The sequence below is a fragment of the Pseudomonas anguilliseptica genome (assembly GCF_900105355.1).
GTDB lineage: Bacteria > Pseudomonadota > Gammaproteobacteria > Pseudomonadales > Pseudomonadaceae > Aquipseudomonas > Aquipseudomonas anguilliseptica.
This window is the reverse complement of the sequence record NZ_FNSC01000002.1, coordinates 111,465-206,092: the sequence shown is the minus strand read 5'-3', so window position 1 is coordinate 206,092 and position 94,628 is coordinate 111,465. Positions and strand designations below refer to the sequence as shown.

General features: G+C 59.2%; 74 protein-coding genes, 2 tRNA genes and 13 pseudogenes (1 of these 89 only partly in view). 38 read left to right on the top strand and 51 right to left on the bottom strand.

Features of this window, described 5'->3' with window-relative positions:
- The 14 genes and pseudogenes from BLW24_RS27040 to BLW24_RS25365 all read right to left on the bottom strand — a co-directional run.
- Positions 1–148 (bottom strand): hypothetical protein (locus BLW24_RS27040; RefSeq protein ID WP_139272760.1); only part of this gene is annotated, 148 nt, incomplete at its 3' end.
- Positions 145–1,446: a TonB-dependent siderophore receptor gene (locus BLW24_RS25420; protein WP_167360459.1), complete on the bottom strand. Its 1,302-nt coding sequence runs from the start codon at positions 1,444–1,446 to the stop codon at positions 145–147. The genes BLW24_RS27040 and BLW24_RS25420, both read right to left, overlap by 4 nt.
- 243 nt (positions 1,447–1,689) lie before the next feature.
- On the bottom strand, positions 1,690–1,923 hold the full coding sequence (locus tag BLW24_RS26775; protein WP_244161312.1) for a hypothetical protein: 234 nt from the start codon (positions 1,921–1,923) through the stop codon (positions 1,690–1,692).
- Between the two features lie 39 nt (positions 1,924–1,962).
- Positions 1,963–2,130, bottom strand: a pseudogene (locus BLW24_RS26920) (cyclic peptide export ABC transporter); the annotation flags it as partial.
- A 95-nt stretch (positions 2,131–2,225) separates the two neighbouring features.
- Positions 2,226–3,338 (bottom strand): annotated as a pseudogene (locus tag BLW24_RS25415) (ABC transporter transmembrane domain-containing protein); the annotation flags it as partial.
- Positions 3,339–3,368: 30 nt separating this feature from the next.
- A complete protein-coding gene (locus BLW24_RS25410; protein ID WP_090382685.1) occupies positions 3,369–6,641 on the bottom strand; it encodes a non-ribosomal peptide synthetase in 3,273 nt (1,090 codons plus the stop codon).
- A gap of 462 nt (positions 6,642–7,103) precedes the next feature.
- Positions 7,104–7,483: pseudogene (locus BLW24_RS25400) on the bottom strand (IS30 family transposase); the annotation flags it as partial.
- A gap of 33 nt (positions 7,484–7,516) precedes the next feature.
- Positions 7,517–9,073, bottom strand: coding sequence for an IS66 family transposase (tnpC, locus tag BLW24_RS25395; RefSeq protein ID WP_090375474.1), 1,557 nt, complete (start codon positions 9,071–9,073; stop codon positions 7,517–7,519).
- 18 nt (positions 9,074–9,091) lie between these two features.
- Positions 9,092–9,487 (bottom strand): IS66 family insertion sequence element accessory protein TnpB, encoded by a 396-nt coding sequence (tnpB, locus tag BLW24_RS25390; protein WP_244161054.1) that lies wholly within the window; start codon positions 9,485–9,487, stop codon positions 9,092–9,094.
- A 47-nt stretch (positions 9,488–9,534) separates the two neighbouring features.
- A pseudogene (locus BLW24_RS25385) lies at positions 9,535–9,777 on the bottom strand (helix-turn-helix domain-containing protein); the annotation flags it as partial.
- A gap of 311 nt (positions 9,778–10,088) precedes the next feature.
- Positions 10,089–11,132, bottom strand: coding sequence for a recombinase RecA (recA, locus tag BLW24_RS25380; protein WP_090387979.1), 1,044 nt, complete (start codon positions 11,130–11,132; stop codon positions 10,089–10,091).
- A 197-nt stretch (positions 11,133–11,329) separates the two neighbouring features.
- On the bottom strand, positions 11,330–12,310 hold the full coding sequence (locus BLW24_RS25375) for an IS5 family transposase (protein WP_090375425.1): 981 nt from the start codon (positions 12,308–12,310) through the stop codon (positions 11,330–11,332).
- Between the two features lie 142 nt (positions 12,311–12,452).
- Positions 12,453–12,950 (bottom strand): annotated as a pseudogene (locus BLW24_RS25370) (ATPase domain-containing protein); the annotation flags it as partial.
- 90 nt (positions 12,951–13,040) lie between these two features.
- The gene (locus tag BLW24_RS25365) at positions 13,041–13,553 is read right to left on the bottom strand and encodes a CinA family protein (protein WP_090387760.1); all 513 of its coding nucleotides are present in this window, start codon (positions 13,551–13,553) and stop codon (positions 13,041–13,043) included.
- Positions 13,554–13,631: 78 nt separating this feature from the next.
- On the opposite strand from BLW24_RS25365, the gene mutS reads away from it, so the two are divergent.
- From mutS to BLW24_RS25350, 3 genes are all read left to right on the top strand, one after another.
- Complete coding sequence (gene mutS, locus BLW24_RS25360; protein ID WP_090387978.1) at positions 13,632–16,205, top strand: DNA mismatch repair protein MutS; 2,574 nt, start codon at positions 13,632–13,634, stop codon at positions 16,203–16,205.
- Positions 16,206–16,343: 138 nt separating this feature from the next.
- Positions 16,344–16,667: a ferredoxin FdxA gene (fdxA, locus tag BLW24_RS25355; RefSeq protein WP_090248347.1), complete on the top strand. Its 324-nt coding sequence runs from the start codon at positions 16,344–16,346 to the stop codon at positions 16,665–16,667.
- Between the two features lie 633 nt (positions 16,668–17,300).
- Positions 17,301–17,374: transfer RNA gene (locus BLW24_RS25350), tRNA-Gly, on the top strand.
- 194 nt (positions 17,375–17,568) lie between these two features.
- Here BLW24_RS25350 and BLW24_RS25345 read toward each other — a convergent pair.
- Positions 17,569–17,643 (bottom strand) — tRNA-Arg (locus tag BLW24_RS25345).
- Positions 17,644–17,766: 123 nt separating this feature from the next.
- Between BLW24_RS25345 and BLW24_RS25340 the strand changes: the two are divergent.
- Positions 17,767–18,245, top strand: a pseudogene (locus BLW24_RS25340) (GNAT family N-acetyltransferase).
- A 166-nt stretch (positions 18,246–18,411) separates the two neighbouring features.
- Here BLW24_RS25340 and BLW24_RS25335 read toward each other — a convergent pair.
- Both BLW24_RS25335 and BLW24_RS25330 read right to left on the bottom strand, forming a co-directional pair.
- Positions 18,412–19,464, bottom strand: coding sequence for a Glu/Leu/Phe/Val dehydrogenase dimerization domain-containing protein (locus tag BLW24_RS25335; RefSeq protein WP_090387977.1), 1,053 nt, complete (start codon positions 19,462–19,464; stop codon positions 18,412–18,414).
- A gap of 81 nt (positions 19,465–19,545) precedes the next feature.
- Positions 19,546–23,013 carry an indolepyruvate ferredoxin oxidoreductase family protein gene (locus tag BLW24_RS25330; protein ID WP_090387976.1) on the bottom strand — a complete coding sequence of 1,156 codons (3,468 nt, stop codon included), beginning with the start codon at positions 23,011–23,013 and terminating at the stop codon, positions 19,546–19,548.
- Positions 23,014–23,214: 201 nt separating this feature from the next.
- Here BLW24_RS25330 and BLW24_RS25325 point away from each other — a divergent pair, with 201 nt between their 5' ends.
- The 6 genes and pseudogenes from BLW24_RS25325 (at position 23,215) to BLW24_RS25305 (ending at position 29,832) form a co-directional block, all read left to right on the top strand.
- A complete protein-coding gene (locus BLW24_RS25325; RefSeq protein ID WP_090387975.1) occupies positions 23,215–23,682 on the top strand; it encodes an Lrp/AsnC family transcriptional regulator in 468 nt (155 codons plus the stop codon).
- Positions 23,683–23,820: 138 nt separating this feature from the next.
- Positions 23,821–24,345 (top strand): RNA polymerase sigma factor, encoded by a 525-nt coding sequence (locus BLW24_RS25320; protein WP_090387974.1) that lies wholly within the window; start codon positions 23,821–23,823, stop codon positions 24,343–24,345.
- A gap of 125 nt (positions 24,346–24,470) precedes the next feature.
- Positions 24,471–25,169 carry a FecR family protein gene (locus BLW24_RS25315; RefSeq protein ID WP_244161308.1) on the top strand — a complete coding sequence of 233 codons (699 nt, stop codon included), beginning with the start codon at positions 24,471–24,473 and terminating at the stop codon, positions 25,167–25,169.
- Between the two features lie 81 nt (positions 25,170–25,250).
- Positions 25,251–25,385: pseudogene (locus tag BLW24_RS26120) on the top strand (hypothetical protein); the annotation flags it as partial.
- 79 nt (positions 25,386–25,464) lie between these two features.
- Positions 25,465–26,556, top strand: a complete 1,092-nt coding sequence (locus BLW24_RS25310; RefSeq protein ID WP_090387972.1) for an IS630 family transposase — start codon at positions 25,465–25,467, stop codon at positions 26,554–26,556.
- A 192-nt stretch (positions 26,557–26,748) separates the two neighbouring features.
- The gene (locus BLW24_RS25305; RefSeq protein ID WP_090387992.1) at positions 26,749–29,832 is read left to right on the top strand and encodes a transglycosylase domain-containing protein; all 3,084 of its coding nucleotides are present in this window, start codon (positions 26,749–26,751) and stop codon (positions 29,830–29,832) included.
- A gap of 56 nt (positions 29,833–29,888) precedes the next feature.
- Here the strand turns inward: BLW24_RS25305 and cheR are convergent, their stop codons facing one another.
- A complete protein-coding gene (cheR, locus tag BLW24_RS25300) occupies positions 29,889–30,716 on the bottom strand; it encodes a protein-glutamate O-methyltransferase CheR (RefSeq protein ID WP_090387991.1) in 828 nt (275 codons plus the stop codon).
- A 44-nt stretch (positions 30,717–30,760) separates the two neighbouring features.
- Complete coding sequence (locus tag BLW24_RS25295; protein WP_090387971.1) at positions 30,761–31,693, bottom strand: chemotaxis protein CheV; 933 nt, start codon at positions 31,691–31,693, stop codon at positions 30,761–30,763.
- Positions 31,694–31,766: 73 nt separating this feature from the next.
- Here BLW24_RS25295 and flgA point away from each other — a divergent pair, with 73 nt between their 5' ends.
- The 4 genes from flgA to BLW24_RS25275 all read left to right on the top strand — a co-directional run bounded on the left by flgA (position 31,767) and on the right by BLW24_RS25275 (position 34,410).
- On the top strand, positions 31,767–32,525 hold the full coding sequence (gene flgA / locus BLW24_RS25290) for a flagellar basal body P-ring formation chaperone FlgA (RefSeq protein ID WP_090387970.1): 759 nt from the start codon (positions 31,767–31,769) through the stop codon (positions 32,523–32,525).
- A 157-nt stretch (positions 32,526–32,682) separates the two neighbouring features.
- Positions 32,683–33,027, top strand: a complete 345-nt coding sequence (flgM, locus tag BLW24_RS25285; protein WP_090387969.1) for a flagellar biosynthesis anti-sigma factor FlgM — start codon at positions 32,683–32,685, stop codon at positions 33,025–33,027.
- Between the two features lie 84 nt (positions 33,028–33,111).
- Positions 33,112–33,579, top strand: coding sequence for a flagella synthesis protein FlgN (locus tag BLW24_RS25280; RefSeq protein WP_090387968.1), 468 nt, complete (start codon positions 33,112–33,114; stop codon positions 33,577–33,579).
- An 81-nt stretch (positions 33,580–33,660) separates the two neighbouring features.
- A complete protein-coding gene (locus BLW24_RS25275) occupies positions 33,661–34,410 on the top strand; it encodes a flagellar brake protein (RefSeq protein WP_090387967.1) in 750 nt (249 codons plus the stop codon).
- Here BLW24_RS25275 and BLW24_RS25270 read toward each other — a convergent pair.
- The 4 genes from BLW24_RS25270 to BLW24_RS25255 all read right to left on the bottom strand — a co-directional run bounded on the left by BLW24_RS25270 (position 34,407) and on the right by BLW24_RS25255 (position 38,512).
- Positions 34,407–35,018: a TIGR04282 family arsenosugar biosynthesis glycosyltransferase gene (locus BLW24_RS25270; RefSeq protein WP_090387966.1), complete on the bottom strand. Its 612-nt coding sequence runs from the start codon at positions 35,016–35,018 to the stop codon at positions 34,407–34,409. The genes BLW24_RS25275 and BLW24_RS25270 overlap by 4 nt on opposite strands.
- Positions 35,015–35,707, bottom strand: coding sequence for a TIGR04283 family arsenosugar biosynthesis glycosyltransferase (locus BLW24_RS25265; protein ID WP_090387965.1), 693 nt, complete (start codon positions 35,705–35,707; stop codon positions 35,015–35,017). The genes BLW24_RS25270 and BLW24_RS25265 overlap by 4 nt, the downstream gene beginning before the upstream one ends.
- Entirely contained in the window at positions 35,704–37,032 is a 1,329-nt protein-coding gene (locus tag BLW24_RS25260) for an MFS transporter (protein WP_090387964.1), read from the bottom strand. Before BLW24_RS25260 ends, BLW24_RS25265 begins: the two co-directional genes overlap by 4 nt.
- A gap of 238 nt (positions 37,033–37,270) precedes the next feature.
- Positions 37,271–38,512, bottom strand: coding sequence for a glutamine synthetase family protein (locus BLW24_RS25255; RefSeq protein ID WP_208600253.1), 1,242 nt, complete (start codon positions 38,510–38,512; stop codon positions 37,271–37,273).
- A 446-nt stretch (positions 38,513–38,958) separates the two neighbouring features.
- Between BLW24_RS25255 and BLW24_RS25250 the strand changes: the two genes are divergently transcribed.
- Positions 38,959–39,351 carry a hypothetical protein gene (locus tag BLW24_RS25250; RefSeq protein WP_090387962.1) on the top strand — a complete coding sequence of 131 codons (393 nt, stop codon included), beginning with the start codon at positions 38,959–38,961 and terminating at the stop codon, positions 39,349–39,351.
- A gap of 51 nt (positions 39,352–39,402) precedes the next feature.
- On the opposite strand, the gene BLW24_RS25245 is transcribed toward BLW24_RS25250, so the two are convergent.
- The gene (locus BLW24_RS25245; protein ID WP_090387961.1) at positions 39,403–40,062 is read right to left on the bottom strand and encodes a YceH family protein; all 660 of its coding nucleotides are present in this window, start codon (positions 40,060–40,062) and stop codon (positions 39,403–39,405) included.
- Positions 40,063–40,334: 272 nt separating this feature from the next.
- Between BLW24_RS25245 and sstT the strand changes: the two genes are divergently transcribed.
- From sstT to BLW24_RS25230, 3 genes are all read left to right on the top strand, one after another.
- Positions 40,335–41,555 (top strand): serine/threonine transporter SstT, encoded by a 1,221-nt coding sequence (sstT, locus tag BLW24_RS25240; RefSeq protein ID WP_090387990.1) that lies wholly within the window; start codon positions 40,335–40,337, stop codon positions 41,553–41,555.
- 198 nt (positions 41,556–41,753) lie between these two features.
- Positions 41,754–42,035 (top strand): peptidylprolyl isomerase, encoded by a 282-nt coding sequence (locus tag BLW24_RS25235; protein WP_090248458.1) that lies wholly within the window; start codon positions 41,754–41,756, stop codon positions 42,033–42,035.
- A 153-nt stretch (positions 42,036–42,188) separates the two neighbouring features.
- Positions 42,189–42,440, top strand: coding sequence for a hypothetical protein (locus tag BLW24_RS25230; protein ID WP_090387960.1), 252 nt, complete (start codon positions 42,189–42,191; stop codon positions 42,438–42,440).
- A gap of 174 nt (positions 42,441–42,614) precedes the next feature.
- On the opposite strand, the pseudogene BLW24_RS25225 reads toward BLW24_RS25230, so the two are convergent.
- Positions 42,615–43,431 (bottom strand): annotated as a pseudogene (locus tag BLW24_RS25225) (EamA family transporter).
- A gap of 272 nt (positions 43,432–43,703) precedes the next feature.
- Between BLW24_RS25225 and BLW24_RS25220 the strand changes: the two are divergent.
- The 5 genes from BLW24_RS25220 (at position 43,704) to BLW24_RS25200 (ending at position 48,611) form a co-directional block, all read left to right on the top strand.
- The gene (locus BLW24_RS25220; protein WP_090387959.1) at positions 43,704–44,405 is read left to right on the top strand and encodes a YebC/PmpR family DNA-binding transcriptional regulator; all 702 of its coding nucleotides are present in this window, start codon (positions 43,704–43,706) and stop codon (positions 44,403–44,405) included.
- A gap of 190 nt (positions 44,406–44,595) precedes the next feature.
- Positions 44,596–45,210, top strand: a complete 615-nt coding sequence (locus tag BLW24_RS25215) for a putative periplasmic lipoprotein (protein ID WP_244161307.1) — start codon at positions 44,596–44,598, stop codon at positions 45,208–45,210.
- Positions 45,211–45,413: 203 nt separating this feature from the next.
- A complete protein-coding gene (locus tag BLW24_RS25210) occupies positions 45,414–45,740 on the top strand; it encodes a DUF2025 family protein (protein ID WP_090387988.1) in 327 nt (108 codons plus the stop codon).
- A gap of 124 nt (positions 45,741–45,864) precedes the next feature.
- The gene (locus BLW24_RS25205; RefSeq protein WP_090387958.1) at positions 45,865–47,607 is read left to right on the top strand and encodes an N-acyl-D-amino-acid deacylase family protein; all 1,743 of its coding nucleotides are present in this window, start codon (positions 45,865–45,867) and stop codon (positions 47,605–47,607) included.
- A gap of 116 nt (positions 47,608–47,723) precedes the next feature.
- Positions 47,724–48,611 (top strand): type 2 periplasmic-binding domain-containing protein, encoded by an 888-nt coding sequence (locus BLW24_RS25200; protein WP_208600248.1) that lies wholly within the window; start codon positions 47,724–47,726, stop codon positions 48,609–48,611.
- Here the strand turns inward: BLW24_RS25200 and BLW24_RS25195 are convergent.
- The 4 genes from BLW24_RS25195 to BLW24_RS25180 all read right to left on the bottom strand — a co-directional run bounded on the left by BLW24_RS25195 (position 48,589) and on the right by BLW24_RS25180 (position 53,303).
- A complete protein-coding gene (locus BLW24_RS25195) occupies positions 48,589–49,911 on the bottom strand; it encodes a phospholipase C/P1 nuclease family protein (protein ID WP_420875051.1) in 1,323 nt (440 codons plus the stop codon). The genes BLW24_RS25200 and BLW24_RS25195 overlap by 23 nt on opposite strands.
- A gap of 128 nt (positions 49,912–50,039) precedes the next feature.
- Positions 50,040–50,900 (bottom strand): FHA domain-containing protein, encoded by an 861-nt coding sequence (locus BLW24_RS25190; protein ID WP_090387957.1) that lies wholly within the window; start codon positions 50,898–50,900, stop codon positions 50,040–50,042.
- A 115-nt stretch (positions 50,901–51,015) separates the two neighbouring features.
- Positions 51,016–52,506 carry a serine/threonine-protein kinase gene (locus BLW24_RS25185; RefSeq protein ID WP_090387956.1) on the bottom strand — a complete coding sequence of 497 codons (1,491 nt, stop codon included), beginning with the start codon at positions 52,504–52,506 and terminating at the stop codon, positions 51,016–51,018.
- Positions 52,507–52,529: 23 nt separating this feature from the next.
- Positions 52,530–53,303 (bottom strand): PP2C family protein-serine/threonine phosphatase, encoded by a 774-nt coding sequence (locus BLW24_RS25180; protein WP_090387955.1) that lies wholly within the window; start codon positions 53,301–53,303, stop codon positions 52,530–52,532.
- Between the two features lie 219 nt (positions 53,304–53,522).
- On the opposite strand from BLW24_RS25180, the gene BLW24_RS25175 reads away from it, so the two are divergent.
- The 8 genes from BLW24_RS25175 to BLW24_RS25145 all read left to right on the top strand — a co-directional run bounded on the left by BLW24_RS25175 (position 53,523) and on the right by BLW24_RS25145 (position 58,659).
- Entirely contained in the window at positions 53,523–53,957 is a 435-nt protein-coding gene (locus BLW24_RS25175) for a GNAT family N-acetyltransferase (protein WP_090387954.1), read from the top strand.
- 130 nt (positions 53,958–54,087) lie between these two features.
- A complete protein-coding gene (locus tag BLW24_RS26770) occupies positions 54,088–54,723 on the top strand; it encodes a GGDEF domain-containing protein (RefSeq protein ID WP_244161306.1) in 636 nt (211 codons plus the stop codon).
- Positions 54,723–55,124, top strand: coding sequence for a GGDEF domain-containing protein (locus BLW24_RS26765; RefSeq protein ID WP_244161305.1), 402 nt, complete (start codon positions 54,723–54,725; stop codon positions 55,122–55,124). The genes BLW24_RS26770 and BLW24_RS26765 overlap by 1 nt, the downstream gene beginning before the upstream one ends.
- A 120-nt stretch (positions 55,125–55,244) precedes the next feature.
- On the top strand, positions 55,245–55,760 hold the full coding sequence (gene msrB, locus BLW24_RS25165; protein WP_090387953.1) for a peptide-methionine (R)-S-oxide reductase MsrB: 516 nt from the start codon (positions 55,245–55,247) through the stop codon (positions 55,758–55,760).
- A 2-nt stretch (positions 55,761–55,762) separates the two neighbouring features.
- Positions 55,763–56,425 (top strand): peptide-methionine (S)-S-oxide reductase MsrA, encoded by a 663-nt coding sequence (msrA, locus tag BLW24_RS25160; RefSeq protein ID WP_090387952.1) that lies wholly within the window; start codon positions 55,763–55,765, stop codon positions 56,423–56,425.
- Between the two features lie 128 nt (positions 56,426–56,553).
- The gene (locus BLW24_RS25155; protein WP_090375425.1) at positions 56,554–57,534 is read left to right on the top strand and encodes an IS5 family transposase; all 981 of its coding nucleotides are present in this window, start codon (positions 56,554–56,556) and stop codon (positions 57,532–57,534) included.
- A 278-nt stretch (positions 57,535–57,812) separates the two neighbouring features.
- The gene (locus BLW24_RS25150) at positions 57,813–58,103 is read left to right on the top strand and encodes a hypothetical protein (protein ID WP_090387951.1); all 291 of its coding nucleotides are present in this window, start codon (positions 57,813–57,815) and stop codon (positions 58,101–58,103) included.
- A gap of 88 nt (positions 58,104–58,191) precedes the next feature.
- The gene (locus tag BLW24_RS25145; RefSeq protein WP_090387950.1) at positions 58,192–58,659 is read left to right on the top strand and encodes a GNAT family N-acetyltransferase; all 468 of its coding nucleotides are present in this window, start codon (positions 58,192–58,194) and stop codon (positions 58,657–58,659) included.
- 284 nt (positions 58,660–58,943) lie between these two features.
- Here BLW24_RS25145 and BLW24_RS25140 read toward each other — a convergent pair.
- A pseudogene (locus BLW24_RS25140) lies at positions 58,944–59,357 on the bottom strand (transposase); the annotation flags it as partial.
- Positions 59,358–59,404: 47 nt separating this feature from the next.
- Between BLW24_RS25140 and tnpB (BLW24_RS25135) the strand changes: the two are divergent.
- From tnpB (BLW24_RS25135) to tnpC (BLW24_RS25125), 3 genes are read left to right on the top strand one after another with little or no spacing between them, the layout of a single operon-like run.
- On the top strand, positions 59,405–59,575 hold the full coding sequence (gene tnpB / locus BLW24_RS25135) for an IS66 family insertion sequence element accessory protein TnpB (RefSeq protein ID WP_244161304.1): 171 nt from the start codon (positions 59,405–59,407) through the stop codon (positions 59,573–59,575).
- 32 nt (positions 59,576–59,607) lie between these two features.
- Entirely contained in the window at positions 59,608–60,003 is a 396-nt protein-coding gene (gene tnpB, locus BLW24_RS25130) for an IS66 family insertion sequence element accessory protein TnpB (RefSeq protein ID WP_244161054.1), read from the top strand.
- 18 nt (positions 60,004–60,021) lie between these two features.
- Positions 60,022–61,578: an IS66 family transposase gene (gene tnpC, locus BLW24_RS25125; RefSeq protein WP_090375563.1), complete on the top strand. Its 1,557-nt coding sequence runs from the start codon at positions 60,022–60,024 to the stop codon at positions 61,576–61,578.
- A 207-nt stretch (positions 61,579–61,785) separates the two neighbouring features.
- On the opposite strand, the pseudogene BLW24_RS25120 reads toward tnpC (BLW24_RS25125), so the two are convergent.
- A pseudogene (locus tag BLW24_RS25120) lies at positions 61,786–62,019 on the bottom strand (transposase); the annotation flags it as partial.
- 229 nt (positions 62,020–62,248) lie between these two features.
- On the opposite strand from BLW24_RS25120, the pseudogene BLW24_RS25115 reads away from it, so the two are divergent.
- A pseudogene (locus BLW24_RS25115) lies at positions 62,249–62,889 on the top strand (IS110 family RNA-guided transposase); the annotation flags it as partial.
- Positions 62,890–62,934: 45 nt separating this feature from the next.
- Here BLW24_RS25115 and tnpC (BLW24_RS25110) read toward each other — a convergent pair.
- From tnpC (BLW24_RS25110) to BLW24_RS25085, 6 genes are all read right to left on the bottom strand, one after another.
- The gene (gene tnpC, locus BLW24_RS25110) at positions 62,935–64,491 is read right to left on the bottom strand and encodes an IS66 family transposase (protein WP_090387874.1); all 1,557 of its coding nucleotides are present in this window, start codon (positions 64,489–64,491) and stop codon (positions 62,935–62,937) included.
- A gap of 18 nt (positions 64,492–64,509) precedes the next feature.
- On the bottom strand, positions 64,510–64,905 hold the full coding sequence (tnpB, locus tag BLW24_RS25105) for an IS66 family insertion sequence element accessory protein TnpB (RefSeq protein WP_244161054.1): 396 nt from the start codon (positions 64,903–64,905) through the stop codon (positions 64,510–64,512).
- 336 nt (positions 64,906–65,241) lie between these two features.
- Entirely contained in the window at positions 65,242–66,798 is a 1,557-nt protein-coding gene (gene tnpC, locus BLW24_RS25100; RefSeq protein WP_090375474.1) for an IS66 family transposase, read from the bottom strand.
- Between the two features lie 18 nt (positions 66,799–66,816).
- Positions 66,817–67,212: an IS66 family insertion sequence element accessory protein TnpB gene (tnpB, locus tag BLW24_RS25095; protein WP_244161054.1), complete on the bottom strand. Its 396-nt coding sequence runs from the start codon at positions 67,210–67,212 to the stop codon at positions 66,817–66,819.
- Positions 67,213–67,271: 59 nt separating this feature from the next.
- Positions 67,272–68,210, bottom strand: coding sequence for a diguanylate cyclase domain-containing protein (locus BLW24_RS25090; RefSeq protein ID WP_090387949.1), 939 nt, complete (start codon positions 68,208–68,210; stop codon positions 67,272–67,274).
- Between the two features lie 10 nt (positions 68,211–68,220).
- Positions 68,221–72,729 carry a PAS domain-containing hybrid sensor histidine kinase/response regulator gene (locus BLW24_RS25085; protein WP_090387948.1) on the bottom strand — a complete coding sequence of 1,503 codons (4,509 nt, stop codon included), beginning with the start codon at positions 72,727–72,729 and terminating at the stop codon, positions 68,221–68,223.
- Positions 72,730–72,988: 259 nt separating this feature from the next.
- On the opposite strand from BLW24_RS25085, the gene BLW24_RS25080 reads away from it, so the two are divergent.
- Complete coding sequence (locus BLW24_RS25080; RefSeq protein ID WP_090375993.1) at positions 72,989–74,017, top strand: IS30 family transposase; 1,029 nt, start codon at positions 72,989–72,991, stop codon at positions 74,015–74,017.
- An 11-nt stretch (positions 74,018–74,028) separates the two neighbouring features.
- On the opposite strand, the gene BLW24_RS25075 is transcribed toward BLW24_RS25080, so the two are convergent.
- The 3 genes from BLW24_RS25075 to BLW24_RS25065 all read right to left on the bottom strand — a co-directional run bounded on the left by BLW24_RS25075 (position 74,029) and on the right by BLW24_RS25065 (position 77,353).
- Entirely contained in the window at positions 74,029–75,702 is a 1,674-nt protein-coding gene (locus BLW24_RS25075) for a putative bifunctional diguanylate cyclase/phosphodiesterase (RefSeq protein WP_244161311.1), read from the bottom strand.
- A 90-nt stretch (positions 75,703–75,792) separates the two neighbouring features.
- Positions 75,793–76,884 carry an IS630 family transposase gene (locus BLW24_RS25070; RefSeq protein ID WP_090376034.1) on the bottom strand — a complete coding sequence of 364 codons (1,092 nt, stop codon included), beginning with the start codon at positions 76,882–76,884 and terminating at the stop codon, positions 75,793–75,795.
- Between the two features lie 64 nt (positions 76,885–76,948).
- On the bottom strand, positions 76,949–77,353 hold the full coding sequence (locus tag BLW24_RS25065) for an HDOD domain-containing protein (RefSeq protein WP_090387947.1): 405 nt from the start codon (positions 77,351–77,353) through the stop codon (positions 76,949–76,951).
- 68 nt (positions 77,354–77,421) lie between these two features.
- On the opposite strand from BLW24_RS25065, the gene BLW24_RS25060 reads away from it, so the two are divergent.
- Entirely contained in the window at positions 77,422–78,396 is a 975-nt protein-coding gene (locus tag BLW24_RS25060; protein ID WP_090387946.1) for an IS5 family transposase, read from the top strand.
- 135 nt (positions 78,397–78,531) lie between these two features.
- On the opposite strand, the gene BLW24_RS25055 is transcribed toward BLW24_RS25060, so the two are convergent.
- The 7 genes and pseudogenes from BLW24_RS25055 to BLW24_RS25035 all read right to left on the bottom strand — a co-directional run bounded on the left by BLW24_RS25055 (position 78,532) and on the right by BLW24_RS25035 (position 85,487).
- Complete coding sequence (locus BLW24_RS25055) at positions 78,532–79,263, bottom strand: response regulator (protein ID WP_090387945.1); 732 nt, start codon at positions 79,261–79,263, stop codon at positions 78,532–78,534.
- A 262-nt stretch (positions 79,264–79,525) separates the two neighbouring features.
- A complete protein-coding gene (locus BLW24_RS27355; RefSeq protein ID WP_420875053.1) occupies positions 79,526–80,083 on the bottom strand; it encodes a methyl-accepting chemotaxis protein in 558 nt (185 codons plus the stop codon).
- Between the two features lie 558 nt (positions 80,084–80,641).
- Positions 80,642–81,136, bottom strand: a pseudogene (locus BLW24_RS27350) (cache domain-containing protein); the annotation flags it as partial.
- Between the two features lie 21 nt (positions 81,137–81,157).
- Positions 81,158–81,532: a hypothetical protein gene (locus BLW24_RS26760; RefSeq protein WP_244161302.1), complete on the bottom strand. Its 375-nt coding sequence runs from the start codon at positions 81,530–81,532 to the stop codon at positions 81,158–81,160.
- A gap of 190 nt (positions 81,533–81,722) precedes the next feature.
- Positions 81,723–82,375: pseudogene (locus BLW24_RS25045) on the bottom strand (putative bifunctional diguanylate cyclase/phosphodiesterase); the annotation flags it as partial.
- Between the two features lie 159 nt (positions 82,376–82,534).
- Positions 82,535–83,515, bottom strand: coding sequence for an IS5 family transposase (locus BLW24_RS25040; protein WP_090375425.1), 981 nt, complete (start codon positions 83,513–83,515; stop codon positions 82,535–82,537).
- A 40-nt stretch (positions 83,516–83,555) separates the two neighbouring features.
- The gene (locus tag BLW24_RS25035; RefSeq protein WP_090387944.1) at positions 83,556–85,487 is read right to left on the bottom strand and encodes a sensor domain-containing diguanylate cyclase; all 1,932 of its coding nucleotides are present in this window, start codon (positions 85,485–85,487) and stop codon (positions 83,556–83,558) included.
- Between the two features lie 348 nt (positions 85,488–85,835).
- On the opposite strand from BLW24_RS25035, the gene BLW24_RS25030 reads away from it, so the two are divergent.
- Positions 85,836–86,513 (top strand): DUF4197 domain-containing protein, encoded by a 678-nt coding sequence (locus tag BLW24_RS25030; RefSeq protein ID WP_090387943.1) that lies wholly within the window; start codon positions 85,836–85,838, stop codon positions 86,511–86,513.
- A gap of 271 nt (positions 86,514–86,784) precedes the next feature.
- Here the strand turns inward: BLW24_RS25030 and BLW24_RS25025 are convergent, their stop codons facing one another.
- The 4 genes from BLW24_RS25025 to BLW24_RS25010 form a co-directional block, all read right to left on the bottom strand.
- Positions 86,785–88,224, bottom strand: coding sequence for a high affinity choline transporter 1 (locus BLW24_RS25025; protein WP_090387942.1), 1,440 nt, complete (start codon positions 88,222–88,224; stop codon positions 86,785–86,787).
- A 765-nt stretch (positions 88,225–88,989) separates the two neighbouring features.
- Positions 88,990–90,849, bottom strand: a complete 1,860-nt coding sequence (locus BLW24_RS25020; protein WP_090387941.1) for a DUF3857 domain-containing protein — start codon at positions 90,847–90,849, stop codon at positions 88,990–88,992.
- A gap of 242 nt (positions 90,850–91,091) precedes the next feature.
- Complete coding sequence (locus tag BLW24_RS25015; RefSeq protein WP_090387940.1) at positions 91,092–94,172, bottom strand: efflux RND transporter permease subunit; 3,081 nt, start codon at positions 94,170–94,172, stop codon at positions 91,092–91,094.
- Between the two features lie 5 nt (positions 94,173–94,177).
- Positions 94,178–94,628 carry the 3' portion of an efflux RND transporter periplasmic adaptor subunit gene (locus tag BLW24_RS25010; RefSeq protein ID WP_090387939.1) on the bottom strand. Its footprint extends 671 nt past the window's final position, so only the last 451 of its 1,122 coding nucleotides appear in the window; its start codon lies off the right edge, out of view; the stop codon is at positions 94,178–94,180.

Below are 94,628 nucleotides of genomic sequence, written 5' to 3'. Positions count from 1 at the left end.
TTTGGTTGATGTCGTAAACCAGGCCGACGAAAGGGGTGAACTCGCCGTCTATATTGTCGTTGCTATTGCCGGTGCGGGCAACGCTCGGAGTGTAGGTGGTGTTGTCGAAGTCCCACCAGGAGAGACGCCCGCCCAGTACCAGGGTCAACGGTCGGCCAGGCTCAGGCGCAGATTGCTGTAGATCCCACGCTGACGTGTATCGGCGAAAACGTCTTGCTGAGGAACCAAGTCAATTTGCGCTGCGCTGACCTGCGGATCGAACAGATCCACCTCTTCGAGAAACTCGGAGTCGAAATCCCCTTTGTTGTGGAATTCGGAACGGCTGTAGTTGGCCCCGAGCAGCAGCTTATGCTCGCGACCGAACAGGCTAAACGGCCCATCAACATAGGCATCCACCTCGTTCTGCTCTTCGCGGTAGTCGAAGCGGATGGCGTTGATGTCCACCACATTGAGCTCTGGGTCTATGCCGAAACCGTTGCGTGCGTATGCCTGGGTCAGGTCGAAGTTATTCTGCGCATGGCGCAGGGACAGCTTGGCCTTCCAGCCACCAGCCAGTTGTTGCTCCAACTCGGCGAAAGCGCTGTCGCTCCAGAAATAGTCACGATTCCAGTCGGCGCCATAGAAATTCGAGCGCGAGACATCGACCAGTGACAGCTTGAAATCACCACCCGGGGTCACCGACAGATAGGACGGCAGCGAACGCTGGGCACCGCGCGCATCCACTTCCTGATGGCTAACGCCCAAGGTCAAAAGAGTATCCGGGGTCAGGTCGGCTTCCAGCACGCCATAGAACAGATTGCTCTTTTCATCGCCGCCGTCGTAATAGAAATGCCGGTCACGCTTGCTGGCTACCGCACGGCCGCGGATATTGCCGCTCTCGGTCAACGGGCCGGTGACATCGATCATGCTGCGATAGTCATCCCAGGACCCGGCGCTCAGTTCACCGTCAACCGCCGCTTCGGCCTGCGGGCGCTTGCGCACCAGATTGATGGTACCGCCAGTGCCGCCGGTGCCATTGAGGATACCGGCCGGGCCTTTAAGTACTTCAACCCGTTCGTACATCGCCATGTCCGGCGAGAGGAAGATGCGGCCATCCATAGTGGTAGGCGTGCCATCCAATGACAGCGAGGTCATCTCGAAGCCGCGAGAGAGATAGGTCGTGCGGTTGGCATCGATGCGCTGCACCGTCACCCCGCCGACCTGCTTCATGGCCTGTTCCAGGGTGTAGAGGTTCTGTTCCTCGATACGCTGCTGACCGACCACATTGACCGTTTGTGGTACTTCGCGCAGCTTAACTGGGACTTTCGAGCCTGCGGTCACCACCGTTTCGTCGTTTTGCTTGCCGGTGATTGTCTGCGCAGGCAGATCCAGAGCATCCGCTGGCGCGGCTTGCTCCTCAGCCCATGACGCACCTGAGAAGGCGATGCCGCTCAGCATAAATGGCATCAATAGACGCTTGGAAACCCGCGCGCCCTGCTTTGACCGCTTTCCTCGATGCTGCATATATCCCCCCAACTTATCAAATAGAGTCGATAACGATAACGATTTGCAATTGCAATTGCAATTGCAACTATGCAAAGTGCCATCTCACAAGCCTTTGCCAGACGTTTACCTGGTAAAGCCGTATAAGGCTCAGATCGATAACCGCTTGTTAGCTGTACCGGATGCCCGAACACCAGCAGCCAAAATTCAACTAACGGCAACCGCCAACTGCTCTTGCACCGGCCTGAAGCCGCTTTTATCCAGCACGCTTAACTGACCGCCGTCACACTTGAGCACCCGATCAGCCACAGCGAAGTAGCGGTCGTCGTGGCTGATAGCGATTACCGTCTTGCCCCGCGCTTTCAGCTCGGGCAGCAGTTCCAGATAGAAGAAGGCACGGAACAGCGGGTCCTGATCCGCCGCCCATTCGTCTAGCAGCAAAATAGGCCGCTCCTCCACCAGCGCCACCAGCAGGGCCAGGCGCTTGCGCTGCCCCTGGGACAACTGGGTGGTGGAAAGCAGACCGGCCGGATCGATGGACACTTTGCGCTCCATGCGCAGGCGAGCCAGCCAGGCCTGGGCCAGAGACAGATCGAAATTGCCTGTCGGGCCGACCAGTCGCTCGAACAGATGGAAGCTGGAAAACACTGTGGAAAAATGGCTGCGATACCAATCCGCCGCTCATCGGTGATCTCTTCGCCGTGCAAGCTCAATAGCCCGCCGCTTGGGCGATAAAGCCCGGTCAGCAACTTGGCCAGGGTCGACTTGCCGCTGCCGTTGCCGCCGACGATAAACAGCGTCTCGCCGGCATAGACATGCAGGTCGATGGGTCCCAAGTGAAAGCCATAATCATCGCTGACTGACGGATAGGCGTAAGTCAGCCCTTCGAGTTCTAGCAGCAGCTCACCGCTATTGGGAACCCTGGGCTGTTGGACAGCGAACTCGGGACGACAAGGTGCCAGGGTCAGCGACTCGATCTTGGCCAGGGCCACATTCCCGGAAACCAAGGTGGGCAGGCTGCCGATCATATCGTTGAGCGGCATGCGCAGGAACATCAGCACTAGGACGAAAGCCGCCACAGTGGCTGCGCCTATGCCCAGCCACGCTCCAGCGGCGAATAACCCACCGGCCAAGCCAAGGATCAGCGTCACCGTCCAGTTCAGGCTGAGCGTCCAGTAGCGGTCGGCAAGTACCTCGTTAGCCCGTGCACGGTCGGCCGCTGGAAGCAGATCAAGCGCGTAGAAACGCTGCTTGCGCTGGGTGTTCAACGCCAGTTCGTAGCGCCCCTCGATGGCCGCGGTATAGGCGGCGTAAAGCTGATCATCTGTGTCGCGCACCACTTTCATCAACTCGCGCATCCGCGCGAACCAGCCATGGGCCAACCAGACCCCCAGCCCCAACAACAACCCACAAAGCAGCAGCAGTTGCCAGGAAAGCCAGGCCAGATAGGCAAAGCCGCCCAACATCAAGATGCCGTTGTAGAGCACGAAGGGCAGCCGGTTGAAGGCCTGGCCTATGGACTCGACGTCCTTGCTCAGGGTGGCATACAGGCCCGCAGCGCCGATCTTCTCCAATTGCTCGATAGACGTATCCAGCAAGCGCTTGACCAGTTGCAGGCGCAGCTCATAGACCACCCGGTGGCCCAGGGCGGTCAGCAAGGCTTGGGAGGCGAAACCACAGGCAAATAGCACCAGCAGCAGGCCGAGGTAATAGCTCCCTCGAGCAATGCTCAGGGTCTGCGCACCGGCGATCAGCTGATTGATTTCGTTGAGCAGCGCGATGCCAGCCGCCGCGCTCGCCAGGCTGCCCAGCAGAGCCAGCGTGAGCAGACCACGGTGGCGTTGCAGCAAAGACATAAAGACCATCATGGATATCCCTCGATACGCTTATTCATAGGCTTGCAACAGGCTGTCGATCTGCGCCCATTGATCCTCTTCAGGTGTCAGGCAGGCTTGTTCGATCAACAGGGCCATGTCGCTTAGACGCGGATGGGCGAACAGCTCGGCCAAGGCCACCTCGCAGGCGAACTCGCGGGCGATCCGCGCTTGGATACGCACCAGTTGCAGGGACTGCGCGCCTAGGGCGAAGAGCTCGTCCTGGCGCGAGATGGCGCTTACTCCCAGCACTTCAGTCCAGATCGCGGCCAGGCGTTTTTCGCTATCGCTGGCCGGCGGCATCGTCGCTTCGGCCGCGCCCCAGACAGGAGCAGGCAATGCCTGGCGGTCGACCTTGCCGTTTGCATTCAGAGGAAGACTCTCCAGCCTGACGAAGGCCGCCGGCAGCATGTAGGCCGGCAGCCGCTCGCGCAGATAGGGGCCGAGACTTTCGCTGAGCAACTCAGGAGCGGCGCGCAGGTAGGCGACCAATGCATCCTGCCCGCCAGGTGCTTTGCGTACCGCCACCACAGCCTGTTGTACCTCGCCATGGGCGTTCAACGCCGCTTCGATTTCGCCCAACTCGATGCGAAAGCCGCGCAATTTCACCTGAAAATCCCGCCGGCCGAGAAACTCGACACTGCCGTCGGCGCGGTAGCGGGCCAGATCGCCAGTACGGTAGAGCCGGCTGCCTGGGCCTGCCCCCGGCGCGCCGGTCACGGCGAAGGGATTGGGCACAAAGGCCGCGGCGGTCAAATCAGCACGTCCGGCATAGCCACGAGCCAGGCCGGCACCACCGATATACAGCTCCCCCACTACGCCGGGTGGCTGCGGTTGTAAGTATTCATCGAGGATGTACAGACGGTTATTGGCCAGCGGCCGACCTATAGGGACGACTGCTGCATCCACTCGCTCGACCTTCTGCGCCGCCGACCATACGGTAGTTTCGGTCGGCCCGTAGACATTGCTCAGGCGCACACCGCGCGCCAGCAGGCGTTCGGCCAACTCGCCGGCCAGTGCTTCGCCGCCACAGAGCACCCGCAGTCCTTGCCAAGCTGGGCTGTCGTGATCCAGGAGCATCTGCCAGGTGGCCGGCGTCGCCTGCATCACGCTGATCGCCTGGGTCTCCAGCAGTTCGATCAAGGCGGCTGGCTGCAGCGTATGCTCACGCTGGGCGAGCACCACACAGGCGCCATGCAGCAATGGCAGGAACAGCTCCAGTGCTGCGATATCGAAGCCCAGAGTGGTCACCGCCAGCAACCGGTCATTAGCCGTCAGACGCGCATGCGCTTGGATACCCTGGAGAAAATTGGCCAATGCTTCGCGTTCGATCTGCACGCCCTTGGGTCGGCCGGTAGAGCCGGACGTATAGAGGCTGTAAGCCAGCTGCCGTGGCTGCGCGAGCAACCCGGGATTCGCTTCGCTGCGTGTCGCTAGGGTCGGTTCCAGCGACTCCAAGGTGACCACCGGCGAGCCGTTATCGAACAGGCCAGCCAAGGCTTCACGGGTCAGTAGCAGGCGCGGTGCAGCCTGGGCGAGTATATCGACGTTACGCGCGGGCGGCTGCGCCGGGTCGATCGGCAGGTAGGCGGCACCGGCCTTGTGGATCGCCAGTAATGCCACCAGCAATGCGGCCTCGCGCTCCAGGCAGACACCGATCAACTGCTCGCCGCCCACACCTTTCTCACGCAACCAGTGCGCCAGGCGATTAGCTCTGGCATTCAGCTCGGCGTAGCTCAACTGCTCTGTACCGCAGACCAGCGCGCAGCGCCCTGGAGCGACAAGGACACGGCGCTCGAAGAGGGCCAGCATGTCCTCACCCGGGTTCAACAACCGCTCGCTGCGGTTCCACTGACGCAACACCAGCTCGCGTTCACCGCTCGCCAACAGGGGCAGCTGCCAAACACTTGAGTCAGGGCTGTCCAGTAAAGCGTTCAGCAATTGCTGGTAATGCGCCGCTATGCGCTCGGCGGTGGCCGGCAGGAACAGATCCAGGTTGTACTCCAGTTCGCAGTGCACGCCATCCGGCCGCACTGCGACATCCAGACTCAGATCGAACTTGGCACTGTCGGCATCGATCCGCAGCTGCTCGATCTGGATATCCGCCAGACTCAGGCACACCGCTGCACCGCTACTCAGGTTAAACATCGCCTGAAACAACGGAGTGCGGCTCGGATCGCGCTCAATTTGCAATTGCTCCAGCAACAGTTCGAACGGCAGCTCGGCGTGATCCAGTGCCGCCAAGGACTCTTGGCGTAACCGCCGGCATAGCTCGCGGCCGCTCAGCTGGGTGCCCAGATCAACCCGGTAGACCAGGGTATTGACGAAGAAACCTATCAGCTCCTCCAGTTCGCACCGGCTGCGGGCCGCATGGGGCACGCCGATGGCGAAGGCCTGCTGGCCGCTGTAGCGCGCCAGCAGTACTTGCCAGGTAGCCAGCAGCAACACGAAGGGCGTGCAGCTCTCGGCTCGGCAGAACCGCTGGGCACGCTCGCTGAGCTCGCTCGGCAGGGCGAACCGCAGCCGCTGCCCGCGCTGGCTCGGCTGTGCCGGGCGCGGCAGGTCGGTGGGCAATTCCAGTACCGGCACGCGCTCGCCCAGATACTGGCGCCAGTGACGCAGCTCAGTCGCCAAAGCCTCGCCTTGCAACTGCTGGCGCTGCCACACCGCATAGTCGGGGTATTGCACGGGTAGCACCGGCAGCTCAGGCGTTTGTCCCGCCAGGGCCTGTGCGTAGGCGGCGGCCAAGTCCCGTACCAGAATGGGATTGGACCAGGCATCCGAGACTATGTGGTGCATGGCCAGCAGCAGGCCGTGGTTCTGCTCGTCGAAGTGCAGCAGGGTTACCCGCAGCAGTGGAGCCAGATTCAAGTCGAAGGTCTGTGCGGCCTCATCCTGCAGACGGCGACTGAGGACGGCCAACTGTGCCTCATCAGACATGCCGGTGTGTTGCTCGCAGGCCAGGCTGAACGACACCTCAGCAAGGGCAATCTGTTGCGGTTCGCCCTGAATGTCTTCGAAGCGAGTGCGCAATACCGCGTGCCGAGCGATCAAGGCTTGGAAGGCTTTCTCCAACGCCAACACATCGAGCCTGCCGCTCAGGTGAAAAGCCCGAGTAAGATTGTAGGCTGTCGATTCTGGGGCCAGCCGCTGCAGAAACCACAAACGCTGTTGGGCAAAGGACAGGGGGGACGGACCGGCGGATAGCAGTAAGGATATGCGGTCTACCTGAGACGCTTCATCCTCAAGCAGCAGCGCCAGCAAGGCGCTATCGAGCTCATTCATGCAGAGTAATATCCGAGACTAGACGCCGCAGGCAGGGCGTCAAATGCGTGCGAATATTAAATACAAATGATAATTATTGTCAAAATGATATAGCGCAGCACGCACCGACCACTGCCGCCCCCATCGGCTAAGCAAACCTCGGCCCGAGCTAGGCCTTGCCCAAGCTCGGGTAAACGGTTCTGTTTGAGGCGATACTGGCCCCGCCCGACGCGCACGAGAATATCTCGCCTATACAGACGTGCCCCCCTTGGCGGACGCTAACCAGGGAGATCGGCTCACCCGAGTTGGCAAGGTGTTTATGGAGTTGCCAAGTGGTTAGCCCTTCGTCGTGATCACCTTGAAGAGCGAGCAGTATCTTCATTCGCAGCAGGCTGTTCCAAGCTCGGTAACTAGTCACCGGCCGAGTACGAAAAAGCAACCGCCTGAAATTCCCCTATTCAGGTGTCCACTAAAACTTGACCACGACACGTAGCGTTTGCGGTACCGCTTTCGACGATGCCGAAGGTGTAGGTAAAGCAACCCGCCGCCCCTTTATCCACATCGACAAAGCGGTAAATCCACTCATGACTGACAGCTTGATCAGGCTATTCCAGCTTCAAGCGCTGTGCGATCTGCTCGGGACTAAAACCCTGCTCCAGCCAGAGCGGAATATGCGCATGCAGCCACACTTTCGGCTTGCAGAATTTGTGTGCACTGCGCTGGCGAACGCCGCTTTGCTGGTCTGCCAGGACCGCTTTGTAGGCCTTTTGAGTCCCATTGCGGCGAACTTCCCGACTGACTGTCGCGGAATGGACGCCCAGCTGTTTGGCGATGCGCACTTGACTCATGCGTAAGCGCTCCATAGACCCCACCTCCCTCTGGAGAGGTTTTGCGTTTTACAGTGGCGTCGTTGGTTGGCAGTTCCAAGGCAGCAGCGCTTCGTAGGCTTCAACGCTGTTGGCCAGCGGCAGGCGTTCGAGGACATGGCGCAACCAGGCGTAGGGCTCCTGGCCATTGGTCTTGGCGGTTTCCACCAGGCTGTAGAGTTGGGCGCTGGCGGTCGCGCCTTTCGGCGTGTCGCTGAACAGCCAGTTCTTGCGACCTATGACGAAGGGCCGGATCGCGCGCTCGGCAGCGTTGTTATCGATCGGCAGGTGGCCAGCCTCGATGTAGCGTTCGAGTCGGCTCCAGTTGCTCGCCAGGTAGTTCACTGCTTTGCCCAGGGCATTCTGCGCCGTGACCTGCGGCTGGGTTTTCTCCAGCCAGGTCTTGAGCTGATCGAGGAGCGGTAGGCTGTGCTGCTGGCGGCCCCGGTAGCGCTGTTCATCGCTGGCATCCTTAAGTTCGCGCTCGATGCCGTAGAGCTTGTTGATCATCCCCAACGCGATGTCGGCACGCCCGGTTTTGCCCTTCGGTTGCACCTTTTGCGCTTCGACGAACTTGCGCCGCGCATGCGCCCAGCAGGCCAGGCGCTCAACACCTTGTTGTGCGGCCACGGCGTTGTAGCCGGCGTAATCGTCGGTCATCAGGTAGCCGCGATAACCGTCGAGCAGGCGCAGCGGCACCTCCTGCGCGCGGCTGGTTGTGTAGTCGAAGAGGATCACCGGCTTGCCAGGCGGGCCACCGGTCTGCACCCACATCCAGGAGTGGCTGCTCGGATCGCGCCCAGGCTCCTTGAGCACCTGCACGCGGGTTTCATCGCAGTGGATCACCGGACTGTCCAGCAGCCTGTCGCGCATCAGGTTGAGCAACGGTTGTAGCAGTTCGCCGCACTGGATCACCCAGCGCGCCAGGGTCTGCCGGGGGATGTCGATGCCATGGCGACTGAGCATCTTTTCGAAGCGATACAGTGGGATGCCGTCGGCGTATTTGCTGGTCAGCAGCATCGCCAGCACGCTCGGGCTGGCCAGGCTTTTCTCGATCAGTTGGGCCGGTTTGTCAGCGGTGACCGGCGCGCTTTCGCAGGCCTTGCAGGCATAGGTCTTGCGAATGTGGCGGATCACCTGAACCTGCATCGGGATGATTTCCAGCTGCTCGCTGGTTTCTTCGCCGATGGCCTGCTTGCGGCAACCGCATTCGCAGGTCAGTTCGTGTTCGGGCAGTTCGTGGATGACCTCGACACGCGGTAGTTCGGCCGGTAACGGCTTGCGCTTGCCGCGGCGCTTGGTCGGCGCAACGACTTCTTCCTCGACCTCAGCGGCCGGAGCTTCAGCCGCCGCTTCGGCCAGGCTTTCCGCTTCGTTGAACATCTCTAGCTGCGGTGAATCCGGGTCGCTGCTCTGCTCGGATTTACGGCCGAACAGGCGCTGGATCAACAGCGCGTTTTGTTCGCGCAGGCGCTCGATCTGCCCATCCTTGTCCTTGGCCAATTCCTGCGCCGACGACAACACCTCAGCGAGCAATTGCTTGAGCGCGGCGGGGTCATCAGGAAGGGTTTCGGGCACAGAAATCATGCCGTGGATTATACCGGCTCAGGTGACGAACCTAGGGGTCAAAACCTGGTGCGGCCGGTTGCGCCACAGGTCGATACCGTCCAACAACCAGTTCAACTCCTGGGCCGTCAGCACGATCGCATCTTCGCCAGGTTCCGGATGCGACTTGAAGCGTTCAGCCTCCAATCGCTTGAGCCACAGGCAAAAGCCGTTGCGCTCCCAATACAAAATCTTCACCCGGCTGCGCGCGCGGTTGAGGAAGACGAACAGCACCGGGTCGAACACCGCCACCTTGATATCCAGCTCGACCAGGGCGGCCAGGCCATCGATGGATTTTCGGAAATCCACCGGCTTGGGGTATAGATAGACTTTTTCGACTTTGGCGTCGGGGCGCATCATGACGGCTGGCTCCAGAAAGAAATTGGAGCTCAGCATTGGCTGGCCTGCGGATCATTTGTAGATGAGGTTTATGGAGCGCTTACGAAGCGTTCACTACCGGGCAGCAGCTTTCGCTTGGGCCGGCAGACTTGGCGCCGGGCTCTCATCTGCTGCTGCGCCGCACGGGCCGAGTAACGACCGCAGACCTCTCGATTACGGCGCAACTCGCGACTGATAGTCGAGGGGGATCGGTTGATCAGGTGGGCAATCTTGCGCAGGCTAAAGCCTTGGGCATGACCGATTTGAATAGTGGCGCGCTCTTCAACGCTGAGTTCGGAATAAGACATAGGGGCAGCACCGTATCGGAAAGATCAGGTGTTGCACTCAGTTTTTGCCGCCGCCGTTGCTTAGCAGATTGGGGAGCACCCACCATCTCTACTAGACTTATAATCTGCGGATAGTGCAAATTAGCGACACGATCTAAAATCCGCCTCAACACAAAATAAAAGGCCCAGCTTTGAAAGCCAGGCCGTATTAGATATTTAACCTTTACAGAGCCTAAAGGGAAACCTGGCTTTAGCAGCCAGGTCTTCCAAGACTGACTGACACTACCGGAAGCTGTAATAATTTCGGCCAAGTTTCGCTGGACTGCAAACTATCAAACTTCGACTTCAGGCTGTTTTTCAGGCGCCGGGGCACCGGATTCAGCTTGTTTCTTAGGCATCATTTTCTCGCGGATCATACCTTCAATCTTGTCCATGGTGGCTTTGTTTTCCAACAGCCACTTCATGGTATTGGCCTTGCCTTGGCCGATCTTATTGCCTTCAAAGGCATACCAAGCACCTGATTTATCGATAAAATCATTTGCGACCGCCAAGTCTACAATTTCACCTACCTTACTAATACCTTGGCCGTAAATAATTTGGAACTCTGCTTGTTTAAAAGGTGCTGCAACTTTATTCTTTACAACTTTTACACGGGTTTCACTGCCGGCAACTTCGTCACCTTCCTTCACTGCACCGGTGCGACGGATATCCAGACGTACCGAGGCATAGAATTTCAGGGCGTTACCGCCAGTTGTAGTTTCAGGGCTCCCAAACATAACACCTATCTTCATACGAATTTGGTTAATGAAGATACACATAGTGTTCGAGTTTTTAAGGTTACCCGTAATCTTACGCATTGCCTGACTCATCATGCGCGCGGCCAACCCAACGTGCATATCCCCAATTTCACCTTCGATTTCAGCTTTGGGTGTAAGAGCTGCCACTGAGTCGACAACAATAAGATTAATAGCACCAGATCTAGTAAGGATATCCACGATCTCGAGCGCCTGCTCTCCGGTATCTGGCTGCGAGCACAGGAGATCATCAATATTAACGCCAAGCTTTGCTGCGTAGATTGGGTCAAGTGCATGCTCGGCATCGATAAATGCACATGTCAGCCCTTGACGTTGCGCTTCAGCAATAACTGAGAGTGTTAGAGTCGTCTTACCCGAAGACTCAGGCCCGTATATCTCTACAATACGACCGCGCGGCAAACCGCCTACGCCTAGAGCGATGTCCAGACCAAGCGAGCCGGTCGATATGACATCGATATCCATAGTGCGATCTGAACCCAGTCGCATAATGGAACCCTTACCAAACTGCTTCTCAATCTGTGAGAGAGCCGCTTCTAACGCTTTGCTTTTTGCCTGATCCATTCTTATCGACCACTCGAATTAGTAATTAATCGAATCTTACTGATTTGCTTAGGGATGGTCTGAAGTAGCCATGTATTTCTGGCTGACTTCAGCCCCGCCGATTTTGAAAGCGGCAAATCGATCAAAAACGATCAGATTACCCATTCATTTCTGTGTTTTTAGCCGCCGCGAGTAGCTCGCGGCAGCCATTTCCCGCATTACAGGCGCACCTCTCCTGCATTGGTCAGTAAATGTCGGCGTGCCATCCACAGGTTCGACAGCGCGAACAGCGTCACCAGTTGCGCCGTGTTCTTGGCCAAGCCACGGAAGCGTGTCTTTACATAACTGAACTGACGCTTGATCACCCGGAACGGGTGCTCAACCTTGGCGCGCACCTGGGCCTTGGCCTTCTCGATCTTGCGTTTGGCTTTGTACAGCGGGCTGCTCTTACCCAGCTTCTTATAGGTGCTGCGGCGGGCAGCAACCTGCCAGATCACCTCGCGCCCATCATGTTCGGGGCGCTTTTCGACGCCGGTATAACCCGCATCGGCGCACACCACGTTTTCCTCGCCGTGCAGCAACTTGTCGACCTGAGTGACATCCGCCACGTTGGCCGCCGTGCCTACCACGCTGTGTACCAGCCCCGACTCGTCATCCACGCCAATGTGCGCCTTCATGCCGAAGTAGTATTGGTTGCCCTTCTTGGCCTGGTGCATCTCTGGGTCCCGTTTGCCGTCCTTGTTCTTGGTCGAACTCGGCGCATTGATCAGCGTGGCATCGACGATGGTGCCTTGGCGCAACGACAGGCCACGGTCGCCAAGATAGCCATTGATGACGGCCAGGATGCCGGCAGCCAACTCATGTTTCTCCAGCAGACGACGGAAGTTGAGGATGGTGGTTTCGTCGGGGATACGTTCCAGACTCAGCCCGGCGAACTGCCGCAGGATAGTGGTCTCGTACAGCGCTTCTTCCATCGCCGGGTCGCTGTAGCCGAACCAGTTCTGCATCAGGTGCACACGTAGCATCGCCATCAGCGGATAGGCCGGCCGACCGCCTTCACCCTTGGGGTAATACGGTTCGATCAGTGCGATCAAACCCTTCCACGGCACCACCCGATCCATCTCGATCAGGAACAACTCTTTGCGGGTCTGCTTGCGTTTGCCGGCGTACTCGGCATCGGCGAAGGTCATTTGCTTCATCGGAAAACTCGGCGGGTGGCGTCCGGGCATTTTGCCAAAATCAGGAAGTCTTATTCAGAGTTTCCTTAGAGCGTGCCCCTACGAGAGGAAAGGATACCTCCTAAGTGAACCAAATCTATGCTGCAACACCGAATACTGCATCCTGCAGGCCGACGTGCATGTCGCCCATCTCGCCTTCAATCTCTGCTTTCGGCACCAGGGCAGCAACCGAGTCGACAATGATCACGTCGATGGCATTGGAGCGCACCAGCATGTCGGTAATTTCCAGGGCCTGCTCGCCGGTATCCGGCTGCGACACCAGCAGGTCATCGACGTTGACGCCGAGCTTGCCAGCGTAATCAGGGTCGAGGGCGTGTTCGGCATCGACGAAGGCGCAGGTGGCGCCCAGCTTCTGCGCTTCGGCAATTACCGACAGGGTCAGGGTGGTTTTACCGGAGGACTCAGGGCCGTAGATTTCAACGATACGGCCTTTCGGCAGACCGCCAATGCCCAGGGCGATGTCCAGCCCCAGCGAGCCGGTGGAGATGGCCGGGATCGCCTGGCGATCATGATCGCCCATACGCATCACCGCGCCCTTGCCGAATTGCTTTTCAATCTGGCCCAGAGCTGCCGCCAAGGCGCGCTTCTTATTCTCGTCCATTTAAGTCCTCACGTAATCAAGAAGGGCCAGCTAGCGGCCACCAACAACTGTATAAGTAGACAGTATTATTCCACAGGGCAAGTCGCCCGCCTACCCCGCGTTTGGATTTTCTTGCGCCAGCAGGCGCAACAGCCCAGCCAGCGCGGCCTCAACCGTTTGTCGGCGAACTTCGCTGCGATCCCCGGCAAACTGCCGGTGCACGCTAAATAGCCGCTCACCATCACCCCAGGCCAGCCAGACGGTGCCCACCGGTTTCTCCGCCGAGCCGCCATCCGGCCCCGCGACACCGCTGACTGCCACGGCATAACGCGCGCCACTATGGGCCTGCGCCCCGTGCACCATGGCCTCGACCACCTCCTGACTCACTGCGCCAACCGTGGCAAACAGCGCCTCGGGAACATTCAACTGTTTAGTCTTTTGCGCGTTGGAGTAAGTGACATAACCCGCTTCAAACCAGGCCGAGCTGCCGGGAATCCGGGTAATCGCCTCGGCAATGCCGCCGCCAGTACAGGATTCTGCGGTGGTCACCTGGGCCTTGGCGGCAATCAGTTGCCTGCCCAGCTCGGCAGCCAATTGGGTCAGGGCATATTCATTAGCAGTCATCTGCACTCCGGGGTTAAAGCCAGCCAGGCCGATACCGTACACTAGGCGCTTTTGCGATTCAGCCGGACAGTTAAAACGATGAGCCAAAGCGACCTCAGTTCTCACACGCCGATGATGCAGCAGTACTGGAAGCTGAAAAATCAGCATCCCGAACAGCTGATGTTTTACCGCATGGGCGACTTCTACGAGATCTTCTACGAGGACGCGAAAAAGGCCGCCAAACTACTGGATATCACCCTGACCGCTCGTGGCCAGTCGGCCGGACAGGCCATCCCCATGTGCGGAATTCCCTACCATTCGCTGGAAGGCTACCTGGCCAAACTGGTCAAGCTCGGCGAGTCTGTGGTGATCTGCGAGCAGATCGGCGACCCGGCCACCAGCAAGGGTCCGGTGGAGCGTCAGGTGGTGCGCATCATCACCCCGGGCACGGTCAGCGACGAAGCACTGCTCGATGAGCGTCGCGACAACCTGCTGGCCGCAGTACTGGGCGATGAGCGCCTGTTCGGCCTGGCTGTGCTGGACATCACCAGCGGCCGCTTCAGCGTGCTGGAGATCAAGGGCTGGGAAAACCTGCTGGCCGAACTTGAGCGCCTGAACCCGGTTGAACTGTTGATCCCCGATGACTGGCCGCAGGATCTTCCTGCGGAAAAACGCCGGGGCTCACGCCGTCGCGCGCCGTGGGACTTCGAGCGCGATACCGCACACAAAAGCCTGTGCCAACAGTTCGGCACCCAAGATCTCAAGGGCTTTGGCTGCGAGAACCTGACCCTGGCCATCGGCGCTGCCGGCTGCCTGCTGGCGTATGCCAAGGAAACCCAGCGCACCGCCCTGCCGCACTTGCGCAGCCTGCGTCACGAACGTCTGGACGACACGGTGATTCTCGACGGTGCCAGCCGACGCAATCTGGAGCTGGATATCAACCTGGCCGGCGGGCGCGACAACACCCTGCAATCAGTGGTCGATCGCTGCCAAACCGCCATGGGTAGCCGCCTGCTCAGCAGGTGGCTGAATCGCCCACTGCGTGACCGCAGCATTCTCGAAGCGCGCCAAGAATCGATTGCCTGCCTGCTAGAGCGCTACCGCTTTGAAACCCTGCAACCGCAGCTCAAGGAAATCGGCGATCTGGAGCGCATCCTCGCACGTATCGGCCTGCGCAATGCGCGCCCGCGTGACCTGGCGCGCCTGCGCGACGCCCTCGCCGCCCTGCCCACGCTGCAGATGGCCATGACCAATCTGGAAGCGCCACACCTGAGCGAGCTGGCCGGCATAGTCAGCACCTACCCGGAACTGGCCGAGCTGCTGGCCCGGGCGATTATCGACAACCCACCCGCGGTGATCCGTGACGGCGGCGTGCTCAAGACCGGCTACGACTCCGAGCTGGACGAGCTGCAATCGCTCAGCGAGAACGCCGGCCAATACCTGATGGACCTGGAAACCCGCGAGAAAGCCCGCACCGGCCTGGCCAACCTCAAGGTCGGCTACAACCGGGTGCACGGCTACTTTATCGAGTTGCCCAGCAAGCAGGCCGAATCGGCCCCGGCCGACTATATCCGCCGGCAAACCCTGAAAGGCGCCGAGCGCTTTATCACACCCGAGCTGAAAGAGTTCGAAGACAAGGCGCTGTCAGCCAAGAGCCGCGCCTTGGCCCGCGAGAAGATGCTCTATGACGAACTGCTGGAACGCCTGATCAGCCACCTCGGCCCGCTGCAGGACAGTGCTGCGGCCCTAGCCGAGCTGGATGTATTGAGCAACCTGGCCGAGCGCGCGCTGAATCTGGATCTCAATCGCCCGCGCTTTGTCGACGAGCCGTGCATGCGCATCGACCAGGGCCGGCATCCGGTGGTCGAGCAGGTACTGACCACCCCCTTTGTGGCCAACGACCTGAGCCTGGACGATGACACGCGCATGCTGATCATCACCGGGCCGAACATGGGTGGTAAATCCACCTATATGCGCCAGACCGCATTGATCGTGCTGCTCGCGCATATCGGCAGCTTCGTGCCGGCGAAAAGCTGCGAGCTGTCGCTGGTCGACCGCATCTTTACCCGTATCGGCTCAAGCGATGACCTGGCCGGCGGCCGCTCGACCTTTATGGTGGAGATGAGCGAGACCGCCAACATTCTGCACAACGCCAGCGAGCGCAGCCTGGTGCTGATGGACGAAGTCGGCCGCGGCACCAGCACCTTCGACGGCCTGTCGCTGGCCTGGGCGGCTGCCGAACAGCTGGCCAAGCTGCGCGCCTACACCCTGTTCGCCACGCATTACTTCGAGCTGACCGTGCTGCCGGAAAGTCAGCCCATCGTGGCCAACGTGCATTTGAATGCCACCGAGCACAATGAGCGCATCGTCTTCCTCCACCACGTGCTGCCTGGCCCTGCCAGTCAGAGCTATGGTTTGGCGGTAGCACAGCTGGCAGGCGTGCCGAATGAGGTTATCCTGCGCGCCCGCGAGCACCTGGCGCGTCTGGAAACCACCAGCCTGCCCCATGAGCTGCCAACTACGCAGTCCGGCCAGATGGCCGCACCGATGCAGAGCGATATGTTCGCCAGCCTGCCGCACCCGCTGCAGGACGAATTACGCAAGATCAACCCGGATGATCTGACTCCGCGCAAAGCGCTGGAACTGTTATATACATGGAAGACACGCTTCTAACGCTATTGCGCGCGAACTGTTAGAATCGCGCGCATTTTTATGACTGCCCGACTTAAAGCCTGAGCCGTGGCCATTACCCCTAGCCTGCTGAAACCCGCATAGAACGGGGCAGGCTGGCGCCCGAGGAGAGAATCAGAAATGACCTTCGTCGTTACCGACAACTGCGTCAAATGCAAATACACCGACTGCGTAGAAGTCTGCCCGGTGGACTGCTTCTACGAAGGCCCGAACTTCCTGGTGATCCACCCGGACGAGTGCATCGATTGCGCACTCTGCGAGCCTGAGTGCCCTGCACAAGCCATCTTCTCCGAAGATGAGGTGCCGGAAGATCAGCAGGAATACATCGAACTGAACGCTGACTTGGCCGAAGTCTGGCCAAATATCACCGAGAAGAAAGAGTCCCTGCCGGACGCTGAAGAGTGGGATGGCGTGAAGGACAAGCTGCAGTATCTGGAGCGCTAGTACGTAGCTGCGCTGGCTGCACAAAAACCCGCCTCGCGCGGGTTTTTACTTTCTGCGGGGCCATAACTCTCTGGAGCAAGAGGCCGGCAGAACCACCGAAAAATACCAAGCACATAAAATGCGGGCAAAAAAAGGGGCGACTCGCGTCGCCCACTCTTTTGTCCCTAGTCCCTGTATTTCCCAGCTCATTATCCTGATGAATCGCGTCCTACGATGTCCTGATTGTCATCCTGACAACCTGTGCTTGTCCCTGAGCACAGGTGTAATACTAGCGATTTCCGCCCTCTGAACAAGCGCTGAAAACTCCACACGGATGGCATCCAACCCTTTTCAATAAAAATAAATACTGTTTAAAAACAGCAACTTAATAAAATTTAGAGCACTTAACCTGTCACCTTGCGCACTAATGGCTTACGCCCCCTGTAAGCAATGGCTTACATAAGCACTCACAAAACTCGCCAGGAATAACGTTGAGCACAATGCGTGACACTCACCAGAGAGTGGCTGGCAGATAGTTTCATACTCGCCGGAGAGGCTCTGCCGCTTTAGGATCAACAATCACAATCGTCATCGTCCAACAGTCGATGATCATCTGGACAGTGTGATGGTCCCGCTATAATCTTCGGGACTTTGGCGGGCGTCGTATAGTGGTAATACCCTAGCTTCCCAAGCTAGAGCTGTGGGTTCGATTCCCATCGCCCGCTCCAAATCGCAGTTTTCAAAGCCCTGATTTCTAACAAGATTTCGGGGCTTTTTGCTTTCAGGGTTAAAGGGCCGCACATAGGCCAAAGCAAAAGCAGCACTTGGCTGAACGAGATAATCCATTGAAAACGAAGTAAGCGCTGAATAGCACAAGCACACCACCAGACATTTGCTAACAACGCTGGCGTGCTGCAGTAGATGGCGTTCCCAACTGGATTCGAACCAGTATCTAGCCCTTAGGAGGGGCTTATTCTATCCATTGAACTATGGGAACCGAGGCTGGATAGACGGGCCACCAGCGGGCGGCATCTTAGCGAGGCTGGGCGGTTTTGTCATGCCGCTGCCATCATCTCTGCGCCATACTGCCAACCGGCTGTCATAAGGAGAGGAGATCGCCATGCGCCCCGCTGCTTCGCATCATCTGCCGGATTCGCCTTTTGCCGATTTTCACCTGCGTGCGGTTAGCATTAATGATGCTGCTGCCCTGGCTACCTTACTGCAACAACTGGCGCCCGATGAGCCGCGTGCCGATGCCAAGCTACTGGCTTTACGCTTGAGCGAGCTGCCGGTGAGCCGTGTGGTGCTGGTGGCCGAGCGTGACGGCAAGTTACTCGGCACCTGTACGGTCAATCTGATTGAGCACCTGGCGCACAATTTTGCCCGTTCGGCGATTCTGGAAGATGTGGTGGTGGATACTGAGGCGCGCGGCCTGGGGATTGGCCAGACGCTGATGGGCAAAGCCATCGAACGCGCCCGCGCCTGGGGTTGTTACAAGGTGGCACTGTCCAGTAGCCAGAGCCGTGAAGCTGCCCATGCGTTTTATGCCAGTCAGGGGTTAAGCCGCATGGGATTAGTTTGGCGTTGATGTTGGACTAAGAAACCATCTCTAAAGCTATGTCTGCACAGTCTGCGCTCAACAGACGAGCGCTTTTGTAGGAGCGGGCTTGCCCGCGAATCGACGTCGGCCTAAAAGCATCGCGGCCAAGGCCGCTCCTACAAGTAATGCAAAACGTGTCGGTAGTGGGGCTACGTTTAGCCGTTTTTATCGGCCGAACCGCTCTTCGGCCAATTGATCGGCAATCTCCACCGTGGTTTTGCTCGCCGCATCGGCGCGTTGGAAGATCTGTTCCAGGGTCGCGCCGATGCCTTCGATATGCGCTTTCAGCTGCGCAGCACTTCCGCCACTGCGACCGTAATAGACATCGATAATGCCGCCGGCATTGATCGCGTAATCCGGCGCGTACAGGCACTCGTTGCGGCGCAGGGTTTCCGCCAGGCTGGCATCGGCCAGTTGGTTGTTTGCGGCCCCAGCGATAATCGGTGCACGCAGGGCTTCCAGAGTTTGCTGGTTGATGATGCCGCCCATGGCGCACGGCGCGAATACATCGACATCCAGGCCGAAAATTGCCTGCTGGCTGACGGCGGTTGCACCCAGCTGCTCGACCGCGCTACGTACATTGGCCTCGACAATATCGCTTACCCACAGCTCGGCCCCAGCGGCTTTGAGCTGACGCGCCAGGTCGAAGCCAACCTGCCCTACCCCTTGGATCGCGACTTTCAGACCGTGCAGGTCATCACGGCCCAGGCGGTGTTTGACTGCGGTCTGGATGCCGATAAACACGCCGTAAGCAGTGGACGGTGACGGGTCGCCATTACGCGTGCCGCCAGCGAAGGCTTCGCGCAGCTCGGCGCCGGATACGTGGCGCGTGCGCTCGGCCATGATCTGCATTTCCGCAACGCCAGTGCCGGAGTCGGCGGCGGTGATATAGCGGCCGCCGAGGCTGTCGACAAAATCGCCCATAGCCTGAAACAGCGCCGCGCTCTTGCCGGTATGCGGATCGCCGATAATTACCGCCTTGCCGCCACCCAGCGGCAGGTTGGCCAGGGCCGACTTGTAGGTCATGCCGCGCGACAGGCGCAGCACATCGCGCAGCGCTTCATCGTCATTGGCGTAGGGCCACATGCGGCAACCGCCAAGAGCCGGGCCGAGGTTGCTGTTGTGAATGGCGATAATCGCCTTCAGGCCGCTGGCCTTGTCGTGGCCGTAGACCACCTGCTCGTGGTGGTCGAAATCGATATGGGAAAACACGGACATAGGTGCCTCGTTTTTTTGTTGTAAGAGGTCACCCTCTCCCGGTTAAGGGAGAGGGTGAAGGTTATAAGCGTCAGGGGTTTGTTATGCGGCCGGCTCGAACAACTGCACGGCCTGAATTTCGCTGACCAGCATGCGCGCCTTGAGCTGGCTGCTCTGCTCGCGCACCTTGGCCAGGCTGCGCTCCTTGACGTGGCCATAGCCGCGGATCTGCTCCGGCAGCTCAGCCAGGGCCAAGGCCGTGCGGTAGTTGTCGGCGTTGAGCTCCTTGAGCAGGTACTCCAGATCCTGCTCGTAGTCGTCGATCAGCTGCAGCTCAAGCCGGCGCTCGGCGCTGTAGCCAAACAGGTCCAGTGGCGTGCCACGCAGGAACTTGAACTTGGCCAATACGCCAAACGCTTTGAGCATCCAGGGGCCAAAGGCGCGCTTGCGCGGCTCACCGGTGCTGGCGTCCGGCTTGCTCAGCCAGGACGGTGCCAGGTGGAACTGCAAGCGGTAGTCGCCACTGAACTGCGCCTCCAACTGACGGATAAAACTGCCATCGCTGTACAGCCGCGCCACTTCATACTCGTCCTTGTAGGCCAGCAGTTTGAAGTAGTAACGCGCCACTGCCTTGCTCAACGCTTGGTCAGCGCTCTTGTCGACCTGCTGCACCCGCGCCACCTGCTCGCGGTAACGCTCGGCGTAGGCGGCGTTCTGGTAGGCAGTCAGGCGCACCACGCGATCAGCGACGATTTCGTCCAGAGTCTGGCAATGCGGCGCTTCGATCACGTCTGGCTTGGCCAGACGCTCCACCGCGACCGCATCATGGGCCGCACGACGGCCCCAGAGAAAGGCCTGCTGATTCAGTTGCACAGCCACGCCATTAAGCTCGATGGCCTTGTTGATGGCTTCAGAGGAAACCGGCACCAGGCCTTTCTGGTAAGCGAAACCGAGCATAAACAGGTTGGTGGCGATGCTGTCGCCAAGCAGGCGGGTGGCCAGACGGCTGGCATCGACAAAGTGGGTTTTGCTCGCCCCCACCGCTTCGATCAGCGCCTCGCGCATGGCCGCGCCAGGCACCTGGGCATCGGGGTTGCGGGTGAATTCGGCGGTTGCAGCTTCATGACTGTTGACCACCGCATGGGCGATCTTGTCATTCAGCTTGGCCAGGGCCTCTTCACTGGCCGACACCACCAGATCGCAACCGAGCAGCAGGTCGGTTTCCCCGGCTGCGATGCGTACGGCAAAGATATCGTTCTGCTTGGCGGCGACGCGGATATGGGTGATCACCGGGCCAAATTTCTGCGCCAGGCCAGCCTGATCGAGCACGCTGCAGCCCTTGCCTTCGATATGCGCAGCCATGCCGAGCAACGCGCCGACAGTGGTCACGCCGCTGCCGCCGACACCCGGCAAGAGGATATTCCAAGGGCGATCCAGCGCAGGTTGGCGCGGTTCCGGTAAGGCGATAAATAGCGCGCCCAGGCCAACGGCCGTGGGTTTGCGCAGACTGCCGCCGTGCACAGTGACAAAACTCGGACAGAAGCCCTCCACGCAGCTGAAATCCTTGTTGCAGGAGTTCTGGTCGATCTCGCGCTTACGCCCCAACTCGGTTTCCAGCGGCAGCACTGACAGGCAGTTGGACTTGACGCTGCAATCGCCGCAACCCTCGCACACCGCCGGGTTGATAAAGGCACGCTTCTGCGGGTCGACCAGCTTGCCGCGCTTGCGCCGACGACGTTTCTCGGTGGCGCAGGTCTGATCGTAGATGATCACCGAGCAACCCTGGAACTCGCGCAGCTCACGCTGCACAGCATCCAGATCACGCCGATGGTGGAAGGTGACGATAGGCGCGAAGGTGTTGCGCGTCGGGTATTTTTCCGGCTCGTCGGTGACCAGGGCAATGCGTTTCACCCCTTCGGCGTACACCTGCTGGCTCAGCTGATCGACGCGCAGTTCGCCGTCGATGGGCTGGCCGCCGGTCATGGCCACGGCGTCGTTGTAGAGAATTTTGTAGGTGATATTCACCCCGGCGGCCACGGCCGCACGCAGGGCCAGCTGGCCGGAGTGGAAGTAGGTGCCGTCGCCGAGGTTCTGGAAGATATGCGGGGTGTCGGTAAACGGCGCCTGGCCGATCCAGGTCGCGCCCTCGCCGCCCATCTGGGTAAAGGTGTCGGTATTGCGGTCCATCCACTGGGTCATGTAATGGCAACCAATACCGCCTTGGGCACGGCTGCCTTCCGGCAGTTTGGTCGAGGTGTTGTGCGGGCATCCGGAGCAGAAATGCGGGGTGCGCACGGTGTGATGCTTAGGCGCGGCCAGCGAGGCTTCCTTGGCGGCGAGGAAGGCCAGGCGCTCTTCAATTTGCGGGCTGCTGTAGATCGGCGCGAGGCGCTTGGCGATGGCGCGGGCGATCATCGCCGGGGTCAGTTCGGACAGGTTCGGCAGCAGCGAATGCCCGGCTTCGTCGAACTCGCCCACCACCACCGGGCGCTTGCCCACGGGCCAGTTGTACAGCTGACCGGTGAGCTGGTCTTCGATGATGCTGCGTTTTTCCTCGACCACCAGAATCTCGTCCAGGCCTTCGGCGAACTCATGCACCGAAACAGGCTCCAGCGGCCAGCTCATGCCGACCTTGAGTACGCGCAGGCCGACCTGGGCGCACAGCGCTTCGTCCAGACCGAGGTCGTCCAGGGCCTGGCGCACGTCGAGATAGGACTTACCGGTGGTGATAATGCCCAGGCGCGGGTTGGGCGAATCGAGCTTGATCTGGTTGAGGTTGTTGGCCAGCGCAAAGGCACGGGCGGCGTAGATTTTGTAGGTGTTAAGGCGCGCTTCCTGAGCAAGGGGCGGGTCAGGCCAGCGGATATACACGCCGTCCTCCGGCAGCTGGAAGTCCTCGGGAATCTTCACCTGCATGCGCAGCGGGTCGACATCCACCACGGCGGAAGAATCGACGTTTTCGGCGATGGTTTTCAGCGCCACCCAGCAACCGCTGTAACGCGAAAGCTCCCAGCCGATGATCCCGTAATCGAGAATCTCCTGAACGTTGGCCGGGTTGAGTACCGGTATCGAGGCGGCGATAAACGCATGCTCGCTCTGGTTGGCAATGCTCGAGGACTTGCAGCCATGGTCGTCGCCGGCCAGCAGCAGCACACCGCCATGCTCGGAGACGCCGGCCGAGTTGCCGTGCTTGAACACATCACCGCAGCGGTCCACACCCGGACCCTTGCCGTACCACATGGCAAACACGCCGTCGTAGCGCGCACCGGGGAACAGACTGGTCTGCTGGCTGCCCCACACCGAGGTGGCGGCTAACTCTTCGTTGACCCCCGACTGGAAGTGGATGTGATTGTCTTTGAGGTACTCCTTGGCATCCCACAGGCTCTTGTCGAGGTTGCCCAGCGGCGAGCCACGGTAACCGGAAATAAAGCACGCGGTATTCAGGCCATGAGCTGCGTCGCGTTGCTTCTGCAGCATGGGCAGACGGGTCAGCGCCTGGGTGCCGGTCAGGTAGAGGTGACCGGTAGCAAGGCGGTACTTGTCATCCAGGCGGATCTCGGCCAGAGACATGATGGTGCTCCTGTTATTTTTATCGAGAGCTGGGTTGGCAACGGTTAATGCCACCCTTGTTAAGCCTAGTGCGGGATCACCACACAAGGCGCATAGCCAAGAATATGAACGGAGCGCACGGCTTTTTTATTTCTTTTTGCTGGCCGTTTTACAGATACTGCGCATGATTAATCCAACAAGAACAAAAAATTCGGAACAGTCATGCAAGAAAAACCCAGCCCCATCGACCGCAAGATTCTCCGCCTGCTGCAACATAACGCCGACCTCTCCGCCGCCGAGATCGCCGAGAAGGTGGAGTTGTCACAATCGCCTTGCTGGCGGCGGATTCATCGCATGCAGGAAGAAGGCATCATCGAGCGCAAGGTTGCCCTGCTCAGCCACAAGCAACTGGGCTTTAGCATCACCGTATTTGTCGATATCAAGCTGTCGGCGCACGGGCGCAGCAACCTGGAAGAATTCGAGCAGGCGGTGGTCGGTTACCCGGAAGTGTTGGAGTGTTTCACCATGGCCGGCGGCTCGGACTACCTGCTCAAGGTGGTGGCCAAGGACATCGCCAGCTACGAGCGCTTTCTGCGCGACCACCTGCTGCAACGCCCGCACGTACACGAAGCGCACTCGCATATCGCCATGAGCGAGGTGAAACGCACCACCGAGTTGCCGCTGGACTGATCCCGCCCTTTCAGTCCCTGGGCCTGCCCTGAATCGGCCAAGCAAGTGTCGGGGACAAGGCACGCACAGGCGCAGCTTTAAATGCAAAGAATTCTCATTTATATTTGCACAAATAATCATGCCTACAAAGCTCGCCCCTTGCCTCACGCATCCGCCAAACCCTCCCTGATCACCACCCTTGCCCGCCACTATGACGAGCTGGTCGACTCCGTGCGCCGCCGCTTTGGTGACCGTCAGGCGGCACGCGAAGTGGTGCATGACGTCTGCGCGCAATTGCTGGAATCACCCGGGAAGGAGGCCGTACGCGTGCCCTTGGCACTGCTGCACAAGATCACCCATGATCGTGCCATCAGCCACTATCGCAGCGAACGACGCCGCCAGAGCTGGGTGGACGTGCAGGCGGAACTGAACGAGGTGCTCTGCAACGCGCCAAGCCCGGAGCGCCGGCATGCCGCAGCCGACGAACTGGAGCGTCTGTGCGTCGCCATTGCCGAGCTGCCGCCGCGCTGCCAGCAGGTATTCGTCATGCACAAGATTCATGAGCTGCCGCAGCAGCAGGTCGCCGAACAACTGGGCATCTCGCTGAAGGCCGTGGAAAAACACCTCAAGCTCGGTATGACCAAGTGCCTGGCACGCCTGGGTTACACGAAGGCCTGCATATGAACCGCCCAGCTGACGAACACAACCCCACGGACGACGCACTAACGCGCCATCGCGACGAACTTAAGAAACGTTTCCCCCTGCCCTCGCCACCCCAGAAGACCAGGCATCACAACAGCATATCCGGCGTGCTGGCCGTTTTGATGGTGCTGGCTGGCGGGCTGTTCTGGCTCGACCCGGCCTATCACCGCGACGTCTACATCAGCGCGGCCGGGCAGGTTCAGCGCCTCGAACTGGACGATGGCAGCCGCGTCACCCTCGACGGCGCCAGTCAGATCGAGGTCAGCTGGCACCTGCGCAGCCGCCGCGTGGCATTGCAGGCTGGCCAGGCATTGTTCGATGTCGCGCCGGCACTCTACCGCCCGTTCAGGACTCTGGCCGGCTCAACCGAGATCACAGTGCTCGGCACGCGCTACAACGTCAGCCGTCTGGCGGACAGCGTGCGTATTTCCGTCGTCGAAGGCCGAGTCGGCGTGCGAGGTCAGACGACTGAACAACTGCTCAGCCCTGGCCATCAGCTGCTGTCACGAAGCGGCCAATTGGGCGAGCCGACTCAGGTCGACGCCCAGGCGTTGAGCGGCTGGACCGAAGGCCGTCTGGTGTTCGAGCGCACCCCGTTGATCGAGGTGCTGGATACCCTCGAGCGCCAGCAGAACACCGCCGTACACCTCGCCACGCCTGACCTGGCCCAATTGCCGGTGTCCGGCACCTTCGAACGCGCGAACCTGGGCACTCTGCTGACCCTGTTGCCGCAGATATTGCCAGTGGAACTGCACACGGCAACCGACGGCACGCTGAGCCTGAGCCGGCGCAACCTGAAAAAATAATTGCACCACGAGGTAGGGTTTTGCCGTGTCTGAAGCGGCTATTTCCAGGAACGTCCCTTTTTCTTTCCCGGAGCCCCATCAGTGAAAACCCCGACCCGGCACCTTACCCTGTTGGCCAGCAGCCTGCTGCTCGGCCTGTCGTCGATGTCCCAGGCTGCCAGCGAAATCGATTTCGACCTACCCGCCGCGCCCCTCGCACAATCGCTGAACGCGCTAGTGAACTGTCTGTAAAATTCGTTAAACCAATGTCGGGCCAGTATACTGCGCGCTCTATCGTCATGAATTGAGCTCCCATATGGCCCGGCCAGCAGCCCCATTCTTCTTGAGTCCCAGTGATGCCGGCATGCTGCAAGGCTGGTTACGCATGGGATCGCTGCCTCAGAGCATCGGCCAGCGGGCCAGAATTCTGTTGCTGCTGGCCAACGGTCTCACGCCCAAGGAGATCAGCGAGCAGCTGCAAGTCTCTGCGCCAGTGGTCTTCAAATGGCGTAAACGCTACCAGGAGACCGGTCTGGAGGGGCTGAGTGACCTGCGGCGCAGTGGAGCGCCTCGCAAGCTCAACGAAGCGAAGATCAAGGAAATCCTGACGCTGACGACCCAGCGAGTCCCGCGCGAAGCTACCCACTGGAGCCTACGGTTGATGGCCAAGTACGCTGGGGTCAGCATCTGGCAGGTCGCACAGGTGTGGGCTGCTGCCGACCTCAAGCCGCACCGGTTGAAAACCTTCAAGATCAGTAACGACCCGCACTTTGCAGACAAAGTGGTCGATGTCGTCGGGCTCTATTTGAATCCGCCCGACAACGCCCTGGTGCTATCTGTTGACGAAAAAACACAGATCCAGGCGCTGGACCGCACACAGCCCATGCTGCCGCTCAAGCCCGGGCAGATTGAGCGGCGGACGCATGACTATAAGCGCCACGGTACGGCCAGTCTGTACGCAGACTTTGACATCCTGACGGGTAAGGTCATCGGCCGTATCACCCAGCGGCACAGGGCCAAGGAGTTTTTGGAGTTCCTTCGACAGATCGACCGCAGCACTCCCGCCGAGCTGGACCTGCATGTAATTCTGGACAACAGCTCGACTCACAAGACCGCTGCCGTCAGGGAATGGCTGGAGAAGCATCCCCGTTTCAAGCTGCACTTCACACCGACCAGCGCCTCGTGGCTGAACGCCGTGGAGGGCTGGTTTGCGCAACTGGAAAGACGGGCGCTTTATCGTGATGCCTTCAGCAGCGTGGCTGACCTGAGAGCGGCGATACGTCGCTTCATTGAGGCTCATAACGAACATTCGGCTAAGCCGTTCCGCTGGAGCAAAACGGCTGAGTCGATTATCAGCTCCGTGCATCGAGCAAAGCTGGCTGTAATTCGGAATGAGTTATTGGATTAACCAGACAGGCCACTAGCGGCAGATAAAAAACAGTGAAAAACCCTCTGCCTGCCAAGCCCATCCCGGCCTGCCCGCTGCACCAGCGACTAAACTGCAAACAGTGGCCAGCTGAGAGGAGCTCAGTGTTCAAACCCGCTGATGTTATTCAGCAACCTGTCAAACCTATGGATGAGTACATCAGGCTAAATGAATATGGGCGCACCTTGGCAACTCGACATCACCACCCTGCCGGCCAGCGAACAACCCAACCGGCGCAAGCGCACCAGCAAGCTGAAAGTCACCTTCTGGCTGCTTGTTCTGCTGCTGTGCATCGCTAGCGGTTTTTTGCTTGTCGAGGAAGCCCGCACCTCGCGCTTTCAGGCTCAGGAAATCAGCCGCTATGCGCAAACCCTCAGTTATCGGGTCAAACCGGGGCCCAGCCCATCGATCATCTACCCCAAGGAAGGCCCTTTCGATAAGCGCCAGGGCTACACCAACCTGCCCTTGATGCTGGAGCGGCTTGGTCAGCGCAGTTTTATCGTGCAACAACAGGCGCAGTTCTCCCCCGCCTTGCTCGACTATGCCCAGCGCGGCCTGTTTGTACCCTACCCGGAGAAGATCCAGAGCGGCCTGCGCATCAGTGACTGCAGCGGTACGCCCTTCTATGAATTCCGCTACCCGCAACAACGCTACCCAAGCTTCAACGCCATCCCGCCGCTGGTAGCCGGCAGCCTGCTGTTTATTGAAAACCGCAAGCTGCTCGACCCCGAGCAGCCGCTGGCCAACCCGGCAGTGGACTGGCCACGCTTCGTCATGGCGGCCATCTCCCAGGTCGGCAAACTGCTGGATATGCAGGACCAGTCTGCAGGTGGCAGCACCCTGGCCACCCAGCTGGAGAAATATCGCCACTCCCCGGACGGCCTGACCTTGTCGGCCACGGAAAAACTGCGGCAGATGCTTTCCGCCAGCGTGCGTGCCTACCAGAGCGGCCCGCAGACACTGGCTGCGCGAGAAAATATCGTTCGCGATTACCTCAACAGCGTGCCGCTGTCTGCTGCCCCTGGACATGGCGAGGTGCATGGCCTGGCTGATGGTCTGCGCATCTGGTTCGGCGCGGACTTCGCCCAGGTCAACCGGTTGCTCGACCCCACACGCTCGCCAGATGCGAGCCTGGCTGAGCGCGGTCTGGCCCTGCGCCAGGTGTTGGCCCTGATGATTGCCCAGCGCCGCCCATCCTATTACCTGGCGCAGGGCCGCAATGACCTGGCCGAACTGACTGACAGCCATATCCGCCTGCTGGCCGGCGGCGGCCTGATTGACGCAGCGCTACGCGATGCGGCGCTGAACCAGCCACTCACCTACCGCGACTGGGCCCTGGAGCCCAACCTGCAGCCGGTGGACAGCAACAAGGGCATCAGCGTCTCGCGAGCGCGGCTGTCAGCCATGCTCAACATGCCACTGTATGACCTAGATCGCCTCGACCTGAGTGCCACCAGCACGCTGAACAACGAGCTGCAGCAAGCCGCCAGTCAGTACCTGCAGCAATTGGCCGACCCGGAATTTGCCGGGCAGATCGGTCTGTTTGGCGAGCGCCTGCTATCCCCGGAAAAGACCGCCGATGTGCGCTACAGCTTCACTTTGTTCGAGCGCACCAGTAACGGCAGCGTGGTGCGGGTGCAAACCGACAGCACAGACCAGCCGTTCGATATCAACGAAGGCAGCAAGCTGGAACTGGGCTCCACCGCCAAACTCCGGGTGCTGGCTACCTACCTGGAAATCATCGCCGAGCTGCACCAGCGCCATGCAGGCCAAAGCGCCAGCGAGTTGCGCGCAGTCAACGCCCAGGACAACCTTACCCGCTGGGCCATCGGTTATCTGCAAAGCACTCCCAATGCCAGCCTGCCAGCCATGCTGGATGCGGCGCTTGAACGCAAATATTCCGCAAACCCGGGTGAGCGTTTCTTTACTGGCGGCGGCATTCACACCTTCGCCAACTTCCGCCGTGAGGATAACCAGCGCATCGCCAGCATGCGTGAAGCCCTGCGCGAGTCGCTCAACCTGCCATTTATCCGCCTGATGCGCGACCTGGTGCGCTACAGCACCTATCAGGCCCCGAACAACAGCGCCGAGCTGCTCAAGGACGACAAGGATCCGCGCCGCCAGGCCTATCTAGAGGACTTCGCCGACCGTGAGGGCACCACCTTCCTGCTGCGTTTCTGGCGCAAATACCAGGGCCAGCCGGAACAACAGCGCCTGGACACCTTTCTCAACGGCCTGCGCCACACCTCGGTACGCCTCGCCGCCGTGCACCGCTACCTGATTCCACATAGCGATGAAGCCGGCTTCGCCGCCTTCCTGCGCAAGTACCTCCCCCAGGAAAAGCTCAGCGATAAGCGCATCGCAGATCTCTACAAGAGATACGGACCCGGCACCTACAGCCTGCCGGATCAGGGCTATATCGCCCGCGTCCACCCACTTGAGCTGTGGCTCTTGGGCTACCTGATCGAACAACCGCAAGCCACTTTCAGCAATGCGGTGGCCGCCAGCCAGGACGAACGCCAGGAGGTCTACGGCTGGCTGTTCCGCAGCCGACACAAGAGCGCCCGCGATAGCCGCATCCGCATCATGCTCGAGGTGGAGGCCTTCCTCGATATTCACCGGCGCTGGCAAAACCTCGGTTACCCTTTCGCCCATCTGGTGCCATCGCTGGCCACCGCCATCGGCAGCTCCGGTGATCGCCCAGCAGCGTTGGCCGAGCTAGTCGGGATTATTCAGAACGACGGCATTCGGCAACCCACTGCCCGCATCGACAGCCTGCACTTCGCCGCTGATACACCCTATGACACCCTGGTGGTACGCGACCATACCGAAGGCAAGCGAGTCATGGCCTCTGAGGTCGCGGCCGCGCTGCGCAGCGCCCTCGCCGATGTGGTTGAGGCAGGCACTGCGCGACGCTTGCTGGGCAGCTTTACTCAGGCTGACAGCCAACCGCTGAAAGTCGGCGGCAAAACCGGCACCGGTGATAACCGCATCGAAACCGTCGGCGCCGGTGGCCGGGTACTCAGCTCACGCGCGATGAACCGCACAGCAACCTTTGTCTTCTACCTCGGCCCACGTCACTTCGGCACCCTTACTGCCTTCGTCCCTGGCCGCGCGGCAGAAAGCTTCCGCTTCACCTCAGCGCTACCGGTACAGGTGCTCAAAGGCATGGCGCCGATTCTGCAGCCTTATCTTGAGCCGGATACTCACAGCAAATGCCTGCCATTTACGCCTGCGGTTAAGGCCAGCAGCTTGTAAGGTCGGAATAAAAAACGGGAGGCCACTGGCGTCCCGTTTTTTGAACCCTGCGATAACTACTTCGCTTTGTAGATAATCCCGGGACTGCATTGCACCATCTGGTAGTGGTTAGGCAAGCCATTGAGCGCTTCAGACGCCCCCAGGAACAGATAACCGCCGGGCTTCAACATGGCATGAATGCGCGTGAGGATGTCCTTCTTCACCTCGGCCGAAAAATAGATCAGCACGTTACGGCAGAACACCACATCGAACTTGCCCAGGCTGGCGTAACTGTCCAACAGGTTCAGCGGACGAAACTCGATACGGCTACGAATCGCCGGCTTGACCACCCAGCGCCCCGGCCCCTTGGGGTCGAAATAGCGCTGCAGTCGTTCCTGAGAAAGCCCACGCCCCATCGCCAGACTGTCGTACTCACCGGATTTACAGTTGATCAACATGGTCGGCGAGAGGTCGGTGGCCACAATCTGCAAGCTGCCCTTGAGTTGACCAATATTGGTCTTCTCGAACTCATCGACAGTCATCGACAGCGAATAAGGTTCCTGCCCGGACGAACAAGCCGCCGACCAGATGCGCAGGCGCTGACCGGGGCTTGCCTTGATCATCTCCGGCAGCACGCGTTTTTTCAGCACCTCGAACGGATAGGTATCGCGAAACCACAGGGTTTCGTTGGTGGTCATGGCATCAACCACCTGTTCGCGCAAACCGCTGCGTGGCTGACTCTGCATGCGCTGCACTAGCTCACCCAGGGTCTTGATGCTGTTCTGCTCCATCAATTTGTTGAGCCGACTGGAAACCAGATACTGCTTGTTGGTGCCAAGCAGGATGCCGCAGGCTTTTTCCAGGAAAGTCCGGAACTGCTCGAAATCCAAATTACCTGTAGACACTCGCGAGGCCTCGACAAACATATGATTCACTGAGGGCCAGGCCCTCAGTCCCCTGCCGCGATATTGATGCGGGCAGCTACCCGTGCCGCCAGGTCATCCGGGCGAAACTTGGCGAGAAAATCATCTGCGCCCACCTTCTTCACCATGGCCTGGTTGAACACGCCAGATAACGAAGTATGCAGGATGATGTGCAGCTTTTGCATGCGCGGATCGGCGCGGATCTGTGCGGTCAGCGTATAGCCATCCATTTCCGGCATTTCGATGTCGGAAATCAGCATCAAAAACTCCTCTGCAGGATTTTTGCCTTCTTCAACCATCGCATTCAGATAGTCCAGCGCCTCACGTCCGTCGTTCAGCGCCACCACCTCGACGCCAACAGTCTCCAGGCACCGGGTCACCTGCTTGCGCGCCACAGATGAATCGTCGCACGTGAGTACACGCATGCTCACTGCGCGCGCCTGGGTCTTTGCGTCAAGCACACCTTCGGAGATCACGTCAGAGGTCGGAGCTACTTCCGCGAGGATTTTCTCAACATCGATGATTTCGACCATCTTGTCATCCAAGTGAGTAACCGCCGTCAGGTAATGGTCACGCCCGGTGCCCTTGGGTGGCGGATGAATCGACTCCCAATTCATGTTGACGATGCGCTCGACCGAGTGCACCAGAAAGCCCTGAACCTTGGTGTTGTACTCAGTGATGATGACGAAGCTGTTGTCGATATTGGCCAGCGGCGCACTGCCGGTGGCCATGGACAAATCAAGAATCGGAATAGTGCCGCCACGAATACTGGCGACACCGCGAACAACCGGACTGGATTTCGGCATGATGGTGAGCTTGGGGCATTGCAGCACCTCTTTCACCTTGAATACGTTGATCCCATACAGTTGGTTGCTGTTCAGACGAAACAGCAACAACTCCAAACGATTCTGTCCAACCAACTGAGTTCGCTGGTTAACCGAATCCATCACACCGGCCATACCCAAACTCCTTATTTGAGTAACAGATTGCTGTCAGCGTAGCAGGCGGCACGCGCCTTGCTATCCAACCCACATGAACACTGAAACGACAACTAACCGACACTCACTGGCAAAATGCCGCTACTGGCTGGCAGTTGTACCCGCTTTGCTGGCACTCGGCTATAGCGCCTTGGCAACAGCCAACGCCACACGACCTGAACAACTTATCGGCGCTGGCGAAGTTTTTCTTGAGCAAGCGGTGAGTGATTATTTACAGCGTAGCAAAATCGCTGGCCGCCATGAGATTCAAATCAGCCGACTCGACCCACGCTTGCGCCTGCCGCTGTGCCCACAGCCATTGACCACTACCCTGGAAAGCCCTGCTGAGCCTATTGGCCGCGTGACCTTACGCGTACGCTGTGACGGTGCGGCCCCCTGGACAGTATTTGTACCTGGGCAAGTGCGCCTGTACCGCGAAGTGGTGATCGCCAGTCGCCCGCTGAAACGCAACAATCTGCTGACGGATATGGATGTGGTGTTAGCCGAACGAGATGTTGGGCTGCTCAACCAGGGTTATCTGACCGCTCTCAAGCAAGCAATCGGCAAAAAATTGACGCGGCCATTGTTGCCCGATCAGGTGCTTGCGCCGATTCATGTGCAAGCGGCCGAGGCCATACGCAAAGGTGATCAGGTCGTGATCAGCGCCCGCAGCGCTGGCATCAGCGTACGCATGCCCGGCGAAGCCTTGTCGGACGGCACGATAGGCAAACAGATCAGCGTGCGCAATCAACGTTCCAATCGAGTGATCAGAGCCCGTGTAGTTGGGCCTGGACAGGTTGAAGTCGCGATGTAGGCATGCTTCTTGTTTTAACTTTGTGCACTCGGTGAGCTGACGATTATCCACACTGTGTTTAGACTGTTACCTGACGCACACTTTTTTGCCCTAAAGTTTTTCAGGGCAATGCCGACAAGCTAGGCAAGCGTCCAAACACTGTTCGAGGTTTTGCATCATGGTCATTGACATCAACCGGCTCAACAATGCCGCATCGCCAGCCAACTCGGGGCGGACCGGCAGTGCGCAGGCAGGTGGCCAGAACGAAGCCATCGGCGGTAAACAACCCGGCAACGTACCCAGCCCCGTCGAGCAGGCGCAGCAAGCCGGCAAGAGCGGCGAGTCGGTACAGCTGAGCCGCGAGGCCCAACAGTTGCAAAAAGTTAGCGAAAAACTGCGCGACCAGCCGACCGTCAACAAAGAACGCGTCGCTCAGCTCAAGCAGGCGATCGAAGATGGCAGCTACCAAGTCGATAGCCAGCGCGTCGCCAGCAAACTGCTTAATTTCGAATCCCAGCGCTAGTCACCGGACTACGCTGGGGTAATTGGCCGCCCAATAGACACTGCGCGCACCTCCTGCAGCGTCTGTTACCCCGAAGAGCCCGCAATGCACGACACCAGCCTGCTTGAACTGTTCACCAACGATATCGGCACCGCTGAGCAGTTGCTTGAATTGATCGACACCGAGTTTCAAGCTCTCACTGACCGCGACCTCCCCCGCCTGCAGAGCATTCTGGCTGACAAGCTGCCGCTGCTGAGCCTGCTTGACCAGCATGGCAAGGAACGCAGCCAGCTACTCGCCAGCCTCAACCTCAGCCCCGACCGCACGGGCCTGCAAGCGCTTGCCACACAGTCCAGCCAAGGCGAACTGTTGCTTGAGCGTGGCGATCAACTCAACGCCCTGCTCGAGCGCTGCCAAGCGGCCAACCTGCGCAATGGCCGACTGATTCGCTCCAGCCAGGCCTCGGCTCACAGCATGCTCGGCATTCTGCGTGGCAACGAGACGCCCAGCCTCTATGACAGCCGCGGCAGTGCCGCTAGAATCGGCCAGCAGCGCCCGCTCAGCCAGGCCTGAAACCTATAAAAGGCACAGGGGACATACTGTCACATTGCCAGTATGCTAGTGCCATAGCATTTGCTCGGAGAGTTATGGACCGTGTCCAGTCCTTTTAGCCAGGAAGATGGCCCGCAGCCACCCAAGGTGCTCAAGGCACCGGTGGAAATAGTTGCCAACCTGCGCCAACTGCAACAAAACCATGACCCGCTGATCATCACCTTCCACGAACGCAATCAGCGCTTCCAGAGCTACGTGATCAATGTGGATCGCGACAAGAATCTGTTGATTCTCGATGAGTTGGTTCCAAACGACGGCGAGCGCTACCTGGCCAATGGCGAGGCGTTCAATGTCGAAGCCTTCCATGAAGGAGTGCGCGTAGCCTGGAAATGCGAACAGAGCGTGCGCATCACCGAGCATGAAGGTGCGCGCTGCTATTTCAGCCCAATGCCGCTTGAGGTGACCTACCACCAACGGCGCAGTGCCTTCCGTGCACCGCTCAAGCAAAGCGAACTGATCAAGATCGAGCTGGCCGGCGATAAACTACGCACAGCCATACCCGGACATTTACTGGATATCTCTGCTACCGGCTGCAAATTGCGCTTTCCCGGCAATATCAGCAGCAGCCTGCAAGCTGGTCAGGTATACGAGCGGTTTACCGCCCGCTTTCCTTTCGGCGCCATGACCACTGCCATTGAAATGCGTCATGTGCAGTATGAAGAGAAGGTCGACACCACCTTTGTTGGCGCACGTTTTCACCGCATCAATGGCCAGGAGCAGCGCCTGGTCGAACGTTTTGTCTACCAGATACAACGTGAAGCGCGGCGCTTCGAGAGTGACGGGCTGTTCTAGATCAAGATATTCAGTGCAGCCAGGCGCGATAAATCCTCAGGCCGATCCACATCCCACAACGCAGGCAGCAGCGCCGGACACCAGTCCAGCTGCTGCAGCCGCTGCAGCGTCATGTCAAAGATCCGCTCCGTTCCCCATGGCATATCACTGAACAAGGCAGCGTTTATGCGGCGCAGCCCCAGCAGCACATAACCGCCGTCTTCTGCCGGACCGATAACTACGGGCCGCTCCTGCAACGCGCCGCAAGCCGCCTGCAGATAATCGCCGTCAAGTGCCGGACAGTCATTGCCAATCAGGATTACCGCATCGCTTTCCGCCAGCCCCAGAGTGGCGATACGACGCATGCGTTCACCCAGGTCGCCTGCCGGCTGCTCGACCAGCGTCCAGCCAAGACGTTGCGCAAACGCCTGCAAATCCGCGCCCGGCAAATCGTCCAACCACAGAAAACGCTCACTAAAGCCATGGGCCGGTAACTGCAACGCACGCTCCAACAGCAACTGCTGCAAATCGCAGGCGCCCTGAGCCCCCAAGGCTGGGATCAGACGCGTTTTTACCCGCCCGGCAACAGGTGCTCGCGCGAGCATATGCAATGAGATCGACAGGTTCATAGCAGCGACCCTCGACGGTACTGACGAGCCAGTTTGTCCGGGCTGGCGCCACAGTAATAGGCCAACCGCAGACACCACATTAGCATCACGGTACGCCAGATCCCGTTCTGCTCCCAGCGCCGACTGGAGGTCGACAACGGTGGACGCAGACAACGCGGGCGAGCCAGCGCCTTCAAACGGCGGCACAGCTGCAAATCTTCCATCAGCGGAATCTGCGCATAACCACCCAAAGCCTCAAATCTCTGCCGGGCAACGAATATGCCCTGATCACCCGAGGCAATCCCGCTAAGGCGCGAACGCAGGCTGATCATCGCGCCAATCAGTTGCAACGCCAGGCCCGGGCCGGACAAGCGCACATCGAAACGCCCCCACAACGGCCGCTCGCTAAGCGCGCGCTGCAGACTGTCCAGCGATTCAGCACTGACCCGCGTATCGGCATGCACGAACCACAGGTACTCACCGCGAGCCAAGGCCGCGCCAGCATTCATCTGCAAGGCGCGGCCCGGTGCTGTTCTGAGCAACTGATCAACCCGCCCCAGCGCCAGCTCGCAGGTGCCATCAGTGCTGCCGCCATCGACCAGGATCAACTCGACACCACCAGCGCGCAGATCAGCCAGATCATCCAACAGGGCCGGCAACGTCTGAGCCTCATTGCGCACCGGGATCACCACGCTAAGCAGCGGTGTCATCCGCGCGCCTCTGTTTGAGTGGGCGACTCCCCTGCTGGTTCGGCGTCCGGCTCTTGCACGGCATTGTTGTCGTGCATCTGTTCATGCACCACCTGCTCATCGACACGCGGGTCGAGTGCCGCCGTCAGCGGCGAGCTGGTGGTGCTGTCCGGCATGGGAATGTGGTGCAACGGTGCGTCGTCGACCTGATGCAGATGAGTGACGCGCTCCGGCCGAATACGCAGCACCAGAATCAAGGCGCAGCCACAGACGAAGGCGTACAGCATGTTGGCACCAAGAAAGCGCATCAGCACGCCCGCCAGCAACGGCCCGATACTCGCGCCAACACCGAAGGTCACCAACAGCATGGCCGTCAGCGATACCCGTCGCTCGGCCTCGACATGGTCATTGGCCAGCGCCACTGCCAGCGGATAGAGACTGAATTGCAAGGCGCACACCGCAAAGCCGCCGGCAAACAACAGCGGCAAGCTGGCCTGCGGCAGAATCGCCAGTGGCAACGCGGCCAGCGCCAGCAACGCGGCACAGCCGCGAATCAGCTGCACGCGGTCATGCCGATCAGACAGCCAGCCCAACGGCCACTGCACCACCAGACCAGCAATGATGCAGCAGCCCATAAACAGGCCGATCTGCTCGGTAGATAAGCCCATGCGCGTGCCGTACAGCGGCGCCAGGCCGTAGAACGAGCCGATCAGCAGGCCCGAGACCACAATGGTGGTCAGCGACAACGGCACACGGTCAATAAAGAAGCGCATTTCCAGCGGCGCTGGATGCAAGGGCGCCGGGTGCAGTTTACGAGTCAATGCCACCGGCACTAGGCACAGGGCAAAACACAGCGCCACCAGCATCAGCAGCTCAAGACCCAGCGTCGGATGCACCACCAGCACCAACTGACCGAGGATCAGTCCGAGGTAAGAGGCCCCCATATAGCCGGCAAACACCTGGCCACGCTGGCTGGTTTCCGCCTGCTCATTGAGCCAGCTCTCGATCACCATGTACTGGCACATCATGCCCAGACCGACCAGCATACGCAGCAGCAACCAGCTGGGTAGCCAGTCGCTAAGCCCATGCCCGAGCACTGCTGCGGTGACCACGCCGGCGCAGGCGACATAAGCGCGAATATGGCCAACCCGGGCAATCAGCCGATGACCAATCTTGCCGCCCAGCACCAAGCCCACATAGTTGGCCGCCATCAGCGCACCAACCCACAAACCATCGGCCGTTTCCGCCAATCGCAGCGCCAGGTAAGTACTCAACAAACCCGAGCCCAGTAGCATCAACAGGGTGGCGAAATACAGCGAACTAAATGATTTGAGGATCACAGACATGGGGCGGCGCATGGCTCCAAAGGGCAGCCGAAATCATGCTCGGCGGCCAGGTTTTTAGAGCCTGTCTACGATCTCGCAAGCGAGAGCCCTACGGCGCTACGTTAGGAACAGCCTGCGGCGGGTCAAAACAGACGAGGAAACGGACTGGGCTCGTACACAAGTGTACGAGTTGTACATAAGCATCCGAGCCGGTTTTTAGCGCAGCAGGGCCGACGCGCAGCAGATCGTAGGCAGGTTCTTAGGCGTGGGCCGCCAGTACGCGGCGCTCCCACGGGGTAATTTCGTCAAAGAAGCTGGTGAGCTCCAATGTCTTGCTGGCAATGTAGCCTTCGATGAACTCTTTGCCGAACAGTTCCAGCGCCAACGGACTGCGCTTGAGACGCTCAATCGCGGCATGCATGGTACAGGGTAGCGCCAATTCGTCCGGCACTTCGAACTCACCCTGAATCGGCGCACTGGGCTGCAGCTGCTGCTCAATCCCATACAGACCCGCTGCAAGGCTCGCCGCCAGCGCCAGATAAGGATTGGCATCGGCGCCCGGCAAGCGGTTCTCCACCCGCCGCGCCACAGGCGCACTAGCGGGAATGCGCAGGCCAGCGGCGCGATTATCCTCCGACCAGCAGGCGTTGTTCGGCGAAGCATAAGGATGGCAAAGGCGCTGATAGGAGTTCACATGCGGGGCAAATAGCAGGGTGAAATCGGCCATGGCCGCCTGCTGCCCGGCGATAAATTGGTAAAACGCCGGCGTTGCCTGGCCATCGGCCGCACTGAAGATATTCTGCCCGCTGCCCTGCTCCACCACGCTTTGATGAATATGCATGGAACTGCCGGGCGTGTGCGCCAGCGGCTTGGCCATGCACACCACTGTGAGCCCGTGCTTGAGCGCGACTTCCTTGAGCAGGTGTTTGAACAGAAACGTCTGGTCGGCAAGCAGCAGCGGATCGCCGTGCAGCAGGTTGATCTCGAACTGGCTGACGCCCATCTCATGCATAAAGGTATCGCGCGGCAGGCCCAGAGCCGCCATGCACTGGTAGACCTCCTGGAAGAACGGGCGCAGGCCGTTGTTAGAACTCACGCTGAAGGCTGAGCCGCCGTCTTCACGCCGACCATCGAGCCCCAGCGGCGGCTGAAACGGCTGCAGTGGCTCGGCATTGCGGGCAAACACGAAAAACTCCAGCTCGGTCGCCACCACCGGCTGCCAACCATGGCTGGCGTAACGCGCAATCACCTGCTTGAGCAGACCACGGGTAGACAAGCCGGAGCTGCGTCCATCGAACTCATCGGCATCACAGATGGCCAGCGCGCGCGGCGTTTCACTCCAGGGCAGCCGATGAATCTGTGTCGGCTCGGCATTCAAGGCCAGGTCCCCATCATCACTGCCGTAATAACACGGCGCCGGGTAGCCCCCCATGATGCATTGCAGCAATACCCCGCGCGCCAACTGCAAGCGCCGCCCCTGCAGAAAACCCTCAGCCGTCATCACCTTGCCACGCGGCACGCCATTGAGGTCTGGCGTCACACATTCAACTTCATCAACACCACGCAACAACTCAGCCAGGGCGGTGCGGTCGAGGGTACTCATTTGCTGTTGTCCTTATTGATGCAAGAGGCCGTAGTCGAACGGCGAAGCGTACAAAATACGCACCAGCCGTTCGATATTTCAAGCAAAGCCATGCCTGCCACCTGAAGCGCAGACTAGAAAACACGATACATCGATTAATTAGATATTAATGATCATGCACAATCGCTCCATAAATTATCTTTTAGACTTCAATAATTGAACATAAATTATTGATAAATAAGGCATTAAACCAACTATCGACGCCATCGATGATTACCATACCCAGCCTGCACTTCTTCATCAAATTTTCATCCGTATCATTGGCTCCGCACTCACTTACACCCGCCCTTACGAGGAGCCTGAACATGAAAAAGCAAATTCTCACCGCCGTAATCCTGAGCAGCCTGTCCATCAGCGCCTTTGCCCTGCCACAGAACAACCCGCAGCCACTGCTGGGTGAAATGCAGGACAGCAGCGTAAAAACCCTGATGGGTTTTGGCAGCAACCTGCAAACTGAAGGCGGCGCTGAGCGCACTGGTGCAAACCGTGTCGCCGAAGGTGGCGCTGATCGCCTGCAAGAGCGTCTGCGTGTCGCCGAAGACGGTGCCGATCGTACTGGCGCTAGCCGTGTCGCCGAAGGTGGCGCCGACCGCTTGCAAGAGCATCTGCGTGTTGCCGAAGACGGTGCTGACCATACTGGCGCAAACCGCGTTGCAGAAGGTGGTGCCGAACGTACACCCGGCCTGCGCTTTAGCTGATCACAGTTAATAGGCAACACCAAAAGGTGCTCAATCGAGCACCTTTTTTGTTTACTGCGCAGCCGACTCCAACTGCGCCAAACGTTCTTCCAGCGCCGCAATACGCGCCTCCAGAGCTTCCAGGCGCTCATCCTGCTGACCGCCCGCCGCAGCGCGCTGCGGCTCACTGGCCCTGGCCGACAATGCCGCCTGCAAATCCGCCGGATCACCCAGAGCGTGCATATAACGGTCTTCACGCTGCCCCGACTGACGAGGTAGCAGGCAGGCCAGTTCGCGACTGATCAGGCGCTCAAGGTGATGCTGAACCTGCTCGGCATCATCGAAATCATGCATGCGACTGCTGCGTGTCAGCAGTTCGTTGAGGGTCTGCGGACCACGCAGCAGCAATAGACCGAGCAACACCACTTGCGCCGCGACCAGCTCCAGCGCTTTGTCGGCACGGTGCTCCCAGCGATCCGCTCGGCTGCCCATCACCAGACGCGCCATTTCGCGCCCTTCCAGGCTACGCAGAGCCTGCCCGACTTGGCCGGCGGTAAGGTTGAGCACCGGCTCACGGCTGGTTTTCTGATTGCAGGCCAATACCAGGGCGTTCAGCGTTAGGGGGTAGGCTTCGGGAGTGGTCAGCTGCTTTTCAATCAGGCAACCCAGCACCCGCGCTTCGACGATCGTCAGGGTTTCAACCGCCATAGCGCTCGCATCTTCGTTGGACATAACAACCTCACGGCCTCGCAAAGGCCCTAGCCTAGCCCGCCTGACGACCGGTTGATAGGTATAACCACCGCTGGGCGGGCTAACACTTCGGCGGCGCGTAAAAGCGGATCACTGTGATAGAGTCGCGCGCTATTTTTCAGCGTGGCCTTGTTCCATCCCCCGCGAAAAGCCTCATAACGCGCACTGCAGCCATGCATCCAGCCCCGGCGCCTCGAGCCCGACAGGCAATAGGAAGAGATCGCAGGCCTGCCCGCCAAGTAGAGATGCATGTCATGACCACTGCCCAACACCCGCTTGTCCAACTGCTCAACAGCACCAGCCTGGTGCTGCAAATCGCCATCGGCCTAGTGGCTGGTATCGCCCTGGCGCTGTTCCTGCCTGAAGCCGCGGCAAGCGTCAGCTTCCTCGGTACGGTGTTTGTCTCGGCGCTGAAGGCCGTGGCTCCGGTGCTGGTATTCGTACTGGTGGCGGCGTCCGTTGCCAACCATCAGCAAGGCCAGCAGACCCATATCAAACCGATTCTGCTGTTGTACCTGATCGGCACCTTCAGCGCCGCGCTGATTGCAGTAGCCGCCAGCTTTGCGTTCCCGTCCAGCCTGACTCTGGTGAGCAACAGCGCCGAATTGTCGCCACCCGGCGGCATCAGCGAAGTGCTGAAAACCCTGCTGCTGAATGTGGTGGATAACCCGGTCAACGCCCTGCTCAAAGGCAACTTTATCGGCATCCTGGCCTGGGCCATTGCCCTGGGCTTTGCCTTCCGTCACGCCAGCCCGAGCAGCAAGCAGATGCTCGCAGACCTTTCCGGCGCAGTTACCAGCATCGTCAAGCTGGTGATTCGCCTGGCGCCACTGGGGGTTTTCGGCCTGGTTGCCGCCACCTTGGCCGAGTCAGGCATGTCGGCCCTGCTCGATTACTCACACCTGCTGCTGGTACTGGTGGGCTGCATGCTGTTTGTCGCCCTGGTGACCAACCCGGCGATTGTCTATTTCAAGACCCGTCGCAATCCCTACCCGCTGGTGCTGACTTGCCTGCGCGAAAGCGGCCTGACGGCGTTCTTTACCCGTAGTTCGGCGGCCAATATCCCGGTCAACCTGCAGCTCTGCCAGCGTCTGGGCCTGCACGAGGAAACCTACTCGGTATCGATCCCACTGGGCGCGACCATCAATATGGCCGGCGCGGCGATCACCATCACCGTACTGACCATGGCCGCCGTGCACACCCTGGGCATCGCCGTCGACCTGCCAACCGCCTTGCTGCTCAGCCTGCTTGCCTCGATCAGCGCCTGCGGCGCGTCGGGCGTGGCCGGTGGCTCGCTGCTGCTGATCCCGCTGGCGTGCAGCCTGTTCGGCATCCCCAATGAGGTGGCCATGCAGGTGGTCGCCGTCGGCTTTATCATCGGCATCGTGCAGGACTCTGCGGAAACCGCGCTGAATTCCTCCACCGACGTGCTGTTCACCGCCGCCGCTTGCCAGGCTGAGCAAAAACACAGCTAAACGCTTGCCGAACCAACAAAAGGCTTACCCATGGGTAAGCCTTTTTTATGCATGCCATTCAGGTCTCAACGCAACGCGGCGTGAATCAGCGCTCCAGGCAGATTTTTATGACTCAACCGATAAACGTCACACGCACGGCGTTTGAATAGCCCAACGATTGCGGTAGGCTTTGCCGCTTCTTTATAAGGAGTAATTCTCATGGCCCGCGCCACTGCCCGTCACATCCTGGTTGCCAGCGAAGACAAGTGTAACGAACTGAAAGCCGCAATCGAAGGCGGTGCCGACTTCGCCCAAGTCGCCAAAGACAACTCCAGTTGCCCATCCAGCCGCAGCGGCGGTGACCTTGGCTCGTTCGGCCCAGGCCAGATGGTCAAGGAATTCGACACCGTGGTATTCAGCGCACCGATCAACGTGGTGCAAGGCCCGGTGAAGACCCAGTTCGGCTACCACCTGCTGGAAGTAACCAGCCGCCAGGACTGATCCTGCCTGTTCGCTGGGCCGCCCGGCCCGGCGAATCCTGTTTTTTTCACGCAGCGTCCATCAGGCACCACGCCACAGCCCCATAGTCCAGAACCTCGGGCAATAGCCAGGTATACTCGCCGGCCTTTTCTTCTCGCACCCGCGGACCTCGTCATGACCCAGACTCCAGCAGCTGAACCCACCCTCGCCGTTCAGTCTGCCGACAGCGCCGCGCCACTCACTGACCAGGCTACGCCTGTCAGTCGGCCTAAAGCCGCTGGTTTCGCTTCGCTATTCGGCGCAGCCAAAGCCGCCTCCGGCAAACAGGACGACCAGCCCTGGCACCAGAAAGGCAACAAGTCGAGCCACGAAAAGAAGATTGGCCCAGCGCCAAGTGGCACTCGCCGTGCCATGGGCAAACGCTAAAAACCGGATTACGATCTGCTGCGCGTCGGCCCTGCCACGTTAAAAACAGACTCAGAATGCTCATGTACAACAGTACACTCCGCTTCCTCGCCGTTTTGACCAGCCGGAGGCTGTTACTGGCGTAGCGCCTTGCAGGACTCTAGCTCGCAAGCTCGTAAACAGGTTTTATAAGGCCTAGGCCCAACGCGCGCGCAAACGCTCCTGTAACCAGCCACCGCAAAAATTCAGCAGCAAGCCAAGCATCACCAGCAGCGCACCGACTAGCTGCAAGCTGCTCAGGCGTTCATCGAGCAGCAATGCCGAAGACGTCAGCCCGACCACCGGCACCAGCAACGAAAACGGCGCCACCTGGCTGGCCGGATAACGCGACAGCAAGCGGCTCCACAGGCCATAGCCGAGAATGGTCGCGCCGAACGCCAGGTAAATCAGCACCAGCAAGGTATCCAGGCTGAATCCGCGCAGCGCTGACTCGATCACCTCGGGGCCTTCCATCAGCCAGGACAGCGCCAAAAACGGCAGCGGCGGCAGCGGCGGCAGCGGCGGCAGCGCAGAGCGTCAGCAGAAAACCGGCCAAGGTCATCAGGCCATTGCCCTGCGAGCCAATCAGCAGCAAACCGCCGGCCGCCACCAGCAACCCAAACAGGTTGGCCAGGCGAAAGCGCTCCCCCAGCAACAGCACGGCAAATAGCAGGGTAAACATCGCCTGTGACTGCAGCACCAGCGATGCCAGACCGGCCGGCATGCCAACGGACATGGCCGAGAAGAGAAAGGCGAACTGCCCCAGCGAGATGGTCACGCCATAGGCCAGCAGCCAGCGCAGCGGAATCTGCGGACGCTTGATAAACAGCACGGCAGGAAAGGCCGCCAGCAGAAAACGTAACGCACCCAGCAGCATCGGCGGCATCTCGTGCAGGCCGATCTTGATCACCACAAAATTCATGCCCCAGACGATGACCACCACCAGGGCCAGCAGTAAATCCTTGGGTTGCATGGGCGCTCCAGACTAATCAATCAGCGCTTATTAAAGCGGCCAGCAGCGCCATAGTGCCCATACAGAGACCCGGCAAATAAGCCGTACAGCACAATACTGATCGGCAGATTGCAGCGCCACAGGTGCCGCCAGCGCCTCGAAGGGCTAGAATCGCAGCCCTTAGAATTCGTTTCGGATCTTGCGCAGCTCGAGCGAGGCCATTTTAAACGCCGTATCGCCGACGCGTAGCAGACCCGAGATCCACCCATCAACCCGCAACGACGAGATAACCCATGGGCGCTCAGTGGAAAGCCAAACCTAAAGAAGCCGCGGCCAACGCCAGAGGCAAGATCTTCGGCCGCCTGGTCAAGGAAATCATGATCGCCGCCCGCAACGGCGCCGATCCGGACCTGAACCCCAAACTGCGCCTGGCCATCCATCAGGCGAAAAAAGCCTCGATGCCCAAGGAAACCCTCGAGCGGGCAATCAAGAAAGGCGCAGGCCTGTTGGGCGACACCGTAACCTTCCACTCCGCCACCTATGAGGGTTTCGCCCCGCATCAGGTGCCCGTGATCATCGAGTGCCTGACCGACAACATCAACCGCACTGTGGCAGAAGTCCGTGTGCTGTTCCGCAAGGGCCAGATGGGCGCTTCCGGCTCGGTGACCTGGGACTTCAACCATGTGGGCATGATCGAAGCCAGCACTGAGAGCGATGCCGACCCGGAAATGGCCGCCATCGAAGCCGGCGCTCAGGATTTCGAGCCGGCTGATGAAGGCAACACCCTGTTTATCACCGAACCAACCGACCTCGACGCCGTGTGCCGCGCGCTGCCGGAACATGGTTTCAGCGTCAACTCGGCGAAGATTGGCTATATCCCGAAAAACCCGGTGAGCAGCCTGAGCGCCGAACAACTGGAAGAGGTCGAAGCCTTCCTCGAAGCGCTCGACGCACACGATGACGTGCAGAACGTCTACGTCGGGCTTTCCGGTTAAACAGAGGCTGACCAGGTCCGCCGCGTAGGACGCGTGGCGGGCCTACGAACGGCGCCGTTCAGTGTGCGCAGTTCGTCGTACTGGCAGATTGGCCACTCCGCGCATCGCACAAAGCGAGTAGAATATGCGTCCGCCGCGCCACCAGCGCTCGGCGTGTACACAAGGACGTTGTCACACAGGAGTTTTTACCGTGCACAAGTTTCTGATTCTGGCCGTCTGCCTGCTGCTTGGCGCCTGCGCCAGCAACCCGCAGACGACCTACCAGCAAGAGGTCATGGCGGGCAAAAGCCCGATGGCCAAGAGCGCCCTGGAAGCCATCCACAACACCCAGGCCATTCCGCTGCCGCTCAACCCTGGCCTGCTGGCGCCGCAATGGCCGATCAGCGCCGATGAACCGCGGCTGGACTTCGGCAGCTCGATCTCCAACTACCGGATCTTTTCCCTGCAGCTGAAAAAGGGCGAGCGCTACACCCTCAATGTGCATTCGCTGTGCAACGAACCGTGCATGGGCGTCAGCAAATATGCCCTGAAGCCGCGCGCCATGCTGTTGGATGCCTACGGCGCGGTGATTGCCGACAAGCCCTCGCACGCCGAAGCCGTGGTCGGGCAGATCAGCCTGAGCTGGGATGGTGAAGCCGCCGAAGACGGTACCTACTACCTACTGGTGGCCGCCGATAACGACGATATCGGTGAAACCATCGTGATCGACGATGTCTGGGTCAACAACTCGCCGCTGATGGCGGTCAAGGTTGATATGCACAGCTCGCCGTTCGGCAAGATCAGCGCATTTTCCAGCACCCGTTAAACCAATACCCGCCTCCCCGTTACCCCAGACAGCACCTGCGTGCTGCCTGAGGTGACCTATTGCCGTGCAACACCCGGAACCACGGCCACAATGCTAGTGGTTCCAAACAGCCCACCCGCGCACTTATTGATCCATCGCAAGATCCTCTGCCCAGAGCGCTTTAGCCTATGCCGATGACTTCCACTGCCATCGACGAGGCTTCCATGAGCATCACCTCTGCCAGCATTTGCGCGGCTGCCGACCAACTGCAGGGTTTTGTTGGTTTCAATGCCAAGACCGGGCGCTATATCGTGCGTTTTTCCGAAGACTCCTTCGGCCTCGACGTACTCGAACAAAGCATCACCCCTACCTGCGAATTCGTCTGGCGCGCCTTTGACGGCGAGCTGATGAACCTCGACCGCACGCGTCTGCAACTGCTGCTGGCACAGAACATCGATGACCGCCTGGCTATCAGCGAACCGCTGCGGGTCTATGTGCGGCGCACCGATATGCCGGAGATCAGCGCCGAGCGTCGTCGCCTTAACGCCTGAGTGGTTAGCGGGTTTACGCGCGCATGGCCGAATAGACCCCAGCTTGTTCACTTACGCCTTCACAGCCGCCGCGCGCAGCAGACTAAGCTCGACTGGCCGATTGCATTCGCTCAGGAGCCTGCCGATGTTCGATGCGCTGATCAAGAACGCGCTGTTTTTCGATGGCAGCGGCGCGCCTGGGGTGCTGCGTCACCTGGGCATCGCCGATGGCAAGCTGGCCTGCATCAGCACCAGCGCCCTGGATGAAAGCGGCTGTGGCCAAGTTATCGATGCGAAAAACCGCTGGGTAACGCCCGGCTTTATCGACATGCACACCCATTACGACGCCGAACTGGTGGCCGCCCCGGCACTCAAGGAATCGGTGCGCCATGGTGTGACCACAGTGATGATCGGCAGCTGCTCGATCAGCATGGTGCTGTCCAGCCCGGAAGACTGCTCGGATCTGTTCACCCGCGTCGAATCAGTGCCGCGCGAGCATGTGTTGCCGCTGCTGCAGGCGCGCAAGACCTGGAACAGCGCCGGCGAGTTCGCCGCCTTTCTCGATCAGCATCCGCTGGGGCCGAATGTCTGCTCCTTCCTCGGCCACTCCGACCTGCGCGTCGCTGTACTCGGCCTTGCGCGCGCGGTCGATGCCCAGGTGCGCCCCAGCGAAAACGAACTGCAGCAGATGGAACGCCTACTGGAAGAGGCGCTGGATGCCGGCCTGCTCGGCCTGTCGAGCATGACCAACCCCTGGGACAAACTCGATGGCGACCGCCAGCGCTCGAAATCCCTGCCCTCGGTGTATGCGCCCTGGGCCGAGTACGCACGGCTGAACAAGATCCTGCGCCGGCGTGGACGCATCCATCAGGGCGCGCCGAACCAGGTGACCAAGCTCAATGTGCTGGCCTTTCTCTGGGACAGCATCGGCGGCTGGTGGCGCAAGCCGCTGAAGACCACCCTGATCACCCTCATGGATGTCAAAGCCGACCCGTGGCTGGCGCCGGTACTTGGCCCACTGACCCGCTGGATCAATCGCCTGACCCATTCCGACTTCCGTTGGCAAACCCTGCCGGTGCCATTCGAAACCTATGCCGACGGCATGGAGTTTGTGGTTTTCGAGGAGTTTCCCGCCGGCCAAGCCGCCCTGCACCTGGCCAACCACGACATGCGCAGTCAACTGTTCCAAGACCCGGCCTACCGCCTGCGCTTTCGCCAGGACGTGGAGAAAAAATTCGGCCCACGGGTCTGGCACCGCGACTTCGACGACGCCTGGATTGTCGATTGCCCGGACGCCAGCGTAGTCGGCAAAAGCGTCGGCGAACTGGCCAAAGCCCGCGACGCACACCCTGCCGATCAGTTCCTCGACCTGCTGGTGGCCCACGGCCCGCGCCTGCGCTGGCGCACGCTGATCGCCAACCATCGCCCCGAGGTGGTGGAAAAACTGGTGTGCGAGCCCAGCACCCTGATCGGCTTTGCCGACTCCGGCGCGCATATCCGCAATATGGCTTTCTACAACTTCGGAGTGCGCCTGCTCAAACTGGTTCGTGACGCCGAGTTACGCGGCCAACCGGTAATGCCGATTGAAACCGCGATCTGGCGCCTGACCGGCGAGCTGGGCGAGTGGTTCGACATTGACACCGGCAGGCTCTACGAAGGCGCTCGTGCCGATCTGGTAATCATCGACCCAAGCGCGCTGGATGAATCCCTGGCCAGCTACCAGGAAGCACCGATGGAGGCCTTCGGCGGCCTGCAGCGCATGGTCAACCGCGGCGCTGCGGTGGAGGCCGTGCTGATCAATGGGCGCATTGCCTTTCAACAGGGCAAATTCGCCAGCGACCTGGGACATGCACGCGGCTACGGACAGTTTCTGCGCAGCAACGCCTAGCCTGGTTTCAGGGCATGCGACCTACGGCATAACGGCGGCGCGCCAGGCTGGCATAATACGCGCCGCACAGCCCGGTCACGTACCCCCGGGCCGGTATTGAAAGGACTCTAACCGAAATGCCCCGCACGCTTTCGCAGGCGGCCTGGCGCTGGCTTTGCGGCCTGCTGCTGGCCAGCCTGCTAACCCCACCACTGCAGGCCGATGACAGCGGCACCCTGCGCTACCCACGCAGGGCTGATGGCGATGAGTTTCGCTCCCTCTATGCCCTGGCGCAGCTGCAACTGGCGCTGGATAAAGCCGGCAGCTCACTGCGGCTGGAGCCTTCGCACTACAGCATGGAGCAGGAACGCGCGCTGGTTAACCTGGAGCACAACGACCGCCTCGACGTGGCCTGGAGCATGACCAGCGTCGAGCGCGAGCAGCGCCTGCTGCCAGTGCGCATTCCGCTGGACAAGGGCCTGTTCGGCTGGCGCATCGCCCTGCTGCCCAAAGACCGTGCGCAGCTGCTGAAAGACGTGCGCACCCTTGAGCAGCTACGCGAGTTCTCTGCCGGCCAGGGCCACGACTGGCCGGACAGTGAAATCCTTCGCAACCATGGTTTGCCGCTCAGGGTTTCGTCCAGTTACGGCAGCCTGTTTCGCATGCTGCAGGCGCAGCGCTTCGACTACTTTCCGCGCTCGGTGATCGAGGTCTGGGATGAGTTGGAGCACCCGCGCGCGAAACAACTGGTCGTTGATCCGCATGTACTGCTGCACTACCCCACGGCAATGTATTTCTTCTTCTCGCGCAAACGTCCGGAACTGGCGGAAACCGTGCGCATCGGCATGGAGAAAGCGATTGCCGATGGCTCCTTCGAGCGGCTGTTCCAGCAGCACTTTGCCGCCAGCCTGCAACGCGCGCGACTCGACCAGCGTCAGCTGATCGAACTGCATAATCCACTGCTACCCAACGCCACGCCCTTGCAACGGCGCGAGCTGTGGTTCACGGCGCCACCGGTACGCTAGGCGCAGGCTGCGCCAGGGTGGTTTGCACCACATTGCGAGTGTGCGCACCGAAGCGCTTGAACAGCTCCACCAGCAACTGCTCCAGCAGCGGATCTGCTTGCGCCTGAGCCAACTGATTACCACCGCTGAAACCCGGAGCCGCCGCCGGCTTGCGCGCCATCCACTGGCCAATCAACTCGTCAAAGGCATCGGCACTGACATAGGACTCGGCCGCCACCACCTGTTGTGCGTAGTCCACCGAATAGGCTGGATAGCTGTCCTGGGGGTTCTGCGTATAGGCCTGCAACAGGGGCGAGGCCGCCTGCTCGTCCATCAGTTGCTGCATACGCTCGAGCTGATATTCCTCGATCGCCGTATGCCGATCCGCCACGCGGGCAATCGCCGCCAGACGATCTTCGGGATAACCAGCTGCACCTTTAAGGGCGATCAGCATCAGCTCTGCCGTGGCAAAGCCCGGTACGGTCTTGGCGTGGTAAGGCTGGGTCAGATCCTGCATGTAGTGCAGCGCCCAGCCGAGAAAACGGTACCCCCAGTAATCATGCCCGCTTTCCAGGGCCAGCCGTGCCAGACCGGTGTACTGGTAGATGCGCCAATGCGGCAGGGTACGGCGCAGATAAGGCGCGGCCTGCAGCACCAGCTCCGGCTCGTGGTAATAGCCAATATGGAATGGTGCCTGGGAGGAATACTCGAAGCGCGCATCGCCAAAGGGCTGCGCGCCGAAGTTGTAGTGCGCGCCGACTTCGCCCGGGTTGTCGCTGAACAGGTTGATGTCGTGGCCATAGTCCGGCTCATCGGCGGCACTGCTCAGCACTTGCACAGCGCTCACGTCATCACCCGGCTGCAAGGCCAGGTAGCGCCAGTGGCTCCAGGGGCCGATTTTGCGAAACACCAGCACTTGCTCGGCAGCCAAACGCGGCCGACCGTCATCGGCCTGCCCTGGCAACTGCTGAACGAAACCGGCCAGGCGAATCTGCGGATTGACCCGTAGCGCCTGCAGAAACGCACTGCGCCTGTCAGCCGCAGTTGCGCTCGCAGCGCTAAAACGCAAGGCATCCGGACGCGCCGGATAGTCCGGAAAATGCGCGCGGGCAAAGGCTTCCTGCTGATCCAACAACTGCTCGATGGCCGGCGCCTGTGCGTCGAGAAAAGCCTCCAGCGGCTCGTAACTCAAGGTGCGCTGCAGCTCCGGCACGGCCTGCAACGCCAACTGACTACCCAGCGAATGATTCGACCAGGCCAGCGCGCTTAACGGCTGGCACACCAGACAACAGGCAGATAGCAACAGGAGCAATGGCTTCACGGAGACTCCGACAACAGATGGCAGTGCAAAGAGGCGTAGCCTAACGCCAAAGCAGCCATCTAGCACTGTCGTATCAAGTCAGCCCATTCACTAATCGAGCAGCACGTTGCCTGCCCAACAAGAGCGGGCTAAAGCGCAAACACCGCAGCCGCCACCAACAGCCCAATCACCAGCAGCAACGCCAGAGCCAGCAGGGGTTTGTTCAGGCCGCTGGGCGCACTGACGGGAGCCGCCGCAGCGCGTATGGGGTTGGCCTGAGCGGCCGTGCGCAGCGGGTTGGTCTGGCTGCTCGGCGAGCTGGACAGGGCTGCCGACTTGAGTGGTTTGGGCAGGTCCACCGCACGCATAAACAGCGTGGCATCTTCATCCTCACTCGGCGCCACAGTACTTTTCGGGCCGATCACCAGCAGGCTTACCGAGCCCATCTTCAGCTGGTCGCCAGGTTGCAATACCGCCGTCGAAACCTTCTGCTGGTTGACCAGCAGGCCATTAGCCGAGGCCAGATCCTTGACCTCCAGCACGTCATCCTTGAGGTAGAACTCGCAGTGCCGACGCGACAATTCCTGATCACTGAAGCACAGCTCGCACTTCACCGAGCGGCCAAAGGTCATGGAGCCGTTGATATGGAATTTCTTGCCTTCGTGCTCGCCCTGAATCACCTGCAGATACCAGCGTGCGGCCTGCTCGGCCTTGGTCTTGCTGCGCGCCGGGTCGACCAGCAGCAGCTCTACAGAACCCAGACGCACGCGGTCGTCGGCGCGCAGCTGAAAGCGCGTTTTGATCCGTTCGTCATTGACGAAGGAGCCGCTCGGGCTGCCGACATCGGTCAGGTAGTAGAAGCCATGGTCCTGGCGGATTTCCGCATGAAACGGAGCAATACTCGGGTCCACCAACACCAGGCTGTTGCGGCTGTCCTGGCCAATGGTGAAACGCTCGTCGACCAGCCAAATTGGCGCCTGACGATTATCACTGAAGTGAATTCTGAGCATCTGCGTACTCCGGCAAAATCAGTTAGCCACAGCTCGGCCTCAACTGCCGACGCTACGAGCGAGGCGCGCATGCTGCCTGCCAATTAGCCCGGTAGCAATACGCCAGCATGACGACTCAATCAAATAAGTTGTTCCATAGCCGCTTGACCGGGTTAACCGGTGCCGCCGCAGGCCGCCGCCGGGGCGTCTGGGTCAAGCGCACACGCTGCTCGTGACCATCCAGCAGCTGCAACAACTGCTCGTTGGCCGGCTCAACTTCCAGGCCCTGCTGCACCAGCGCCAAAGCCTGGGCAAACTCGCGGCGCTTGTAGGCGTCCTCACTTTGCTCGATATAACGCTGCGCCACCCGGTTGATCCCGGCCAGAGCCAGCAGGTTGTCCGGCTCCCAGGCCAGCACCTGGCGGAAGTAGTGAGTGGCACTGTCATCTTCCGGCAGCAGCAATTGCTGATCAGCCAGGCGTTGTTCGGCAAGTTGCAGGTACTGATTGATCCGCGCCTGCAACACCCGCGCCAGGCCATCCAGAGCCGCAGGGTTATCCGCATCCAACGCCAGCACCTGGCGGAACAGGTAATCGGCATTGTCCTGCGGCGGCTCCAGCAGGTTACCGTTTTGCAGGCGCAGCTCGGCACGCGCCAGGTAGTCGCTGATCTGCTTCTGCTGATACAGGTAATAACCGCCGCCGGCCGCGCCAGCCAGCAATACGATGCCGGCCAGCAGCGAGACCCACAGCGTACTGCGCGCAGTTTTACCTCTGGCCGGTTTGCCCATGCTGAGCGCGGGGGCGATGCGCGTGCTGTCCGGGTCATCGCGGGTGAGTTCATCGAGGCTGGCCAGCAACACCTTGCAGTCGGCAAAGCGCTCATCCGGCTCTTTCGCCAGCATGCGCTCGAGCAGCCACTGGTAGTTCTGCAAATGCGCCGGCAGTTGCGGCACGTCCATCTGCAGGTGGTTCATCACGGTCTGGGTGTAGTTGGCGGCGCGATAGGGATTACTACCAGTGAGCATCTCCAGCAGGATCACCCCCAGGCTGTAGATATCACTGCGCGCATCCAGGGCCTGGCACTGCGCCTGCTCAGGGCTGCTGTAGGACGGACTGCCAACGGCGATGCCAAACTGGGTCAGGTCATGGTCCAGTTCGACTTCCTTGGCCACACCGAAATCGGTGATTACCGCCGTGCCGTCGCTGCGAAAGAGGATATTGGCCGGTTTGATATCGCGGTGTACCAGACCTTTGTCATGCACCACGGCCAGGCCGCTGGCCACCTGCTGAACGATACGCAGCGCGCGCGGCAGATCGAACACTTCGCCCTTGTGCTGCGCCAGATCGCCGCCTGGGATGAATTCCATGGTCAGGTAGTGGCGACCATCGGCGAGCTGGTCGATGTCATAGATGGTGATGATCGAGGGGTGATGCAGGGACGCCACGATGTGGCCTTCCTTGAGAAAGCGCTGACTGAACGCCTGATCATCCGCGCTCAGCAATACCTTGATCGCCACCTTGCGCTGCAGCGACGCCTGGGTGGCCAGGTAAACCTCGGCCATGCCGCCTTTACCCAGGCGGCCATGCACTTGATAACCGGGGATCTCGAGCAATTGTTCAGTCATGGGAGTCAGTGCACACCGGCAGGTTAGGGCTTGCGAGAGGTAAACAGACGGCTGAGCAAACCACGCGGTTTGGCCTCAACACTGGGCGCAGCTGCATCAAGGCCGAGCACGATACAGGAGATATTGTCCTTGCCACCCATTGCGTTGGCCTGCGCCAGCAGCTGCTCCACCAGCTCATCGAGGGTCTGGGCGTTGCTGCACAGCTGCTGGATTTGCGCATCTTCCAGCTCACCAGTCAGTCCGTCGCTACACAGCAGCAGCAACTCATGCTCACTGAGCGAGCCTTGCAACATGCCAACCTGCAACGGCTGATCATCACGACCCAGGCACTGCAGAATGACATTACGCTGCGGATGGCTACGCGCCACCTCGACGCTCATCTGCCCGGCATCGATCATTGTCTGTACCCAGCTGTGGTCGTGGGTCAGGCGCTCGATATGCCCGGCGCTGACCCGATAGGCGCGGCTGTCGCCGACCCAGGCAATGCTGAACGCGGCGCCAGCAAAGCGTGCCGCCACCAGGGTCGTGCCCATACCACGCTGCTCATCGGCGCGCGCCACGCTGAGAATCGCCCGATTGGCCGCATGCACCGCGTCGAGCAGTTCCTGGCCTTCGGCGCAGGCAGTCTGCAGCGCTTGCAACGCCAAGGCGCTGGCCACTTCGCCACATTGATGGCCGCCCATGCCGTCGGCAATCGCCCACAAATTCAGCTGCGAGCAACACAACAGAGCATCTTCATTGTGCCCACGCACCCGCCCAGGCACGCTCTGGCCGGCATAAATCAGCGCTTGTTCCATCAACGTCTCGACTCAGGGGGTCAACAGTCGCACAGCAAGCAGGCTGTACACGGCGTAATGCGCCCATGATGCGGCGGCACGCTCAGGCTGTCACCGCCAGCCAGCGACTTTGCCGGTGAACTGTTAACCAGTCGAACCCAGATCCGCAAGGGCGTAGACTCGTCGCACCCGCCAAGCGCCTGCTCAGGCGTTCAATCAGCCGCGCAACGACAATCTGCAATGCACTACCGCCTACTCCCCGCCCCGCTCAAACCACTTGCCGACAAGTTCTACCGCAGCCAACGCTCAGCCATGCGTGCCACTACCGGCGCACAGCTGTGGGTGGCAGAAGATCGGGAAATCGTCGCCGCGCTCTGCCTACAGCAGGTCGCACACGGACATTGGTTAACCAGCCTGCTGGTCGATACACGCTGGCGCAGGCAAGGCGTGGCACGCCAGTTGATCGCAACCGCGCTGGCCGACTGCACCACACCGGTCTGGCTGTTCTGCCATCCGCAGCTCAGCGACTTCTATCTGCGCCTGGGCTTTGCCCCCTGCCCCGAGCTGCCTCAGCCATTGGCTGAACGCCTGGCCCGCTATCAGCGCAACAAAAGCCTGCAGGCATTCTTCTGCGTGCCTTGCCCAAGCCTTGCGGCACAAGGGCTGAAACCCTAATACCAGATAATCAGGGTTCCATTCGGCAGATAGTGGCCCATGCTGGCACTTTGCTGAATTTTACTATTGCCATCGCCAGGGCAAGCTCTGCATGCTTAGCTCATAACAATGATAACAATGGCCTTTACCTATGCGCATATCGCGGCTGCTCAGGCGCCTGCGTAACGACTTCCAACTGTCCATCATTACCTTGATGGGCCTGTTTGGCGTAATTGGTATTACCCCTTATGCCGTTTACCGGCTAGCAACCGGTAACTACCTGGTAGGCTCCGCCGACACCGTAATTGTGGTTTCCACCGTGCTCGCGGTGCTCTATGCCTGGCGCACTGGTGACACCGTCAAACCCGGCATCTATCTGGCCAGCATCTTCTCTTTCGGCTCGACCCTGATCGCCATCAATCTGGGCGTCAACGGCCTGTTCTGGATCTACCCGCTGATCCTCTTCAACTTTTTTATGGTGTCGCCCACCAAGGCCTTGATTGCCACCATTCTGGTGATCACAACCCTGGTTGGTTATGGCCAGCTGAACCCTGGAGCAGTGTTCGAAAGCGACTACCAGATGGTTTCATTCCTGGTCACCAGCATGATGGCCAGCATCCTCAGCTTCGTCTTTGCCTACCGCACCAGCAGCCAGCGCGACCAGCTGCAACAACTGGCCATCCACGACCCGCTGACCGGCGCCCGTAACCGCCGGGCGATGAATGAAGAGCTGAAGATCGCTGCCTCCATCTACCGCCGCACGGCAACAGTTACGGCGTGCTGGTGATGGACCTGGATCATTTCAAACGGATCAACGACAACCATGGCCATCAGGCCGGCGACCAGGTGCTGGTGGACTTCGTGAAACTGATCAAAAGCTCCTCGCGCAAGGAAGACCGGCTGTTCCGCTTCGGCGGCGAGGAGTTCCTCCTACTGCTGCCCAACACCGAGCGCGCCGGCCTGCTGGCAGCCGCACAACATTTGCAGCAGCAAGTGGCGCAGCATCTGCACGGGCCTGGCGGGGTGGTAACCATGTCGATCGGCGGTGCCATCCTGCGCCGCGATGAGCACTGGGAAAGCATGCTGCAGCGTGCCGACGAACGCCTGTATCGCGCCAAGAATGCCGGGCGTAACTGCATCATCATTGATGACGGTGTCGACACCACCAGCAGCCTACCTGTCGCCTGAGCCGTGCGGTTTATCTTTGCTTACAACTTACCGCGAGGAAATTCGCGCGCGCAGCCGGCACGCCTGTAACAACTCGGCGTTGCCTCTGTCTATTGGCCACACCTCATACAGAGCACTGCCATGAAAAGACGCTCCTTGCTCAAGGGAATGGCCCTGTTGCCAACCCTGCCCCTGCTCGGTCACGTTCCGCTCAGCCTGGCGCAAACCATCGCCAGCAGCGTGACGCCGCTGAATAAACCCCACAGTGACTGGCGTGATCTGCTGACGCCCGAAGCCTATGCCGTGCTCTTCGAAGAAGACACCGAAGCCCCCGGCAGCAGCCCGCTGAATCAGGAGAAGCGCTACGGCACCTACATTTGTGCCGCCTGCTACCTGCCGCTGTTCGCCAGCCAGGACAAATATGAAAGCGGCACTGGCTGGCCCAGCTTTACCCAGCCGATTGCCGGCCATATGGGCACCAAGCGCGACTTCAAGCTGTTCTTCCCGCGCACCGAATATCACTGTGCACGCTGCGGCGGTCATCAGGGCCATGTCTTCGACGACGGCCCGAAACCACGCGGCGAACGCTGGTGTAACAACGGCGTGGCCTTGCGTTTTATCCCCGAAGGCGAAGCCTTACCTGAGCTGCGGAGCTGAACATGACTGCCATCCCCTCTACCTGGCGCAGCCGTTTGCTGGCCAGCAGCATCCTCGCTCTGGGCGGCCTGCTGGCTGCCTGTGAACCCACCGCGGCACAGGCGCCGCAGCCACAAGTCGGTGCGTCAACGGTGGAAAACCCTGGCGTGGCGATCTTTGCCGGTGGCTGCTTCTGGTGCACCGAATCAGATTTCGACAAAGTGCCCGGAGTGATTGAAACCACCTCCGGCTATATCGGCGGACATGTCGACAACCCCACCTACGAGCAAGTCTCTGCCGGCACCAGTGGGCATATCGAAGCGGTGCAGGTGCGCTTCGACCCGAGCAAGACCAGCTACGCCAAGCTGCTGGAAGCCTTCTGGCCCACCATTGACCCAATCACTGCCAATGCTCAGTTCTGCGACCGTGGCCCGCAGTACCGCAGCGCGATCTTCTACAGCAGCGCCGAAGAACAGCAACTGGCCGAAGCCTCCAAGGCCGCCCTGGAGAAGTCCGGGCGCCTACCGGCCCCGGTGGTCACGGAAATCCTCGCCGCCAGCACCTTCTACCCGGCGGAGGACTATCACCAGGACTACTACCAACGTAATCCGCTGCGCTACAACTACTACCGCAACGGCTGCGGTCGTGATCAACGCCTGGAAAAACTCTGGGGCAAGAAGCAGTAAAACGCGCTCATCAGCTGGCCATCGTGCCAGCTGATGACGCTGTATTCAGCCGCTGATACCTAGGGAAACTCTGAATAAGACTTCCTGATTTTGGCAAAATGCCCGGACGCCACCCGCCGAGTTTTCCGATGAAGCAAATGACCTTCGCCGATGCCGAGTACGCCGGCAAACGCAAGCAGACCCGCAAAGAGTTGTTCCTGATCGAGATGGATCGGGTGGTGCCGTGGAAGGGTTTGATCGCACTGATCGAACCGTATTACCCCAAGGGTGAAGGCGGTCGGCCGGCCTATCCGCTGATGGCGATGCTACGTGTGCACCTGATGCAGAACTGGTTCGGCTACAGCGACCCGGCGATGGAAGAAGCGCTGTACGAGACCACTATCCTGCGGCAGTTCGCCGGGCTGAGTCTGGAACGTATCCCCGACGAAACCACCATCCTCAACTTCCGTCGTCTGCTGGAGAAACATGAGTTGGCTGCCGGCATCCTGGCCGTCATCAATGGCTATCTTGGCGACCGTGGCCTGTCGTTGCGCCAAGGCACCATCGTCGATGCCACGCTGATCAATGCGCCGAGTTCGACCAAGAACAAGGACGGCAAACGCGACCCAGAGATGCACCAGGCCAAGAAGGGCAACCAATACTACTTCGGCATGAAGGCGCACATTGGCGTGGATGACGAGTCGGGGCTGGTACACAGCGTGGTAGGCACGGCGGCCAACGTGGCGGATGTCACTCAGGTCGACAAGTTGCTGCACGGCGAGGAAAACGTGGTGTGCGCCGATGCGGGTTATACCGGCGTCGAAAAGCGCCCCGAACATGATGGGCGCGAGGTGATCTGGCAGGTTGCTGCCCGCCGCAGCACCTATAAGAAGCTGGGTAAGAGCAGCCCGCTGTACAAAGCCAAACGCAAGATCGAGAAGGCCAAGGCCCAGGTGCGCGCCAAGGTTGAGCACCCGTTCCGGGTGATCAAGCGTCAGTTCAGTTATGTAAAGACACGCTTCCGTGGCTTGGCCAAGAACACGGCGCAACTGGTGACGCTGTTCGCGCTGTCGAACCTGTGGATGGCACGCCGACATTTACTGACCAATGCAGGAGAGGTGCGCCTGTAATGCGGGAAATGGCTGCCGCGAGCTACTCGCGGCGGCTAAAAACACAGAAATGAATGGGTAATCTGATCGTTTTTGATCGATTTGCCGCTTTCAAAATCGGCGGGGCTGAAGTCAGCCAGAAATACATGGCTACTTCAGACCATCCTTAACCAAACGTTAGCAATCGTCGAGGAACTAACGCTGTACCATTTTGTCGAACCTAGCCGTGAACCGCCCGCCGTTCTCGGTGCGCTTCACTTTGAAGATCCAAAAACCATAAAAATCATAAGGAGTAAACGATGATCACAAGAATTGCCCTCGCTATTACAGCAATAATCGCACTCGCTGGAACTGTCGCATTGTCGGTGAGTGCCGACCAGCCTAGCAGGACCATTCAGTCATGTGCGTCATTACTTCCAAGCGGACACACGTTTGACCTGAAAATCACCGGCACAATTGATACAACCAAACCTAATCAGATGTTCAACGGAGGCTTCGACTTAACCGTCGGCGGTACGAGGCCAGGAGACCCCGCAATGCAAGCCGCGGTTAAGCCGTTTGTTGAATGCGCTAAGGCACTTATCAAATAACGATTGCTAACAAATCGCTGCAGCCGACACCGGTGCGGCTGAGCTCAGACGTTAGATCTCCAACCAAGAGATAAATGTGGAGACCCTGATGAAAGTTGCATACAGGATAGCAACGCCTGACGATACGGCCGAATGCATCGCCTTGAGAGAAAAGACGAGAGAAAATGCTTTCTCTGTCGAACAATTGGAAGAGCTCGGTATTACTTTAGATAGCTGGAAAGCAGGAATTAGCGATGGCTCCTTACCGGGTTACGTTAGTGTTTGTGAAGGGAAGATTATTGGCTATTGCTTCGGTGATAGCCACGCTGGAGAAATTGTTGTTTTGGCACTATTACCAGAATATGAAAATAAAGGTGTTGGCAAAGTACTACTAAATCAAATGATTGAGTCTTTCCAGCCTTTAGGATTCGAAAGACTTTTCCTCGGATGCTCATCCGATCCAAAAGCTCGTTCATATGGTTTTTATAGGCACCTAGGCTGGCGCTCCACTGGTCTATTTGATGATGCGGGCGATGAGATACTTGAATACTTTCCTAATAATAAAGTGAAGTTATAATTGGCACCGTCTAACAAGTGGTATATGGACTCTCCCCACAAGTAGTGAGCAAAGCTTTGCTTTTGCACCTGTCGTCAGCGCGGTTGCATTCGTATATCCGGCCTGTTTTGGGCTCACCGCCCTGGCCACTCTGTAGTTCGCGCAGCGGGGGCCAAGCGTTCAATCGATCACGCGGATCATGATTATTATCGGCCTTATTCCGCTGCAGGACTCGCCTGTTCCGACAGTGCTGCTGCTCACCACAACCACAAGAAAACCATCTCTCCCTTCTGATTACCCCGCCGTCAGGCGGGCTTTAGGCTTTGCCAGTTACCACTGAAACGCCGCTCATGGCACCATACGGCCCAGCAAATCCTGACCAACTTGTTGGCCAGGGCTACAGCCGCTTTGTTGTGGCCGATACGGGCTGCCGTCTCGACGGCCCAGCGTTGCAATTGGGTCAGTTTTTCCGGTGAGCGAGCCTGACAGCGCTGTGCTGCCAGCAAGGCCGCTCGCGAGCCGTGGATTAACAAGGTGCGCACATAGACGTTGCCCTGTCGGCTGATGTGACCCAACTTGCGCCGGTCGCCGCTACTGAATTCGCGTGGTGTCAGGCCCAGCCAGGCGCTGAGTTGACGACCACTGGCAAAGCGCTCGGGCTTGCCGACTGCGTTTTTCAGGGCGCTGGCGGTCAGCAGGCCAATACCGCTGACTTCATCGTAAGCGCTCCATAAACCTCATCTACAAATGATCCGCAGGCCAGCCAATGCTGAGTTCCAATTTCTTTCTGGAGCCAGCCGTCATGATGCGCCCCGACGCCAAAGTCGAAAAAGTCTATCTATACCCCAAGCCGGTGGATTTCCGAAAATCCATCGATGGCCTGGCCGCCCTGGTCGAGCTGGATATCAAGGTGGCGGTGTTCGTAAGCGCTCCATAAACCTCATCTACAAATGATCCGCAGGCCAGCCAATGCTGAGCTCCAATTTCTTTCTGGAGCCAGCCGTCATGATGCGCCCCGACGCCAAAGTCGAAAAAGTCTATCTATACCCCAAGCCGGTGGATTTCCGAAAATCCATCGATGGCCTGGCCGCCCTGGTCGAGCTGGATATCAAGGTGGCGGTGTTCGACCCGGTGCTGTTCGTCTTCCTCAACCGCGCGCGCAGCCGGGTGAAGATTTTGTATTGGGAGCGCAACGGCTTTTGCCTGTGGCTCAAGCGATTGGAGGCTGAACGCTTCAAGTCGCATCCGGAACCTGGCGAAGATGCGATCGTGCTGACGGCCCAGGAGTTGAACTGGTTGTTGGACGGTATCGACCTGTGGCGCAACCGGCCGCACCAGGTTTTGACCCCTAGGTTCGTCACCTGAGCCGGTATAATCCACGGCATGATTTCTGTGCCCGAAACCCTTCCTGATGACCCCGCCGCGCTCAAGCAATTGCTCGCTGAGGTGTTGTCGTCGGCGCAGGAATTGGCCAAGGACAAGGATGGGCAGATCGAGCGCCTGCGCGAACAAAACGCGCTGTTGATCCAGCGCCTGTTCGGCCGTAAATCCGAGCAGAGCAGCGACCCGGATTCACCGCAGCTAGAGATGTTCAACGAAGCGGAAAGCCTGGCCGAAGCGGCGGCTGAAGCTCCGGCCGCTGAGGTCGAGGAAGAAGTCGTTGCGCCGACCAAGCGCCGCGGCAAGCGCAAGCCGTTACCGGCCGAACTACCGCGTGTCGAGGTCATCCACGAACTGCCCGAACACGAACTGACCTGCGAATGCGGTTGCCGCAAGCAGGCCATCGGCGAAGAAACCAGCGAGCAGCTGGAAATCATCCCGATGCAGGTTCAGGTGATCCGCCACATTCGCAAGACCTATGCCTGCAAGGCCTGCGAAAGCGCGCCGGTCACCGCTGACAAACCGGCCCAACTGATCGAGAAAAGGCTGGCCAGCCCGAGCGTGCTGGCGATGCTGCTGACCAGCAAATACGCCGACGGCATCCCACTGTATCGCTTCGAAAAGATGCTCAGTCGCCATGGCATCGACATCCCCCGGCAGACCCTGGCGCGCTGGGTGATCCAGTGCGGCGAACTGCTACAACCGTTGCTCAACCTGATGCGCGACAGGCTGCTGGACAGTCCGGTGATCCACTGCGATGAAACCCGCGTGCAGGTGCTCAAGGAGCCTGGGCGCGATCCGAGCAGCCACTCCTGGATGTGGGTGCAGACCGGTGGCCCGCCTGGCAAACCGGTGATCCTCTTCGACTACACAACCAGCCGCGCGCAGGAGGTGCCGCTGCGCCTGCTCGACGGTTATCGCGGCTACCTGATGACCGACGATTACGCCGGCTACAACGCCGTGGCCGCACAACAAGGTGTTGAGCGCCTGGCCTGCTGGGCGCATGCGCGGCGCAAGTTCGTCGAAGCGCAAAAGGTGCAACCGAAGGGCAAAACCGGGCGTGCCGACATCGCGTTGGGGATGATCAACAAGCTCTACGGCATCGAGCGCGAACTTAAGGATGCCAGCGATGAACAGCGCTACCGGGGCCGCCAGCAGCACAGCCTACCGCTCCTCGATCAGCTCAAGACCTGGCTGGAGAAAACCCAGCCGCAGGTCACGGCGCAGAATGCCCTGGGCAAAGCAGTGAACTACCTGGCGAGCAACTGGAGCCGACTCGAACGCTACATCGAGGCTGGCCACCTGCCGATCGATAACAACGCTGCCGAGCGCGCGATCCGGCCCTTCGTCATAGGTCGCAAGAACTGGCTGTTCAGCGACACGCCGAAAGGCGCGACCGCCAGCGCCCAACTCTACAGCCTGGTGGAAACCGCCAAGACCAATGGCCAGGAGCCCTACGCCTGGTTGCGCCATGTCCTCGAACGCCTGCCGCTGGCCAACAGCGTTGAAGCCTACGAAGCGCTGCTGCCTTGGAACTGCCAACCAACGACGCCACTGTAAAACGCAAAACCTCTCCAGAGGGAGGTGGGGTCTATGGAGCGCTTACGAAGGTTCAAGGTGAGGGGCTCAATCTAAGTTCGCGATAAGTATGCATATGCCTGCAGCTTTGCTCAATGCCATCGACATGGCATAGCCACTGATTGGCTCCGATTATTAGTGTGGCCGCTTTCAACCGGTTCTGTTTCGTCTGGTTGGAAAAGAACTGAATCGCCGCTCGGAACGAATGCCATAGCAGTAGCCGACGACCAGCATGCGCACCATCAACTCCGGGTCAATCGAGGGACGCCCGATGGGGCTATAGAAATCCGCCAGGTAGGCACGCAGATCACTGAGATCCAGGCACTGGTCGATGCTGCGCAGGAGGTGTTGGCCCGGGACGTGATCTTCCAGATTGAACGAGTAGAACAGGCGCTGCTGTCCTCCCGGTAACTGTCCCATCATGCTGTTCGCCCCCACGCTCGCTGACAGAGCAATTTTGCCAACGGCATGGGGAGGTCGCTACTTTTTCAACAGAATCGACCCGGAGCAGACGCTCGCTAACGTTTGGTTAAGGGGCGGGCTTTAGCCCGTCCCAGAGAGCGAAGCGAACGATTTGAATGCTGTAATGGACTCTCCCCGCGCCACACTTCTATACCCAGAACCGCGGTGACTGAACAAAGGGAGAGGCGCGATGAAACGAATTGCGGTTGATCTGGCCAAGTCCGTTTACCAAGTTGCCGAGAGTGTCCGTTCCGGCCAGGTGGTGCAGCGCAAGCGGCTGAACCGAGAGGCGTTCAGGCGATATATACAGGAGCAAACTGAGCCGGTCGAGTGGGTGATGGAGGCTTGCGGCACGGCCCATTACTGGGGGCGCGTGGCACAGGCACTGGGCCATTCGATAAAGCTGATCCCCCCGCGCTATGTACGCCCGTATCGACGCCGCAACAAAACCGACCGTAATAACTGTGATGCGATGCTGGAGGCCGCGCGCTGCAAGGATATCTATCCGGTGCCGGTGAAAACCCATGAGCAACAACAGGTGCAGCAACTGCACGGGCTGCGCGAAACCAGGAAGAAAAGCCGTACCCAGCGGATCAACCTGCTGCGCGGCATCCTGCGCGAAGCGGGTATCGAAGCCCCGGTCGCCACCGCCGCGTTTATCCGTGCGGCCCACGAGTTGGTTGAGCGCCCAGAAGTCGCCCCCCCTTGAGCCATCAACTGCATATCGTCCTGGCGGAAATCAACCTGCACGAACAGTGCGTGGCCGAGTGTGAGCAGCAACTCAAACGCTGGCACGCCGACGATGAAGTGGTGCGCAAACTCGATGAAGTGTAAGCGCTCCATAGACCCCACCTCCCTCTGGAGAGGTTTTGCGTTTTACAGTGGCGTCGTTGGTTGGCAGTTCCAAGGCAGCAGCGCTTCGTAGGCTTCAACGCTGTTGGCCAGCGGCAGGCGTTCGAGGACATGGCGCAGCCAGGCGTAGGGCTCCTGGCCATTGGTCTTGGCGGTTTCCACCAGGCTGTAGAGTTGGGCGCTGGCGGTCGCGCCTTTCGGCGTGTCGCTGAACAGCCAGTTCTTGCGACCTATGACGAAGGGCCGGATCGCGCGCTCGGCAGCGTTGTTATCGATCTGCAGGTGGCCAGCCTCGATGTAGCGTTCGAGTCGGCTCCAGTTGCTCGCCAGGTAGTTCACTGCTTTGCCCAGGGCATTCTGCGCCGTGACCTGCGGCTGGGGTTTCTCCAGCCAGGTCTTGAGCTGATCGAGAAGCGGTAGGCTGTGCTGCTGGCGGCCCCGGTAGCGCTGTTCATCGCTGGCATCCTTAAGTTCGCGCTCGATGCCGTAGAGCTTGTTGATCATCCCCAACGCGATGTCGGCACGCCCGGTTTTGCCCTTCGGTTGCACCTTTTGCGCTTCGACGAACTTGCGCCGCGCATGCGCCCAGCAGGCCAGGCGCTCAACACCTTGTTGTGCGGCCACGGCGTTGTAGCCGGCGTAATCGTCGGTCATCAGGTAGCCGCGATAACCGTCGAGCAGGCGCAGCGGCACCTCCTGCGCGCGGCTGGTTGTGTAGTCGAAGAGGATCACCGGTTTGCCAGGCGGGCCACCGGTCTGCACCCACATCCAGGAGTGGCTGCTCGGATCGCGCCCAGGCTCCTTGAGCACCTGCACGCGGGTTTCATCGCAGTGGATCACCGGACTGTCCAGCAGCCTGTCGCGCATCAGGTTGAGCAACGGTTGTAGCAGTTCGCCGCACTGGATCACCCAGCGCGCCAGGGTCTGCCGGGGGATGTCGATGCCATGGCGACTGAGCATCTTTTCGAAGCGATACAGTGGGATGCCGTCGGCGTATTTGCTGGTCAGCAGCATCGCCAGCACGCTCGGGCTGGCCAGCCTTTTCTCGATCAGTTGGGCCGGTTTGTCAGCGGTGACCGGCGCGCTTTCGCAGGCCTTGCAGGCATAGGTCTTGCGAATGTGGCGGATCACCTGAACCTGCATCGGGATGATTTCCAGCTGCTCGCTGGTTTCTTCGCCGATGGCCTGCTTGCGGCAACCGCATTCGCAGGTCAGTTCGTGTTCGGGCAGTTCGTGGATGACCTCGACACGCGGTAGTTCGGCCGGTAACGGCTTGCGCTTGCCGCGGCGCTTGGTCGGCGCAACGACTTCTTCCTCGACCTCAGCGGCCGGAGCTTCAGCCGCCGCTTCGGCCAGGCTTTCCGCTTCGTTGAACATCTCTAGCTGCGGTGAATCCGGGTCGCTGCTCTGCTCGGATTTACGGCCGAACAGGCGCTGGATCAACAGCGCGTTTTGTTCGCGCAGGCGCTCGATCTGCCCATCCTTGTCCTTGGCCAATTCCTGCGCCGACGACAACACCTCAGCGAGCAATTGCTTGAGCGCGGCGGGGTCATCAGGAAGGGTTTCGGGCACAGAAATCATGCCGTGGATTATACCGGCTCAGGTGACGAACCTAGGGGTCAAAACCTGGTGCGGCCGGTTGCGCCACAGGTCGATACCGTCCAACAACCAGTTCAACTCCTGGGCCGTCAGCACGATCGCATCTTCGCCAGGTTCCGGATGCGACTTGAAGCGTTCAGCCTCCAATCGCTTGAGCCACAGGCAAAAGCCGTTGCGCTCCCAATACAAAATCTTCACCCGGCTGCGCGCGCGGTTGAGGAAGACGAACAGCACCGGGTCGAACACCGCCACCTTGATATCCAGCTCGACCAGGGCGGCCAGGCCATCGATGGATTTTCGGAAATCCACCGGCTTGGGGTATAGATAGACTTTTTCGACTTTGGCGTCGGGGCGCATCATGACGGCTGGCTCCAGAAAGAAATTGGAGCTCAGCATTGGCTGGCCTGCGGATCATTTGTAGATGAGGTTTATGGAGCGCTTACGAAGCACTGCGCCTGCTAGCCGCTAAAACTGAACGGGGTGGAGCCTGGTTGAGTTGGGTAGCAGCAGAACTGTATGCCCTCACACCTGCCGCTTATGCGCAGATGGTGCGGCGTGAGTTGCAACGTCTGAGCCGCTAACGCCACAGGTAGAGACACGATGCGGGACAGTTAGAGCACCCGCACCCGGTCTTAATTTGCTGAATTAACAGGTGCTGCGCCTGAAAAGAAGGTGCGGGTTATATCGTAAGCGCTCCATAGACCCCACCTCCCTCTGGAGAGGTTTTGCGTTTTACAGTGGCGTCGTTGGTTGGCAGTTCCAAGGCAGCAGCGCTTCGTAGGCTTCAACGCTGTTGGCCAGCGGCAGGCGTTCGAGGACATGGCGCAACCAGGCGTAGGGCTCCTGGCCATTGGTCTTGGCGGTTTCCACCAGGCTGTAGAGTTGGGCGCTGGCGGTCGCGCCTTTCGGCGTGTCGCTGAACAGCCAGTTCTTGCGACCTATGACGAAGGGCCGGATCGCGCGCTCGGCAGCGTTGTTATCGATCGGCAGGTGGCCAGCCTCGATGTAGCGTTCGAGTCGGCTCCAGTTGCTCGCCAGGTAGTTCACTGCTTTGCCCAGGGCATTCTGCGCCGTGACCTGCGGCTGGGTTTTCTCCAGCCAGGTCTTGAGCTGATCGAGGAGCGGTAGGCTGTGCTGCTGGCGGCCCCGGTAGCGCTGTTCATCGCTGGCATCCTTAAGTTCGCGCTCGATGCCGTAGAGCTTGTTGATCATCCCCAACGCGATGTCGGCACGCCCGGTTTTGCCCTTCGGTTGCACCTTTTGCGCTTCGACGAACTTGCGCCGCGCATGCGCCCAGCAGGCCAGGCGTTCAACACCTTGTTGTGCGGCCACGGCGTTGTAGCCGGCGTAATCGTCGGTCATCAGGTAGCCGCGATAACCGTCGAGCAGGCGCAGCGGCACCTCCTGCGCGCGGCTGGTTGTGTAGTCGAAGAGGATCACCGGTTTGCCAGGCGGGCCACCGGTCTGCACCCACATCCAGGAGTGGCTGCTCGGATCGCGCCCAGGCTCCTTGAGCACCTGCACGCGGGTTTCATCGCAGTGGATCACCGGACTGTCCAGCAGCCTGTCGCGCATCAGGTTGAGCAACGGTTGTAGCAGTTCGCCGCACTGGATCACCCAGCGCGCCAGGGTCTGCCGGGGGATGTCGATGCCATGGCGACTGAGCATCTTTTCGAAGCGATACAGTGGGATGCCGTCGGCGTATTTGCTGGTCAGCAGCATCGCCAGCACGCTCGGGCTGGCCAGGCTTTTCTCGATCAGTTGGGCCGGCTTGTCAGCGGTGACCGGCGCGCTTTCGCAGGCCTTGCAGGCATAGGTCTTGCGAATGTGGCGGATCACCTGAACCTGCATCGGGATGATTTCCAGCTGCTCGCTGGTTTCTTCGCCGATGGCCTGCTTGCGGCAACCGCATTCGCAGGTCAGTTCGTGTTCGGGCAGTTCGTGGATGACCTCGACACGCGGTAGTTCGGCCGGTAACGGCTTGCGCTTGCCGCGGCGCTTGGTCGGCGCAACGACTTCTTCCTCGACCTCAGCGGCCGGAGCTTCAGCCGCCGCTTCGGCCAGGCTTTCCGCTTCGTTGAACATCTCTAGCTGCGGTGAATCCGGGTCGCTGCTCTGCTCGGATTTACGGCCGAACAGGCGCTGGATCAACAGCGCGTTTTGTTCGCGCAGGCGCTCGATCTGCCCATCCTTGTCCTTGGCCAATTCCTGCGCCGACGACAACACCTCAGCGAGCAATTGCTTGAGCGCGGCGGGGTCATCAGGAAGGGTTTCGGGCACAGAAATCATGCCGTGGATTATACCGGCTCAGGTGACGAACCTAGGGGTCAAAACCTGGTGCGGCCGGTTGCGCCACAGGTCGATACCGTCCAACAACCAGTTCAACTCCTGGGCCGTCAGCACGATCGCATCTTCGCCAGGTTCCGGATGCGACTTGAAGCGTTCAGCCTCCAATCGCTTGAGCCACAGGCAAAAGCCGTTGCGCTCCCAATACAAAATCTTCACCCGGCTGCGCGCGCGGTTGAGGAAGACGAACAGCACCGGGTCGAACACCGCCACCTTGATATCCAGCTCGACCAGGGCGGCCAGGCCATCGATGGATTTTCGGAAATCCACCGGCTTGGGGTATAGATAGACTTTTTCGACTTTGGCGTCGGGGCGCATCATGACGGCTGGCTCCAGAAAGAAATTGGAGCTCAGCATTGGCTGGCCTGCGGATCATTTGTAGATGAGGTTTATGGAGCGCTTACGTTATATCGGCCTTACTGCATATCAGCCAGCGAGCACGAACTAACGCGAGCGCGCCCCGCTTGCTTGGCCTGATAGAGCTGCCGATCAGCTTCCGCTACAACCGTTTCGGATGTCGTCCCAGCAGTAGGCACAATAGTCGCAACCCCAAGCGAAACGGTCAGTACCTGATCTACTGCAGAATCTAAGTGCTCAAGCTTGAGTGCCCGCACGGCTGCTTGCATACATTCCGCAATCTTTACGGCATCAATCAGATTGGTTTTGGGCAGCACACAGGCAAACTCTTCGCCGCCATAACGCGCTAATAAATCGTATGGCCGTCTGATAGCACTACCCAGTGCTTTGGCAACAGCCTGCAAGCCAACGTCCCCTTGTAGATGGCCATAACGGTCGTTGTAACGCTTGAAGTGATCAACATCAATCAAGATCACTGACAACGGCGCTTGCTCTCGCTGGCATTGCCGCCAATTAAGAGCCAGCTCTTCATCGAATTTACGTCGATTGGCAACACCTGTCAGACCATCCAAAAGCGCGAAGGAGCGCAAGATGTCAGTTTGCTGTTTAAGCGTCAGATGGGTGTTAACCCGCGCTTTTACAATGACGGGGTTGATCGGTTTGACGATGAAATCCACCGCGCCCAACTCAAAACCGCGCACTTCATCCTGCTCTTCGCCCTGAGCGGTAACAAAGATGATCGGGATGTCGCGTGTTTCTGGATCGTCTTTAAGACGACGGCATACCTCGTGACCGTCCAGCCCATCCATATGCACATCAAGCAGTACTAAATCCGGCAATACGGTGCGGCAGCTCTGCAACGCTTGCTCACCGTCGGTAGCCATAAAAATTTCGCACTCGTCACGAAACAGTTCATACAGCACGAGGATATTAACGCGCTGATCATCCACCAGAAGCAGCTTGGGCTTCTGCCGGGTGGCTTTTAACCAAGTTTGCATCAATAAACCCTCAGACCGAATGCAGCAGTTCATGCCCAGCCAATAAAGATGCAGCAAAGTCTAAGGATTGCACCAAGTCTAAAAACTTGCCAAATTGTGGCCGCAATTCATGTGAGGTCTGCGCCAACAATGCCTCGCTTTGGGCGATTGCCTGCATATTGCCCGCGTCTAACAACTGCAGAATATCCTGCAGGGCCTCACGCCACTGTTCCAGCGGTAAACCAACAGACTCAATATCGGCTGACGGCAACTCATTAGGCAACTCAAACATAACCTTCAGCGCCTGATCACTGCTGCGTAGCAACTCATGCAGTTCCTCAATGAAACTACCCTCGGCTAGCAGCTGTGCCTTGGTGGCTTCATCGGCATGCAGTAACTGCTGCTCCAGCTCACCCGCCAGTTGCGACAGGGCCCACGCCCCCATGGTGCCGCTACTGCCTTTAATGGCATGTAGAACAGCGGCAGCACCGGCAGCATTACGCTGCTCAACCTGCTCCTGCAGCCGAACGAGTTGCTTGGTTTGCTCTGGTGCGAAACTGCTCAACACCGTGCGAATCAACTGAAGATTACCGCCAAAGCGTTGCCCGATCGAAGTGGCAGACTCCACCACAGAGTCGTGTGGCTCTGCTTGCACCTGGGCTGATGATGCAACGCCTTCGCGGCCAGTATGACGCAACAGCGTGGCGACCATTCTTTCCAGATCTATTGGCTTGCCGAGGTGATCATTCATCCCTGCCGCTCGGCATTCTTGTTCATCGGATAAGGACGCATTGGCCGTCATGGCAATGATCTTTACCGCGCCACATCGAGCATCACCACGGACCCGCCTTGTCGCCTCCAGGCCGTCGATATCTGGCATCTGGACGTCCATCAACACGGCATCGAAGGCCTCCGCTCCCTCGATGATAATCTGCACGCCCTCAAGGCCACCCTCGGCAAGAGCCACCTCAGCGCCCTCTCCTTTTAGCAACTCGAACGCCACTTGGCGGTTAAGCATATTGTCTTCGACGACTAACAAACGCAGTCCAGCCAAGCGCTTTGGCTGTGCGGCACGCAGCGCTACGACCGTTGGTTGAGGCGCGCCCACGCCCGTCAATACACGCTGAATCGTATCGGCCAATAACTGAGGAGTTACCGGCTTGCTGAGGAACTCCGCAAACGGTGCATCCCCCCCCTGCTGCGCTTCAGACAACACCTCACGACCATAGGCCGTGAGCATGACGATCACAGGTGTATGCTGCCCCTGGCTCTGCTGGCGAATCAGGCGCGCGGCGCTCAAACCGTCCATGGAAGGCATGCGCCAATCCATTAGAATCACGTCATAGCCATTGCCCGCGTGCTGCATCTGTTGCACCCGCTCCACGGCTTCGAGGCCATCGTGCACCAGATCAGCCTGCCAACCCAGAGCCTCGGCTGTACGCAGCAGCAGATATCCGGCCACTTCATTATCGTCGACCACCAGCAAGCGTAATGGCTGGTCAGCACCTGGGCAAAGCTCGCGCAACGGCACGGCCTGAAATATCCCTAAATCGACATCAAACCAAAAGCGGCTGCCCGCCCCCACCTCACTGCTAACCTGCAGCTCACCGCCCATGAGGTTGATCAAGCGTTTGCAGATCACCAAACCCAGTCCTGTTCCACCAAAACGCCTCGAGGTGGAGGCTTCAGCCTGGGTGAAACCATCAAAGATACGCTTCAGCTGCTCAGGATTTATGCCGATTCCGGTGTCAGTGACCTCGATGCGAACACGCACCTCATCACCCCGGCGCTGCAATTGCTCAAAACTGACAACGACCTGTCCTTGCGGGGTGAATTTGAGCGCATTCCCTGCCAGGTTGATCAACACCTGCTGCAAACGCAGGCTATCGCCAAATAATATGCTGGGTAGCTCAGGGTCGAGGTCAAACATGACTTCAACATCCTTGCCGCCCTGGTTTCCAGACAAAACAGTGGCCAAGTCGCGCATCAAGGGCTCTGGCTCAAAAGAGTGTGCATCAAGCAGCAACTTGCCCGCTTCAATCTTGGAATAGTCGAGGATGTCGTTGAGTAACCCCAGCAACGACTTGGCGGCCGTTTCAGCTTTGCTGATGTAGTCCAGCTGGCGCGTATTCAACTCGGTGTTCTGCACCAAATGCAGCATGCCCAATACCGCATTCATCGGCGTGCGAATTTCGTGACTCATATTGGCCAGGAATGATGACTTGGCTGCGCTGGCAGCATCCGCTTGTTCCTTGGCATCCAGCAAACGGGCTTGCAGCTCGCGCTGCACGGTAATGTCGCGATTGATGCCAGTAACCCGTAATGCCAGGCCTTGTTCATCACGCTCAACTTGGGCGCCGGCCTGGACAACAGACACCGAACCATCCGGACGGACTACGCGGAAGACGGGGTCATAAACCTCGCCTTTTTCCACCGCACCTTGCAGCTGCTTGGCGGCCATCAAAACATCGTCGGGGTGAACACGTGAATACCAGTGTTCATAGTTCAAGCCGTTGTCACGCAGGCTGAGCGGCTGACCGTATAGCTCAAACATGCGGTCGTTCCAACTAAGGGAGTTGTCCGCCAGGGTCCAGGACCAGATACCCAGCTCAGCCACATCTGCTGCCATCAACAACTGATCACGCGCTGCAGCAACGGCAGCTTCAGAATCCTTGGCGGCAGTCAAATCCACTGCCATACCCAGATAGCCGTTGATATTGCCATCATCATCACGTATGGCCGTAACAGCCAGGGATACCGGTAAATGCGAGCCGTCCTTACGCACGTAGGTCCACTCACGTGTTTCCGCCCCCTCTAGTTCGGCCTTGTGCACAAATACTCGGAACCCTTCAATCACTTGGCCATATTGCGCAGTCAATTCAAGCGAGCGAGCCGCCACCTCTTGACCGAGATGGAAGCTGGCAGAGCTGCTCTTATCGATCAGCTCTTGCGCCTTATAACCCAGCATGCACTCGGCACCGGCATTGAATAACCGAATGATGCCCTCCCGGTCAGTCGCAATAATTGCTACTTCCGAGGCCGAGCGCAGCACATTACTCAACAACAAGTTGCTCTCACGCAGCTCCGCTGTGCGCTGAACGACCTGAGCCTCAAGACTGTTATTGAGCTCATGAATTTTCGCATCAGCGGCCACTTGCTTAGTGTTATCCCGGACGGTTTTCGACGCCCCAACGACTTGGCCCGCAGAGTTACGAATAGGCGAAACGGCAACCGAAACGTGAATCAACTTGCCGTATTTATCTTGGCGTAGGGTATTAAAGCTGGGGACGTGCTCACCCGCTTTAACTGTGGAAAGAATCTCTGTCTCTTCATCTTTTAGCGCCTCAGGAATAACCAATTCAATAAGGCGTCGCCCTATCGCCTCCTTCGCACTAAACCCAAACAGCCTCTCGGCACCTTTATTCCAGCTGGTCACCGTGCCATCTAGGTTTTTACCAATAATGCCATCGGCCGAACTTTCAACAATGGCGGCCAATTTGCCTTGTTCCGCGATCACTTGCTGCTGACGTGTGTGACTGATACTTAGCACACCTACCAAGGCGGCTAATAACACAGAAACGATGAAGCCAAGACTCAGCGCCAGTAACGGAGAAAACTGGCGAAGTTGGCTGATAAACAGCGGGTGCACGCCAAACTGCACCTGCCAGCGCCGGCCATACACATCGCGCTCAAGCGTCTGAGAGAGAACAACCTTCTGAGCACGTTCATCCTCATCGTTATAAAACACGACACTTTGTGTGGGTTCGGTAATGTCACGTAACTCAAGGCTAACTGCCTGCTCCGGCGGGCGTATGCCTTTGAGCACTTCGCCCATACTCAATGGCGCATAGCTCCAGCCAAACGCTTGCGCTTCACGCGCTTCAATGGTGTCGGGATCCACTCCACCACGGTAGATCGGCATCAGGATCAGGAAGGATTGCTGCGGCTGGCCAGTGGCCTGCACCAGCGTAATGGGCCCTGACAGACGCACTTCACCACTCAGCATGGCGGAACGTGCAGCCTCCCGTCGATTAGCCTCGGAGGCGATGTCCAGACCAATGGCTACCCTGTTGGGCTCGACCGGGCTGATGTATTGGATGACATAACGTTCGGCGTCATGGGGCGCAAGCTGGCGGATGGCAAAATCTGGCCAGCCATCAGCACGCGCCTGGGCCAAAAACGCAGCTTCACTCTGCGGGGCAACGCGACGAATAAAGCCAAACCCACGCGCGCCCGGGAACTCCACTTCAACGTTGCGCGTCCTGCTGTAGCGGTCAAAACCTTCACGGGTGATAGCTTTCTCGTCCATGGACTGAATCGAGCCACGAGCCCCTCGCAAAACATACTGATAAAGCTTTATGCGATTAACCACTGCATCAGCGGATTTCTCAGCAGCAGCCTTTACAGCCTCAACAGCCTCCCGATGATTGAACTGAGCAAGCCCCACAGCTACAACGATGCTGATAGCCAACCCGACAAGCAGGCTGGTGATGGACCATTTATTGGCCGCAACGACGGCGTAACTCTCTTTTATTGACATAGCATCCCAACAACAATTTCAGAGCGCTGATCGGTGATGGTTACCCACAGAAAAACCTGAGCAAGTCACGCATAAGTGATGTTTGGTGAATCAAAAAAACGCACCGCACAACTGTTCTATCTGTTATCGAGTAGTTAGATTGCCAGAGTCCAACAATGCACAGAACTGGTTAAACGGTACAGGCCGAGAGTACAGATAGCCCTGGGCGGCGGCAAAAACTGAGTGCAACACCTGATCTTTCCGATACGGTGCTGCCCCTATGTCTTATTCCGAACTCAGCGTTGAAGAGCGCGCCACTATTCAAATCGGTCATGCCCAAGGCTTTAGCCTGCGCAAGATTGCCCACCTGATCAACCGATCCCCCTCGACTATCAGTCGCGAGTTGCGCCGTAATCGAGAGGTCTGCGGTCGTTACTCGGCCCGTGCGGCGCAGCAGCAGATGAGAGCCCGGCGCCAAGTCTGCCGGCCCAAGCGAAAGCTGCTGCCCGGTAGTGAACGCTTCGAGTTGGTGACCCATATGCTGCGTGAGCGTTTGTCTCCCGAGCAGATTGCCGGCAAGCTGCGCAGCATGAACATACCCAGCCTCAGAGATGCCTACGTCTGTCGCGAGACGATCTATACCGCGATCTATGCCTTGCCGGTCGGCGAGCTGCGTAAGGAGCTGATTATCTGCCTGCGCCAAAGCAAGACGACGCGCAGGCCGCGCTCTGGCGGCGTGGATCGACGTGGCCAGCTCCCAGAGCTGGTCAGTATTCACGTGCGCCCGCCGGAGATTGAAGACCGCCTGATGCCGGGCCACTGGGAGGGCGACCTTATCAAGGGCAAGGCCAACGCCTCGTCGGTCGGCACCTTGGTAGAACGCACCAGTGGCTACCTGATGCTGATCAAGATGAACGATGCGACGGCGACCTCGGCGATGGAAGGTTTCAGCGCCGCACTCAATCGTATGCCGCTGGCGATGCGTAAGAGCATGACCTACGACCAGGGCCGGGAGATGGCGCGGCACGCCGAGATCACCCAGAGAACCGGCATAGCGATCTACTTCTGCGACCCACACAGCCCCTGGCAGCGCGGCAGCAACGAAAACATCAACGGCCTCATTCGCCAGTACCTGCCCAAGGGCACAGACTTGTCGGGACACAGCCAAGAACAGTTGGATGCCATTGCACTGCAACTGAATATGCGGCCGCGTAAGCGCTTCGACTTCAAGTGCCCGATCGAAGTCATGAGCGAAGTAATGCAAGAAGCCATGGCTATGCGGCATGATGCGCCAGCGTCAATTCAATAACCGTGTTGCACTCAGCTCCTGCAACCGCCCTGCATAATTTGGCAGCCAAAAGCTTGCAAGGCGGCGGCTTGCTCCTGGGACTCCACGCCTTCAGCCACTAGCTCAAGACCGAGCGCCTGAGCCAACTTGACAATCGCCTCAATAATCGCGGCGTCACTCTTATCAACCAGCATGTCACGTACAAAGCTCTGGTCTATTTTCAGCACATCCACTGGAAAGCGCTTGAGGTAGGTAAGGCTTGAGTAACCCGTGCCAAAATCATCCAGCGCAATCCTCACCCCCATGCTGCGCAGAGATGTCAGTACATGCTGCGTGTTAGCGACATCCCTGGCCAGCACGCCCTCGGTGATCTCCAACTCAAGAAACTCTGGCGCGAGCCTTGATGCAAGCAACGTGTCTTGCACCATCTGTAAAAATGATTCTTCGCGAAACTGCACTGCCGATATATTTACGCTGACCACAAAATGCATGCCTTGTGCGACAAGCATCTGGGCATCCTGACAGGCCTGCTGCAGCACGAATTTACCAATCGGAATGATCAGCCCGGTCTCTTCGGCCAACGGAATGAAATCAGCTGGCGAAATAAGGGTGCCCTCTTTGCTACGCCAGCGTACGAGTGCCTCCATCCCGACCATTACATTCCCGGTGGCCACAACCTTGGCCTGATAGAAAACTTCAAATACGCCATTTTCCAGCGCAGTGCGCATATGTTGTTCCAACAGATGCCGACCACGGGTGCTGCGCTCAATATCGAGGGAAAAGAAGCGACAACGATTACGCCCATCGAGTTTGGCTTGATACATGGCCGAATCCGCATGACGGTAGAGCGACTCGGTGTCCTCGCTGTCGTCAGGGAACAGGCTGATGCCGATACTCGCGCTCAGGTCATAGCGATTACCTTGAATAATGAAGGGGGTGCTGATGGTGGTGAGTAGCCGCTCGGCAAAATCACCGACCACATCAAAACCGCTGACCTCTGGTAATAAAACGATGAACTCGTCGCCACCCTGCCGACTGACCGTATCCAAAGCCCTGGAGGCCAGCGAAAGCCGGGCTGCGACCTCCTTGAGTAGGGCATCACCAATGGAATGCCCCTGCGAGTCATTAATGCCTTTGAAGTTATCCAGGTCGAGCAACAGCATGGCCACGCGGAGCTGACTGCGACGAGCCTTTTGCAAGGCTTGCTCGGTACGGTCTTGCAACAGCGTGCGGTTTGGTAAGCCGGTCAACGCATCATGGTTAGCGAGCTTCTTCGCAGCATGACGCAACGCCAGGTGGGCTTTGATATGGGCCCTGGCCACTGGTGCATTTAGCGGCTTGTGGATGAAATCAATACCGCCATATTCCAGCGCGCGCAGCTCGTTCTCAGATTGAACATGGGAGGTAACAAAGATAATGGCGGCATCGCAGAGTTTCGGATCGGCTTTGAACGCCTTGCATACGGCAAAGCCACTCATGCCAGACATTTCGATATCCAAAAGCACAAGATCCGGCTTGCACTGCCTGGCCAGCGCTAAGGCTGAAGGACCGTCACTGGCCACGTGAACCTCCCCTAGGTCACGCACCGTTTCACGCAGAGCAAGCGCATCCGTGGTCTGGTCTTCAACGATCAGAATGACCGACTCGACATCAATTCCTTTGCTTATGCGCATGCGCGGCTCCAGATCCTTGCGTTGCAACTCCATATTCACTCAGCCTAGCTCGCTTTGGGCTGACAGGTAGCGCACCAGACGAATATCTAAACGTCACTCCAAACCGGCTAGTGGCCTGTCTGGTTAATCCAATAACTCATTCCGAATTACAGCCAGCTTTGCTCGATGCACGGAGCTGATAATCGACTCAGCCGTTTTGCTCCAGCGGAACGGCTTAGCCGAATGTTCGTTATGAGCCTCAATGAAGCGACGTATCGCCGCTCTCAGGTCAGCCACGCTGCTGAAGGCATCACGATAAAGCGCCCGTCTTTCCAGTTGCGCAAACCAGCCCTCCACGGCGTTCAGCCACGAGGCGCTGGTCGGTGTGAAGTGCAGCTTGAAACGGGGATGCTTCTCCAGCCATTCCCTGACGGCAGCGGTCTTGTGAGTCGAGCTGTTGTCCAGAATTACATGCAGGTCCAGCTCGGCGGGAGTGCTGCGGTCGATCTGTCGAAGGAACTCCAAAAACTCCTTGGCCCTGTGCCGCTGGGTGATACGGCCGATGACCTTACCCGTCAGGATGTCAAAGTCTGCGTACAGACTGGCCGTACCGTGGCGCTTATAGTCATGCGTCCGCCGCTCAATCTGCCCGGGCTTGAGCGGCAGCATGGGCTGTGTGCGGTCCAGCGCCTGGATCTGTGTTTTTTCGTCAACAGATAGCACCAGGGCGTTGTCGGGCGGATTCAAATAGAGCCCGACGACATCGACCACTTTGTCTGCAAAGTGCGGGTCGTTACTGATCTTGAAGGTTTTCAACCGGTGCGGCTTGAGGTCGGCAGCAGCCCACACCTGTGCGACCTGCCAGATGCTGACCCCAGCGTACTTGGCCATCAACCGTAGGCTCCAGTGGGTAGCTTCGCGCGGGACTCGCTGGGTCGTCAGCGTCAGGATTTCCTTGATCTTCGCTTCGTTGAGCTTGCGAGGCGCTCCACTGCGCCGCAGGTCACTCAGCCCCTCCAGACCGGTCTCCTGGTAGCGTTTACGCCATTTGAAGACCACTGGCGCAGAGACTTGCAGCTGCTCGCTGATCTCCTTGGGCGTGAGACCGTTGGCCAGCAGCAACAGAATTCTGGCCCGCTGGCCGATGCTCTGAGGCAGCGATCCCATGCGTAACCAGCCTTGCAGCATGTCGGCATCACTGGGACTCAAGAAGAATGGGGCTGCTGGCCGGGCCATATGGGAGCTCAATTCATGACGATAGAGCGCGCAGTATACTGGCCCGGCATTGGATTAACGAATTTTACAGACAGCTCACTAGCCGCATCAACCGATCAACGGTGGTAGGTGGTTCGCTGTTGTTTATGGCCGCCGCCAGGCGCATCAACACCTGCTCACGTCGAATTTGCGCCTGTGGCAGCGCATAAACAGCCCCGATCATGTCACGCAAGGCCATAGGTACGTTCCACTGGGCTTTCAATTTGATTGCAAGCGGTGCGGCAAAGTCGTTGACAGCGTGCATGAGCAGGCTCTCATCCAACCTATTGCCCTGGCTTTCCCACTTATAGGCTTGGTAGATCACACACAGCTCACCGATACGATGTAACAAGGCGGCAGTTTGCAGTGGCGCTGGCTCAACGCCGCACTGCTTAGCCAGCGCCACCACGCGCTCAGCCAGAGATACGGCACTGTCCAAATATTCTTTCATTAGGGAAACTCTGAATAAGACTTCCTGATTTTGGCAAAATGCCCGGACGCCACCCGCCGAGTTTTCCGATGAAGCAAATGACCTTCGCCGATGCCGAGTACGCCGGCAAACGCAAGCAGACCCGCAAAGAGTTGTTCCTGATCGAGATGGATCGGGTGGTGCCGTGGAAGGGTTTGATCGCACTGATCGAACCGTATTACCCCAAGGGTGAAGGCGGTCGGCCGGCCTATCCGCTGATGGCGATGCTACGTGTGCACCTGATGCAGAACTGGTTCGGCTACAGCGACCCGGCGATGGAAGAAGCGCTGTACGAGACCACTATCCTGCGGCAGTTCGCCGGGCTGAGTCTGGAACGTATCCCCGACGAAACCACCATCCTCAACTTCCGTCGTCTGCTGGAGAAACATGAGTTGGCTGCCGGCATCCTGGCCGTCATCAATGGCTATCTTGGCGACCGTGGCCTGTCGTTGCGCCAAGGCACCATCGTCGATGCCACGCTGATCAATGCGCCGAGTTCGACCAAGAACAAGGACGGCAAACGCGACCCAGAGATGCACCAGGCCAAGAAGGGCAACCAATACTACTTCGGCATGAAGGCGCACATTGGCGTGGATGACGAGTCGGGGCTGGTACACAGCGTGGTAGGCACGGCGGCCAACGTGGCGGATGTCACTCAGGTCGACAAGTTGCTGCACGGCGAGGAAAACGTGGTGTGCGCCGATGCGGGTTATACCGGCGTCGAAAAGCGCCCCGAACATGATGGGCGCGAGGTGATCTGGCAGGTTGCTGCCCGCCGCAGCACCTATAAGAAGCTGGGTAAGAGCAGCCCGCTGTACAAAGCCAAACGCAAGATCGAGAAGGCCCAGGTGCGCGCCAAGGTTGAGCACCCGTTCCGGGTGATCAAGCGTCAGTTCAGTTATGTAAAGACACGCTTCCGTGGCTTGGCCAAGAACACGGCGCAACTGGTGACGCTGTTCGCGCTGTCGAACCTGTGGATGGCACGCCGACATTTACTGACCAATGCAGGAGAGGTGCGCCTGTAATGCGGGAAATGGCTGCCGCGAGCTACTCGCGGCGGCTAAAAACACAGAAATGAATGGGTAATCTGATCGTTTTTGATCGATTTGCCGCTTTCAAAATCGGCGGGGGCTGAAGTCAGCCAGAAATACATGGCTACTTCAGACCATCCTTAGCACTGACAAGACTAAGTTGCCCTGCATGCTGATCTGCTTTAAGGCAAAGCCCATTGCCAGATTCACACTGGTACGGGGGCCAAGCCGCCTGAGTGCATCGCTTAAGCTGGTGCACTGCGCACCAAAGCCGATATAGGCAGCGCTGTTGGACGCAGCAATAAGGTGCATACACAGTGACGGATCGCCTTGCCAGCTGCTCACCAACTCACGCAGATCAAACGACTCCCCGCGATAACCCAGCTGAAGCAGCTCTTTAACCTTCTCAAGCATCGGCAAGTCCAGGTCCTCTGCGGCCAGGCCGCTTAAGTAAGCAATAAATGCTTCCTGAATACTGGGGGCAGTAGGGACAACGTCCTGCAGTGGAAGGAGTTCCTCGATACACGCGACAACACGTGGGACATCAAACGGCTTGGTAATAAAAGCACTAATACCCAGCCGTCTGACCTCCAACACACTCTGCCGGTCAGAGCGGCCGGTAATCATCACCAGTGGTGTTTCACGGTCCTGTGCACGAATTCTTTGCAGCAAATTCACACCCGAACCGTCGGACAGATTCCAATCAGCCAGGACCAAGGCGTAGCGTGTTTCCCGCCAAGAAGCAAAAACGCTTTGCACATCAGCAAAACAATTGACCTGAACCCCTGGGCGGACATTTATGACGATCTGTTTTAACAAATCAGCGATCCATGGATCATCGTCAACAATCATCACCTGCATGCACTGCCCCCTCGGCGTTGTCTTTCCATACGTGGTGCGCAATCTAGCGAAAGGCTCGTGCAAGGCCCTATGACTGCTACTTTGCGCTCCTCGCTTGTATCTCCGCTATTTATTAAAGACTAAGCAATAGACATTACAGGGCAGCACTACAGCAGGCCGCCGATGTGCTATTGAACAGGGCGATTCAATAGGGTGGTAGCAGAGCTATACGCTCTAAAACCCACCACCGATACGCAGACTGTACGCCCTACCTTAACTGCGCCTAGCCTCGGCTCAGCCCCGTCAACCGCGACGACAGCGCTTGCATGGCACTGCTGACTTCATCCAGGGCCTGGGCATCGCGGGCGTTTTCTTCGCTGATGCTGTGAATACGCACCGCCAGCTCATTGATCTCCTGAGTTACATGGCTTTGCTGCTGCGCCGCCACGGCGATCTGCTGAGCGCGTTGAGAGATGTCATCGAAACTCTGCACCGAGCTGGACAACGCCGCCGCTGCGCCTTCGGCCTCCCCTACCGCATGCTCGGTACGTGCCTCGCCCGCTTGCATGGCCTGCACGGCCTGACGTGAAGCCTGCTGCAACGCACTGATCATGGTGCTGATCTCATTGGCCGAAGCCTGAGTTCTGCCCGCCAGGGTGCGCACCTCATCGGCCACCACGGCAAAGCCACGGCCCTGCTCACCGGCCCGCGCGGCCTCGATGGCGGCATTCAGCGCCAGCAGGTTGGTCTGCTCGGAAATCGCCTTGATCACATCCAGCACCGCCCCGACCTGCTGGCTGTCCTTCTCAAGCTGACTGATCACCATGGCCGCACCGGCCATTTCCGTCGACAGCGCCTGAATCGCCGAGCTATTGGAGGTGACCTTCTGCTGCCCCTGCTGCACCACCAGCAATGAACTCTGTGCGGTATTGGCGCAGTCGTTGGTGTTCTGCGCTACTTCCTGGGCGCTCGACGACATTTCGGTAATCGCCGCCGCCAGATGGGTGTTCTCCTGGCGTTGCTGTTCGGCGCGCCCGGCCAGGGTACTGCTCAAACCGCCCAGTTGTGCGGCTTCGGCCTGCAGATGATCGGCCTCCTCGGCGATGCGCTGGAGCATGGTGCGTAACTGCCCGGCATAGCGATTGACCGCGTGGCGCAGCGCACCGATTTCATCCTCGCGTTCCACACTCAATTCGACATCTCGGCTGGCCGAGCCACGGCCCAGGGAGTCGATCTGCGCAATGGTTTCTTCCAGTTGGCTGATCAGTTTGCGCCCAGCCAACCAGGCCAGCGCCAGCAACACCGCCAGCAGCGGCAGGAGGAACAGCAGAATCTCCCAGGTCAGCGCCCTGGCCAGGCCGGTAACCCGCTCCTGCGGCGTAACCAGTCCAATCACCCAGCCTGTATCTGGCATCACAAACAGGCTGACGCGGCTGGCCTGCTGGAGCTGCTCATCGTTATCTAGGTCCAGGTTGCGAATCGCCCCAGAATTGCTGCGGTTCAGCGCCTCCTGCACCGGCTCAAGCCAGCGATGCTGCTGCGCCAGGTCGGCAAACTTGAGCATTGCGCCACCCTTAGTTCCGGTCATGCCGGGAAAGTGCAGCACGTTACCGGCCTGATCGAGGGCGAAGGCATAGCCATCGGTGACCTTGCCCTGCTCGGTGAGAAAACGCGCCAGATCATCCAGAAGCAGATCCAGGGTGGCTACCCCGGCAAAGCGCCCTTCTAGCTGGTAAGGCACGCTGCAGGTCACCATCGGCACGCCGGTCACCGCATCCTGATAAGCCTCTGACCACAGGCACTGGCCGGGCTTGCTGCTGCGCGCGCCGGTGTACCAGGCATCGTTGTGGTACCCAGGGCCATCGGCGGTGTTGTAATCGTCGGAATAGGCCAACTGCCCGTCACCACCACGCGCCTAGAAGAAACTACGGCGCGCCACACCATCGGTAAACGCATTTGGCTCCGGCCACACACCGCCGCCGGCAATCGCTTTTTCACCCTGGCTGTCGATCAGATTAGGCAGGCTGTTGAGGTACAGCGGCTCTTCACGCGGCAGCACTTCGGCCAGGTGCGCCAGGCTGGCTGTCACCCCTTCTATCTTGGCCAGTTGCAACGCCAGCTGGCGCACGATGGCGCTGCCGGTCTGTTCGATCAGCTCGCCACTGGCCGCCACCACACGCGGCTGACCACGCAGGGCCATCACCGCAAATACCGCCAGTGCGGTCAGAATCAGAAGGACGACGCAACCGAGGGTCAAACGCTGCGACAGTCTAACGGGAACCAAAAACATACTGACTACTCCTGTTCACTGAAAGACTGCACTCATGGCAAACGCCACCGCACTTCCCTCCGAGGATTTATGTGATCGGCACACAAGATTCAGGGGCCCCTACTCAAATGCAGAGGGAGACGTTACAAAGCACCTTTAGGGTATAGATGAAATATCAACGAGCCGTGCCGCCAGCCCCTCTTTAAGCTTATTACTGGAGCAAGAGGCGCAAGGCATCTGGATCCATCGGGCGTGCCAAGAAATAGTCCTGTACTTCATCACAGTCACACTGGCGCAAGACCTCAAGTTGCTCCTCGGTCTCGACACCCTCGGCAGTAACCGTCAACGACAACGCTCGACCGAGCCCAACAATTGCCTTGATGATCGCCTGACTATCGGGTGAGTCATGCAAGTCGGCCATAAAACTACGGTCGATCTTCAGTCCATCGAAGGGGAATTTGCGCAAATAGCTAAGCGATGAATAGCCTGTACCGAAGTCATCCATCGCCAGTCGCACGCCCAGTTTTTTAAGTCCTGCATCAGTACCAGAGCGCCCTCTGCATCTCCAAGCATCACGCTCTCGGTGAGTTCGAGTTCCAACCGCGAAGGCGGCAGACCACTGTCGTCCAGAGCACTTTTAACCCTTGCCAACAGACGACCATGCTGAAATTCAACCGGTGAGAGGTTTACCGAAACAACCAGCGCCTCGTGCCAGGTCATCGCTTCCATACAGGCAGTGTGCAAAACCCAAGAGCTCAGAGGTACTATCAAGCCCGTCGTTTCGGCAATAGCAATAAAGCTGTCCGGCCCCAACAACCCTCGTTGGGGATGCTGCCAGCGCACCAGGGCCTCCGCCGCCACCATGCATTGGCTGCTAAGGATGGTCTGAAGTAGCCATGTATTTCTGGCTGACTTCAGCCCCGCCGATTTTGAAAGCGGCAAATCGATCAAAAACGATCAGATTACCCATTCATTTCTGTGTTTTTAGCCGCCGCGAGTAGCTCGCGGCAGCCATTTCCCGCATTACAGGCGCACCTCTCCTGCATTGGTCAGTAAATGTCGGCGTGCCATCCACAGGTTCGACAGCGCGAACAGCGTCACCAGTTGCGCCGTGTTCTTGGCCAAGCCACGGAAGCGTGTCTTTACATAACTGAACTGACGCTTGATCACCCGGAACGGGTGCTCAACCTTGGCGCGCACCTGGGCCTTGGCCTTCTCGATCTTGCGTTTGGCTTTGTACAGCGGGCTGCTCTTACCCAGCTTCTTATAGGTGCTGCGGCGGGCAGCAACCTGCCAGATCACCTCGCGCCCATCATGTTCGGGGCGCTTTTCGACGCCGGTATAACCCGCATCGGCGCACACCACGTTTTCCTCGCCGTGCAGCAACTTGTCGACCTGAGTGACATCCGCCACGTTGGCCGCCGTGCCTACCACGCTGTGTACCAGCCCCGACTCGTCATCCACGCCAATGTGCGCCTTCATGCCGAAGTAGTATTGGTTGCCCTTCTTGGCCTGGTGCATCTCTGGGTCCCGTTTGCCGTCCTTGTTCTTGGTCGAACTCGGCGCATTGATCAGCGTGGCATCGACGATGGTGCCTTGGCGCAACGACAGGCCACGGTCGCCAAGATAGCCATTGATGACGGCCAGGATGCCGGCAGCCAACTCATGTTTCTCCAGCAGACGACGGAAGTTGAGGATGGTGGTTTCGTCGGGGATACGTTCCAGACTCAGCCCGGCGAACTGCCGCAGGATAGTGGTCTCGTACAGCGCTTCTTCCATCGCCGGGTCGCTGTAGCCGAACCAGTTCTGCATCAGGTGCACACGTAGCATCGCCATCAGCGGATAGGCCGGCCGACCGCCTTCACCCTTGGGGTAATACGGTTCGATCAGTGCGATCAAACCCTTCCACGGCACCACCCGATCCATCTCGATCAGGAACAACTCTTTGCGGGTCTGCTTGCGTTTGCCGGCGTACTCGGCATCGGCGAAGGTCATTTGCTTCATCGGAAAACTCGGCGGGTGGCGTCCGGGCATTTTGCCAAAATCAGGAAGTCTTATTCAGAGTTTCCCTAACGCTATATCGAGGCTGTAGGCACAAGCGTAATTCGTTATTGCTCAACGCTTGGCGTAGATCGTTTTCGAGTTGTTGCCGTTCAGTCACTCGCTCCTTCATGTCGCGGGCATAGAAGCGCCACGTGCTACGTCCAGCCCCCTTGGCCTCGTATAAAGCGATATCGGCGTAGCGCAGCAATTCCTCAGCCAGGCACGCATCAGCCGGCGCCATAGCCACACCGATACTGGCGCCGATAAAAATGCTGTGATTATCAACTTCGAATGGCTGTTCAACGCCAGCGATCAACCTTTCGCACAAGCGCTTTACCTCCGCCTGAGTGGAGATGCCGCTGACAATCAAAATAAATTCATCACCGCCCATACGCGCTACTAGGTCGCCGTCGCGCAATATCACACGCAGACGCTTTGATACCTCACCGAGTACCACGTCGCCGGTCTCATGGCCGAAAGAATCATTCACTGATTTAAACCGGTCGAGGTCGACACTGAGCATGACTAACGGCTTGCCAGACGTAGGCAGTGCACTCAACTTGTCCTCTAAGAACGCCTGCATGCGATTGCGATTGGGCAATCCAGTGAGCGCATCGTGCTGAGACAGGTGCTCAATGCGCGCCCGCGCTTCCACTTCCTGGGTGATATCACTGACGATGCCACGATACCCCGTAACACCGTTGACGCCTTCGACGTGCCGCAGGGCGAACCTACAAATACGCAGCCTGCCGTCGCTAGCAAAATACTGGCATTGCAGGCTGTCCTTAGACGATGAATGCAGGCTGCGTTTACTCAACCAAGCCTGCAAGCCTCCCGGGCAGCTCACGAGCTCGTCAAGCGGTCGACCGAGCCAAGCGTTTTCGGTGTGACCGGTCACTGCCTGAAACCGCGCCGACAGGTACGTTAAGCGTAGCTGTGCATCGGTTTCCCAAATCCAGTCAGAGGCCGCCTCGGCTACATCACGAAATCGAGCCTCACTGGCAGCCAGAGCAGACTGGCTGGCATATAAGGACGAATAGCTAGTATCCATTTCACGTGCGGCGGTGATCGCGCGGCGCAGCATCAGCCAAGTGATAAGGGCAACAATCACACCGGCCAGTCCTAGCAGCGGCAAAATGAGATAGAGCAGCTGGTCGCCTGGCTGGGCGGGATGCCAATACAACAAAAGCGGCTCACCATTCAAGGTTGCCAAAGGCAAGCTGGCCCGAACTTGCGCCTTACTTAACCGTTGATCCACATGCAGATCGTCGATGCCAAAGTCTTCGCCAAGCATCTGCAGCTTCTGCGGACCGAGCCGGTCAACGAACAACAGCACCGAGGGTGGACCCTCCACCGCCTCGATTTGCGGATCACTGCCAGGCGTCAACGCGGCTAGTACCACAAATGCCGGCTGCCCGGCGACCAATAAAACGCCAACAACCGGCTCTTCATTCTCAGCTTGTAAGCGGGCCTGTTCGATCAGTGGGTGGATATCCTGCATAAGCCACTGCTGGACTTCGACCGAGCTCAGCTGGCCTTCCACGACCGCATAGGCGGTGTGGCCACTGGCGTCGACCACAAACACACCTTCATAGGCGAAATCAGGAAACAGGCTGGGCCCCAGATTCTGCCCTGTATAGGCCCAGTCGGTGTCGACCCGCACGTGTAGATGGCGATAAGCCGCCCCCCAAAAGGCGTAATCGCTGATAGTCGCGAGAATAGACTTCTGCCGGGCTTGGGTCGCTTTTTCCACATAAAACAAGCTTTGCTTGATCGCCTGTTTATTCTGCTCTGAAGCGATTTGCACCAACGCTACGCTCGCCACTACAAACAGGGTCACCAACAACGCTGAAAGAAATAGCAGCGTCTTACGTGTTACAGAGGCGTTGGACTGAGCATCTAACGCACGGAACGACTCAACTACTGGCGCCATCTTCGGCCCTCAACCAGTCGGAAGTGCTATTCAGAATAGGCGAACGCCCTCGGTTAATAGCAGTCTAGCTGCAAAAGGCCAGCATGAACCTTGCAGTATGCAGCGGCTCAAATACCTCAATGGTGCAACCCAGAGTTCGACAGTGCGCGCCAAAACCCATGACAAATCGGGCAGAACACATGAACAGAAGCCTGCGCGGCTTAAGCAAGCCGCCAACACAGCGGCAAAACACCCGGGTACATGGCATGGCTAAACGTTCATTCAAGCACCCATCAGGCGCCACAGGATAGGTTTATCCGTCCAGCCCAGCTAAGCTCGTTTACTACTTAACAGCCGGAAGAATCCCCCATGTTGCGTACCCTCGTCTTCACAGCAAGTTTGGCCCTCTCCGCCAGCGCTCTCGCGTTTTCCCTTGCCGACCTCTCTCAGAGTGATGCCAGCGGCGGCCTCAAGGACGCCCTCACCCAAGGCGCCAAAGTGGCCGTGCAGCAACTGGGCAAACCCGGCGGCTTCAGCAACAACCCGGACGTGCGCATCGAACTACCGGGCAACCTCGGTAAAGCCGCAAAGACCATGAAAATGATGGGCATGGGCGCACAGGTTGATCAGCTAGAAGCGAGCATGAACAAAGCCGCCGAAGCCGCCGTACCGCAAGCCCAGGCGCTGCTGGTGGACTCGGTGAAGAAGATGACCGTGCAGGACGCCAAGAGCATCCTCAGCGGCCCGCAAGACTCAGCCACCCAGTACCTGAACAAGACCAGCCGCGAACAGATCCGCGCCAAGTTCCTGCCTATCGTCAAGCAAGCCACCGACCAGGTCGGCCTGGCCAAGCAATACAACAGCTTCGCCGGCCAAGCCGCGAGCTTCGGCGTGATCGACGCGAAAAGCGCGAATATCGAGAACTATGTGACGGAGCAGGCGCTGGATGGTCTGTTTGCGATGATCGCTGAGCAGGAAGCCAGCATCCGGGAGAATCCGGCTGGGGCGGCGACCAGTTTGGCGAAGAAGGTGTTTGGGGCGTTGTAACAAGGGTTGGATATATATGAAAAAGCCAGGCCTTGATGTCTGGCTTTTTTGTGAACATAAACAATCAGGTCTTCAAAACCTTCTACTGCTCGAGGCTGGCCCGTAGGGCGAGCGAAGTCAACCGGTAGCGGGAACACTGCAAAGCGGTGTAACCAAAGACGCAAAGCTCGCGGCTAAAGCCCCTCCCACGGAATGAATGCACTCCCCGCCTCACAAGGCACAAAAACAAAACCCCGCCAATCAGCGGGGTTTTGTTGGCCAAGCATCAGGCTTATTCCGCCTGCGCCACCAACGTGCCGTTGTGGTTACGGCTCCACTGCGGCAACAGCGTCCCAATCAACATACCGGCCATGCTGAACAGCAGGCCCGCCAGCTGTGGCGGCCAGAAGGCAGCTTCGCTCCAGGTGTATTCCAGGTAGATCCACGACACCAGACCAAAGGCGATGGCCACCAGTGCGCCCTGGGTGGTCGCACGTTTCCAGAACAATCCGGCAAACAACGGCACCACCGCCGCGACCAGGGTCACCTTGTAGGCATTGCCAACCATCTCGTAGATGCTCGCATCCGAATACAGGGCAAAGCTCAGAGTCGCCGCCGCGCAGACCACGATGGTGACGCGCATCAGCAACAGGAACTGCTTGTCGTTAAGCACCGGCAAAAAGCGCTTGAGCACGTTCTCGGTCAGGGTCACCGACGGCGCCAGCAAAGTGCCCGAAGCGGTGGACATGATCGCCGAGAGCAGCGCACCAAAGAACATGATCTGGGCGAACAGCGGGGTCTTTTCCAGGATCATCAGCGGCAGAATCATCTGCGAGTCCTCGGCCAGCCACTTCTCGACCAGCGCCGGGTCGATCATCGAGGCGGCGTACACCAGGAATACCGGCAGCATGCAGAAGCCGAGGTAGAACACCGCGCCGGTCATCGAGGCGCGGGCGGCGATGTTCTCACTCTTGGCCGACATCACGCGCTGGTACACGTCCTGCTGCGGGATGGAGCCGAGCATCATGGTCACCGCCGCGCCGATAAAGGCGACGATATCCTTGGGCTCGAAGGCGTGCATAAAGGTGAATTTGCCTTCGCTGGCCGCCTTGCTGATCACCAGATCGGCGCCGCCAGCCATGTCGCTGAACAGCCAGACCAGGTACACCAGGCCGACGACGATGATGATCATCTGGAAGAAGTCAGTCAGGGCAATCGACCACATGCCGCCGAACAGGGTGTACAGCAGCACGATAAAGGTGCCGAGGAACATGCCCTGGGTGGTGCTGATGCTGCCGTCGGAGATGACGTTGAACACCAGGCCCAGCGCGATCAGTTGCGCGGCGATCCAGCCCAGGTAGGACATGACGATGACCAGGCTGATGATCAGCTCGACCTGCGGGCCAAAGCGCTTTTTGAAGTAGTCACCGATGGTCAGCAGGTTCATCCGGTACAGCGGCCGGGCGATGATCAGACCGACCAGAAACAGACAACCGAAGGAGCCGAACGGGTCTTCGACAATGCCGGCAAAGCCTTCTTCGAGGAAGGTGGCGGGGATGCCCAGCACGGCCTCGGAGCCAAACCAGGTGGCAAACACCATGGCGGCGACGATGGGGAAGCCCATGCTGCGACCACCGGAGGCGAAATCGCGGGTGTTGTGCACCCGGGTGGAGGCGTAGAAACCGATGGCGACAGTCACCAGCAGGTAGAGCGCAACGAACCAGATCAGCATGCTTTCCCGTTCCACAGACGTCAGCCCACCGCATGCATGACCTGCGCAGACTGCGCAGGGCGGAACGATGGGCTACAGGTTTTTGTTATGACCACTTTTGACGGGTAGCTGCACGCGCCCGTTCAAGGTTGCGCAGTCTGGCAAATACGTAAAATATGTCAAACAAAAACGACGAAACGTAAGCAGATAATTCATCAAACAGCTCTGCACGCCTCTGTAACAGACTGTAATCGCTGTAAAAGCCGTATATAAGCCAGCACAGGTAGTTGCATATTTTTGACAGCAGCCCGGCAAACGGCTTATGCAAAAGGCATAAAAAAGCCAGGCCCGCTGGGCCTGGCTTTTTCACATCATCAAGCGGCGATTCAGGCTGGCTTCGCCTCCACTTCCTTGACCCGGAACCAGCGAAGTAGCTCGGGCAACGGTGGCAACGGTGGATGAAAAAAGCGTCATCCACCCTACGCAAGGATCACCAATGGGCCGACCCGTAGGGTGGACAACGCGAAGCTTGTCCACCGGTATGCTCAAATCCTCCGTTACCCGCCATCACAGGTGCTGGCGTTCCAACCCGCAGTCGCGCAAACAGCGGCCAAACGCCCCATCAGCAGGCGCCGTTTAGCCCAGTGCAGTAACGCCCGCAGGGCGAACGCAGCAAGTAGCGGCATTATTACGAGAAGCCACGAGCCGCATGGGCGCTACGTGGGGCCGTGTTGTTCGCTGATTGCCGAAAGAGCGCTGCCGCCTCCCTGCGCCGTACACCATCGTTTAGAGCTTTACCATTTGCTCCAACTGCTCTGCGCAGCTGCGGGCTTGGCTGAGCATCGTGCCAAACGCTGCACTCACCAGCTCATCGTGGCCCAGCCAGCTCACTTTCTGAGTCAGGAGGTAGTGATAACGAATGCCATCGCTGATCTTTTCCCCATCCAGGTCGAGGTCGTACCAAGGCGAGCGGACCTCGCAGCGCTGGATCGGCTTGTCCATCTGCGCACCGGACAAGGTGACGGTGTAATCGACCGTATCCGGATCGCCCACGTAGAGGTCGGCACGCTGATCGTTACGCCGATAGTTGAGCAGATCGCTCCATTTATCGTGGAGATAGGCGTCGTTGTAGAAGTAACCACCGTCGAGCTTCTCAAGTGCCCGCTGGTTACTCATGGAGACTTTGATGCTGTAACGCTCAGGCACTAAAAACCCCAAGCTGTCGCGGTGGACTTTGCAGTCGCTGATCGCCATCCCGAAGTTGTCGCAGAGATTCTGATCCGAAGCGGTGGCGCCTTGGTAGCTATCAGCCAGACTCAACTGCATCAACGGCTGACGGGCGAATGTGAGCGTGGCCTGCGTGGCAGCGCCCCCGGCCTTATCAAAATGTGCCTGCTTATCGAGGCGAATGCTGACTTCAGGACGCGCCAGCGCAATGTGTTCTTCACGCACCTGCCCTTGCACGTCGCTTACCAAAGCCCAGCGATCCTGGATGTCAGACATTGTCTGACCAGGGGCAAACACCGGATTGGTGGGGTCCAGCCACCAGACCTGGCCGGCCACCTGGGCGCGAACGATTGCATGGTTTGGTGCACTGGTGCCTGGGAGCAGCAGTGACTCCACCACTTCGCCCCGGCTGACCCAGGCGATTTCGGCGCTAATGCCGCTCGCCCTGAGCATGGCGGTCAGCAGCGTGGCAAGGTCCTTACAGTCGCCATAACCGCGCTGCTCGATTTCCTGCAGGTTGAATGGCACATAGCCGCGCTCGGAAGCCCGCCAGTCGCCCAGGTAGCGGTAATGCGCATTTAAATGCTGCATCAGTTCGGCTACTTGCTGGGCGGGCTCAAGCCCCTTCACCGCAGCGACTGCTAAGGCGCTCTCAGGTGGTAGATCAACACTGATTATTTGGCCGTAGCGCTGGGCTAAAGCGCCGAAGTAACGCTGCAATTGCACAGTACTGCCAAGCTCTATCCGCGGAATACGGCGTATGTAGGCATTACTCGACTCATTGATGTAGCTGCTAAACACCGGCGCTCTTTGTTCGATATCCAGTGCCTTGCCGTCGGCCGAAGCGGAGATGGTGAAGTCGTCCATCAACTCACTGCGCCACTGGATTGGCTGCTCGGCGGTGAAGCGCGCCTTGAACCGATCCCGGCGAACGGCGTTGGGGGCAAATCGCAGACTGTAGTGGAACTCGCTGAGCAGAGGTTGCGCAGCACTGCACTCACGCACCGTATAGCGAACTTGAGTCCCGACGCGCAGCGCCGGAAAAGCCAGCGATGTCTGCTTCTCGCGGGAGAAACCCTGCTCAGGATTGGGCGCCGTACGTGTATCGATCTGCGTTTCATGCAGAGGCGTCGGCTGACCGCCGGGTTGCACATACTCGGCGTTGATCACCTCAAACTCGTCAGTTTCGACATAGCTGAAATCGATTCGCGAGAGCATTTCACGGCCTAGCGGCTTGAGAATGGTGTAGCGATAGGTAGTCGTGCAGTCGGTGCTGACATCACGACTGAAGTGGCAGTTCATATCAATATCACTGGCCAGCGGTGCTTCGGCCAAAGGTTGGAGCGCAGCCGATACGCTGTGCGCAAGCGCAATCAGACTGATACCAATCAGCGGTCGGTAGAACGAAAAAACCTGCATAAACGCCTCTGTAAAACGGCGCCACGGGCACCGAAAGGCCAGGAATGATCGCCCCAATGAAAATCAATCGCAACAAGAAATGTAATTTTTTGTTATCGCACGAACGCCTATAACGCCCGAGATAGACGCCTCAACGCAACTGCTTGTGCCGTTAGCGACGCTCAGATGCAGCTGTTTTTTACCGCCGCAATAAAAAAGCCAGACCCGCAGGGCCTGGCTTTCTCACATCAGCAACCACCGTTTCAGGCAGGTTTCGCTTCCACTTCCTTGACCCGGAACCAGGCGGCATACAGCGCCGGCAGGAACAGCAGGGTCAGCGCGGTGGCGACGATCAGGCCGCCCATGATCGCCACCGCCATCGGCCCGAAGAACACACTGCGCGACAGCGGAATCATCGCCAGTACCGCCGCCAGGGCAGTCAGCACGATAGGCCGGAAGCGCCGCACGGTGGCTTCGATGATCGCGTGCCAGCGGTCCATCCCGGCTTCGATGTCCTGCTCGATCTGGTCCACCAGAATCACCGAGTTACGCATGATCATCCCAGACAGGGCGATGGTGCCGAGCGTGGCGACGAAGCCGAACGGCTGGCGGAAGATCAGCAGGAACAGGGTCACACCGATCAGCCCCAGCGGCGCGGTGAGGAACACCATGGCCGAGCGCGAGAAGCTTTTCAGCTGCAACATCAGCAGAGTCAGCACCACCACGATAAACAGCGGGACACCGGCGTTGACTGACTTCTGCCCACGGCTGGAGTCTTCCACGGTGCCACCGACATCCAGCTGGTAGCCGTCCGGCAGTTGCGCACGCACCGGTTCAAGGGTCGGCAGGATCTGCTTGACCAGGCTGGCCGGCTGCTCGGCGCCATACACATCGGCCCGCACGGTGACGGTCGGCAGACGGTTGCGGTGCCAGATGATGCCTTCCTCGAAGCCGTACTCCAGGGTGGCGATCTGCGACAGCGGCACGCTGCGGCCATTGTCGGTCGGCACCGCCAGGCTCGGCAGCAGGCCAAGTTCCTGACGCTCACTCAGCGTGCCGCGCAGGAGGATTTCGATCAGCTCGTTGCCTTCGCGATACTGGCTGACTGGCGAGCCGGTCAGCGAGCTTTGCAGGAAGCGCGACAGATCGGCGGTGCTCACGCCCAGGGCGCGGGCGCGCTCCTGATCAATGTTCAGGCGCACCACCTTGCTCGGCTCTTCCCAGTCCAGATGCACGTTGCTCACATGGCTGTTCTCACGCACCTTGTCGGCAACCTGACGGGCCAGCTGGCGCACCTCGTCGATATGTTCGCCGGAAACGCGGAACTGCACCGGGTAACCCACGGGCGGGCCGTTTTCCAGACGCGAGATACGCGTGCGCAGGGTCGGAAACTCGTCGTTGAGCACCTCGATCAGCCAGGTGCGGATCTTCTCGCGGTCTTCGATGCTTTTCGCCAGCACCACAAACTGGGCAAAGCTGGCGGCCGGCAGTTGCTGGTCCAGCGGCAGGTAGAAGCGCGGCGAGCCGGTACCGACGTAGGCGACGAAGTTGTCGATGCCTTCATGGTCACTGAGCAATTTTTCCAGACGCTTGGCCTGCTCTTCGGTGGCGGCCAGGGAGGCGCCTTCGCTGAGCTTGAGATCGACCATCAGCTCCAGACGGCCGGAGGCCGGAAAGAACTGCTGTGGGACAAAGCGGAACAGCAGAATAGAGCCGACAAACAGCGCAATAGTCAGCACGATCACGGTTTTACGCCGACGTACGCACCACTCCACCGCCGCGCGTACGCGCCGATAGAACGGCGTGCCAGAGGGGTCGTGACCGTCGGCGCTGCCGCCGTGCTTGGCCGCGTGCAGTTTGGCCAGATCGGGCAGCAGCTTGGCGCCGAGGTACGGAACAAACACCACGGCGGCGATCCACGACACCAGCAGGGCAATCGCCACCACCTGGAAGATCGAACGGGTGTATTCGCCGGTGCCGGATTGCGCAGTGGCAATCGGCAGGAAGCCGGCGGCGGTAATCAGGGTACCGGTGAGCATGGGGAAGGCGGTGCTGGTCCAGGCATAACTGGCCGCCTTGATGCGGTCATAGCCCTGCTCCATCTTGATCGCCATCATCTCCACGGCAATGATCGCGTCATCCACCATCAGGCCCAGCGCCAGCACCAGCGCGCCGAGGGAAATCTTGTGCAGGCCGATGCCGAGGTAGTACATGGCGGCAAAGGTCATCGCCAATACCAGCGGAATCGACAACGCCACCACCAGGCCGGTACGCAAACCGAGGGAGAAGAAGCTCACCAGCAGCACGATAATTACCGCTTCGGTAAGCACCCGAACGAACTCGCCGACGCCGGTTTTCACCGCTGCTGGCTGATCCGACACCTTGTTCAGCTGCATGCCGGCCGGCAGGGTTTCCTGCAGACGGGCGAACTCGCCTTCCAGCGCCTCACCCAGCACCAGAATGTCGCCACCGGCTTTCATCGATACCGCCAGGCCAATGGCGTCTTCGCCCATATAGCGCATACGCGGTGCGGGTGGATCGTTAAAGCCGCGTTTGACCTCGGCCACATCGGCGATGCGGAAGATACGGTCGGCCACGCGAATCGGGAAATTGCGGATTTCATCGACCGTTTCGAAGCGCCCGGTAACGCGCAGTTGCACGCGATCAGAGGCGGTTTCGAAGAAGCCGGCGGCGGCCACGGCGTTCTGCTCTTCCAGCGCCTGCTGCACAGCCGCCAACGGCAGACCGAGGGTGGCCAGCTTGGTGTTGGACAGTTCGATCCACACCTTCTCGTCCTGCAGGCCAAGCAGGTCGACCTTGCCGACGTCCTTGACGCGCTGCAGCTGCAGCTGGATGCGGTCGGCGTAATCCTTGAGCACGGCGTAGTCGAAGCCTTCGCCGGTCAGGGCGTAGATATTGCCGAAGGTGGTGCCGAATTCGTCGTTGTAGAACGGCCCCTGAATGCCCTGGGGCAAGGTGTGGCGAATGTCGCTGACCTTCTTGCGCACCTGATAGAACAGATCGGGAATGTCGTCAGAGTGCATCGAATCGCGGGCGATAAAGGTGACCTGGGATTCACCCGGACGCGAAAACGAGACGATCTTGTCGTAATCGCCGGTCTCCATCAGCTTCTTTTCGATGCGTTCGGTGACCTGGCGCGAGACTTCCTCGGCGCTCGCCCCCGGCCAGTTGGTGCGCACCACCATGGCCTTGAAGGTAAAGGGCGGGTCTTCGCTCTGGCCCAGCTTGGTGTAGGAAATAGCCCCGACCACAGCCAGCAGCAGCATGAGATACAGCACGATCTGGCGATTACGCAGCGCCCAGGCGGATAGGTTGAAATCCATCGGGCTTACTCCTCGACCGTCAGATCGGCCTTGGCCGTCAGCTGTACCGCACGGTTGTCGCGGTCTACCGGACGCACCTGCTGGCCTTCACGCAGCACCTGGCCACCGGCTGCCACTACCCAGTCGGAGGCGCTCAGGCCTTCAAGCACCGGCACGGTCTTTTCGCCATAAGCGCCGATGCGCACGTCGGTGCGCTTGAGGGTGGAGCTCTGCGGATCGACCACCCAGACGTAGGGCTGGCCCTTCTCCGCCGTCAGCGCCGACAGCGGCACGGCCAGCGGCACATCACCGTTGTGGGCGATAAATACGCGGGCGCTCTGGCCCAGTTCGGCCGGCACCTTGCCTTCGACAAAAGCCACACGGGCAGCAAAGGTGCGCGACTGTGGATCGGCCGACGGCGACATCTCGCGGATACGCCCGGGGAAGCGCTGATCCGGCTGCGACCACAGTTCAACC

Coding starts and splice junctions, on each gene's coding strand:
- BLW24_RS25420 (WP_167360459.1), bottom strand. CDS start 1,446: ATGCCATTTATGCTGAGCGGCATCGCCTTCTCAGGTGCGTCATGGGCT.
- BLW24_RS25410 (WP_090382685.1), bottom strand. CDS start 6,641: ATGAATGAGCTCGATAGCGCCTTGCTGGCGCTGCTGCTTGAGGATGAA.
- tnpC (WP_090375474.1), bottom strand. CDS start 9,073: ATGATTTCTGTGCCCGAAACCCTTCCTGATGACCCCGCCGCGCTCAAG.
- tnpB (WP_244161054.1), bottom strand. CDS start 9,487: ATGCTGAGCTCCAATTTCTTTCTGGAGCCAGCCGTCATGATGCGCCCC.
- recA (WP_090387979.1), bottom strand. CDS start 11,132: ATGGATCAGGCAAAAAGCAAAGCGTTAGAAGCGGCTCTCTCACAGATT.
- BLW24_RS25375 (WP_090375425.1), bottom strand. CDS start 12,310: ATGAAGCAAATGACCTTCGCCGATGCCGAGTACGCCGGCAAACGCAAG.
- BLW24_RS25365 (WP_090387760.1), bottom strand. CDS start 13,553: ATGACTGCTAATGAATATGCCCTGACCCAATTGGCTGCCGAGCTGGGC.
- mutS (WP_090387978.1), top strand. CDS start 13,632: ATGAGCCAAAGCGACCTCAGTTCTCACACGCCGATGATGCAGCAGTAC.
- fdxA (WP_090248347.1), top strand. CDS start 16,344: ATGACCTTCGTCGTTACCGACAACTGCGTCAAATGCAAATACACCGAC.
- BLW24_RS25335 (WP_090387977.1), bottom strand. CDS start 19,464: ATGTCCGTGTTTTCCCATATCGATTTCGACCACCACGAGCAGGTGGTC.
- BLW24_RS25330 (WP_090387976.1), bottom strand. CDS start 23,013: ATGTCTCTGGCCGAGATCCGCCTGGATGACAAGTACCGCCTTGCTACC.
- BLW24_RS25325 (WP_090387975.1), top strand. CDS start 23,215: ATGCAAGAAAAACCCAGCCCCATCGACCGCAAGATTCTCCGCCTGCTG.
- BLW24_RS25310 (WP_090387972.1), top strand. CDS start 25,465: ATGGCCCGGCCAGCAGCCCCATTCTTCTTGAGTCCCAGTGATGCCGGC.
- BLW24_RS25305 (WP_090387992.1), top strand. CDS start 26,749: ATGGGCGCACCTTGGCAACTCGACATCACCACCCTGCCGGCCAGCGAA.
- BLW24_RS25295 (WP_090387971.1), bottom strand. CDS start 31,693: ATGGCCGGTGTGATGGATTCGGTTAACCAGCGAACTCAGTTGGTTGGA.
- flgA (WP_090387970.1), top strand. CDS start 31,767: ATGAACACTGAAACGACAACTAACCGACACTCACTGGCAAAATGCCGC.
- flgM (WP_090387969.1), top strand. CDS start 32,683: ATGGTCATTGACATCAACCGGCTCAACAATGCCGCATCGCCAGCCAAC.
- BLW24_RS25280 (WP_090387968.1), top strand. CDS start 33,112: ATGCACGACACCAGCCTGCTTGAACTGTTCACCAACGATATCGGCACC.
- BLW24_RS25270 (WP_090387966.1), bottom strand. CDS start 35,018: ATGAACCTGTCGATCTCATTGCATATGCTCGCGCGAGCACCTGTTGCC.
- BLW24_RS25265 (WP_090387965.1), bottom strand. CDS start 35,707: ATGACACCGCTGCTTAGCGTGGTGATCCCGGTGCGCAATGAGGCTCAG.
- BLW24_RS25260 (WP_090387964.1), bottom strand. CDS start 37,032: ATGTCTGTGATCCTCAAATCATTTAGTTCGCTGTATTTCGCCACCCTG.
- BLW24_RS25255 (WP_208600253.1), bottom strand. CDS start 38,512: ATGACGGCTGAGGGTTTTCTGCAGGGGCGGCGCTTGCAGTTGGCGCGC.
- BLW24_RS25250 (WP_090387962.1), top strand. CDS start 38,959: ATGAAAAAGCAAATTCTCACCGCCGTAATCCTGAGCAGCCTGTCCATC.
- BLW24_RS25245 (WP_090387961.1), bottom strand. CDS start 40,062: ATGTCCAACGAAGATGCGAGCGCTATGGCGGTTGAAACCCTGACGATC.
- sstT (WP_090387990.1), top strand. CDS start 40,335: ATGACCACTGCCCAACACCCGCTTGTCCAACTGCTCAACAGCACCAGC.
- BLW24_RS25235 (WP_090248458.1), top strand. CDS start 41,754: ATGGCCCGCGCCACTGCCCGTCACATCCTGGTTGCCAGCGAAGACAAG.
- BLW24_RS25230 (WP_090387960.1), top strand. CDS start 42,189: ATGACCCAGACTCCAGCAGCTGAACCCACCCTCGCCGTTCAGTCTGCC.
- BLW24_RS25220 (WP_090387959.1), top strand. CDS start 43,704: ATGGGCGCTCAGTGGAAAGCCAAACCTAAAGAAGCCGCGGCCAACGCC.
- BLW24_RS25210 (WP_090387988.1), top strand. CDS start 45,414: ATGAGCATCACCTCTGCCAGCATTTGCGCGGCTGCCGACCAACTGCAG.
- BLW24_RS25205 (WP_090387958.1), top strand. CDS start 45,865: ATGTTCGATGCGCTGATCAAGAACGCGCTGTTTTTCGATGGCAGCGGC.
- BLW24_RS25200 (WP_208600248.1), top strand. CDS start 47,724: ATGCCCCGCACGCTTTCGCAGGCGGCCTGGCGCTGGCTTTGCGGCCTG.
- BLW24_RS25190 (WP_090387957.1), bottom strand. CDS start 50,900: ATGCTCAGAATTCACTTCAGTGATAATCGTCAGGCGCCAATTTGGCTG.
- BLW24_RS25185 (WP_090387956.1), bottom strand. CDS start 52,506: ATGACTGAACAATTGCTCGAGATCCCCGGTTATCAAGTGCATGGCCGC.
- BLW24_RS25180 (WP_090387955.1), bottom strand. CDS start 53,303: ATGGAACAAGCGCTGATTTATGCCGGCCAGAGCGTGCCTGGGCGGGTG.
- BLW24_RS25175 (WP_090387954.1), top strand. CDS start 53,523: ATGCACTACCGCCTACTCCCCGCCCCGCTCAAACCACTTGCCGACAAG.
- BLW24_RS26770 (WP_244161306.1), top strand. CDS start 54,088: ATGCGCATATCGCGGCTGCTCAGGCGCCTGCGTAACGACTTCCAACTG.
- BLW24_RS26765 (WP_244161305.1), top strand. CDS start 54,723: ATGGACCTGGATCATTTCAAACGGATCAACGACAACCATGGCCATCAG.
- msrB (WP_090387953.1), top strand. CDS start 55,245: ATGAAAAGACGCTCCTTGCTCAAGGGAATGGCCCTGTTGCCAACCCTG.
- msrA (WP_090387952.1), top strand. CDS start 55,763: ATGACTGCCATCCCCTCTACCTGGCGCAGCCGTTTGCTGGCCAGCAGC.
- BLW24_RS25155 (WP_090375425.1), top strand. CDS start 56,554: ATGAAGCAAATGACCTTCGCCGATGCCGAGTACGCCGGCAAACGCAAG.
- BLW24_RS25150 (WP_090387951.1), top strand. CDS start 57,813: ATGATCACAAGAATTGCCCTCGCTATTACAGCAATAATCGCACTCGCT.
- BLW24_RS25145 (WP_090387950.1), top strand. CDS start 58,192: ATGAAAGTTGCATACAGGATAGCAACGCCTGACGATACGGCCGAATGC.
- tnpB (WP_244161304.1), top strand. CDS start 59,405: ATGCTGAGTTCCAATTTCTTTCTGGAGCCAGCCGTCATGATGCGCCCC.
- tnpB (WP_244161054.1), top strand. CDS start 59,608: ATGCTGAGCTCCAATTTCTTTCTGGAGCCAGCCGTCATGATGCGCCCC.
- tnpC (WP_090375563.1), top strand. CDS start 60,022: ATGATTTCTGTGCCCGAAACCCTTCCTGATGACCCCGCCGCGCTCAAG.
- tnpC (WP_090387874.1), bottom strand. CDS start 64,491: ATGATTTCTGTGCCCGAAACCCTTCCTGATGACCCCGCCGCGCTCAAG.
- tnpB (WP_244161054.1), bottom strand. CDS start 64,905: ATGCTGAGCTCCAATTTCTTTCTGGAGCCAGCCGTCATGATGCGCCCC.
- tnpC (WP_090375474.1), bottom strand. CDS start 66,798: ATGATTTCTGTGCCCGAAACCCTTCCTGATGACCCCGCCGCGCTCAAG.
- tnpB (WP_244161054.1), bottom strand. CDS start 67,212: ATGCTGAGCTCCAATTTCTTTCTGGAGCCAGCCGTCATGATGCGCCCC.
- BLW24_RS25090 (WP_090387949.1), bottom strand. CDS start 68,210: ATGCAAACTTGGTTAAAAGCCACCCGGCAGAAGCCCAAGCTGCTTCTG.
- BLW24_RS25085 (WP_090387948.1), bottom strand. CDS start 72,729: ATGTCAATAAAAGAGAGTTACGCCGTCGTTGCGGCCAATAAATGGTCC.
- BLW24_RS25080 (WP_090375993.1), top strand. CDS start 72,989: ATGTCTTATTCCGAACTCAGCGTTGAAGAGCGCGCCACTATTCAAATC.
- BLW24_RS25075 (WP_244161311.1), bottom strand. CDS start 75,702: ATGGAGTTGCAACGCAAGGATCTGGAGCCGCGCATGCGCATAAGCAAA.
- BLW24_RS25070 (WP_090376034.1), bottom strand. CDS start 76,884: ATGGCCCGGCCAGCAGCCCCATTCTTCTTGAGTCCCAGTGATGCCGAC.
- BLW24_RS25065 (WP_090387947.1), bottom strand. CDS start 77,353: ATGAAAGAATATTTGGACAGTGCCGTATCTCTGGCTGAGCGCGTGGTG.
- BLW24_RS25060 (WP_090387946.1), top strand. CDS start 77,422: ATGAAGCAAATGACCTTCGCCGATGCCGAGTACGCCGGCAAACGCAAG.
- BLW24_RS25055 (WP_090387945.1), bottom strand. CDS start 79,263: ATGCAGGTGATGATTGTTGACGATGATCCATGGATCGCTGATTTGTTA.
- BLW24_RS27355 (WP_420875053.1), bottom strand. CDS start 80,083: ATGGCCGGTGCGGCCATGGTGATCAGTCAGCTTGAGAAGGACAGCCAG.
- BLW24_RS26760 (WP_244161302.1), bottom strand. CDS start 81,532: ATGTTTTTGGTTCCCGTTAGACTGTCGCAGCGTTTGACCCTCGGTTGC.
- BLW24_RS25040 (WP_090375425.1), bottom strand. CDS start 83,515: ATGAAGCAAATGACCTTCGCCGATGCCGAGTACGCCGGCAAACGCAAG.
- BLW24_RS25035 (WP_090387944.1), bottom strand. CDS start 85,487: ATGGCGCCAGTAGTTGAGTCGTTCCGTGCGTTAGATGCTCAGTCCAAC.
- BLW24_RS25030 (WP_090387943.1), top strand. CDS start 85,836: ATGTTGCGTACCCTCGTCTTCACAGCAAGTTTGGCCCTCTCCGCCAGC.
- BLW24_RS25025 (WP_090387942.1), bottom strand. CDS start 88,224: ATGCTGATCTGGTTCGTTGCGCTCTACCTGCTGGTGACTGTCGCCATC.
- BLW24_RS25020 (WP_090387941.1), bottom strand. CDS start 90,849: ATGCAGGTTTTTTCGTTCTACCGACCGCTGATTGGTATCAGTCTGATT.
- BLW24_RS25015 (WP_090387940.1), bottom strand. CDS start 94,172: ATGGATTTCAACCTATCCGCCTGGGCGCTGCGTAATCGCCAGATCGTG.